The organism is Streptomyces sp. NPDC111802, from assembly GCF_055634335.1.
Genome location: NZ_JBVKCZ010000013.1, coordinates 28,674 through 138,513, shown reverse-complemented (window position 1 = coordinate 138,513; position 109,840 = coordinate 28,674). Strand labels below are relative to the sequence as shown.

Genomic DNA, 109,840 nt, shown 5'->3' with positions numbered 1-109,840 from the left:
TTTCCGTGAGAGCCCTTCCAATTGGAACAAACTAATCCCTGACAGCAGCACGCCAAGACGAGATGCGCCTTGGCTTGTCCTCAAGATGAGTCACAACATAGCAACGGGGCGCCTATGGAAAAATATCTTGAAGCGACTGAAAAGCCAGGATGAGGACTGGATCAAGGACAAACTAATAGTCCTTACTGCCGCATCTCGCCTTCGGGATAAGAAAGCAGAGATAAGCAGGGATCTCTCTTGGCAGCGCTCAGCCTACGATGCTTTGGCAGAGATTCACAGCCGACCGCCTCTTAAGGAACTCACCAATTGCCGCCGCTTGATAGTTTCGTTCGGTCCGACAGGCGCCATCCTTATCGATAAAGTCGCGGCACAAAACCAAAGGCCCAAGTTGATCTACAACCATGAGCTCATGGAAGGAGAGTGGGTAGAGAAACACAAGCAAGGAATGATGTTCGGTTACGGAAGCGTCCTGTGTGCATCTGTGGTGGCCGAACTGATTAAGTCAGAACGCAGAAGAAGCGGGCAGAGCCCAAACCTATCTGGCGCTGTGCAACAGGGGCTCGCAGCCATGCAGCGCTTGTACGACCTGGGATTCACAGCACCCCTCACAGAATCAAAAGAAGGAACGCCTGCTCAAGTCGCAGAGGGAGAGTTTCTGTCTCCTTCTGGCATATTTGCTGACATCTCTGAAGACGAACGCTATCAGGCATTGAGTCAAGTAATTCTAGATCTCCACCCTGAGCACGACATAAAGTCCTCATCCTCGCATTTTGGCAATATCTCTAGTGACCTCAACCACGCTTCCCCTCTCTTTGATGTCGCCCGACGGGGAAAGCCAGCCCTTGAGGAACACTTCCACAATACTCCGATTGCAGTTTTCGGCAACTTGCTAACGGCGGATCAGGAAGAGATAGAGAGCTTGCACTCGATATCAAATATCGTTGAAAACTATTGTCAAACAGGGCGCGATCTGCTTAAGTCTAAGCCCTTGGCCATCGCAGTTTTCGGAAGTCCGGGCTCTGGGAAGGGCTACACAATTGCCGAACTAACCAAGCGGTGGTCCGACCAAGGGCTCATAGAGTCGTCGACCTTTAATTTGTCGCAATTTAGTTCACCGGTGGAGCTCGTCGGTGCGCTGCACCAAGTGCGGGACGTTGCTCTATCCGGGAAAGTTCCTATTGCATTTTGGGATGAATTTGATGCACCGCTAAATGACACCCCGTTGGGTTGGCTCAGATATTTTCTCGGCCCCATCCAAGATGGCAAGTTCCAGCAGGGAGAAGTGATCCACCGTATTGGGCCTTCCATATTCGTATTCGCTGGCGGCACCAGTTACAGTTATGCTGAATTTTGTGCCCGCATGGATAAGGCAAGCTCTGACACTAAGGCCTCAGACTTCCTTAGTAGGCTGCGTGGTTACATCGACATCGCCGGAGTGGACGCACCCACGACAACGAATCGCCCAAGCAAAGAAGTGATGCTGCGTCGAGCTTTGATCCTTAATTCACTGTTCAATAAACACAAGATCGCCATGTGCGAGAATGGCGGCTTCGACGTCGACTGCGGTATTCTGCGCGCTTTCCTGGCCATACCGACCTTTGAGCATGGCGCCCGTTCCATGGAAGCGATCATTCAGATGAGTAGGCGACGCAGGGGTGAGGCCTATAAACGATTTTCTCTACCTAGCGAGGCGCAGCTAAACTTGCACGTGGACGGTAGTAGATTCTTGGAAATAATGCGGGAAGAGAAAGATAACGGATAATTTCGTTGTGTGATCGCCCGAACCCGCCTGTATGGCGAGTCCTCGGCTGCGACGCGTGGGGCTCCATCCCACGCTTGATGCGAGCAAACTCATCGGCGCCTATCACACCGATTCGTCAGGTAGCCCACCCTGACCTGGACGCCGGGCGCCTGCTCTACGTCGGCATGGCCCTGCGGCACATGGCGGACCGGACCAGCACCCAGAACCTGCGCAAGCGGGTGCGCTACCGCCTCCGGGGCAACGCAGTCGGCTCAACCCTGCGGCTCACCCTCGGATGCCTGTTCGGACTTGAGCTGCGCCGCGTGGGCAGCGGCAAGCGGATGACTTTCGGCAAGGCGAAGGCACCCTGAGCCATGAGCCAGTGGATGGCGAACAACGCGCGAGTGTGCTGGATCAAGCAGAACGAACCGTGGGCCTTGGAGTCGCAGCTCATCTCCCACCTCGACCTCCCTATGAACCCCAAGCACGGCAGCGAGCCAGGGAGTTGCCGTTCAGCTCGTAGGTCGTCGGGATAGACCAGCGGGCCGCTGTCTGGGCCGTCCGAGGTCGCTCGGCAGTGGCCAAGGACGACCAATGACGCCCACCAAGCGCGCGGTCCCGCGTGCCACAACCGTGCCAGATAGTGCGGGGAATCACGGGGAGCACCGGGGAACTGTCGACCGCCCCAGGCGCCCAAACCGCTCAGCCGCAGGTCATCCCGCCAGCGAGCCATAGATCACCCAAGCTTCCCAAGCTGAGGGCTCCCCCTCGGCCAAAGACGTGCCTCCGGCGGGGGCGCTCAGGCTCCGAGATGGATGGGGCGCCGTTCGCGGGTACGGCGGAGGGAGGTGGGTTGAGGTAGGCAATGCCAAGTGCCCCGAAGCCGCTACCGAGACTCAGCAAGTCGGCGGAGGAAGCGGTCAAGCACACGCTCAAGCTCGACACGATTCTCAAGAGCCTCGACCGGTACGCGATCGATATAGGCGACGCCTGAGTCGCGCATCAGGTGCTCCCGCGTGACGTCGAGTGCGCGACGAGCATTGTGGTGGGGACCGTCGATCTCAAGGATTCCAGCTCGCCCCTTATAGGTGACAAGGAAATCTGGCTCCCAGGTCCGTCCCGCGATCCTGCCGTTAGGGAGCGGGAATATGGCGATCGTCTCCTCGGCCGGCAGAACCTTCTCCTGTCGGTGCTTCAAGAGCCTGTAGACACGTTGCTCACCCTCATTCGTGAAGGCCAGATTGTCCTCCAGCCAGCGCTGCGGCGCAGGCTGCAGCCGCCGAGCCTGGTTCGTAGGACGCTCCCCCGAGATCTCACGCTGGACCATCTCACGCCATCCAGGCCCGACGACCGGGAGCGTCTCCCTTACCTCGACCCAGTTGACGCATAGACCGAAGCGACCTGAGATCTCCTGGCAAAGATGCCTCAGCTTCTGCAGAAGATCATCCGTAAAGTGCGACTTGTTGGCAGGATCGACCTCAAGCACAAGATCCTTCTCGCGGCCGTCCTCGTCCCAGTCAAGCTTCCATCTGTCGACCTGCAACAGAAGCTGTGCTGTGGTGGCATCACCACGCCGGGCAAGGAGAGTCGACATGTAGGCCATCAGCGTCTCTGCGACCAGTGCCTCCCTCTGGGCGTTCGACAGAGTGTTGTCGCTCAGCATCTCCTCATAGCTGAGCGAGCGACCGCTCGTAGCGGGTGCATGCACGAAGTCGTTCGTCAACGGACCCTCCACCCCGGTGTATTCACACAACTACGGTAGCCGCCACCACTGACAACGAGCTGGCTCACGACTGGGCAGTGCACACCAGGAGATGCATCCGTGCCCCATCCGTGCCCGATCGGGGGGCGTCGCGGGGAATGGCGAGCAGTGAAGGGGAGCAGGAAGCGAAGCGGCCCCTGGCCGTTCTACCTGGTCAGGGGCCGTTCACTGCGCGGTGGGTGTGGGATTTGAACCCACGGTGACTTGCGCCACGGCGGTTTTCTACTTCGTGTCCACACAAGGACACTCGCTCCGACGGCCCCACCTGTCGCTGGGGGGCAACTTCAGACCGCATCTCTCACAGCGGGGCCCGCCCCTCCGTATGTCACGCGGCGGTGGGACCTTAGCCTTACCTCTTGGACGCTCTACGGGATACGACACCCTGACCCCCTCTATCCGCCTTTCGGCGAGACTGCGTCCATCGGCGCTGAGATTGACGAAGTGTCACCAATGAGTATGCCAATACGCAGTGTGGCAGGGCGATGAGCGGCGTGTAAGCGAAAGTGGCAGAACGCTTCCCAAGCTGTGGGCTCCGCAGTGCAGTCAGCACGCTGTCCTGTACAGCAGCCTCCCACGCACCCGACCATGGCCGAGGGCAACTCCAGAGCCCAGGGAGGAGAGCGCATGGCGGACAGGAAGGCGGCAACCCGCGCTGTGGCGCGCCGCGCTGACCACGTGTACTGGGTACGGAAGTGGCCCGACAAACCGACCTGGCGAGACCGGCTACGCCGATGGATGGACCCCTCGTCGTACCACTTCGACCGAACCGCCACCCCACTGGAACCCTGGGTCGACCGGCCCACCGGCCACTACGAGCGAACAGGCTGGCGCATCCGTGCGGCCTACGTCCGATCGAACGTGGCTTTCGAGGTCGAGTACGTGGTCTGCACTCCGTGCAAGATCGGCTGGTTGGAAGCGCCTCACTCCTACGAGGGCTACAAGCGCTGCGGCCTCGCCTCAGCCGCCCTCCGGTCCCTGCGCCACGTCTACCCAGGAGTCCAGTGGCACACCGGCGGCGGCCATTTCCGCGAGGCCGAACCCTTCTGGAGTTCCGTCAGCGTCGGCGTGCCCGGCGGCTACACCCAGCGGGCAAGATGCCGGCATGTGGAACCGCGGCGAGCGCGGTGAGCGTGAAGGCACTCCCAGGTCCGTGACCAACCCGTGATGGCCGCTCGTCTCAGTTTCCGTCTCATTCAGCCCCGTTCACGGCCGTTCAGACGAGACCATGCGTCGGGTACAGCCCACAAGCGGGCCGTCCATGAACCCAGGTGAACGCCCCTGCACACACGCCACCACCCCACCACCACAGTTGGAAAGCGTGTTGGGGGCAACCCCTCACGAGTTCGAATCTCGTATCCTCCGCCAGTGCCTCACCGGGCACGATGTCGAAGGGCCCCACCGTTCGCGGTGGGGCCCTTCGTCGTTGCGGTCTCCCCACAGGTCATCGCGGCGTGCTTCGACCGGCGCGGCGAGTTCGAGGCCACGGCTGCGGCGCCCCTCGCGAGATCGGCTCCGGTACGGTGACGCTGCCCACGAAGGAAGCCGGCTGGAAGTACTGGGAAACCAAGACATGACCTCTTCGAGCCCGCAGGCGGCCGGCCTCGTCGGATGCGCTGTGCTGGTGTCGGCGTTCCTGCTCGCGTCGTGCACGACGTCCGGCGGCGGTGGGGACGACGTCGGGAATTCTTCGCAGTCGACTGCGCCGAGCTCGACTCGAACGGCAACTGAGCCGTCAGAGACGAAGCTCACCGAGCAGGCCCAGGCGGCGCTTGCCGCCGTCCACAGCGGGACGCTGGTCGCGGCCGGTGTGGAGCGCGTGACCGACGGTATCCACACCGAACCCGGGCTGAGCGAGGGGAAGACATTCCGGCTCAACCTCGTATGCGCGGGCAGCGGCAGCGCGGAGCCGGAGTTCGTGCCCGCCAACGCCGGCCGCGCGGCCACGGTGCAGATTGACGCCCTGTAATCGGCGCACGTGGCGCCCGAGCATCGTTGCTGGGGCACCCGATCTGTGCAGCAGCGCATTCGTCTGCGCGGGCCGACCTCGCGGTGGTCAGGCCGCTGTCTGGGCCAGGCGGTGGAAAGCCTGGGTGGTGTGGGGGTTCGCCATCTCGTCCAGGAGGTGGCGCCAGTCCGGGTCGGCCGTCGGGTGGGCCAGGTCCCAGGCGGTGAGGAGCGAGGTGAGGTCGCTCTCGTGGGGTGTCTCGGGCAGGTCGTCCATGGCGGTGCTGGGGGTCGAGGGCAGTGGCTTCATGGCCGGTTTCCTTCCGGGCGGGGGATCCAAACCTTTGGGATCCGTTGAGATCCGTTGGATCCGCTGGGTTCGACCATCCGCTGTCAGTCGACCCGCGCGGGGATCGTTCAGCCGCCCGGATCCTCGCGGGCAGCGCCTCCACGAACGAGTCGACCCCATCGGGTCGCCATCGCGCCACCGTAGAGCGCCCCAGGCCCCCCTCACCCTCCCCCTCCCCCTCCCTGGCACCCCGGGCACCACACCGTCGTCCGGCCCGCCACCCGGGATCGGCGTAGGGGTGTGCCGCAGCGCGGGCAGTGGGGGTCGGGGGTGTCGCGGTGGCCGGTCAGCCAGGTGTCGCGGGGTGGGACTCGTCCCGCGGTGACCGCGGAGCGCAGGGTGCGGCGCATTTGGGTGTGGAGGTTGTGGCGGTCGGAGTCGGTCAGGTCGCGGGCCTGGCGGGAAGGGTGCAGCCTCGCGCGCCAGAGGATCTCGTCGGCGAGCAGGTTGCCGAGGCCCGCCAGGACGGACTGGTTCATCAGCACGCTCTTCACAGTGCCCCGGTGTGTGCGCAGTGCCGTCTCGAAGTCCTCGCGGTTCATGGTCAGGGCGTCGGGGCCCTGGCGTTCCAGTTGTCGTACGACATCGGATTCGTCGTCCGCCAGCCACAGGCCCTGGAGTTTGCGCTGGTCGCGGTAGCGGAGCTGGTGGTCGCGGGCGACCGTGAACAGGACGCGGTCGTGGGGTTCGGGGGCGTCGTCGGGGTGGGCGCAGAGCAGTTCGCCCGTCATGCCGAAGTGCAGCATGAGGGTGGGGCCGCCGGTGCGGGCCAACAGCCATTTGCCGTGCCGCTCCGCGGCGGTGATCCGCCGGCCCTCCAGCGCGTCCCGCAGTCGCCGTGCGCTCACCCCGTGCAGGACACCCGTGTCGCGCACCTCGACGCGGCGGACGACCCTTCCCTTCGCGCAGGTCTGCAGCACCTTCCGGAAACCCTCGACGTCTGGCAGCTCAGGCATGGCGGACGGCCTTCGGCGGTGAATGCCCTACATCTCCCCGCTTCTCCCGACTACCCCGATTCGCTCGGCCCATCGCCGGGCTCAGCGGCGCTTGAACTCCACCGGCCCCGCGTTCATCTCGATCGTCCCGTCGGGGTGCAGGACCGGGCGGCGCTCGGTCATACGGGCGCTGTAGGCCTCGATGTGGTGGATCGCCGCTCCGTCGGAGTCGGTGAAGTCGACGAGGGCGATGGCCACCCAGTAGCGGGTCTTGGTGTTCTCGAAGAGCGGGACCGTCACCGTCGAACCGCGGCCGTCGGTGACCACGACCTTCGCGCCGAAGCTGCGGAAGGAGCCGAAGCCGTTGCTGAGCGCGGAGTAGGCGCACAGCAGGACGTAGCCCTGCTGGTCGGGGCGGACGATACGGAGGGTCTCGCGGCCGGGGATCCGGGAGTCGCCGTCGAGGCGGATGAACGGGTGGTTCTTCCGGGAGCCGAGGCGCTTGTAGTAGACGACGTCGGCGCCCTTGCCCTTCTTCGCCGTATCCGTGTCGGGCGCGGGGGCCGAGCGCTTCTTCCCGGTGATGAGGGTGCCGGGCGGCCGCTCGCCGTGCACCGCCTTCGAGGCCGGCACGAACAGGGCGTAGAGGTCGAGGTCGGCGCCCCTCCTGCGGCGCTGCTCGCTGCCGCCGTCCCACTCCAGGGTCGCCGTGACCACCAGCTCGCGGTCGGCCTTGTCCAGGCTCATCGAGACCTGGCTGCCCTTGGCCAGGCTGATCGTGCCGAGCGGGGGCTTGCGCAGGCTCATCGGGGGAGCGGTGGGGGCCGGCTGCGCCCCGCCGGAGGACGGCTCGGACCGCACCGGCTCCTGAGACGCCACCCGCTCCTCGGGTTCCTCGGCCGCTTCGGGCTCCTCCGCCTCTGCCACGTCTATGCCGAAGTCGGTGGCGAGCCCGGCCAGCCCGTTGGCGTACCCCTGGCCGATGGCGCGCAGCTTCCAGCCCTCGCCCCTGCGGTAGAGCTCCATCAGCAGCACGGCGCGTTCGCCGTCGGTGAGGGCCGGCGGCCGGAAGTGGACCGGGTCGGCACCCTGCTGGGAGGCGCGGATCAATACGTCCTTGACCTCGCGGAAGGTGCGGTTCGCGTCGTCGGGATCGCAACTGCCCACCAGGACGACCCGGTCCACCTCCGCCGGAAGCGCGGCCGGGTTCATCTCGACGCGCTCGGCGCCCTCGGCATCGGCGGCGATGTGCCGTACCGCACCGGACTCGGCGGACGGCTGGTTGTAGAAGACCAGGTCGTCGTCCGACCTGACCTTGCCGTCCGCCGCCACCAGCAGGGCGCTGAGGTCGACCGTGCCGCCCACGGTGTGCAGTTCGGCGACGAGGGGCCCGGAGCCCACCGCGATGTTCCCGCCCTTGCTCAGCTCCGGCATGGCGCCCCACCCCTCCGCGTTCCCCCTGGCGATTTCACGCCACCCTGTCACATCCGACCCGATGTGCACGGGCGTTCGTCGCTCAGCGCGGCTCCCGCACCACCGCCGTCTCCCCCGCCGGAACGCTGACCGCCCCCGGCACCGACTTGCCCGTCAGCAGCTCCGTGGCGTCTGCCGCGACCGCGACATGGGCGGGCCGGTCGGTGTGGTTGATCAGGAAGAGGTAGTCGGCGTCCGGACCGCGCCGCAGGACCGCCTCGACGCCCTGCGGGGTGCTGCGTACCGGCTCCACTCCCGCCTCCTCGCGGATACGGTCCAGGAGCGCGGCCAGGGTCTCGGGGTCCGGCAGCGTGGCCAGGTACCACGTCGCGCCCGTGCCGTGCGTATGACGGGTCACCGCCGGTACGCCACTCAGCGGGCCCGTCGTGTACGACTCGACCGACTCGGCGCCGGCCAGGCGCAACCGCTCCGACCACAGGGTGCCGGTACCGCCCCCGCTCAGCCCCACCGACTCCCCCGACAGCAGCGGGAACAGCTCGTCGGTCCGTACCCCGAGCGCCTCCCGGAACGCGCCCGGGTAACCGCCCAGCCGGACATGGCAGTTCTCGTCGACCGCGCCGCTGTGGAAGCCGACCGCCAGCGTGCCGCCGCTCGACGCGAAGGCCGTCAGATTCCCCGCGCCCTCCTCGTCCACCAGGTACAGCGAGGGCGCCAGCACCACCCGGTAGGCCGACAGGTCGGCGTCCGGCCGTACGAAGTCCACCGCCACGCCCGACCGCCACAGCGGCTCGTACCAGGCGCGGACCAGGTCCAGGAAGCGCGGTTCGGCGCTCGGCTGGGAAGGGAGTTCCATCGCCCAGCGGGCGTTCCAGTCCCAGACGATCGCCACCTCGGCCGTGCCGACGCTGCCGCGCACCTCCGCGAGCGCCTTCAGGTCCGCGCCGAGCCGGACGACGTCATGCCAGATCTGGCTGTCGGTGCCGGCGTGCGGAAGCATCGCCGAGTGCCACTGCTCGGCGCCCGCCTTCGCCGCGCGCCACTGGAAGTAGGCGATGCCGTCCGCGCCCCGGGCGACATGGGCCAGCGCGTTCCGCCGAAGCTCGCCGGGGCCCTTCGCCCTGTTCACCGGCTGCCAGTTCACCGCGCCCGTCGAGTGCTCCATCAGCAGCCAGGGGCCGCCCGCGAGGGAGCGGACCAGGTCGCCGCTGAGCGCGATGTCGATCTCGGACTCGGGGTCGGTGGACCGCAGGTAGTGGTCGTTGGAGACGATGTCCAGCTTCGGGGCCCAGCGCCAGTAGTCCAGCGCGTCGAAGTTGTACATCACCATGAAGTTGGTGGTGGCGGGAATCTCCGGAGCCGCCTCCAGCAGCACCTGGCGCTCCGCCTCGTACAGCGAGAGCAGCTCGTCGCTGCAGAAGCGGCGCCAGTCCAGCTGGTGGGTGGGGTTCGGGACGGCGCCGGTGGGGCGGGGCGGGATGATCTCGTCCCAGTCGTAGTACCACTGGCTCCAGAAGCGGGTGCCCCAGGCGTCGTTGAGGGCGGCCAGATCGTTCGCGTACCGCCTCCGCAGCCAGCGCCGGAAGGCGGCCGCGCTCTCGTCGCAGTAGCACTCGGCGTTGTGGCAGCCGTACTCGTTGTGGACGTGCCACATCGCCAGCGCCGGGTGGTCGGCGTACCTGGCGGCCAGCGCACGCGCGATGCGCAGGGCGGCCTCCCGGTAGGCGGGACTCGAAGGGCAGAACGTCTGACGGCTGCCGTACGACAGTCCCCTGCCGTCCTTGTCGACGGGCAGCGCCTCGGGGTGGGCGCGGAAGAACCACGCCGGGGGCGCCGCGGTCGGGGTCGCGAGGTCGGCCGCGATGCCGTGGGCGTGCAGCAGGTCGAGGACGCGGTCCAGGAGGGAGAAGTCGTACTCGCCCTCCTTCGGCTCCAGCAGCGCCCAGGAGAAGATGCCGACACTGACCATGGTCACCCCGGCCTCGCGCATCAGGCGCATGTCCTCGGCCCAGATCTCCTCGGGCCACTGCTCGGGGTTGTAGTCGCCGCCGTAGGCGATGCCGGGGACGGACAGTTCGCGCTTCATCGGGCCTCTCCTCCGAGGAGGCGGCGGGTCGTCGCCACTCCCCACTCGTCGAGCGACAGCAGGCGGTCGCTGGACGCCATCAGGCCGCCGGTCGCCTCGACGTGCGCCGCCCACTGCTCACGGGTCTCCACCGCGGGGCGGGCCATCAGGCAGTCGGGGTCGTTGATCCAGAGGCGGCCGTGCTGCCACTGGCGGCCGGCGCCGGTGAACTCGGCGGGGTCCTGGCCTGGTTGGCTGTAGTCGTCGGCCTCGGGGCGGCGATGCGGGGCCGTGTCGGGGCTGACCCGCATCGCGTCGAACAGACCGAGGGAGGGCAGCATCGGCGCACCGCAGCCCAGCAGGTAGGCGTCCTCGCCGATCGCCTCCCTGATCAGCCGCACACCGGAGCGGTACGCCGTCAGCGCGTCCACCGGCTTGTGCCGTACGCCGTCCAGGGCGCCCGCGTAGAGGAAGTCGACCTTGAAGTAGTCGTAGCCCTCGGCGCGCAGCGTCCGGAAGACCTCGGTGAGATACGCCGCCGCCTCGGGGTGGGTGGTGTCCAACACGCGCAGGTCGTGGCCCCAGTTGCGGCCGGCGTGGGTGAAGCCGCCCGCGGTGTCGCGGACCAGCCACTCGGGGTGCTCGGCGGCCAGGTCGCTCGCCGGGTCGACCAGGAAGGGTGCCGTCCAGATGCCGGCGCGGCGGCCGCGGGCGCGGATGGCGTCGGCGATGCCCGCGCGGGAGCGGAAGCGGCCGGAGAGGGTGAGCCAGTCGCCGAGGGCCTTCTGGTAGCCGTCGTCGATCTGGACGACGTCGACGGGCAGGTCGAGGGTGTCCATCGCGCGGAGGTTCTCGTGGATGTCGTCCTCGGTGACGGCGGTGAAGTACTCGTACCAGGAGCACCAGACCGTCGGGGCCGGGCGCGGGGCGGGCAGTTGGAGGCTGTCGGCCCAGTGGCCCAGCACCGACTGGACGGTGGCGCCCGTCCATTCCTTCACCGGGCCGTCGGCGGTGACCTGCGCGACGGCGTCGTCCGTCACGGCCAGCCGGATGGACGGGACCTCGCTGAACGGATCCGTCGCCGCCCACAGGCGGACCGGTGAGCCGTCGCCGGGGTCGAGCGCGAGCAGGCCCTCGCCCTGGAAGGTGCCCTCGGGGACGGTGACGCCGGGGCGGTAACAGGCCGTCGCCCAGTTGTCGTTGGTCGGCCGGTACGGGCTGTCGCCGAGGGCGTAGGCGCCACTCGGGCTCCAGGACTGCCAGCCCTCCTCGTGGACCCGGGCGTGGGCCGGGTCCACGGGCACGGAGGCGACGGGGGTGAACGGGTGGTGCACGGGTGTCTCTTTCACGAAAGGGGCCGTCAGCCCTTGTTGGCGCCCAGCGTTAGACCGCTGACGAACTGCCGCTGCAGCACGAAGTAGACGATCAGCGTCGGGATGGCTGTCATCAGGGCACCGGCGGCGACCAGGTTGGGGTCGGTGAAGTACGCGCCGGAGAGGTTGTTCAGCGCCGAGGTGATCGGCATGTTCTCGCCGGTCGAGATCAGGACCAGGGCCCAGAAGAAGTCGTTGTAGATCCAGATGGACAGCAGTGTCGCCAGGGCCGCCATCGCCGGGCGGCACAGCGGCAGCACGATCTGCCAGTACTGCCGCCACACCGAGGCGCCGTCCACCAGCGCGGCCTCGGTCAGCTCGTGCGGCAGCGTGCGCATGTAGTTGCTGAGCACGAAGGCGCAGAAGCCCGACTGGAACGCGACGTGGATCAGGACCAGGCCGAGCGCGGAGTCGTAGAGCTTGCCGCTCATGGTGATGCCGGGAAGGTCGATCAGCAGGAACATCCGGTACAGCGGGGTGATGATGACCTGCTGCGGCAGCAGGTTGCCGGCCGTGAAGACCAGCAGCAGCGCCAGGTTGAGGCGGAAGTCGAAGCGGCTGACGTAGAACGCGACCATCGAGGACAGGAACAGCGTCAACAGCACCGCCGGGACGGCGATGATCATCGTGTTGACGAAGTAGTGGCTCATGTCCGACTGGGTGAACGCGTTCGTGAAGTTGTCGAAGTTCAGCGTGTCCGGCCAGGACACGTATCCCTTCTCGCTCGTCTCCGCGTACGGCCGCAGCGCCGAGTAGAGCGCCCAGAGCAGCGGCGCGAGCCAGGCCAGCGCCGCGCCCGCGAGGAAGACGTGCAGCAGGATCCGGGCCGGGCGGAGGGGCGTGCGGACCTTGGTCACGACGGTGGTGCTCATGCGCGCCGCTCCTTCCGGAAGGTGGCCACCAGATAGGGAATGATCACGACGAGCGAGATCAGCAGCAGGACGACCGCGATCGCGGAGCCGTAACCGATGCGGCTGGACTCGCCGATGATGTTGTTGGTGACCAGGATCGAGAGCAGCTCGGTGCCCTCGGCGCCCTTGTTGAAGACGAAGACCAGGTCGAAGGCGCGCAAAGCCTCGATGATGGTGACGACCAGGACGACGGTGTTGGTGGGGCGCAGGGTCGGGAAGATGACGTTCTTGAACGTCTGCCACTCGCTCGCACCGTCGAGCGCGGACGCCTCCCGCAGCGAGGGGTCGACGCCCTTCAGACCGGCCAGGTAGAGGATCATCATGTAGCCGGCGTGGCGCCAGGACGCGGCGACGAGGATCGCCCAGAGGTTGAGGTCCGGGTCGCCGATCCAGTCGATGTACTTGCCCGGCTCGTTGGCCCCGATGATGCTGTTGATCAGGCCGGTGTCGGGGTTGTAGATCAGCTGCCAGACGAAGCCGATGACGGCCATCGACATCACGACGGGCAGGAAGAACGCGGTCTGGTACACCCTGCTGAACCGGATCCGCTTGTCCAGCTGCACGGCCAGGAACAGGCCGAGCGGGGTCGGGATCACGATCAGGACGACGAACCAGATGACGTTGTGCTGGACGGCGGGCCAGAACTGCGGGTTGTTGGAGAACAGTTCCCTGAAGTTCTCCAGGCCGACCCACTTGATCGAGTCGAAGCCGATGCCGTCCCAGGTGGTGAAGGCCAGCGCGACGGAGGCGAGGGCCGTCACCCAGACGAGGGCGATGTGCAGGATCGTGGGCAGGCCGGCCATCAGACCGAGGGTCATCCGGTCGCGGCGGGTCAGCAGGCGGCGGTGCCCGTCGGGCACCTTCTTCGCGCGGGCAGCGCCGGGAGGCGGCACGGCGGCCGCCTCCGGGATCTCCTTGGTGGTTTCTGTGGTCATGTCGATCAGCCCGACGCGAAGATCGTCTTCTTCTGGCGCTCGATCGAGGACAGCAGGCTGTCCACGCCCTTGGGGTCGCGGATGAACTTCTGCAGCGCGGGCTGCATCACCGTGGAGGTGAAGTCGGGGCGGGAGTCCCGGTCCATGAACTGGGTCAGGGACTTGGCGCCGGCGATCATGTCGTACGCCTTCTTCTGCAGCGCGGTGTACGACGAGGTGTCGGCCTTGGTGGAGGCGTGGACCGAGCTCGGGTCGGACTTGAGGTAGACGGTCTCGGCCTCCGGAGTGCCCAGGTACTCCAGGAGCTTGACGGCCTCGGCCTTGTTCTTCGGGCTCTTGCTCATCATGAAGCCGTCGGTCGGCGCCTCGACGGTGTCCTGCCCGAACTGCGGGTCGATCTCCGGGAAGGCGAAGAAGTCGAGGTCGTCCAGGGCGGCCTTGTCCGTGAACTGCTGGGCCACGAAGGTGCCGAGCAGATACATGCCGGCCTTCTTCGAGGCGAGCGTCTGGGCCGCGTCCTGCCAGGTGCGGCCGACGGCGCCCTCCTGGTGGTACGGGAGGATCTCGGTCCACAGGTCGAAGACCTTGCGCACCTTGGCGTCGGTCCAGGAGGCCTTGCCGGCCATCAGGTCGACGTGGAAGTCGTAGCCGTTCTGGCGGAAGTTGATCTGGTCGAAGGTGCCGAGCGCGGGCCAGGCGTCCTTGTCGCCGAAGGCGATCGGGACCAGCTTGTCCTTCTGCATCTGCTTGCACAGGGCGACGAAGTCGTCCCAGGTGGTGGGGACTTCGTAGCCGTTCGCCTGGAACACGCTCTTCCGGTAGAAGATCGCCCACGGGTACGTGTACAGCGGCACGAAGTAGTACTTGCCGTCCTCGCCCTTGCTGAGCTTGTGCATCGCCTCGGGGAAGTTGTCCCCGATGGTCTTCCACACGTCGTCGATCGGGGTGGCCAGGCCCTTGGCCGCGAAGAACTGCATCCGGTAGCCGGCGAACCAGGTGAACACGTCGTCCGGTGTGCCCTGGAGGTAGGAGTTGATCTGCTCCTGGAAGGTGTTGGAGTCCTTGGTGTTCACGTCGACCGTGATGCCGGACTTCTTCTTGTAGGCCGCGTAGATGTCCGCGAACGCCTTCTTCGGCACGGCGTCCGACGCCTTGGAGCCGAGGGTGACGGTCTTGGGGTCGCTCGCCGTGCCGCTGCCGCCGCAGGCGCTGAGCAGCGGAATGCCCGCGCCGAGTACGGCGGCGCCGCCTATGCCGCGCAGCAGGGTGCGACGACCGGGCGAGGGCAGTGAGAGACCGGAGGGGGAGAAGTGCTGCATCTACGGCTCCTGGTGGCAGGGTTCGATCATGAGGGTCGAGGGTGTCGAAGTCCGTCGTAACCGATCAGAAATCAACTTGACCGAACACGATGGCGCAATAACAGCCGTATGTCAGGTCATGCGTCAAGAGATGTCGATCGCCGTTTCGGAAACGTGACCGATATCTCGAACCCTCGTTCACCTTCGAGATGATCGAACCCGCGTACCTCATGAAGATCACGCCGCTACCTTTCGGCCATGACGACATCGAGTACGCCCTCACACCTCCCCTCCGTGACCCTGCGCGGTCGGAGCGGCGCGCTGTGGCTGGAGGACGGGTCACTGCAGCTGGAACAGGACGGCGTGCGAAGACGCATACCGCTGACGGCCGTCGAGGAGGTCCGATCCACCGAGCGCCCGCGGGGGGTGGAGGTGGTGCTGACCGCGCCGGAAGGGACGAGCGCGGCCGTCTACCGGGTCGCGCATCGCGCCGCGTCGGCGCGGGACGTGTTCGTCGCGACCGTGAACGCCGCACTGCCCGCGCGGGACGCTCAGGAGGAGCGCCGGGACGGGGCCGAACTGGTCGAGGTCCGGCCTGGACCGGTCCGACCCGCCTGGCACAGGAGGGCGTTCGCGGATGCCGGGCCGGTGCTCGCCATCGGCCTGCCGATCGTGGGCTGGATCGCCGGTCTGGTCACGCTGATCACGCACGCCGACCTCCTCGGCGCGATCCTGTGGTTCTTCGGTACCAAGCCCTTGATCATCGGCCTCTACCTGTACGGCGTGTCCGCGAAGACGCTGTACGACCGCGCGATCCTGCGCCGCCGCGGGATCTCCGTCCTCGCGGCCTTCCACCGCCATGACGGCAAGAAGCGGATGTTCCGGTTCACCGACCTGGACGGCGTCCCGCACGACTGCGAGATCGACAACGCCGCCGAACCCGTCAGCACCTCGCCGGAGCGCTTCCAGGTCAGCTACGACCCGCGCGACCCGGGGCGGATGGCGGCCAGGCTCCCCGTGCGCACCTGGGTGCTGCGCTCCCTGGGCGTCGGCGTCTTCGGCACGCTGTTCCTCTACGCCGGGCTGTACATGGTCCCGTACCAGCTGATCCAGGTCCTGTCCCAGTAGTTCGGAGCCGCCCCCGGAACTAGCGCACGACCACGGTGCCGGTCTCGGTCACCTGGTCGACGTCCGACGTCCGCACGGTCACCTTCATCTCCCACTTCCCGGCGATCGGCAGATTGAGAAAGCTGTTGCCCCAGTAGCCGCCCTTGTCGGTGAGTTCGGCGTCGAGGGGGCCGATGTCCTTGGCCGGGAGCGTGAAGGAGACGCGCAGTTCGGGGACGATGGACACGCCGCCGTCGGGGCCGTAGACGAGGGCCTCGATGGAGTTGTCGCCGACCCGGCCCGGGTCGAGGGTGATCTGCACCTTGCCGTGGCCGCCGGGGGTGCCGACGTCGAAGGGCACGTTGGTCACGGAGGCGCCGACGACCGCGGGCGCCCCGGCCGCCGCCTCGGCCTCCGCACGGCCGGGCAGGGTACTGGTGAGCAGCGTGGTGAGCGCCAGCACCGCCGCGCCGACGGCGACTTCGGCGAGGACGGAGCGGCGCAGCGCCCGGCGGTGCGGGTCCGTGGACGGCGCTACGTCGGTCCGCGGCGGCTCGGGCAGCGGCGGGCCGCCGGACGGCTCGGGCACCTTCTCCCGTACGACCGTCTCCGCGGCTGTGTCGACCGTGGCCAGCCGGGCCGTCCAGCCGCGGGAGACGGCCGCCGCCGCGAGCAGCAGCACCACGCCGGCCAGCTTGAGCGTCAGAAGCCTGCCGTACGTCGTGCCGGTGAGCGCGTCCCAGGAGCCGAGGCCGCGCCAGGACTGGTAGACGCCGGTGACGACGAGAACCGTCACGGATGCGAAGGCGAGGCGCGAGAAGCGGGTGACCACCGCCGGGGTCAGCCGGGCGCGGTACAGCGTGCCGAGCAGGGCCGTGAGGCCGCCCAGCCAGACCGCCGTGGCGAGCAGATGCAGGACCGAGGACGTCATCGCCACCGGCACCTGGATGCCCGCGGAGGCGTGCTCGCCTGCGGCCCAGGTCGCGGCGAGTCCTACGGCGAGGGCGGCGCCTGTCCAGCCGAAGGGCCTACGGCGCTTGGACAGTCGTACGAGGTAGAGGGCGGCCGCCGGCAGGAGGGCCAGGCGGGCCAGCAGGACCTCGCCCGGGCGGCCGGTCAGCGTGCGGGTGAGGGAGTCGACGCTCAGGGACCCGAGAGGTCCCTCGCCCGTCTCGTACGGGGCCCGCAGCACCAGCAGGGCGAGGGTCGCGACGAGGAGGGCCCACCAACTCGTCCTGAGCAGTTGGTGGAGAACGGGGGCGTCCGGTGGACGGCAGACCGCCGTGAACGTCGCGGTGCCGATGAGCAGGGCGCCGGCGAGGTAGGCCAGATAGCGGGCGATGTTGTAGAGGGCCCTGGTCGCCGGGTCCTCGGTGGGGCCGGCGTCCACGGTGGCCGTGGTGAGGGAGGGTTTGCCGACGGAGAAGGTGAACGCCCCGGACACCGGGTGGCTGTCTGCCGACACCACCCGCCAGGCGACGGTGTACGTCCCCTGCGCCAGCTTCGCCGGCAGCGTGACACCGGCGGTCTCGGCGCCGTCCGAGCCGTGCTGCGGCTCCCCCGTGCGCAGACGTCGGCCGTCGGGGCCCAGGACGCGGAAGGAGTCCTCCAGCAGGCCGACGGACTCCGTGAAGGTCAGGGTGATGTCACGGGGGGCCGACTTGAGGACGGTTCCCTCTTCGGGGTCGGCGGCACGGAGGGCGGCGTGAGCGGATGCCGGTCCCGTGCCGCCGAGGAGGAACAGGACCAGCAGGGGGCCCAGCAGCACCAGCCGTTGAAGCCGTCGCCGGTCTTTGAGCCGGCGGAGCGGTTGTCGGTCATCGCACCCCACGTGGGTCACATCTCCGTCTTCGGACTTGAGGCCTCGGGGGTATGTACGGACGCGGAGCCCTGCGGACTCAGCGCGTTCGGATGCGGGGTTGCGCAGGGGCGCTGCCGCTTCGACCCCCGGCATGGGCGCTTTCCGGTCGGGTCACGGAATCCCTCACCAGGTCGGCCGCGCCGACACTCCGCCGTCCACCACCAGATCGTGCCCCGTGATCCAGGACGCGAGCCCGGACGCCAGGAACACGCACGCGTCCCCCACCTCCTCCGGCCGCCCCAGCCGCCCGGCCGGCGCCGCCCCCACCCAGCGCCGTACGCCCTCGGGCCACGCCTCCTCCAGCCCTTCCCGGTGGATCAGCCCCGGTGAGACGGAGTTGACGCGGATGCCGAAGCGGCCGTACTCCAGCGCCGCCGACCGGGCGTGCATCCGTACCGCCGCCTTCGCCGCGGAGTAGTGCGCGTGCAGCGGTGCCGGGCGGCTCGCCTCGATGGACGCGATGTGGGTGATCGAACCGCCGCCCTCACCCCGCTCCCGCATGACCTCCACCGCCGCCTGCGTGCACGCGAAGACGCTCGACAGGTTGGTGTCCACGACCGCCCGCCACTGTGCCAGCGACATGCCCGGCAGCGCACACGTGGGTTGCACACCCGCGTTGTTGACCAGCGCCGTCAGGCGGCCGCCACCCCACTCGGCCGCCTCGGCCACCACGCGCCGGCACGCGTCCTCGTCCGTCAGGTCCGCCCGCAGGACGACGGCCCGTCCGCCCGACTCCCGGATCCGGGACGCCACTTCGTCCGCCGTCTCCACCGCCGTACGGCAGTGCAGGGCGACCGATGCCCCCTCCTGCGCGAACCGTGTCGCGATCCCGCGTCCGATGCCGCCGCCCGCGCCCGTGACCAGGGCGACCTGTCCTTCGAGGAGTCCGCTCATGGGCGGCACAGTGCCGCGATCCGGGTGGCCTCGGCGGGATAGCGCGCCGTCAGTTCCGCCAGGTCGCCGTGCTCATAGCCCTCGTAGGTGAAACCGGGTGCCATCGTGCAGCCGAAGAAGGTCCAGGACCCGCCCGCCGCCACCCGCGCGCCCATCCAGGTCCCGGCCGGGACGGTGAGCTGGATGTGCTGGCCGCGCGCTATGTCGGGGCCGAGCACGGCGGTGCGGGACGTGCCGTCGGGGGCGAGCAGCAGCATCTCCAGGGGGTCGCCCAGGTAGAAGTGCCAGACCTCGTCCGACGGCAGGCGGTGCAGGGCCGAGTAGTCGTCCGCGGTGAGCAGGACGACGATCGCGGTGCCCTGCGGCCGCCCGTCGGACAGCTCGGGCCCCGCCCAGGTCTGCCGGAACAGCCCTCCCTCGCGCGGGATCGGCTCGAGGGAGTAGTGCGCGACGAGTTCTTCCGGGGTCACACCCCGAACGCTACCTCGCGGTCCAGGAAGGCGAGTTGAGCTTTCTTCTCCGGGATGTACACGTCGGGGAGGTCGACCTCCGGCAGCACCACCACCGGGCCGGCCGTGAAGCCCTGACGGAGGAAACGGGCGATGGCCTTCTCGTTCCGTACGTCCGGATCGACCACGACCCGCGTGCGGTCCAGGGTCCGGAAGACGTACGACGCGACGACGGTCAGCAGCGCCGACGTCCAGCCGGGCCGCGCCCCCTGCGGACCGGCGGGCGCGAGCAGCAGATGGACGCCGAGGTCACCGGGAAGGACGTCGTAGCACTCACTGACGCGGTCGGCCTCCGGCTCGTACGTCTGGAGCACCGCGACGGGGACGTCCTCCCGTACGACCAGAAAGGCGTGGTGGGTGTGCAGGGTCGCCATGTGGGCGTAGATCTCGGTCACCTGGTCCTTGGTCAGGCCGTTCATGCCCCAGAAGGAGGCCCGTTCCTGGCTGACCCAGCCGTGGACGGCCTCGGCGTCGGCGTGCGGGTCCAGGGGGCGGATGCGGACGGTGCCGAAGCCGTCCACAGCCTGTTGATGAACGGGATGCGCGATTTCGCGGGCGCCCGTGGGCAGCTCAGACATCGGTTTCCTTCTCGAACTCGGTGAAATCGGTGACGACCGGGACCAGATCTCCCTTGAGCCACAAGGGGAGTTGGTCACGGTGATGGGGCGAGCCGGGGGCACCCCAGGCACCGAGCGGGACCACCCAGCGGCTGGCCTCGCGGTCGGCCAGGTCCCAGATGTAGCGGGCGGCGGGACCGCGCGCGCTCAGGTCGGTCAGGCCGGGGACGGACGACGTGCACAGGACGCAGTCGTGGTCGCCGGAGAGGCCGGGTTCCGCGAACGACGGGTCGGGGAGGGCCCGCCAGGGCGCCAGGCGGTGGGTGTCGCCCCAGGTTTCCCGGGACGCGGTGGGCAGCTGTGCGGCCACCTCCTCGACCGCCGCGCGAACCGTCTCGGCGCGGTCGATGCCGTACAACTCCTCGGCGCGCAGCAGGTGTTCGAGGGCGAACCCGACCCGCGGGAGCAGGGCCAGCCAGGGGAGGAGGACCTCCGGGTAGGCGGGCGGAGTGGCCAGCGCGGCGAAGGCCGGGTGCGCGGCGAGTCGCCGTACGACGGCACCGCGCACCCGCGCGTACACGGCCGCCGCGGCGCTGTCCGCGTCCATGCGACGGTCCCAGTTCAGGAGGGTCTGCCGGATGCGGGCGGCCTCGGGGGTGAGGGCGTCGAGGGGGCGCAGTAGGTCCAGGAGCGGCTCTGCGGAGGCCAGTCGGGTGTCCATGTGGATCGCCGGCATGTCGGCGGCCGACCAGCGCGCCTTCTCCGCCAGCAGCGCGGTGATGCGGTCGGCGCGATGGGGCGGGGCGAACTCGACGCCGAGCGGGGCGGCGACACCGCGCTGGTTGGCCATGGCGGCGACGCCGTCGGTGAGCCCGCCGCGCGGCGTCTCGTGCCAGCCGCGCCACTCGTGGCCGGGCTCCCAGGCGGGCACCAGCCGGACGCCGTTGACCTCGGACCGCACCGGCACCTTCCCGGCGACGCGGTGCAGCAGACCGCCCTCGGTGTCGGCGGCCTGGACGACGTTGACCGGCTCGGCCCACAGGTCGACGGCACGGTCGACGTCGGCGACGCGGCGGGCACGCAGGAGGGGGAGGAGGGCGCTGAAGCCGAGGTCGGCGGTGACGCGGGGCGGGTAGCGGAGGGATACGGCGAGGGGTGGGGCCTCGGGGAACTCACTGGAGGAACCTTCCTGCAGACCATCCGACAGCCCCTCGGGCCCCCCGATCACCACCGGCCCGCGCTCGGTCTCGATCACCTCGACCTCGACCGGCCCCTCCCCCGCGACCTCCACGACCTCCGTGTGCCGGACGGCCCGGCGCCACACGCCGTCCGGGTCCAGGGCCTCCACACCCGCCCCGGTGCGCCGCAGCCGCTCCCGGTACAGGTCCTGATAGTCGGCCATGGCGTTGGTGATGGCCCAGGCGACCGTGCCGGTGTGGCCGAAGTGGGCGATGCCGGGGACGCCCGGGACGGCGAGGCCGACGACGTCGAACTCCGGGCAGGAGAGGTGGATCTGCTGGTAGACGCCGGGTTCCTCGATGAAGCGATGCGGGTCGCCGGCGATGACGGCCTGCCCGGTGACGGTCCGCTCCCCGCTCACCAGCCAGCCGTTGCTGCCGGAGGTGCCGGGCCCGTCGGCGGCGAACAGCCCCACCGCGTCGGCACCGAGATGCCGTACGACCTGCTCGCGCCAGAGCTTGGCCGGGAAGCCCGCGAACAGGATGTGGATGGCGAGCCAGACGCCCAGCGGGCTCCATGGCTCCCAACGGCCCGGCGTCAGACCGGCCTTCGCGAACTCGGGGGTGCGGCGGGCGCCTTCGGCGAGTCCCTCGTTGACACCGTCGACGTACGCCCGCACCCACCCCGCCGTCTCCGCGTCCCGCGCCTCCAGCTCGGCGAAGCAGCGTCTCGCCGTGTCGTCGAGGCGGGCCCGTCTGACGAACCGGTCCCAGGGCAGGGCCTCGGCGCCGAGGAAGGACGCGGAGGTGCCCTGCGCCCGGTGCCGTTCGACCTCCAGTTGCCAGGCGCGGTCGAGGGCGGTGACGCGGCCCTGGACCCGGGCGAGTTCTCTCGCCCCGTCGGCGCGGAGATGCGGTATGCCCCAGGCATCGCGGAAGATCTCGCCGGTCACCTGTGCCCCTCCTTTGCTTTAGGTTAGGCTTCCCTAAGTTATTGGTGCGGGAATGGTACTTGAAGGGTGAAGAAGCCATGGGGCAGGGGCACGGTTGGGAGGGCGCGGTCCTGAAGCTGCTGCGCGCGAAGGACTTCGTGTTCACGGTGACGGGGGCCGAGGACGTCACCGAGAACTACCGCCGGGTCCACCTCACGGACGGCGGCATGCTGGCGGCGACCGGCGTCCACCCCACCATGTGGGTCCGGCTGTGGTTCGACAACGCGGGCAAGCCCCATCAGCGCGCGTACACCCTGGTCGACCCGGACCCGGCGGCCGGCACCTTCAGCCTGGAGTTCGCACTGCACGAGGGGTGCGCCAGCGACTGGGCGCGGGCGGCCGAGCCCGGCGACACCATCGAGGCGACCATCCACGGCACGGGCTTCGAGCACCCCGACCCCGCCCCCTCCCATGTCTTCGCGATAGCCGACCCGGCCTCACTCCCCGCCCTCAACTCGCTGCTCGGCACCCTGGACGCGACCCCGGCGACGGTGTGGTTCGAGGGCGAGCAGGACGGCCTGCCGTTCCGTACCGCCGCGTCCCGCCACGACGTACGGACGCTGCCGAGGCGGGACGCCGGGGCCCACCTCGTCGCCCGAGTGAAGGACACCCTGCCCGAGCTCCTCAAGGGCACGCCGGACCCGTACGTCTGGATCGCCTGCGACACGGCGACGACCCGGGCCCTCACCTCGTACGTCCGCAAGGAACTGGGTCTGCCGAAGCAGCGGGTGAACGCGCTGGGGTACTGGCGCGCCTGAACCGGGCAGGGGCGCGCCCCCCTTGACGCGCCCCTGCCCCCGCGCGCGTCCGGGTGGCGCGCGCGGCATGATCGGGTCATGGACGTCACCCTGCATCTCGCCCAGGATCCCGAGGCCGACGAACTCCTCGGCCGCAGCCCGCTCGCCGCGCTGGTCGGCATGCTGCTGGACCAGCAGGTACCGATGGAGTGGGCGTTCAAGGGGCCCCGTACGATCGCGGACCGGCTCGGCGCGGACGACCTGGACGCGCACGACATCGCCGCCCAGGACCCGGACGCGTTCGTGGCCCTGCTGTCGGAGAAGCCGGCCGTGCACCGCTACCCGGGGTCCATGGCCAAGCGGATCCAGCAGCTGTGCCAGTACCTCGTCGAGCACTACGACGGTGACGCCGAGCTCGTCTGGAAGGGCGTCGACGACGGCCGCGAACTGCTGCGCCGCCTGGAGGACTTGCCCGGCTTCGGCAAGCAGAAGGCCCAGATCTTCCTCGCCCTGCTGGGCAAGCAACTGGGCGTACGCCCGAACGGCTGGCAGGAGGCCGCGGGCGCCTACGGCGAGACCAAGTCCTTCCGCTCCGTCGCCGACATCACGGGCCCCGACTCACTGGCCAAGGTGCGCGCCCACAAACAGGAAATGAAGGCGGCAGCGAAGGCGGCGAAGGGCGCGGGGAGGTAGGCGGGGGCTTGCGGGGGGTGCCACGGCGCCTGCGCGGATGCGTGGGGCCCGGGTCGCGGGCGTGGAGGGGTGGGCGGGGGCGGGGGTCGCAGGTCGTCGAGGGGCAGGCGGGGGTCACCGGTCGTCGAGGGACGGGCGGGGGCACAGACCGCCGACCATCCGGCGCAGGCCACAGGCCGCCGAGGGGCGGGCGCGGACCACAGACCGCTGAGCGGGGGGGCGCGGGCCACAGGTCGCCGAGCGGCGGGCGCGGACCACAGGCCGCCGAGGGGCGGACCACAGGCCGCCGAGGGGCGGGCCACAGGTCGCCGAGCGGCGGGCGCGGACCACAGGCCGTCGAGCGGCGGGCGCGGACCACAGACCACCGGGCCACGGACGCAGGCCGTCGAGGCTCGGGCGCAGGCCCAGGCCGCCGGGCACGAACCACAGACCGCCGACCACCGAGCGCGGGCCACGGACCGCCGACCACCAGGCGCGGGCCGAGGCGCTGGCCTGGGTCGCTGTGCCGCGCGGAGCGTTTCCCGATCCGGTGTACCCGCGAGGGGAGCGCGGCCGGCACTCGGCAAGCCAGCCGTCGGGGTCGGGTTCGGGGGCCGACACGCGGCAAGCGCGCAGTCGGAGCATGCCGACCGTCACTCGGCAAGCCGGCGGTCGAGCCGGGCACGGCCGTCGATGTCCGCGAGGCCCTCGATGCCGGCGCAGCCGTTCGGCGTCGGTGGAAGTACGACGCGGAGGTCGGCCGGCAGCAGTCGTCAGCCGACTGGCCCGTCCCGAATGGCGCGTCCCGCCGCCTCGTTCTCAGCATGGAGCATGAACGAGGCGCCGAGCGGCTCCCCCTGGGGCCGGGACTATGACGACCGGCGGATTCACTCCGGCCATTCACCCGGGCCGCCGGGGTCGTCGGCGTCGCATGAGCCCGAGCCGCCCTTCGAGGGCCCCCTGCACGCCCTCTCCCGTGCCGCCTGGCAGGTCGTGCTCGTCACCGGGGTCGCCTCCCTGGTCCTCGGCGTGCTGATCCTCGTCTGGCCGGACGCCTCGCTCCGGGTCGCCGGGATCCTCTTCGGCCTCTACCTCCTGACCAGCGGCGTGTTCCAGCTGGTCGCCGCCTTCGGCACGCATCGCACGACCTCGCTGCGGGTGCTGGCCTTCGTCAGCGGCGCCCTGTCGATCCTGCTCGGCCTGTTCTGCTTCCGCGGCGCGATGCAGTCGACCCTGCTGCTCGCCCTGTGGATCGGGATCGGCTGGCTCATCCGCGGCATCACCCAGAGTCTGGCCGCCGCCTCCGACCAGTCCGTGCCGGCCCGTGGCTGGCAGATCCTCCTCGGCGTCGTCACCTTCCTCGCCGGGATCGTGCTGATCGTCTCGCCGGTCGAGTCGGTCACCGTGCTCATGGTGCTCGGCGGGTGCTGGCTGGTGGCGGTCGGCCTCGTCGAGATCGTCACCGCTCTGCGGCTGCGGGGGATGGCCCGTCAGGTCCCGCAAGAACTGTGACAAGGACTGTGACGGGAACGGTGACACGCACAGTGATACGCACCCCCTGCCCCTACGCCGAGCGGGCGGATTCCCGCCGAACGGGATGAACGCCGTACGGCCCCCGGGGAGATGACCTTCCGTGAGTACCGCACGATGCCGCTCGCGCAGCCGCGCCTGGCTGCGGGCCCTCGTGCTGCTCCTCGCTCTGCTCGTGCCCGGCGCGCACGCCCAGGCGCACGCCCTGCCCACAGTCGCCGGCGCCTTCGCCGAGATCGCCGAGCACGACGTCCTCGACACGGCCCTGCGGCCAACGGCCCGTACCGACCGGCGCACAGCCGTACGCACCCGTCCGGCCCCGCCGTCGAAGCCGGCGCCCTGCGCCTCACCGGTCCCGCGGCTCACCGCGCCGCCCCGGCCGCCGTACGTCCCGCACCTCCTGCGCACCGTGGTCCTGCGCTGCTGACAGACCCCCTCAACGAGGTCAGTCAGTACGACACAAGGAGCACAGTCATGCCCACCGACCACTACGCGGTCCTGCGCGCCCTGCTGCGCGCGGAGGCCGCACGCAACACGCCGAAACCGCACGCGAAGAAGGACAAGCCGCAGCCTCCGAAGGACCGGGAGCGCGGCTGACGCGGCCGCGGCGGAGGCGGGCTTCTCCGGGTCATCGCCTCCGCCGCGCCGTACCGAAGAGCGACCGGGTGAGCCCCCGCCCCCGTGGAGCCGCTCGCACGCCGACTCCTTGTCCACAGCCTGTGCATATCGCCCGTGCAGCGCGGACGACGTCACCGCCCCCTTTCGAGCGAATCAGCCGCACGATCCGCGTGATCGAGCCCAGGAACGCCTTGGACGCGTCGTCGACCTCAGAGCGGCGGTCGCTCCGGCCAGGCCTCCGCACACTCGTGCTCCGGCGTTCGCGCTCCGGGGCGACTCACCCGGCCGGCCCATGGACCCGAACCGTTTTCCGATCCGGCACCCTGTTCGACTCGCCCCCGGCCACCAGCTCGGCTTCCGGTCGGGTCCGTTCCGGCTTCGGAGCGGCCGTCATTCCCGCGATGATTGCCGTTTCATCCCGGTTTGACACATCTTTTCCACCGTCGCACTCCGTCGCCATGGCTGCGCCCGGAACGTCTTGACCGGTAGGCTTTCCGTGTGATCTTCAAGCGCATCGGAAACGGCCGGCCGTACCCCGACCACGGCCGGGAAAGCACCCGGCAGTGGGCGGACGTCGCGCCGCGCCCGGTCCGCCTCGATCAGCTCGTGACGACCAAGGGCCAGCTCGATCTGGAAACCCTGCTCGCCGAGGACTCGACGTTCTACGGCGACCTCTTCGCGCACGTCGTGAAGTGGCAGGGCGACCTGTACCTGGAGGACGGCCTCCACCGCGCGGTGCGCGCGGCGCTGCAGCAGCGCCAGGTGCTGCACGCGAGGGTCCTGGAACTGGACTGACCGCGGGCTGACGCGGCCGGGCGTCCCCTGTTGCCCCTTTCGGGTTGGTCCGGGCGGCCTCGAATGATCATCTAGTAGGCATTGCCGCTCGGGCGGACTACGCTGCGCCCATGAGCATGCTGACTCCCTCCGGCATGGGCGGCCAGTACCGGATCCGGGGGGACAAGTACCCACGGATGCGGCCCCGTCGGCGGCGCGGCAGGCTCGCCGCCATCGGCGTCGCCTCCGTAGCCGCGCTCGGCATGATCGGCTGGGGCACGCTGCAGCTCATCGACGTCTTCACGGGCGGCGGCGATAAGGCTTCGGCGGCCGGCCCCAAGTCCGGCTGCGGGACCGGGCCGCCCCCCTCGCCCACCGCGACCGCGCCGCCGCCCGAGCCGGGCCGCATCACCGTCAACGTCTTCAACGCCACGACCCGCAGCGGGCTCGCCAAGAAGACCGCGGACGAACTCAAGAAGCGCGGCTTCAAGATCGGCGACGTGGGCAACGCGACCAAGACCTACGACAAGAAGGTCAAGGGCACCGGGATACTGCTCGGCCCCGCCGCGTCCCTGAACACCTCGCTGCCGGTCCTGGCCACCCAGCTCACGACGGCCGAACGCCGCACCGACGCCGCCCGCAAGGACACGACGGTGGACCTGATCCTCGGCAACGCCTTCAAGGACCTCGCCAAGAAGCCGGACGCCGACAAGGCGCTGGCCGCGCTGGCCGCACCGAAGCCGACGCCCACCTCGAAGAAGGGCTGCTGAGAAACGCCCCAGCGCCCCAGCGGCACGGTGGGCGCCGTAGCGGCACGGTGGTGTGGGGGCTACTCGGCCGCGCCGTACAGGCGGTCTCCCGCGTCGCCCAGCCCCGGCACGATGTACCCGAGCTCATTCAGGTGATCGTCCACCGCAGCCGTGACCACCGTCACCGGCGTCCCCGCCAGCTCCCGCTCCATCAGCTCGACGCCCTCGGGCGCGGCCAGAAGCACCACGGCGGTCACATCGTCGGCGCCGCGCTTGATGAGCTCCTGAATCGCCGCGACCAGCGTGCCGCCCGTGGCCAGCATCGGGTCCAGGACGTACACCTGACGCCCGGAGAGGTCCTCGGGCATGCGTGACGCGTACGTGGACGCCTGCAGCGTCTCCTCGTTGCGGACCATGCCCAGGAAGCCCACCTCGGCGGTCGGCAGCAGCCGGACCATGCCGTCCAGCATGCCGAGCCCGGCGCGCAGGATCGGCACGACCAGGGGGCGCGGGTGGGAGAGCTTGACGCCGGTGGTGGCGGCGACCGGGGTCCGGATGTCGACCGCCTCGGTGCGCACGTCCCGCGTGGCCTCGTAGGCGAGCAGGGTGACCAGTTCGTCGGCGAGCCGGCGGAAGGTCGCGGAGTCGGTGCGCTGGTCGCGCAGCGTGGTGAGCTTGTGGGCGACCAGAGGGTGGTCGACGACGTGGAGGCGCATGTCCACAACATTAACCGGGCCGGGTATGCCCGGCGTCCCCACGCGCAGCAAGCCCAGGGCCTCGCGTTCACCCGTGTGCTGGCATCAAACCGCCCATCGGAGGGAATGTGGGAGGGACGTACCGGGGGTGGTGAACCTATGCCGAATCCTGAGTCGCCGGCGGATCCCGCGCAGGACTCGCAGGACTCGCAGGAGGAGACCGACGCCGCGCGCCGGCGGCGCCGGGCCCAGTTCCTGCGGGAACTCACCGAGGCGCGCGAACTGCGGGACCGCGTCCAGCCGCGCCGCGCCAAGGCGGCCCGCCTTCGCCACGCCATGCGTATGCGAACGTTCCGCTGGTAGAGCGAGCCGGCGGGGAAGATCCGCGTCCATCGGGGACGTTGGAGCGGTGGGCGTGCGTGGGCACCTGTAAAGCCGCGTACGATCCGCACGTGGCGGCAACGAGTGTGCTGGTGAGTCCTTCGCGGACGTGCTCGCGGAACCCCTCGGGCCAATGCGGTCAAAACTGCCGGACACAGGGAGCCGAAGACGTCCCCTGAACGCCTAGTTTCTGCCACGATTCCGAGTGGGTGGGCTCGGAGCACAGCTCTCCCCGCCCCCAACCTCCGCCGGGGGGACCCCCAACCGGCACGCCTATGACCAGTGGGAGAGTCACGGTGTACTTCGCCGCACTGCTCGCGCGCACCGAAGACGGGTGGGAAGCGAGCGACACAGAGCTCGACGATGTGGAGACCCTGTCGGATCTGGCCGACCTGGCCCGTGAAGCCTCGCCCGAGGACGACACGGTGCTCGTGCTCCTCGAGCAGGAGGACGCCTGGTTCGGAGTCGTCCGGATCGACGGCGAGGACGACCCTCGTATCTACGTCTCGGACGCCGCCGCAGCTGCCCGCAGCAGCTACGGCGAGATCCTCCTCACCGACGAACTGCTCGGCAGGGATCCCGACGACGACAGCGCCGATCTGGACGCCCTGGACCTCGACGGCACGGAGGAGCCGGACGGCGACTCCGACGACGACGAGGACGGCGGCTCCGCCGAGGCGGTCCCGCACAGCCCCGTCGGCGACAGCGAGATCCTCGACGACCTCGGCGTCAGCGAGAAGGAGCTGAAGGCCCTGGACGCCGAGGACGCGCTCAGCGCGATCGCCGAGGCGCTGGGTGCCTCGGAGGTGCTGGAGACCGTCCGCTGACCTCGTTCGACCAGGGGCCGGCGCCCGAGCTGCCCGACCCCGTACGCGACCGCTGGCGGGCCGCGATGCGGCTCGCCCTGGACGAGGCCCACCTGGCCGTCCGGGGCGGGGACGTCCCCGTCGGCGCGGTCGTGCTGTCCGCCGACGGTACGACCGTGCTCGGCGCCGGGCACAACGAGCGCGAGGCGACCGGCGATCCGACCGCGCACGCCGAGGTGCTGGCGATTCGCAGGGCCGCGGCCGAGCTCGGGGAGTGGCGGCTGTCGGGCTGCACACTCGTCGTCACGCTGGAGCCGTGCACCATGTGTGCCGGCGCGCTCGTGCAGTCCCGGGTGGACCGGGTCGTCTACGGCGCCCGGGACGAGAAGGCCGGCGCGGCGGGCTCGCTCTGGGACGTCGTACGCGACCGCCGGCTCAACCACCGGCCCGAGGTGATCGAGGGCGTCCTCGCCGAGGAGTGCGCCCGGATTCTCACCGACTTCTTTCGGGCGCGGTGAGCCGAGCCCGGCGTACGAGCTCCGTGAATACCGATTTCAGAGCATGGCCAGGCGTGCTGTAAGGTCTCCCTCGGTAGCGTGTCCGAGCGGCCGAAGGAGCTCGCCTCGAAAGCGAGTGTGGCGCAAGTCACCGAGGGTTCAAATCCCTCCGCTACCGCCGAAGAAGGGCCCCGTCGAAGGACGGGGCCCTTCGTGCTGTTGATCTCCCGTGAGGCGCGAAGGTTACACTCACCGCCGGTAACACGGGCCCCTTTCGGCTCTTTCGACTCATTCGGCACGGCAGGCATGGCAGTCACAGCACAGCAGCCACAGGGGAGGCCGCGATGGCGGTGAATTCCAAGAAGATCGCCGTCTATCTGCTCGCGGTCTTCGTGCTCTATGTGATCATCACGGACCCGGCCAAGGCGGCGGACTACGTCCAGGTAGGGTTCGAGGGCATTTCGGACGCCGCCAAGGCCATCGGCGACTTCATGACGTGGATCGCCAACGGAGGCGACAGCTAGGGCCTGTCTAGGGAGTACTCATGATCCGCCACCTGGTCCTCTTCAAGCTCGCCGAGGGTGTCGAGCGCGACGACCCGCGCGTCGTGGAGGGCGAGAAGGCCTTCCGCTCGCTGGAGGGCAAGATCCCCGAGATCCGGCACTGGGAGCTCGGCTGGAACCTCAGCGACCGTCCGATCGCCTACGACTTCGCCATCAACTCCGCCTTCGACGACGCGGCCGCCCTGCGCGCGTACGTGGAGCACCCCGAGCACCAGGCGGGCGTCGCGCTGTGGCGGGAGTTCGCCACCTGGGTGATCGCCGACTACGAATTCTGAGCCGGGCGGCGCCCCGATCCCCGTGAAGCCCTCCGCCGGAACGGCGGGGGGCTTTCGCGTGTCTAACGCAGCCCTTTCGTCCCCAACACGGGATTATGCGGTACTTGAACACAATGAACTGTCTTGTGATGCTATGACCGCTTTTGACGGATGAGTTGATGGATCACGAGGTGGAGTTGACCGTGCCGGCCAGTACTGCGCCTCAAGCCCCGACCCAGGAGGACCCTCCCACGTCCCCGCCGCCCCGCAGCCGCGGTGCCGACACCCGGGCGCTCACCCAGGTGCTCTTCGGGGAGCTCAAGGAGCTGAAGCCTGGCACGCCGGAGCACAACCGCGTACGCGGGGCGCTCATCGAGGCGAACCTCCCGCTCGTGCGCTACGCGGCCGCCCGGTTCCGCTCCCGCAACGAGCCCATGGAGGACGTGATCCAGGTCGGCACCATCGGGCTCATCAACGCCATCGACCGCTTCGACCCGGACCGGGGGGTGCAGTTCCCGACGTTCGCGATGCCGACGGTCGTCGGCGAGATCAAGCGGTACTTCCGGGACAACGTCCGCACGGTCCACGTACCGCGTCGGCTGCACGAGCTGTGGGTCCAGGTCAACAGCGCGAGCGAGGACCTGACCACCGCCTTCGGGCGGACCCCGACGACCGCCGAGATCGCCGAGCGGCTGCGCATCACCGAGGACGAGGTGCTCTCCTGCATCGAGGCCGGGCGGTCGTACCACGCCACCTCCCTGGAGGCGGCGCAGGAGGGCGACGGGCTGCCCGGACTGCTGGACCGGCTCGGCTACGAGGACCCGGCCCTGGACGGCGTGGAGCACCGGGACCTCGTACGGCATCTGCTGGTGCAACTCCCCGAACGCGAGCAGAGAATCCTGCTTCTGCGGTACTACAGCAACCTCACCCAGTCGCAAATCAGTGCGGAACTCGGGGTATCCCAGATGCACGTTTCGAGGCTACTCGCGCGTAGCTTCCAGCGGTTGCGTTCGGCGAACCGGATCGACGCGTAACCGCATACAGGATCGAGCGGTCACCGTCGCGAGCGAATCGCTCACCAGGGCGGATCCCGACAGTTCAGGCCCGAAATACCGTCAGACCCCCTTTATCCAGGGCGGATTCGAGTCTCACATGTCGACATGTCACTACAGCGTGTTGCCGACATGTGACATTCTTCGGGAAGCGCGTTTGCCGTGGCTTCGGCTCCGGTATTCAGGTGAAGGCTGGCGTTCCTCGATCGGAGCGTTCGCCACGACCGTCCCGCGACCCAAAGGGGGTGGCATGTCCGCAGACCAGGGCAGCTCGAAGGTGCTCACGCTCACGAAGAGCGAGTCCGCGCCCGACGCCGCGCTCGACGACGTACCGGCCCTGGAGGCCGCCGAAGCACCGGCCCTCCCGGCCGCCGACGTCCCGGCCTGGCCGGCCTCGGCGAATCTCGACACCCGCACCCTTTCCCGCTCCCTGTTCCTGCGGCTCGCCGCACTGGAGGAGAACAGCCCCGAGCGTGCCTACGTCCGGGACACCCTGATCGAGCTCAACCTCCCGCTCGTGCGCTACGCGGCCGCCCGGTTCCGCTCGCGCAACGAGCCGATGGAGGACATCGTCCAGGTCGGCACCATCGGCCTGATCAAGGCGATCGACCGCTTCGACTGCGAACGGGGCGTGGAGTTCCCGACGTTCGCGATGCCGACGGTCGTGGGCGAGATCAAGCGCTTCTTCCGCGACACGTCGTGGTCGGTGCGCGTCCCGCGCCGCCTCCAGGAGCTGCGGCTGGCCCTCACCAAGGCCAGCGACGAGCTCTCCCAGAAGCTGGACCGCTCCCCGACGGTGACCGAGCTCGCCGCCGTGCTCGGCGTGTCCGAGGAGGACGTCGTCGACGGCCTCGCGGTCGGCAACGCCTACACAGCCTCCTCGCTGGACTCCCCGGCCCCGGAGGACGACGGCGGCGAGGGCTCCCTGGCCGACCGGCTCGGCTACGAGGACACCGCCCTCGAGGGCGTCGAGTACCGCGAGTCCCTCAAGCCGCTGCTGGCCAAACTGCCGCCCCGCGAGCGCCGGATCATCATGCTGCGCTTCTTCGCCAACATGACCCAGTCGCAGATCGGCGAGGAGGTCGGCATCTCCCAGATGCATGTCTCCCGGCTGCTGACCCGGACGCTGGCTCAGCTGCGCGAAGGGCTCATCTCCGACTGACCCCTTCATATTTGACGAAGCGTCAGCCACCATGGCCCGATGCTTCGCCGGACATGGACGACCTCGACACATGGCCGTCGGTGCGCCCTGATGGGCGCGTCGGCGGCCGTCGTCTGCCTGGGCGGGATGCTCGCCGCGTGCGGGGGCGGCGGGGGCGGTGACGGCTACGTCGCCACGGGGGCGGCGGGAGGACCGCCCCGCGTCTCCGGTACGGCTGTCGCGCCGACGGGCGAGGTGACGCTGGTGCCGCTCGACGGGCCGGAGAGCGGCGGCGTCAGCACCGGTAGTGCGGGTGGCGGTTCCGGCAACTCCTCCGGGCGGGACGGGAGTCGGGCTCCGGCACCCTCGCAGGGAACGGAGAGCGAAGAGGAACAGCCGGAGAGTCCCACCCGACCCCCGAGCGGCACCCACAGCCCTGCGGCCAGGCCGGCCGACTCGGCTGCCCCGCCCGGCAGTTCACCCGCTCCCTCGACGTCCGCGCCCACCCAGGCACCCGCGCCCGCGAAGCTCACCGTGAGCGATCCCGAACGGGTGCCCGCGGACGAGCGCTGGTGCGAGAAGGTGACCCTCGGCTTCCACAACTCGGGCGGTACGGCCGTGCGTTCGGGCACCGTGACCTTCGGCACCCACATCATCGGCGCGCTCGGCATCGACTGGGCGACGATCGAGTCGACGCGGGAGCTCCCGGCGCCGATCGGAGCCGGGGCACACAAGGAGAAGACCTGGACGGTGTGTGTGGACGCCTGGCGGGTGCCGCTCGGCATGCACATCGAGACGCGCGACGTCTCCGTCCGGTGGAAGTGAGCCCGCCGGCGACTACTTGAGCGCCAGCCAGGCCACCGCCGCCACGATCGCCACGGCGACGATCACGCCCAGGATCAGGCCGATGCGCGGACCGGAGGAGGCGGCCGCCTGCTGCCGACCGCCCTGCGGGCCCTCGTCGACGAACGCACGGAACATCTGGGTGCTGCCTGCGGGGTCGTGGTTGCCCTGGGGGCCCTGGGTGTTAGCCATGGCCTGAGACCCTAGCGAATCCGCCCGTGCGGCCCAAGTGGGGGCTCCGTACCTGCACAGGGGGGCACAGGACCCGCCCCACCTGCACATTTACGCTCGCAACACTTGCCTTTGCCAAGTTTTTATGTCGCGCACACCCTCATTTGTTTGCCTGTAGCAACCAAGTGCTTCTATGGTTGCCCTAAGCAACAAACGACGGAGGTGTGATGGCCGAGCAGGCGCAGTACGAGGAGCTGGTCCGTCAGTTCAGCGCCTTCGGCGCCGTGAAGAGGGAGATGGGGCGGATCCTGCCGTCCGACTGTCCCTCCGGCTCCGCCGCCGTACTGACACTGCTGAGCCGCCACGGCGACATGCGCATGAGCAAGCTCGCCGAGCTGCTGGCCGTGGACATGTCGGTCACCAGCCGCCATGTCGCCCACGTCGCCGAGCGCGGCTGGATCGAGCGCTCCCCCGACCCGGCGGACAAGCGCAGCCGCATCCTGCGCCTCACCCCGGCGGGCGAGGAGCGCGTCCGGGAGATGTCCCGGCGGACGACCCAGTTGCTCGCCGAGCGGTTGAGCGACTGGACCGACGAGGAGGTCGCCCAGCTCACCGGGCTGATGACCCGGCTGCGGGCGAGCTTCGACGACTGCCGGTCCACGCACAGACCGCCGGCGCCGCACGAACCCGAACACCCCACCCGTACACCCGCGATCACCCAGTAGGAAAAGGAACTTCATGGCAACGACCACACCAGCCGGTGTGCGGGCGCACGCCAAGCATTCGTCAGGCGCCGACGGTGCCCCGATGTCGCACCGGCAGATCATGGAAGCGCTGACCGGGCTGCTGCTCGGCATGTTCGTCGCGATCCTGTCGTCGACGATCGTCTCCAACGCTCTGCCCGACATCATCAAGGACCTCGGCGGCGGCCAGAGCGCCTACACCTGGGTGGTCACGGCGTCGCTGCTGGCGATGACCGCGTCCACCCCGCTGTGGGGCAAGCTGGCCGACCTCTTCTCCAAGAAGCTGCTGATACAGCTGGCCCTCGTCGTCTTCGTGGCCGGCTCGGCGCTCGCCGGTCTGTCGCAGAACTCCGGGATGCTGATCGCGTTCCGTGCGGTGCAGGGCATCGGCATGGGCGGTCTGTCGTCGCTGGCGCAGATCATCCTGGCCGCGATGATCTCCCCGCGTGAGCGCGGCCGGTACAACGGCTACCTCGGCGCCACCTTCGCCACCGCGATGGTCGGCGGCCCGCTGATCGGCGGCGTCATCACCGACACCGACTGGCTGGGCTGGCGCTGGTGCTTCTACGTCGGCGTGCCCTTCGCCGTCATCGCCCTGATCGTGCTCCAGCGCACCCTGCACCTGCCGGTCGTCCGGCGGAAGGTCAAGGTCGACTGGGCGGGCGCCTTCTTCATCACCGCCGCGGTCTGCCTGCTGCTGGTCTGGGTCACCTTCGCCGGTGACAAGTACGACTGGCTGTCCTGGCAGACGTACGCGATGACCGGCGGCGCGCTCGCGCTGCTGCTGATCTTCATCTTCGTCGAGTCCAGGGCGAGCGAGCCGATCATCCCGCTGCGCCTGTTCCGCAACCGCACCATCACCCTGGCCTCGCTGGCCTCCCTGTTCGTCGGCATCGCGATGTTCGCGGGCACGATCTTCTTCAGCCAGTACTTCCAGCTGGCGCGCAACGAGTCGCCGACCATGTCCGGCGTCCTGACCATCCCGATGATCGTCGGCCTGTTCATCTCGTCGACCGTCTCCGGCCAGGTCATCACCCGCACCGGCCGTTGGAAGGCATGGCTGCTGGCCGGCGGTGTGCTGGTGACGGCGGGCCTCGGACTGCTGGGCACGATCCGCTACGACACCGAGTACTGGCACGTCGCGATCTTCATGGCCCTGCTGGGTCTCGGCGTCGGCATGATGATGCAGAACCTGGTCCTCGCCACGCAGAACCAGGTGGACCCGAGCGACCTGGGCGCCGCGAGCTCGGTCGTCAACTTCTTCCGCTCCCTCGGCGGTGCCATGGGCGTCTCGGCGCTCGGCGCGGTCCTGAGCCACCGGATCACGCACTACGCCGAGGAGGGCCTCACCAAGCTCGGCGTGCAGGGCACGTCCGGCCACGGTGAGATCCCCGACCTCGACGCGCTGCCCGGCCCGGTGCGCACGGTCATCGAGAGCGCGTACGGCCACGGCGTCGCCGACGTCTTCCTGTACGCCGCGCCGATCGCCTTCCTCGCCCTGCTGTTCGCCCTGTTCATCAAGGAGGTCCCGCTGAAGACCAAGGGCGCCCTGGCGCAGGCCGCCGAGGCCGAGAACCCGGCGCCGGCCCAGAGCGCGGCAGCCGCGCCGGCCGCCACGGAGGAGCGGGTGCCGAGCTGGGCCGTCACCTCCGCCGAGACCGAGGCCGCTACCGAGGCCGCTGCCGACGCCACCCGGAAGCTCGCCGCCGTGGCCACGGTGGCCCGCCCCGAGGAGACCGGCGGTGCGGCCGGCGGTGTCCCGGTCCGCGGCTTCGTGCGGGGCGCCGAGAGCGCGCCGGTGCCGCAGGCCGCCGTCACGCTGATCTCGCTGGCCGGACGGCAGCTGGGCCGGTCGGTGGCACACGCCGACGGTTCCTACGCGGTGGACGCGCCGGGCGCGGGTTCGTACGTCCTGATCGCCTCCGCCGACGGCTTCCAGCCGCAGGCGTCCACGATCGTCGTGAACGGCGACGACCCGGTGGCCTACGACATCCTGCTCAGCGGCACCAGTGGGCTGAGCGGTGTCGTCCGCACGGTGCAGAGCGCGCTGCCGGTGAAGGACGCGATGGTGATCGTGACCGACGTGCGCGGGGATCTGCTGGCCACCGCGGCCACCGGTGAGCAGGGCGAGTTCAGCTTCGCCGAGCTGGTGCCGGGTGCCGTGACCGTCGCGGTGAACGCCGCCGGATACCGGCCGCGCGCCCTGCCCGTCGAGATCGGCGGCACCGGGGTCACCCGGATCGAGGTCGATCTGGAGGCGGGTGCCGAGGTCCAGGGCGTCGTACGGGCGCCGCACGGGCCGCTGGCCGACGCGCGGGTCACCCTGGTCGACGCCGCGGGCAATGTCGTCGGCACCGCCACCACCGGTCCGGACGGGGCGTACGCCTTCACCGACCTGGACGGCGGTGAGTACACGGTCATCGCGACGGGCTACCCGCCGGTGGCGACCGCGCTGACGGTGACCGGTCGCGGCGTCGACGACCACGACATCGAACTCGCCCACCCCGGCGATTAGTCGAACCCCGGCCCGTGGTGTGGCGGCGCGCTCCGAGCGGAGGTGCGCCGCACACCACGGGCCGGTTTCTTGGAGAGCTTCAGGCTGAGGAGTACGTGAGATGGGACTGACCGCGAGGATCCGTACCCGGGACGGTTGGGCCGTGTCGCACGCGGTCGTCACGGTGACGGACATGACCGGAGCGCAGGTGCTGCGGGTGGAGGCGGACGCGGAGGGGGCCGTACGGGACGCGAATCCGCTGCCCGCGGGGGCGTACACCGTCATCGTCACCGCCGTCGGCTACGCGCCCGCCGCCGCGAGCGCGATCGTCACCGCGAGCGGCCGCGCCGAGGTCGGCACGGTGACGCTGGCCCGCCGGGGCGGCACCGAGCTGCCGCCGCCCGGGCCGTGGACCGTCGACCCGGCGCACTCCAGCGTGGCCGCCGTCGCCCAGCACCTGGGCATCTCCAGCGTGCACGGCCGTTTCACCCAGTTCTCCGGCGCCATCGAGATCGCGCCGGACGACATCTCCAAGTCCCGTGTGGAGGCGGTGATCCGGGCCGACTCGATCGACACGGGGAACGGCATGCGGGACGGGCATCTGAAGTCGCCGGACTTTCTGGACGTCGAGAAGTATCCCGAGATCACCTATCGCTCGACGGGCCTCACGGCGGCCACGGGCACCGACCGCTGGACGGTGCGGGGCGAGCTGACCATGCACGGTGTCGTGCGGCCGGTCGACCTCGACCTGGCCTACCTCGGTACCGGTGCCGACCCGTGGGGCGGGACGCGGGCGGCGTTCCGCGCGACGACGGAGCTGCATCGGGACGACTTCGCCATGAACTACAACCAGGTGGTGCAGGCGGGGATCGCGGCGATCGGTACGACGCTGAGGGTGGAGCTGGACATCCAGGCGGTGCAGGGGGAGACGCTGCCGCAAGGGTAGCCACGCCGGGGTCAGGCTGAGAGGGCCCGCCAGCCCCTAGGCTGACGCCCATGGCACCGAACATCGCGACGAACACCCGTGTTTCGCTCGAAGACCTGCTGGACTTCGTACGTCCCCGGCACCGCGCCCTCCTGCTCACCCGGCGGGCCGACGGCAGCCCGCAGGCCTCGCCGTTGACCTGCGGGGTCGACGACTCGGGGCGGATCGTGGTCTCCACGTATCCCGAGCGGGCCAAGACGCGCAACGCCAAGCGGGACGAGCGGGTCAGCCTGGTCGTGCTGAGCGACGACTGGAACGGGCCGTGGGTGCAGATCGACGGTTCCGCCGAGGTGATCGACTCGCCGGAGTCCGCGGAGCCGCTCGTGGAGTACTACCGGAACATCGCCGGGGAGCACCCGGACTGGGACGAGTACCGGGCGGCGATGCTGAAGCAGGGGAAGTCGATCATTCGGATCACGCCGGAGAAGTGGGGGCCGGTGGCGACCGGTGGGTTCCCGGCGCGCCTGGTCGAAGGGGACTGAGGCTCACCGTTCGTTCGCCCCCGCGTCCGTGAACAGGACCTCACGGGCCTGCTCCGCGGCGCGGATCATGCTCTCGCCGACGAAGTCCACGAAGCGGGCGATGTTCTCCAGGCGGACGGCGGCCGGGGTGCCGGGGCCGAGGATGCCGACGCCCTGGCGTGCCGTCTCCGCGAGCTGGGCCTGGGACCGGGCGGCGGCGATCATCCCCTGGTACCAGAGCTCGTTGTCGACGACGTAGCGGTCGCGGCGGCGTTCGTCGCGTTCCCTGCGGATGAGGTCCAGGTTTTCCAGGAACGTGACCGCCTTGGAGATGGACGCCGGGCTGACCTGGAGGCGCTGGGCGAGTTCGGACGCGGTGAGGCTACCCGCGTCGGTGGTGTAGAGGCAGGCCAGCACCCGGGATGTCATCTTGGGAAGGCCCTGCTGCATGAAGAGGGCCGTGAACGTCTCCGTGTACACGCGCACGGCCTCGGCGTCGCGTCCGTGGGCCTGCGCGGGCGCCTCCGGCCCTTGGGGTGTGGCCTGCCTGCGCCGGTGGGCGCGGCGTTCGGTGGCGTGGTGGGCCAGATCGGCGCGGTAGGCGGTGGGGCCGCCGTTGCGCATCACCTCGCGCGTGATCGTCGAGGTGGGGCGGTCGAGACGCCTGGCGATCTCCGCGTAGGCGAGCCCGTCGGCCAGCCCCAGCGCGATCTGCCGGCGTTCCTGCTGGGTGAGCCTGCCTCCCGGCATCGCGATCTCCCTCTGGTGCTCCGTTGATGTCTTCAGCATAGCCTTCACGCTTAGTTCATTGCAACGATCAAGGCGAGGGTTGTTGCATTAGAAGCAGAACCATTGCAACGATTTCTTGGCCACTGCCTGCACTGATTGCAATTCTGCGCAACGGCATCGTTGCCGATTTCATGAACGCAACGTAGCTTTTCCGTAGTCGGAAACACCAGCGAGCACAGGAGAGCACCATGCAGAAGTTCGACACCCCCGCCCCGGTCTCCGCCGTCCTCGACATCCCCGCGGGCCGCATCCGGATCATCGCCGCCGACCGCGCCGACACCACGGTCGAGATCCTCCCCGCGGACGCCTCCAAGGGCCGCGACGTGAAGGCGGCGGAACAGACCGAGGTCGGCTACGGCGACGGCGTCCTGCGGATCGAGGTCCCGGCGGCGACCAACCGCATCCTCGGCCACTCGGGATCCATCGAGGTGACGGTCCAGCTGCCCGCCGGCTCCCGCGTCGAGGCGAAGGCGGCCAGCGCCGAGTTCCGGGGCGTGGGACGGCTCGGCGACGTCACCTTCGAGGGCCAGCAGGCCACGGTCAAGCTCGACGAGACCGAAAGCGCCCGTCTCACCACCCTCGCCGGCGACATCTCGGTCGGCCGCCTGGGCGGCCCCGCCGAGATCAGCACCCAGAAGGGCGACATCCAGATCACCGAGGCCGTGCGCGGCAGGGTCGTGCTGACCACCCAGATGGGCGACGTGTCGGTCGGCGCCGCCCGCGGAGTCTCCGCCTCCCTGAACGCCGGCACCGGCCACGGCCGGATCCACAACGCGCTCAAGAACACCGACGGCGCAGCCGGCCTGAACATCCGGGCGACCACCTCCCAGGGCGACATCACCGCCCGCAGCCTGTAAACCGCAGCCCCAAAAGGAGCGCTCCTCATGACCGATCTGGCCATCGCGGCGAACGGGCTGCGCAAGTCCTACGGCGACAAGACCGTCCTCGACGGCGTCGACCTGGCCGTCCCGGAAGGAACGGTCTTCTCCCTGCTCGGCCCGAACGGCGCCGGCAAGACCACCGCCGTGAAGATCCTGTCCACGCTCATCTCCGCCGACCCCGGCACGGGCGACATCCACATCGGCGGCCACAACCTGGCCGCCGACCCCCAGGCGGTGCGTGCCGCGATCGGTGTCACCGGTCAGTTCTCCGCCGTGGACGGCCTGATCACCGGCGAGGAGAACATGCTCCTCATGGCCGACCTCAACCACCTCTCGCGGAGCGAAGGGCGGCAGGTCACCGCCGACCTGCTGGAGCGCTTCGACCTCGTCGACGCCGCGAAGAAGCCCGCCTCCACCTACTCCGGCGGAATGAAACGCCGCCTGGACATCGCCATGACTCTCGTCGGCCGCCCCCGGATCATCTTCCTCGACGAGCCGACCACCGGCCTCGACCCACGCTCCCGGCACAACATGTGGCAGATCATCCGCGAGCTGGTGTCCGGCGGCACGACCGTCTTCCTCACCACCCAGTACCTGGAAGAAGCCGACCAACTCGCCGACCGCATCGCGGTGCTCAACGACGGCAGGATCGTCGCCGAGGGCAGCGCCGAGGAGCTCAAGCGGCTCGTCCCCGGCGGGCACGTCCAGCTCCGCTTCACCGACCCGGCCGCGTACCGGAGTGCCGCCTCCGCCCTGCGCGAAGCCTCCCGCGACGACGAGTCCCTCGCCCTGCGGCTCCCGAGCGACGGCAGCCAGCGCGAACTGCGCGCCATCCTCGACCGGCTGGACTCGGCCGGCGTGGAGGCGGACGAGCTGTCCGTGCACACCCCCGACCTCGACGACGTCTTCTTCGCCCTGACCGGCGGCGCCGACATCCCGCATCAGCCGAACCAGTCCAAGGAGACCGCCCGATGAGCACCCTGTCCCTCGCCGTGCGCGACTCGTCCACCATGCTGCGGCGGAATCTGCTGCACGCCCGCCGCTACCCCTCCCTCACGCTGAACCTGCTGCTCACCCCGATCATGCTGCTGCTGCTCTTCGTCTACATCTTCGGCGACACCATGAGCGTGGGCATCGGCGGCGGCGCTCCGGACCGCTCCGTGTACATCGCCTACATCGTCCCGGGCCTGCTGCTGATGACCATCGGCAGCACCACGATCGGTACCGCGGTCTCCGTCTCCAACGACATGTCCGAGGGCATCATCGCCCGCTTCCGCACGATGGCCATCCACCGCGGCTCCGTGATCATCGGACACGTCATCGGCAGCGTGCTGCAGTCCATCGTCAGCGTGGTGCTCGTCGGCGCCGTAGCCGTGGCCATCGGCTTCCGCTCCACCGACGCCACCGTCCTGGAGTGGCTCGCGGCGTTCGGGCTGCTCGCGCTCTTCGCCATGGCGCTCACCTGGATCGCGGTCGGCATGGGCCTGGTCAGCCCGAACGCCGAGGCCGCGAGCAACAGCGCGATGCCGCTGATCCTGCTGCCGCTTCTGTCCAGCGCCTTCGTCCCCCTGGACGCCATGCCGGGCTGGTTCCAGCCGATCGCCGAGTACCAGCCGTTCACGCCGGCCATCGAGACGCTGCGCGGCCTGCTCCTCTGCACCGAGATCGGCAACAACGGATGGATCGCCGTCGGCTGGTGTCTGGGGCTCGCGGTGCTCGGCTACCGCTGGTCGGCCGCGAGGTTCAACGACGACCAGAAATAGGCGACCAGAAACGGACGACCAGAAACAGACGACTAGAAACAGACGACTAGAAACAGGCGTCATGACAACGCGGGTCACTCCCGCGACTCGTCCACCCGAGGGCGGCGTGCCTCGACATCCGGTCGAAGCACGCCGCCCCGTTCGGGTGCGACGTCCAAGGGCGCTACTCGTGCCCGGTCCGCTCGACCATCGCCTCGATGCCCGCCACCAGCAGGTCGAGGGCGAACTCGAAGTCCCGCTGCCACATCTCCTCGACGGTGTCGCCGCCCCGGGCCTCCATGAGTTCCGCGGAATCCTGGACGATGTCGGCGGCATCCGGGGACTGGGTCACCGTGCTCATCGCGTGGTGGAAGTAGTCGTCCGGGCTCATTCCGAACGCCGTGCTACGGGCGATGAAGTGGCCCTCGATCGTGCCGAAGCCGTACACGAACTGGAAGACGGCGGAGATGGCCGCCACCAGGCCGTGCGCGGGCAGGCCGGTCCTGCGGACGACTCGCTGGACCAGGCGGGAGAAGGCCAGGCTGTTCGGGCCGATGTTGACGTAGGTGCCGATCAGGGGCGACAGCCAGGGATGGCGCACCAGCAGGCCCCGGTACTCCCGGGCCAGCGCGCGCAGTTGGTCGCGCCAGTCCTCGTCGGTGTCCGGGTCGGGGAGGGTGAGCTCGCCGAAGGCCGCGTCGAGGGCGAGTTCGAGGAGGTCGTCCTTGGTGTCGACGTACCAGTAGACGGACATCGCGGTCACGTTCAGCTCGGCGGCCAGCCGGCGCATGGAGAACTTGGCCAGCCCCTCGGCGTCCAGCAGCCGTACGGTCACCTCGGTGATCCGGTCCCGGTCGAGCCCCGAGGGCTGACCTCCACCGCGCCCACCTCGGCGCTCCTTGCCTTCCAGCCAGACGCTGGTCCGCGCGGACTGCCGGGCTGCCCTGGCCATGGCGCACCTTCCCTAGACATTCGAGACGCCGGTCACGGAACGCGCCCCTTCAGGGCGCGGGGAACTGCGCGACCAGCCACAACGGCCCCGCAGTCGCCCCCAACGGTATGCCCCGAGTTCCTAGGCGGACTCTGCCCGTTCCGCCCGCCGCAGCAACGCTCCCGCGACCAACCCTCCCAGCAACACGGCCAACGACCCCACCAGCAAACTGGTCTCCAGCCCGGAGGAGAAGGCGTTCAGGATCCGTCCCTTCTCCGCCTCGCCGTCCGCCGAGGACATCGCCGCCGGCAGGGACGTCGCCGCAACCGGGATCAGCGCCGCGAACCGCGAGTTGAGCAGGGCACCCAGCACGGCGACCCCCAACCCGGTGCCGAACTCCGCCACCGTCCCGTTGATACCCCCGCCGACGCCCGCCTTCTCCGGCGGAATCGCGCTCATGATGGCGTGTGACATCGCCGGACTGGCGACGGCGGCACCGGCGCCGATGAGCACCAACCCCAGCAGCGTGCCGGTGTAACCGCCGGAGGCCACCGTGGCGATGGAGGCCAGGCCGGCCGCCATGACCGCCATGCCGAGGCCGATGGCGAGCGGGGTCCCCAGTCGGGCCGCCCACTTCGCCGCCACACCGGTGAAGTTCAGCGCCACGATCATCAGGGCGAGCGGTGCCGTCCGCAGGCCGGCCTCCAGGGGCTCGTAGCCGAGCACGAACTGCATGTGCTGGGTGAGCAGGAAGAGCGATCCGCCCATGCCGAAGGTGATGAGGACACCGCCCGAGACCGCCCCCATGAACTGCCTGTTCCGGAAGAAGTGCATGTCGATCATGGGGTACGGGATCCGGCTCTCCCAGTACGCGAAGGCGGCCAGCACGACGATCGCCACGGCCGCCGTCACCAGCACCCGGCCGGACGTCCAGCCGTGCTCGGGCCCGGAGATGATCGCGAAGACCAGGGAGGCCATGCCGATCGTGGAGAGCACCGCGCCCAGCAGGTCGGGACGGTCGCCCTGCGGGTTCTTCGACTCCGGGACGAGCGCCACGACCGCCACCAGGGCGAGCACCGCGACCGGCAGGTTGATCAGGAAGATCGCGCCCCACCAGAAGTGGTCCAGCATGAAGCCGCCGAGCAGCGGTCCGGCCGCGAAGCCCAGCGAGTTCACCGCGGCCCAGATACCGATCGCCTTCGGCTGCTCCTCCGGCGTGAAGATCTGGATCGCCACGGCCAGGACGGTGGTCATCAGCAGCGCGCCGCCGACGCCCATCCCGGCCCGCGCCGCGATCAACTGTCCCGTGGAGTCGGCGAGGCCGGCCACGAGCGAGCCCGCGCCGAACAGTGCCAGGCCCGCGACCAGCATCTTCTTACGGCCGTAGCGGTCGGCCGCGCTGCCCGCCGAGAGCAGCAGACCCGACTGCACCAGCGAGTAGGCGTTGATCATCCACTGGATGTCGGAGGTGGCCGCGCCCAGTTCGCGGGTGAGCGAGGGGATGGCCACGTTCAGCACGGTGTTGTCGAGCACCACGGTGAGCACCGCGAGGCAGAGGACGCCGAGGATCAGCCAGCGTTGCGGATGGCCGCCGGCCGCCGGCAGCGCTGGGGCCTTCGGTGCTTGCTCCTGGGGGGACGCGGACGCAGTCATGCTGTACACCGTAAGGCAATTCCTATACACCGTACAACGCAGTTTCCCGCCGTACGACAAAGGCGGTGGCCCGGGGCACGCATCCGTTGCGTGCCCCGGGCCACCGCCCGCCGCCCTCCGTCAGCTGTCGCTCTTCGGCTGCGTCAGGTCGTAGAAGGTCGTGCCGTCGACCGTCACCGACTCGAAGTTCTCCTGGGCCCAGGAGCTGATCTGCGAGGAGGCGCCGCTGCTGCTGCCGCCCATGCCGCCGCCGCTGCCACTGGCGATGAAGTAGTGGATCTTCCCGTCCGCCACGTACTCCTTGAACTCGGCCAGTGTCGGGGACGGGTCGGTGCCGTTGAAGCCACCGATCGCCATGACCGGCTCGCCGGTGGAGAGCTGGTAGCTCGCGGCGTTCTGGGCGCCGATGGCCGCGGCCGCCCAGGTGTAGTGGCTCGCGTTCTTCTCCAGCAGTTCCTTGGCCTCGTCGCCGACGCTGGCCCCGCTGAGCAGACCGCCCATGCCGCCACCGGCGCCCATCCGGCCGTCGCCCTGCCGGTTCTGGCCCTGGCCCTGGGTGTTGCCGTTGCCGTTCGGCTGACCCGGCAGGCCGCCGCCGGGGAAGCCGTTGCCGTTCTGCTGGTTCTGGCCGCCCTGCTGGTTCTGGCCGGGCATGCCGCCCCCACCGGGGCCGCCGTCCATGCCACGGCCACCGCCGGGGCCGCCACGGCCGCCCGCGACCGCGGGACCCGCGGTGACGATCGAGCCGGAGTGACCCTCGCTCACCGTGGTGAGGGTGTACGCCGTCGGACCGGCCAGCGCGGTGACGAGACCCAACCCGACGACGAACATGGCCAGTTGGCGTCCGAGTTTCGACGCGAAGATCAGGCCCAGCGCCGCGGCCAGACCGCCGACCAGCACGAGCCACTTCAGCCAGGGGAGGTAGTCCGAGGAGCGGTTGAGCAGGACATAGCCCCAGACCGCGGTGGCCGTCATCGCGCCCGCCAGGGTCAGCGACGCCCACACCTTCTCGCGCTTCTCCCAGAGCAGCGCCGCGCCCATGCCGATCAGCGGGGCGATGTACGGGGCGAGCGCCACCGTGTAGTACTCGTGGAAGATGCCCTGCATATAGCTGAAGACCAGCATGGTCGTGACCAGCGCGCCGCCCCAGACCAGGAACGAACCGCGCGTCACCGACGCCCGCCTGAGCTTGCGCGTGGCCACCAGGCCCGCGACCAGCACAATCAGCGCGGCCGGGATCAGCCAGGAGATCTGGCCGCCGATGCTGGAGCCGAACATCCGGTCCCAGCCGGTCTCGCCCCAGTTGCCGCCGCCGTTGCCGCCACCGCCACCGCCGCCGACGCTGCCGGTCTCGTCGCCGTTGAGCCGGCCGAGGCCGTTGTAGCCGAAGGTCAGCTCCAGGAAGGAGTTGTTCTGCGAGCCGCCGATGTAGGGGCGGGAGGAGGCGGGCCACAGTTCGACGATCGCGACCCACCAGCCGCCCGAGACGACGATCGCGGCGAGGCCCGCGGCGAGCTGACCGATCCGCTTCCTCACCGACACCGGCGCGCAGACCGCGTAGACGATCGCGAGGGGCGGCAGGATCAGGAAGGCCTGGAGGGTCTTGGCGAGGAACGCGAAGCCGATCGCGGCACCGGCCCACACCAGCCACTTCGTACGGCCGTCCTCCAGGCCCCGGATGACGAAGTAGCAGGCCACGGACATCAGCAGGGCCAGCATCGCGTCCGGGTTGTTGAACCGGAACATCAGCGCCGCGACCGGGGTGAGCGCGAGCACCGCGCCCGAGATCAGGCCGGCCGCGGGACTGAACCGGCGGCGTACGGCCGCGTACACCACGGCCACCGTGCCGACGCCCATGAGGACCTCGGGGAGCAGGATCGCCCACGAGCTGAGTCCGAAGAGGCGGACGGACAGGGCCATCGGCCACAGGGAGGCCGGGGGCTTGTCGACGGTGATGGCGTTGGCCGCGTCCAGCGAGCCGACGAAGAAGGCCTTCCAGGACTGGCTGCCGGCCTGAACTGCCGCCGAGTAGAAGGAGTTGGCGTAGCCGGAGGCGCTCAGGTTGTAGAGGTAGAGGAGGAGTGTGGCGAGCAACAGGCCCAGGAAGGCCGGGCGCGCCCAGCGCGGGTCCTCGGGCCGGCCGCGCCAGAGCCGCCGTACGAAGGGCTGCTTGGGTTCACCGGCGCCGGGCGCGGCGGCCGGGGGTGGGCCCCAGGTGGCGGGGCTCGTGTCTCTGCCGTGGGTCCCGTGGGTCTCGTGGGGCTTGAGGGTCTCGTGGGTCTGCTGGTCGTAGTGGACGGTCATCGGGAGTCCCTCGGGTCGGTGTCGTGCGGGCGAACCGGCTGAAGCTGCACGGTGGTGTCCCTCCAGGTGCCGTCCGCGGCTTCACCGGCGCGGAACTGGGTGGTGTCGTACGGGTATCGGGGGGCGCGCTGCGGGAGCGGGCCGTAGTGCTGCTGGTGCTCTGCGGTCGTGGAGTAGAAAGGGGCGGACGTGCCGTGGACCGGGGTGCGCGAGCCGACGACCGTCGACTCCGCGTCGCGTCGGTCCGGGAACACCCACGCCCGGAAGAGCAGGAAACGCAGCACCGTCGCCGCGAGGTTGGCGGCGATGAGCACCGCCAGTTCGGTGGAGTGGGCGGGGCTGGCCGACGCCGTGTTCAGGGCGGCGAGCGAGCCGCTGGTCAGGGCGAGGCCGATAGCGAAGACGACCAGGCCCTGCGCCTGATGCCGTACGGCGCCGCTTCGGCCGCGCACCCCGAAGGTCAGCCGCCGGTTGGCCGCCGTGTTGGCGATCGCGGAGACCAGCAGGGCGAGCCCGTTGGCGATCTGCGAGCCGGTGAAGACGCGGAAGCCGCTGTAGAGGAGGAGGTAGAAGAGGGTGGACAGGCCGCCGACGACGCAGAAGCCGAGGAGCTGGCGGGCCAGGCCCTTGGGTACGTCCTCGATCTCGCGGTCGCGCGGGTCGTCGCCGAAGGGACGGGCGAGCCGGTCCAGCGGGAGCGAGCCGCCGGCCAGGGCCTTGCCCACCCGCCACACGCCCTTGAGGTCGTCGGTCGCCGTCCTCACGATGTGCACCGTGGAGTCGGGGTCGTCGACCCAGTCCACCGGCACCTCGTGGATACGCAGGCCCGCGCGCTCGGCGAGCACCAGCATCTCGGTGTCGAAGAACCAGCCGGTGTCCTCGACCAGCGGCAGCAGCACCTGGGCGACATCGCGCCGTATCGCCTTGAAGCCGCACTGCGCGTCCGTGAAGCGGGCCTGGAGCGAGCCGCGCAGGATGAGGTTGTAGGCGCGGCTGATGAACTCCCGCTTCGGGCCGCGCACGACGCGCGAGCTACGGGCGAGCCGGGAGCCGATCGCCAGATCCGAGTGGCCCGAGATCAGCGGCGCCACCAGCGGCAGCAGGGCGTTGAGGTCGGTGGAGAGGTCCACGTCCATGTAGGCGAGGATCGGGGCGTCCGAGGCGGACCAGACGGTCCGCAGCGCCCGGCCGCGGCCCTTCTGCTCCAGCCGGAAGGCCCTGACCTCCGGGAGCTCCGCCTCCAGCCGCGACGCCACCCGGGGGGTGGTGTCCGTCGACGCGTTGTCCGCGATCGTGATGCGGAACGCGTACGGGAAGGTGCGCCTGAGGTGATCGTGCAGTCTCAGCACACACGGCTGGAGGTCCTTCTCCTCGTTGTAGACGGGGATCACTACGTCCAGGACAGGCGTACCGGCGTCTCCGGCCGGGAGGTGCTCCCGCGCCGGCAGGGTGCCGGGAGAAGAGTCGGTTCGCATGGAACCGACTTTCGTCAGGCGCCCTGTTCCACCCATGTGGTGACGCTGTGCTGTGCCTGTGAGTGCTGTTGCCAGCTCATTTCGCGGCTCGGCGGCACGGGCAGGGCCGGCAGACGCACTGTGAACATGGTGCGCCCGGGCACGCTGTCGACGGTCACGGTACCGCCGTGCGCGGTGGCGACGGCCTCCACGATTGCCAGGCCGAGGCCGGTCGAACCGGTCGTCCGCGAGCGCGCGGAGTCGCCGCGCGCGAACCTCTCGAAGACGTGCGGCAGCAGATCCGGCGGGATTCCCGGCCCGTTGTCCGCCACGTCCACGCACAGCCACGGGCCCCGCCGCTGAACACGGGCAGTGACCGTGGTGCCGGGCGGGGTGTGGTTGCGGGCGTTGCCGAGCAGGTTGACGAGGACCTGGTGCAGACGTGCCGCGTCCGCCGAGACGAGCGCGGGCTCGTCGGGCAGGTCGAGACGCCAGTTGTGGTCCATGCCGGCCGCGCGCGCGTCGCTGATGGTGTCGACGACGAGCGGGATGAGGTCGGTCTGCTCGAACTGGAGGGGCCGTCCGGCGTCGAGCCGCGCTAGCAGCAGGAGGTCCTCGACGAGCAGGGTCATCCGCCCGGCCTCGGACTCGATACGGCCGAGTGCGTGCCGGGTGTCGGGCCCGACTTCCTCTCTGCCGCGTCTGGTCAGCTCGGCGTACCCGCGGATGGAGGCGAGGGGTGTGCGCAGTTCGTGACTGGCGTCGGCCACGAACTGCCGCACCCGCATCTCGCTCTGCTGGCGGGAGTGCAGCGCGGCGTGGACGTGGTCCAGCATGCGATTGAGCGCGGCACCGACCTGGCCGACCTCGGTGTGCGGGTCGGTCTCGGACTCGGGGACACGTTCGCTGAGGTTGACCTCGCCGGTGTGGAGGGGGAGTTCGGAGACACGGGTGGCGGTGGTGGCGACCCGGCGCAGGGGACGGGTGGCCACGCCGACGATCACCGTGCCGGCGATACCGGCGGCGACCAGGGCGGCGGCGGTGACGCTGGCTTCGATGAGCATCAGGGTGTTGAGGGTGCTGGTGTATTCCTCGGTGGGGATGGCGACGTAGAAGCTGCCGTTGTCGCCGGTCCTGTACTCGACGCGGTACTCACCGAGGGAGCCGAGGTCGACGGTGTGTTTCTCGCCGTCCTGGGAGACGCGGTTGAGCGCCTCGGTCTGGGACTCGCTGAGGTCGTCGGCCGCCATCCCGCTGACGTCGGTGGCGCTGTCCGACTTCTCGCCGATCTTGGCTTCGGTGATGGTGCCGTTCTGGACCTTGGCGATGACCGCGCCGGACGGCTGCGGGCCGCGCGTCACGAAGTCCTCGAGGTTGAAGGGCTGGCGCCCCTTGGTGACGATGGCGCCCTTGCTGAGGTCATCACCTGGAGGCCCGCCGAAGCCGGCCGCCCGGACGACGGCCTCGGTCAGCTTGTCGTCCATCTGGTCGTACAGATGGGTCCGCAGCGCGAGCGTCGTCACCGTACCGATCACGGCACACACCACGGCGATCAGCACCACGGACGCGACGACGAGGCGCGTCCGCAGGGTGCGCGGCTGTCCCGCCCGCCGCTGCCGCTGCTGCGCACGCGGTCGTCGTCGCCCGCTCATGACGCCGCGGGCTTGATCAGGTAGCCGGCCCCACGCCGGGTGTGGATCATCGGCTCGCGACCGGCGTCGATCTTCCGGCGCAGATAGGAGATGTACAGCTCGACGACATTGGCCTGCCCGCCGAAGTCGTACGACCACACCCGGTCGAGTATCTGGGCCTTGCTGAGGACGCGCCGCGGATTGCGCATGAGGAAGCGCAGCAACTCGAACTCGGTGGCGGTGAGATGGATGTTGTCCCCGGCCCGCGAGACCTCGTGGCTGTCCTCGTCGAGCGTCAGGTCGCCGACCACGAGCACGGAGTCCGACCGCCGGTCGGCGGCGCCGGAACGCCGGATGAGCCCGCGCAGCCGGGCGACGACCTCCTCCAGGCTGAACGGCTTGGTGACGTAGTCGTCGCCACCGGCGGTGAGCCCGGCGATACGGTCTTCCACCGCGTCCTTGGCGGTCAGGAACAGCACGGGCACGTCCGGCAGCTCACGCCGCAGCCGCCCGAGGACGGTCAGCCCGTCCATGTCCGGCAGCATCATGTCCAGCACGACGGCGTCGGGCCGGAACTCGCGCGCGGTCTGGACGGCACCGGTGCCGTCTCCCGCGCTGCGGATCTGCCAGCCCTCATAGCGAAGGGCCATGGACAGCAGCTCGGTGATCGACAACTCGTCGTCCACCACAAGCACTCGGACGGGGCTCCCGTCCGGCCTCAGCAGTTCGGTGCGCCCCTGGGGCGAGGTCGTGGTCATAGCGGACACCCTGTCGGTGTGCTCTTAGAACACGCTTTCCGCAACCTGTGATTTTCCTGAGAAACGCACAGGAGGCTCTCAGGCGACGCCTGGGAAACCCTTGCCCGACGGCGAGCCCCAACCACACCCGCCGACCGTGACCACCCCCCTCTCAGAACAACCCGTCCTGCACACCCACCTCCCGCTCCCTGAACTCCCGCACCGGCACCGTCAGTTCCCCGTCGCCAGCCGTCGGCACCAGCTCCCACCCCGTCATCAACCGCGTGTCGACCACGACCACCCCGCCGCTCGTCTCCACATGCAGGTCAGGCCCGGCAGCCGCCACCAACCGCCCGCTCACCGCCCCGCCCGCGACAAGCTCGGCCACTTCCCCGACGGCGGCCGGGAGATCCGCGAGCCCGAACGCCCCTGCGTGGTCGACCGGTTGGCAGGGCTCGCGGGTGAGGGACTCCGGCCAGCCCGCCAGGGCGACCGCCCGTGCGTGCAGGTCCTCGACCTCGGCCGCACGCTCCGCCGTCGACGCCGGCAGCGAGGAGCGCACGGCGCGCTTGTCGGCGTACGGAATCCGGTCCGGCACCCGCAGTGCCGCCCGCAGCAACTCCTCGGTGCGCCGGGCCGCCATCAGCGGTCCGGCGCCCAGCCAGGTGAAGCAGACCGCGCCCTGCTCCAGCAGCCGCGCCGAGCCGCGCTCAAGGGCGGTGATGCCGACCTTGGTCATGCCGGGGCCGAACCAGGCCAGATATACGTGGTACGGCCGCGGGTCGTCCGCGATCGTGTCGGCGGCCACCGAGTGCGCCCGGTCCAGCCGCGCGCACTCCTCGCACCGCGCCCCCGTGCTCCGCCCCGGCACGACCGCTCGCACCGGACACGTATGCCCCCGCGCTCCCAAGCATGTCCGCACTCCCCCTTCCGCGACCCCGAAGGCCACCCGCTTTCCCCAGGTCAGCGCGGAGCGCCGACCGCCGTCCCACGCCAGCTCGGGGCCCTCCGCCGACCAGCGCAGCCCCTTGCATCTCCATGCCTGTGCCATCGCTCTTCGAGCCTAGGGGCTGCCACTGACAACGCCCCTTCAGCGACCGACCCGACCGGCCTCGGCGACAGCGGGCTCGGCGACAGCGGGCTCGGGCTCCCCGGCCGTAGTGGCGACCACCTCGGACGTCACCGCGGCCGTACGCCGGCCACGCCCCGCGAGCCGGCAGCTCCAGCAGTCCGGATGCCCGCCCCGCGCCGTCAGGTCACGCGCCCCCATGGGCCACTGCCCGCGCGGCCGGACGCCCGGCGCCTTGCCCCACCCGGTCAGGTGCAGGGCCCAGGTGACGAGAACACTTGCCGCCAGAATGCCCAGCCCGCCCCCTGTGAGCACGGCCGAAACCGTACATATGCCCGCTCCCAGCACCGTGGCACCGATCGTCGCGATCCCCGTTCCGGTCCACCCCGCGACCGTGTGCCCCTCGTCATACTGGCTCACGTGCCCACCTTCCAGATTCACTCACCAGAATCACTCACGCCGTAAGAAGTTTAGGCACTAAATCTCTTGCAAGCTAAGGTAATCAGGAAGATGCAAGCCAAGCCGCGCCCCTCCGCCTCCCCGGCCCAGGCCCTGTCAGCGATGGACCATCTCGTCGCGACAGCGATGGTCGGGCAGCAGGCGATCGCCGCGCAGGTCGGCCTCAGCGTCACGGACCTCACCTGCTTCGCGTACGTCCTCGAAGCCGGCGAGAACCTGCTCACGGCCGGCGACCTGGCGGCGCGGGCCCACGTCACCACGGGCGCGGTGACCGGCATCCTCAATCGCCTGGAGCGCGCGGGCTATGTCACCCGCCGCCCCGACCCGGCGGACCGCCGCCGGGTGCGCGTGGCCGCGCAGCCGGACGCGGAAGCACGTATCCGAGAGATCTACGAGCCGTACTACGCCCGGCTGATGGACCTCTTCGGCGACTACTCCGCCGAGGAGATCGCCGTCCTGACCGACTGGTTCACCCGCGCGAGCGCGCTGGCGGCGGGCTATCTGGAGGAGCACTGCCGCACCGACTGACGCGCCGGGCTCATCAACGGCCCCGGCCGCCCTCCCGCCCGTCGTAGGCCACCCGCGCGCGCTCCACCTCGCCCAGATTGACGGACCACTCCGACAGCGCGGCGAACAACGGCGCCAGACTGCGCCCCAGTTCGCTGATCTCGTACTCCACGCGCGGCGGGACCTCCGGGTGATACGTGCGCACCACCAGCCCGTCGCGCTCCAACTGCCGCAGCCGCTGGGTCAGCACCTTCGGTGTGATGGTGCCGATACGGCGCTCCAGTTCGACGAAGCGCTGCCGGCCGTACTCGTGGAGCGCCCACAGGATCGGCGTGGTCCAGCGGCTGAAGACGATGTCGACGACGGGGGCGATCGGGCAGGCGTTCTCCGGATCGCCGCCGGGCGGGGCCTTGATCTCTGTGCCCTCGGTCACAACTCCCCCTGTTCGCCAATACTTTCCTCTAGGTACCTACTACCCCCACGACAGTAGCGTCGCCGTACGAGATCGAACTACGAGATCCGAACCACAAGATCCGAACTCGAACGGAGACCGATGATGATCGTGGTGACCGGAGCAACGGGCAATGTCGGACGGCCACTTGTGCGTGCCCTCGTCGAGGCCGGCGAGCAGGTGACGGCGGTCTCCCGCCGTATCTCGGCAGGGGAGGTTCCGCCGGGAACCCGCCACCGCCAGGCCGACCTGACCGACCCCGACCGCCTGAAGCCCGCGCTCGCCGGGGCCAAGGCCCTGTTCCTGCTGACCTCCGGCGACTTCATGGCGGCCGGCGGCGACCTCGGTGCCGTCCTGGACGTCGTACAGGAATCGGGCGTCCGGCGGGTGGTCCTGCTGTCGTCCCAAGGCGTCGGCACGGGCGACCACCCCTCGGTGCTGGAGGACGCCGTCAGGGCATCCGGCCTGGAGTGGACGATGCTGCGTCCCGGCGGCTTCCACTCCAACGCCCTCCAGTGGGCCGACATGGTCCGCGCGCGCCGGGAGGTGGCCGCCCCCTTCGGCGACGTGTCCCTGCCGACCGTCGACCCGGCCGACATCGCGGAGGTCGCGGCGCTCGCCCTGCGCGAACCGGGGCACGAGGGCGAGGTCTACGAACTCACCGGCCCAGCCCCCGTCTCGCCCCGGCAGCAGACGTCCGCGATCGGGGATGCCCTCGGAGAGACGGTGACCTTCGTCGAACTGACCCGCGCCCAGGCCCGGGAGCACATGCTGCGCGCCATGCCCGAACCAGTCGTCGAGAGCACGCTCGACATGCTGGGCGCCCCGCCGGCCGCGCTCCGCCGGGTGAGCCCGGACGTGGAGCGGGTCCTCGGCCGCCCGGCCCGGTCCTTCGCGGACTGGGCGGGACGGAATGCGGGGGCCTTCAAGTAGGGCGTGGGACGGGTGCGGTGGGCTCATGCCGGGGGGATGCATGGTGGGGCCTGGTGCTGGTGGGGCCTGGTGAGGCCTGCCCCACCTCCGGTCCGGTAGCCCTCTCCATCGTTTCCGCCCGTGGACAACGGCATCGTTGGCCTCGCCCGCTCCCGGCCGAAGCCCACTCAATCGCGACTGAAGCCCGATCGATCGCAACTGAAACCCGATCGACACCGGCTGAAGCCGGCCTGAGGCCCCGCTGAAGCCGTGCCGGGATGAGCTGAATCCCGCAGAGGATCCCGCCCGCCCGGAAGGAAACCGCCATGGAGTCGCATCGCCTGTCGGAACCGAGAATTGCTGGACCGGGCCCCGCGCACACGGACCCCTCCTCGCCGCGCCCGGCCCGCCCCGGCCCCCTCTCCTCGTTCGCCCGGTTCGTGGTGTGCGGTGACGGTGTCGGGCTGCTCTCCAGCGCGGCCGTACCGGTGCTCGCCGCGGCGATGCCCTGGGCGGTCGCGAACGCCCTGGTCACCGTCGTCGGCACGCTGCTGTGCACCGAGTTGCACGCCCTGTTCACCTTCGGCACCGGCCGACGTCCCGGCTGGCGGCGGCACATCCAGTCCTCGGGATCGGCCGTCGCCGCCTACCTGGTGACCAGCGCCGCGATGCTCGTCCTGTACGCCGTGCAGCCGGCGCCCGCCCTGGTCTGGGAGCAGGGCGTCTACCTCACCGCCTCCGGGCTGGCCGGCATCGGACGGTTCCTGGTCCTGCGGCTGTTCGTGTTCGCCGAGCAGAGGAGGGAGCGGGAGAGCGCGGCGGCCCCGATTCAGTCCCGCGGCGCCCTGTCCACCGACCGCACCGTCGCCGGCCCCCGACGCCCCGCGTACTCCGCGCTGGTCCCGTCCGTCGTATAGCCGCCGACTGCCCCCACAACTCCGGCTGGCTCTCCAGCACGCGGTGGGCGAGCGGGGCGGCGTGATCCATCTCCGGGGTCCGATGACCGCGCTGCGCCTGGTGTCGGCGGCCGGGCTCCCGCCCGCTCCTGGGAGATCGTCGACCAGGTGACGCCCCTGGCCCCGGCCGGCGCGACCGACACCCCGGACGCCGCCTGGCCCGGCACCGGCCTCACCGCACTCCCGCTGTACACCGGCAACCGCGGCACCGGCGCTCTCAGCGTCCTGATGGGCGACCAGGGCGAACTGAGCGCCGAACACTGGGAGTTCCTGCGGGCAGTCATCGCCTGGACCGAGGACCGCATGGTGCAAGCACCGCCGCCCACCGGTCCCACCCAGCCGGGGCCTAACGGCGAGCGCCTGCGCCAGGCCCTGAATGAGGTCAGCGTCGTCTCCTGGGACTGGAGCATCCGGACCGGCGAACTGCTCTGGGACGAGGCGGCCCTGGAGCTGTACGGCACCCGGCCGGAGGAGTACGTCGGCCAGGTCGAGAACTGGATGAGATGCGTCCACTCCGACGACCTCCCGCCGACCCGGGCGCTGGTGGACCGGGCGATCCGGGAGCACGGCTCCTTCGAGGCCGAGTACCGGATGCGCAAACTGGACGGCAGCTGGGGCTGGACCCAGGCCCGCGCCAGGACGACGTACGACGACAACGGCGAGCCCGTCCGGATGATAGGCGTGGGCTGGGACAGCATCGAGCCCCGTTCCGCACGTGACGCGCTCAGCCGTGCCCTGCGCCACATGAGTGACGGCTTCTTCGCGATGGACGACGACTGGCGGATCACCTTCACCAACCTGGAGGCCGAATGCACCCTGGGCTACTCCGAGGAGGAGCTCTTCGGCCGTCTGCTGTGGGACCTGTCGGCCGCCGAGCAGGTGCCCAGCCTGGAGATCCGCTGCCGGCAGACCGCCGTTGCGGAGAAGTCAGTCAATTTCGACGGCCGCCTGCCGAACGGGGACGGCTGTGCCACCTCCGGCTGGTCCCGGGCCCTGACGACCGCACGATCTACCTCACCAACGTCACCGAGAAGCGGCGGCTGGAGGAGGAACACCGGTCCGCCATGCGTGCCGTCGCCGAACGGGCCACCTGAATAGGCGAGTTGACGGCCGCCCTCGCCAAGGCGATGACCTCGTCGGACGTGGTCGACGCGGTCGCCAGCGGGTCCTGCCGCCGTTCGAGGCGACCGGTCTGGTGGTGCAGACCGTGGCGGGCGACCGGCTGCACACCGTCGGCTCCGTCGGCTACCCGGACGACATCCTCGCCGTGCTCGACGGCCGCGAGCGTACGCAGCCCAACCCGATGTGGGACGCGATCCTGGCCGGCGAGCCCCTGTTCCTGTCCACCCCACGCGAGTTCGCCGTCCGCTACCCCGAGCTGGCCGACCTGCCCGCCCGCGCCGACACAGGCCTGGGCGCTGCCCCCGCTCACGGCCCCGGACCACACCTTCGGCATCTGCGCCGTCACCTTCGACCACCCGCGCCGCCTCACCGACGCGGAGCGCACCCTGCTGACCGCGACAAGCGCCCTGGTCGCCCAGGCCCCTGGAGCGGGCCCGCCTCTTCGACGCCGAGCACACCCGCTCCCGCGAGCTCCAGCTCAACCTGCTTCCCCCGGACCTGCCAGCCGTCCCCGCCTGCACGGCCGCCGCCCGCTACCTCCCCGTCGGCCAGGGCATGGACGTAGGAGGCAACTGGTACGACATCATCCCACTGTCGGCGGCCAGGTGGCGCTGGTCGTTGGCGACGTCATGGGGCACGGCCTGCCGGAGGCGGCCACCGTAAGCCGGCTGCGTATGGCCGTCCACACCCTGGCCGACCTCGAACTGCCGCCCGACGAGATCATGAGCCACCTCAACGACATCGTCGCCTCGCGTCTCTCACCACCACCGAGCTACTGGCCAGCGAACTCGTCGGCAACGTCATCCGCCACGCCAAGGGCCCGGTGCGCCTACGGCTCCTGTACGGCGCCGACCTCATCTGCGAGGTCTTCGACGGCACTCTGACGATGCCGCGCATACGCCGGGCCACGGAGACGGACGGGGGGGGCCGGGGGCTCCAGCTGATCACTGCGCTGTCGCAGCGCTGGGGACCCGGTACACACCGACGGGCAAGTGCATCTGGACGGAACAGGCTCTGCAGACGACGCCCGGCGCGGCCCGGGACACACGCGACGATCCGGTGCCCCACCCGCTGGACCGAACCGCAGCGAGGCCGGACCGGCTGCCGGACCTGGGGTGATTCCGAGACAGGGAGGACCTCCCTGAACAGTTCGGGGACCTCACGGACCGGCTACGGGGCCAGACCAAGTCCCACAAGGCCCGGGCCGAGGACGCCGCCGCGCTCCAGCGCCAGACGCTGCCAGCGCCGGCAACCCCCGGCCTGAGGGCCGTCCGCCTGTTCCCGCACTGGTCGTTGCCGGTTTGATGATCGACGGTCTCTGTGCACCGTCGTTGCCGTCAGGGTTGCAGTCATGGTCGAGTGCTGGGATGCCCCGGCGAGACGCCCTTGCTACTGCTGGGCCCGGACACTGCAGGCCATGGGCGTGGCCGGTCTCGGAGACCTCTGCTACCCAAGCCGCGTAAGGCATCGTTGGCCTCGCCCAGCAGGTGACGCACCGAAGATCGTGAACAGCGTCCAGGAAGTGGATCAGAACCGTATCCACAGGCCGACGTCATCCGTGGTGTTCTCGCCTGCCGGCACTGTCAGCGCTCTTTGACCGCCTCGATCTCCAATTCCAGCATGATGGTGTCACCGATCAGCGTGCCCCCTCCGGGCAGAGGCACACTGCGCGTCACCCCGAACTGGGAGCGGCTGATGCGGGAATAGGCCCGAAATCCCGCCCGTGTCTCCCCCACCAGGTCTGTACCCACGCCGAGCAGGAATAGGTCTAAGGCGACCAGGCACGTCTTGCCGCGTATGGTCAGCTGTCCTTCAACGATGTGTCGACCGTCCTTTCGCCGGATGTCAGCGGATGTGAAGGACGCCGTCGGGTAGTTGTTGCTGTCGAGGAAATCGGCACCACGGACGCGCCTGTCCCGTTCGGCATTGCGGGTGTCGACCGATGCAGTGTCGATCTCCGCCCACACTGCTGACCGCGCGGCTCCTTCGTTCACGGTGATAGTGCCGGAAAACCGCGTGAAGCCACCTCGCACCCGGACCAGGTGGCGACGCACCGTGAAGCCGACCTCTGAGTGGTTGGGGTCGATCTGCCAAACACCAGTGAGCCGGTCATAGTCGACGGGAGCGGCAAGCATGGTGATCTCCTTTAGTACGTAGGACAACCTGCGGCACGTCAGGTCGTAGCTATCGGCGAACGTTCTCCGGTCGGACACCGCCGGTTACGTCAGCAGCGGGGAACCCGCCCAAGCGGCAAGCGCGGCGGCGGGGGCTACGCGGGAGAGGCACGAACGGTTCACAGATCCCATGTCGGCCTGAGTGGTGAACCGTTTCGCCGGAGGCTCCGTAGCCCCGGGGACGGCGGTGCAAAAGCTCGTCGAACCGGATGAACGGAAGGAAATGGCATGGCTGGTGGCCAGATCAACATCGACCCGGCGGAGATCGAGGAAGCGGCGGCCTGGTTGCGGAACCAGAAGGAGATGATGCAGCAGAGCCTTCAGGAGGCCGACTCCAAGATGGCCGACGTCGTTGCGGCCGCCTACAGCACCCCGGGCTCGGAGACGAAGTTCAAGCCGTACTGGGACGAGTACAACAACGGCACCAAGCAGGCCATCGAGGGCCTGGAGGGCGTCAGTGAGTTCCTGAAGGCGGTTGCCCAGGCGTTCGTCAGCACTGACGACCAGACGGCCGGCTCGATCGGCTGACCCGTACCCCGGCGGCCGGGCCCCGGAGCTCGGCGTGCTATCGCCGACGCCCGGGGCCCGGCCGTATCCCCAGACGGAACTAGGCATTCATGGAGGAATAGGTACGCACATGGCAGTCATTCGCATTCCGACGGACGAACTGTCGGAGGTGATCCGGAATCTCGACGAGATTCGCGACCGGATCAGCAACACCGCGAGCCTGAGCAAGGTCGGCTCGGAGGACGACGTCGGCGACGGATCGCTCGCCAGCGCCGTCAGCAGTTTCGATGGTGCCTGGAAGGGCGGCCAGGAACGGGTCCAGGAGAACGTCGACACGTTCAAGGAGGCCGCCCAGGGCATCATCGACAACTTCCGCTCTACCGATGAGCAGTTGGGGCAGGAACTCACCGAGGGAGCCGACGCGTGACGAGTCCCGTGACCACGACTCCCGTCAACTACGGGCTGCGGCTGCCCGATTCCTGGTGGGACCTCGACCTGGACCCGAAGACCCGGGACGTCGCGATCCGCCGACGCATCCTGGCGGACATCGACTGGGACGCCGCCAGTGCCCAGGAACGCGACGGGCTGGAGTCGCTGATTCGCGCGGCCCGGCGCAGTGCTCGCGAGGCGCACGCCCTGGGAGCGCTTCAGCTCGCGGGCATGTTCGAGTTCCTGGAAGACGGCTCCGCACTCATCGGCAACGTCATGGTGCTGCGCATCAATCTGCCGGAGGGCGCCACTCCCGATCTGAGCGAACTGATGCTCGGCTACGCGGTGTACGGCGCCCGCAATCCGCTGGGCAAGGGCACCCGGGCCAAGCGGAACGAGGTCATCGAACTGCCGAACGTGGGGCCGGCCGGCCGTGCCACCTCGGTGGAGGACATCGACTTCTACGGGCGCGGCTGGGCGCGAGTGGCGATCATGCAGACCCTGATCCCCCTGCCCGGTACCGACTCCCTGCTGGTCGTTGCGGGCACCACCCCCAACCTGACGCTGGTGGACTCGTTTTTCGACATATTCGACGCCATCACCGGCACCCTCAGGTTCGACATATGAGAAAGCGAGGATCGTGAGATGACACGGCCCGCGACAGCCGAGTGGGAGGTCCTCGGCCTGTCCGAGGACCCCACCCCGGGGGACCCGGAGATCCTGCGCAGGCTCGCCGCCGAGTACGACGCGATCGCCGACGACGCGGAGAGCACCTTCACCTTCGTCTCCCAGGTCAACGACGGCCAGTTGGGCGAGGGCAAGTCCATGGAGAAGCTGCGGGAGGTGCTGGACGAACTACCCAAGCAGGTTGGTCAGCTCAGGGACTCCTACCGGCGGGCGGCGGAGGCACTGACGGCGTACATTCCCAAGCTGGAAGCTCACCAGGACCAGGCCGACCGGGCCCTGCAGCAGGGGCGGGAGGCCAAGAGCCGACTCGACCTGGCGCTGGCAGCGGTCGAGTCCGCCGGAGCCAACCTGTCCTCCCTGGAGAACGCGCAGCCTCCCGACGACGAACAGTCCCGGATCGCCGCCCGGGACGCGATAGCCGGCGCCCAGTCGGCGAAGAGCTCCGCGCAGGGGAATGTGGACTCCGCCCAGTCCGAATTGTCAGTGGCGAAACGGCTGGCCGCCGACGCGAAGGAACTGCGCGAGAGCGACGCCCAACTGGCCGCCACCGAGCTGGACACGGCCAAGGACGACGCCGTGAAGAAGAAGAGTTTCTGGGACGGCATCTGGGACGAGATCTTAGGTCTCGTGCTCGGCATCGTGGCCGTCGTCGTCGCGGTGGTATGCCTGGTTGTACCGGGGCTACAGGGCGTCGGGATCGCGATCGGCCTGGCGCTGGGCGTCGCCTCGCTGGGACTGTCGATCGGTAAGGGGATCGCCACCGGTGAGTGGGACATCGCGGGAATCGTCTTCGGCGTCCTCGGGCTCGGGCTCGGCGGGGTCGCCGCGTGGTCGAAAATCGTCTCGAGCGGCGGCATCGCCAACGTACTGAAGAACCTTGGGCAGTCCGGCAAGAACTTCCTTCGGCCGCCCGGTAGCGGCGGGGCCGGCGGCAACAACATCCCGCTGCAGAACCTCCCCGCCCGCCCGCCGGCGGGGTCCACGACGCCTCCAGGCAGTCGGCCGCCGTCGTCCAGCGACTCGTTCGTCACCGCGCCGGATTCGACGCCTACGCCGACGCCTCCGCCGACCAGGCCGCCATCGGTCGGCGACCCGTCCAGCACACCGCCCGGCAGCCCGCCGCCGACCAGGCCGCCGTCCACAGCGCCAACGAACGGTTCGACCGCCTCGGGCGGCACCGTCTACTTCGACGCGGCGCAGTGGACCAGGCTTCAGTTGGCCGCCATCTGGAGCGACCGAGGGGGCGTCGGTCTCGGTATCGCCATCGGCATCGGATACTCCGGCTGGCAGCTGTCGGAGGCCATCAAGACCGTCAAGCAGCAGGGAGAAGACGAACAGGAGAACCCACCTCAGGCCGCTCCCCAGCGGGCCTGAGTCCCGCCGCACCACTAGGGCTCGTCGTTTGGATCAGGCCGGTCGAGAGAGACTGCGCCTCTCAACCGCCCGAGCGGGGGCGATGGGGGTCCCCCCGCTCGAGCGAAGTCGAGAGTGGGGAAGTCGGCGACCGACGACAACGCGGCTGGGGCCCCCTCTGGGGGAGTGCGTGCCAGGCCCCGCGACGCCGGCATGATCCAAACGACAGGCCCTAGCCGCGGGCTTGAGCCCGGCACACCGATCGCACTCCCCCCTCCCGGTGACCCGGGTGGCGGGGAGTGCGACTTCGCTCGCCGCTCCTCGCGTCTCAGAGTGTTGTTTCCGGCACCTGAAGCATTTTCAGCTTGCCATCGCCCGCGCTGAAGAACACCCGGCCCGGCCGTCCGGCACCCAGCCTGCTGCGCGGGATCTTGCCGCCGATGAGGTCACCGTCACCGACCGCCTGCGGGCTGATCAGCACGCCCTGGCGGCCTCGGCGGGCCTCGGCGAACCAGCCGGAGAAGCCGCTCGCCAGCCGCTCGGTCTGACCGGCGAGGATCAGGCCGCGGCCGTGCTCCCCTCCGGTGCGGCAAATGTCGCTGAGCACCGGCTCCGCCTTGGTCTGCTGCAGCAGGTCCGCGTCGTCGACGATCACCACCACCGGACCGGTGGTCTCCTCCAACGCCTCCTCCAACTCCGGCTTCGGGATGTCCGGCCCCTCGTACACCGCGAGAACCCCAGGCCGCCCGGCGAGCTGCCGCAGCGGCGAGCGGCGCGGTACAGCGACGAGCAGCGAGGTACCGCCCTCCAGCAGCGACAGCGCCATGGTGAGCAGCACCGTACTGCGGCCGGAGCGCTGCGGACCGGCGACGAGGAACGAAGGGGTGAGGGACAGGTCGGGCCCGTGGGCAGTGAGTTCGTCGCCGCCCACTCCGACCAGCGCCCACAGCGGGCCGGAGCGCTCCTCGGGCGGGGGCAGATACGCGGTGGCCTGCTCCGGGGTGAGCCGGTCGGGCAGCAGATCGACACGGAACGGGCGGCGGGCGTGCGGCACATGTGCGTCGACCTGTGCCCGGTGCGCGGCGATGGCCTGGAGAAGCGCTGCCTGGGCCGCGCCGGTGGGGTCGGCGTCCAGCAGGGCGATCTGCACCTCGGCCTTGTCGGCGGCACGCAGCGCGCGGCCAGAGGGAATGTCGTCCGGGACGGCCCGCTGCGGGACACCGATCATGGCGTACTCCGCCTTCTCGTTCATCCGCAGGACGAGTTTGTCCTCGGTCGTGGAGCTGACCCGGGTGGAGAACAGCGTACGGTCACCGGCGAGCACGACGTGCACGCCGACGCTGGCGCCCTCGCGCAGCAGGGTGAGGATGCCGTTGAGCAGGGCGCCCGAGTCGTACTCGGTGAGGGTCTTGTCGAACACCTCCCAGCGGTCGAGGAGGACGACGATGTGCGCAGGCCGCTCCTCGGCGGGCATGGCGCGGCGCAGTTCCGGCAAGTCGGCGGCGCCTCGTTCGGCCAGTAGGTCCTGGCGTCGGGCCACTTCCGCGCTGAGCCGGTTCAGCAGCCGGGCCAGCCGGTCGGGCTGGGTGCGCTGGACGACCGCGCCGGTGTGCGGGAGGCCGTCGAGGGCGAGGAGGGCGCCGTTGCCGCAGTCGATGCCGTACAGGTGGAGGTCGGCGCTGGAGTGGGCGGCCGCCAGTGCGCCGGCGATGGTCCGCAGCGCCTGCGACCGTCCGGCCCGGGGTGAGCCGACGATGTGCAGATGGCCGAGGGTCGCCAGGTCGAGGACGATCGGCACCTGCCGCTGCTGCGCGGGGAGATCGACGAGCCCGTAGGCGACGGGCCGCAGGTCGTATCCGTCGGGGGCCGGCGAGATCGGTTGCAGCGCCTCCATGGTGAGGGTGGTGGGCAGCGGCGGCAGCCAGGGGCTGTGCTGCGGCGGGATGCCGAGGGCGGTATCGGCGCCGCGTACGGCATCGACCAGGACCGCGAGGTCGGTGACGATGTCGCCCGTCTCGCGCTGCGCGGCGCGGGGCGCGGCCGGCAGCGGTCTGCCGAGCTGGTCCCAGCCGAAGGTGACGATCCAGGGCTCGGGTGCCGCGGTCGCCGCCATTCCGGGCCTGCGGCCGCCGACACGTCCGGCCTGGAACGGGACGAGGGACGTCTGGCCGAGCCGAACGTAGGCGCGGCCCGGTGCGCTCTTCGGGATGGCGGCAGCGTCGGGGGCGGTCAGCACGTCCTGGCTCTCGCTGGCGTCGGTGACGCGCAGCGCTATACGCAGGTTGGTGTTGGCGCGGATCTCGGGCGAGACCACCCCGCCGGGGCGCTGGGTGGCCAGGATGAGGTGGATGCCGAGGGACCGGCCCCGCTGGGCGATGTTCACCAGGCCCTTCACGAAGTCCGGCAGGTCGCGGACCATCGAGGCGAACTCATCGATGACAATGAGGAGCCGGGGCATCGGCGCCCGGCCCGGCTCGCGGGCCAGCAGGTCCACGTAGTCCTCGATGTCCTTGGCGCCGGCGTCGGCGAGGATGTGTTCGCGCCGCCTGAGCTCGGCGGACAGTGAGGTCAGTGCCCGTTCGACGAGGTGGGCGTCGAGGTCGGTGACCATGCCGACGGTGTGCGGCAGCGAGACACAGTCCTTGAAGGCGGAGCCGCCCTTGTAGTCCACAAGGACGAATGTCATGGCGTCGGGCCGGTTGGCTACGGCGAGCGAGGCGACGAGGGTCTGCAGGAGCTCCGACTTCCCCGAGCCAGTGGTTCCGGCGATGAGGCCGTGTGGTCCGTCGCGGCGCAGGTCGACGGCGAACGGACCGTCCAGCGAGACACCGACGACGGCTGTCGTCGTGCGGCCGCCGGCCTTCCAGCGGGCTGCGACCGCGTCTGCCGTGGGCGGGTCGAGCGCGAGGACGTCCAGTAGCCGGGCGGAGGCGGGCAGCACCGAGGCGTCCTCGGCGGAGCCGCTGGTGTCGCGTACGGGACCGAGGGCCCGGGCGACGGAGCGGCACCACTCGGTGGAGACGGCGTCCGCACGGACCCCGGTCAGGGTGGTCGAGCGGGAGCGCCCGACCCGCAGCGTGCCGCCGGGTTCCTCGACGACGACGGCGAGGCACTCCTCGGGCAGAAGCCGCTCCTCCTCGTCCAGGCAGACCGCGTGTACGCCCACGGCCGGCCCTTCCCGGAGGATCTGGACCACTCCGGGAAGCGAGCGCAGCTTGCGCGCGCCGTCCAGTACGACGAGTACATCGGGCTGGGAGATGGTCTTGCGCTCACGGATCGCGGCTGCGCGGGTCGCGATGAGGGCCGTCAGTTCGGCAACCCGGCGGGCGGAGGTCTCGGTGTCGGTGCCGACGGTGGCCAGGCCGTCGCCCGCCGACTGGCGCACATGCGGCAGCCAGCGCAGCCACGCCCAGGAGTTCTCGCGCTGCCCGGTGGTGAGGACGTGGATCAGAAGGTCCTGCGGACTGTGCAGGGCGGCGGCCTGGGCGACGGCCCAGCGGGCCACGGCGCGAGGGACGGGTCCGCGCCCGGAGATGCCCAGCACCTTGTGCTCGCGCAGGTTCACTGTGACGGGCACGTCGAAGGCGTCCCGGGGGATCTCACGCCGGTGCTCGTCCTGAGTGGGGTCCTGCAGCACCACCTCGGACGGCTGGTCGGCGGTGCCGACCCGCAGTTCCAGGAAGTCCGCGTCGGAGGTGCGGCGCTCCCACAGCCTGCGGCGCGGGCCGACGGCGGTCAGCAGAACGCTCGCCGGGTCGGGGAAGCCCGCGCGGCGGGCGGTGCGCTCGGCCACCAGGGCGTCCTGCGCATCGGCCTCGATGCGGGTCTTCTTCTCCTCGTAGGCGGCGACCCTGGCCGCATACGACTCGCGGCCGGAGCGGCGGTTCATCAGGTAGTTGCCGACAATGACGACCGGCGAGAGCAGGCCAAACAGCAGAAACTGGAGCCTGCCGAAGATCAGCGCACCGGCGACCGCCATGACCAGCGGGGCGATCGCCGTGATGTAGGGCAGTGGCCGCCGCTCCGGTGCGGTGGGCGGGGAGGGGAGGGTGAACCGGGTCTGCGGGGTGGGCGGGAGGAGCCGGGGGGGCCGGTTGTAGTCCCAGCCGGCGCCGTCCTCGGACGGCTGCAGGGCGGCGTCGGGCGGCTCGGGGCGGGCGAGGTCCAACAAGCTGTCACCGACGAGCAGTTCGGCGCCGAACGGCCAGGGCGTGTCGCCGTCCACCTCGGTGCGGTCCAGGCTGAGCGCCGCCTGCTTCTCGCTTTTCCCGGCCTTCTCGCCTCTTCCGGTCTTGGCGCCGTCCCCGGCTTTCTCGTCGCCGCCTTGTGGGGTGACGGTGCAGCGCCCGCCCGGCCCCACGGTGAGCAGTGCGTACGGCCGGTCGGGGCGGCCACGACCCACCTGGGGGATACCGTCGGTTGTGAGGCCGATCCGGTAGTCGCCGATGTCCAGGCGGTAGACCGCGCCCGCGCCCGGACCACCGACGGCGCGCACCTCCACCAAGCCGCGAGGCTCAGCCGCCGGGCTGCCGGCCGAGCGTCCGAGCCCGACCACGGCGGCGTCCCGCAGCGGTGAGTCACGCAGCGTTGTCTGCGGGGGCACCTCGACGCCTTCGACGTGCAGCCCGGAGCCGGACGGCGGCAGCGCGGTCCCCGTCTTGGCGGCGAGCGCCCACGCGATGGTTCCGACGGGGGTGTCGGGGTCGGCGTCGAGGTGCACGTCGAAGGCGTCGCCGACGTCGTCGACGACCGTGAATATCAGCCGCACGGGGCATCTCCGTTGGTTGGCGGGGGCAGTCGGCGCGGCCGGTGGGCCGTCCGCAGTGCCCCTACGCAGAAGGCGGCTGGGTGGTTCACGGCAGGGCGCGGCCGACCGGTGAACCGCTTAGCCGCGCCGCCCGTAGAGCCGCCGACCCCTCTCTTACCAACTCCTAGTGACAAGGGTGACTGCATGACCCCGTCCGTTGTCCTGGCTGTCGTGCTCGGCGTGGCGCTGCTGGGCTGCGCCGCAGCGTTGATCATCACCGAGCTGGGGGCGGCGGCCCGGCGACGGTCTGCGGTGTCCCCCGCCGTCAGCGGGCAGGAAGCGCTGGCCGCCGTCGACCGCGGCCTGCGCGGCCTGGTCGCATCCTGCCTGACGGCCGGGCGGGCGCTGCCCGACGTGTACGCCGTGGTCTGGTCCGGTGAGCGGCTGACGCTGCGGCTGGCCGACGCCGACCTGAACGCTCCCGCACCATGGACGACGGACGAGGCGGGTGAGGAGTGGTCGGTCGAGACGGTCGGCGCCCCCACCCCGGGGCTTCCGGAGCACCCGTACGCGCTCACCGTCACCCTGGGCCTCGCCAACTCGGAGCGCGTGCTGGTCAATCTGTGGCGGGCGCCGTCCGCGATTGCGGTCGCGGGCACCGAGGACCACGTACGGGGACTTGTCGGGGCCATGGTCGCGGAGGTGCTCAGCGCCCCCGTCGGGCGCCTCGCGGAGGTCACGCTCATCGGCCCGGCGGCCACGGTGGGCATCATCGCCCGGCTCAGCTTCCGCTCGGCTCGGCTGCACACGGCGGCCACCGTGCAGGAAGCGCTCACCCGGGGTGCGGACAGCGCGGTGGCCGCATCTTCGGTGTCCGAGGTCACCCAGGTCTTCAAGATGATCGAAGGCGGTAACAGCCCCGGTCCGACCTCCAATCGGCTGCCTCGGCTCTTCGTCGTGGATGCCGTGCAGTTCGCCCACGAACGCGCGGCTTTGACCGGCCTCGGCGCGGCGGACGCACTGATTGTGCTCGGCGACACACCTGAAGCGGACTGGCGCTTGACGGTCGCGGCGGACGGTTCGCTCAGCACCGGGGCGCTGGGGCTGCGCATCGACGTCCACGCCGCGCGCATGAGGTGACGGCGGCCCGGTCCCTGCCCCCACCCGCCGTGGGAGACCCATCACCAGCCGCCGTGATCGTTCACCGTGCGGAGTATGTCCGGCCGCACCTCGGTCCGCCTGGCGCGCTTCCCCCCGCACCGGCGCCCCTCGGTCCGCTCGCCGTTCGTCGGCATCCGTCGGCTACCCCGTTGTCCCCTCCCGCCGCCGTCCGGCCCATGCCGCGCCGGCCTCCCACGGGTGCACAGTCGCCATGAGTTTCACCAGGTCCGCGTAGCCATCGCGTTCGGCCCGGCAGAACTCGCAGTCGGCCAGATGACGTGTCATGGCTTGCCAGTCACGGGCGTCGAGTCCGCCGAAGGCGTACGCCGCGATGTCGATGCGCTTCTGTCCACAGTTCACCGTCGCTCTCCAGTCGTGTGGCCTTGCCCCGGCCTTCCCTGACGAGACGGCGGCCGGGCGCCGATGGTTCACCAACCGGGTGAACCACTTCTCGACGGCATCCGTCGACCGTGCCACAGCCCGCTTCAATCCCGGAGACAACCATGAAGCTCAGGTGGTCGCTGATCGCTGCTATCGCCGCCCTGTCCGTCGCTCTCACGGTCGTGATCGCCAATATCGTCGGCGGCGGCACCGCACCCGACACGGCCAAGTCACCCGCCGCGGCGCGGACCGGCACTTCACAGCAGGCCGACGAGCGGATAACCCGCCCCCGGGAGGGCGAACAGGCGCGGTACGTCGGAGTCAGCAAGAACGGTAGGACGGCGCTCGCGGTCATCGTGTGGGCCGACAAGGTCATCGCCTATCTGTCCGACGGGTCCACTCAGGAGGCATGGTTGAAGGGAACCGTCAGCGACGGCCGAATGATCCTTCAGGGCGACGACGGAGCACTGCTGGACGCGACCGTCCAGGGTGACCGCCTGGTCGGCACGACGGGCCGTGGCGAGTGGACCGTGAGGTTCGATGTGCGACGGGCCGAGGCGCCGGCCGGGGTGTACCGGGCGGGCGGCTCGGCGGGGGATTCCGAGGTCGGGTACGCCCTGATCGTGCTTCCGAGCGGTCGTCAGGCCGGGATCGCCTGGACCGACGGCCTGCCGGCTTCGGCGCCCGCGTTCGATCTGACGACCGCGACTCTGACGGACAAGGGCGTCACGTTCAGGGTCGATCCCATCGAGCGGGACCAGCTGTGACACCCCGCCGCGTGCCGCGGCGGCTCACGCCGACAGCACGCCCCGGCAGCGCAGGGCCTCCCGCAGTGCCCGGGCGGCATAGTACGTACGGGACTTGACGGTGCCCGGCGGAACGCCCAATACCGCGGCGGTCTGGTTCACGGTGCGCCCGAGGTAGTACACGTGCAGCAGGACCTCCCGCTGGAAGGGTGGGAGGTCGCCCATGGCCTCGACGACGATCTGCGCGGTGAGCGCCTTGTCGATGCCGTCCGCGATGGGCAGTCGCGTCATGTCCAGGTCGCCGGCCTCCGGCGGCCGCGCCTGCTGCGCGCGGTGGCCGTCAATGACGAGATGCCGTACGACGGTGAACAGCCAGGGGCGCACTTCTTCGGCGGTGGGGTCGAGTTGCGCAGTGTGCTTCCAGGCACGGATGGCGGCCTCCTGCACGACGTCCTCGGCCCGGTGCCAGTCACCGCCCAGCAAGCCGGCCGCGAAACGGAGCAGTACCGCTCCGTGCTGTCGGTACAGGGCCTCCAGAAACTCTGCGGGCTGGTCGATGGGCGCCGCCGCGGGGGCGGAGGCCACGGCTAACTCACAGGTGCTCATCTTGTGGTTCCTCAATTTGCGGATGCGCGAACGCGCGGGGGCGACGTGAGCGTAGAGAGACCTGATGTCGAAACCGTGCCGAACGAGTGCCGAGCATTGCCCGCCCTGGTCAGCAGACGTCACCGGTCCGAATCCGCCAGTCAAGCAGGCGCCTTATGCGACTACTGTTCGATGTGCTTAGACTGCGTGGCTGTGCGTGTGCGATTAACAGTCCTGGGCCCGGTCCGAGCATGGCGGGACGATGTCGAGCTGGAGTTGGGCCCGCCCAAGCAGCGGGCGCTTCTGGCGCTCCTGCTGGTGCGGTCGGGACAGACGCTGAGCCGCAGTGAGATCGTCGACGTCCTGTGGCCGCAGGATCCGCCGAGTAGCGCCCTCAATGTCGTGCACCGGCACATAGGAGCGGTACGTCGGTTGCTGGAACCTGAACCGCAGTCGGAGCCGAGGGCATTGCCCGGCCGCACGGCCGGGGTGGTGAGTCGTCTGGTACGCGGCTCCGGGGGCTACCGGCTGGAGACCGTGCCCGACGCCGTGGATCTGCTGCGCTTCCGCCGGCTTGCCGAACGGGCGCGCCGCGCGGCCGGAGAGGAGACACCGGACAAGGCCGCGGAACGGTTCGCTGAGGCGTTGTCCCTGTGGCGAGGCGACGTGGCGACAGGGATCCCCGAGGACATACGGACGCATCCGGTGTTCACCGCCGTGGATCGCGAGTACCTCGCCGCCGTCAAGGACGCCGCCTCGATCGCGCTGGAGTCGACCGCCCCCGAACGGGTTCTGGCCGTTTTACAGCGCGCCGCCGCCCGTCATCCCCTGGACGAAGCGTTGCAGGCCCGGCTGATCCGGATCCTGGCCATTACCGGTCACCAGGCTGAGGCGCTGGATGTGCACGCCGCTGTGCGCGGCCGGCTCGCCGATGAGCTCGGCATCGACCCGGGCCCGGAACTGCGCGCCGCCCACCACGATGTGCTCCGCCAGATCGCGGTACCAGTGCCTCCGTCAGCTCCAGGTCCGGTCCCGGCGCATGTGGCCGCTCCCGCGCCGACCGACGGCGATGTGGCAAGGGGGAGTGTCCGTCTCGCCCAGTTACCGGCCGACCTGCCGGGCTTCAGCGGTCGAAAGCCCGAACTCGCCCACATTCTCGCGTTGTTCCCGCACGGTGAGGCAAACGGCGACCCGCAACAGCCGACCGCGGTGGCGATCAGGGTGATCAGTGGCATGGCCGGGATCGGCAAGACCGCACTGGCCGTGCACTGGGCCCGCCGGGTGGCGCACTTCTTCCCCGACGGACAGTTGTACGTCAACCTGCGCGGGTTCGATCCCACAGGCCGGATGATGCCCCCGACGGAGGTGCTGCGGGGTTTCTTACACACGCTCGGCGTCCCTCCACAGCGTATTCCGGTGGATCTGGACGGCCGGGCGGCCCTCTACCGAAGCATCCTGGCAGGCCGACGGGTCCTCCTACTGCTGGACAACGCACGCGACGCCAACCAGGTTCGGCCCTTGCTGCCCGGCACCCCGGGCTGTTTGACCATCGTCACCAGCCGGGACCGGCTCCACGGCCTGATCGCCGCGGATGGCGCGGAGGCAATCCCGCTCGGCCCGCTGACCTCGCAGGACGCCCGCGAGGCCCTCGGCAGCCGTCTTGGCACGGGACGCGTAGCGGCGGAGCCGGGGGCCGTGGACGACATCATCGCTCTGTGCGGACACCTCCCGCTGGCCCTGGCCATAGTCGCGGCTCGCGCCACCACGAATCCCGACTTCCCGCTCGCCTCCATGGCCGCTGAACTGCGTGAGAGCCACGGCAGCCTGGATGCCTTCAGCAGCAGCGACCCCGTCACCGACGCCCGCAGTGTCTTCTCCTGGTCGTACCATGCTCTGAGCCCCGAGAGCGCCCGGCTCTTCTCTCTGCTGGCGATGCACCCGGACGCCGACTTCTCGGCCCCGGCCACGGCCGGCTTCGCGGGACACCCGGTTCGCCGGACCCGAAAGCTGCTCGCCGAACTGGCCGACGCCAACCTGCTGATCGAACACGCTCCGGGCCGCTACACCTTCCACGACCTGCTGCGCGCCTACGCCGTCGAGCTTGCCGAGGACCACTGCCCGGAGGAGGCTCCGCGGCGCGACGACGGGTGCAAGGCGGCCTCGGATCTTCAACAGCAGGCGAAGGCCCGGAAGCGAGACGAGTGAGGTGACTGCCGCTGGTCCGTCTCAGGCCGCGCCCAAAGAGCCGTCGACCGCCTCGCCTCCGCCATCCCCAATGCCGTGCTTGTCCACGCCGGTACACATCTCCTGGATGAATCAAGCGGAGCTCTTCTTCTCCGTCGTACAGCGCAAGGTTGTCGCGCCCAACAACATCACCGACCTTGCCACGCTGGGGACCGACTCCGAGCCTTCGAAGGCCGCCGCGGCAACGCGGTCGCCCTCGGCGCTACGTCCACCGCGCCGCCCAAGTGCGCCACGACGCAGCGGCGGCCGATCTTGAATGAAGCGAGTTCACGGGGAGCCGCCTGATAGCCCAAGCGAAGAAGAACGCCAACAACGAAGGCACCATCCACCAGCTCAAGGACGGCGCTGGGAGGACAGTGCCTGCGTTCTGACGACGGGCGGCATAGATAGGCGGCGCACGGCAAGACCTGGGACGCGGCGCACGAGAAGCTGACCAAGCTCAAGGCCGACTCCCTCACTGGCCGCCCGGTGGCCATCGGCAAGTTGACGATCGCCCAGTACCTGACGTAGTGCCTGTCGAACGTCGCGAAGGGACAGGTCCGCCGGACCACCTACGTCAACCACGAATCGCTCGTCCGCAACCACGTGACGCTCGAGTTCGGCAGGAAGAAAGCTAACGCGGCTCACCGCCCGCGACATCCGGGCCTTCCTCGGCAAGTGCTGCAAGAAGCTGCCCTCTGATCGCACCGTGCGCTTCCTCTCAGTGATCCTGCAAGCTGCCCCTCAGCACGCCGTACAGCAGTGTTGGGTGCCGGAGATTGCTGGGTTGCTGTACTTCGCTGCTTACTTACAGCGGCAGCCGACTCAGCGCGGCTATGGCTGTGCGCATTTGCTGCCCCCGTTCATGCGCCTGCGTTCTCAGCAATGCAGACGTACGGGGGGCGCGACCGTCCTCGTTCGGGAAGTCCAGGACGCCCAGGTAGATCATCCTGGTGCCCGGATAGGGCCCCTCGCAGGACTGAGGTCTGTCCGAGAAGACCGAAGTGCCGTCCGCCTGAATCGCCTGTCCGTCGAGTGGCGTCCTTTCCTGCGCCGTCGCTGCTCCCCGTCCACGCAAGACAGTAGGTGGCTCCGGGATCCCCTCCGGTGGCCGGCTGCGAGATAAGGTGGATAGCCTGGAGAGGGACGGGGCCGCGGCACAATGCCTCGATGTCTTCTACACGCCAGGGTGCGCCAGCAACACAGATATCGGCCTTCGGCTCACAGCCATCTGAACCATCACCTCCACGGCCGTACGAGCCAGTGCAGCGGCGTCTCGGACCTTGCGGTTCTTCAGCCAGATCTCGATCCGTTTCACGCCCGCACGACGGATCGCGGCCGGGGCCAGGTAGCCGGTCAGCAGAATGACTGGGCCCTTGCTGACCAGGTCCCAGCGACCGCTCCAAGGCAGGGAAAATTTCCAGGAGTTGGGCGGTCTTCACGACGAAGAACGGGACGTCGATCGAGCCGCGCAACCTGGACCGCTCCCTCGAGGCGCTGGGCGTCCGCGCCGGCACAGCCAAGGTCCGCTTTCACGACCTGCGCCACACCTGCACGTCGCTCCTCCACGAGCAGGGGGGACGCCCGCATGATCATGGAGGTCCTGGGCCATAGCTCGATCCGCGTGACCATGAACATCTACACCTTCGTGCGGCTCGACTCGCAGCGCTCCGCCTCAATGCGTCGGGGACGCATTGAGGGGTGACGGCAACGGATCAGACGATGACGACGGCCCGGCCGGTGTCCCGGCAGCCATCTGATCTGCCCCCAGAGGCGGTTGCCGTCACACTGCCGTCAAGGCATAAAGCAAAGGCCCTGTGGATCACTCCACAGGGCCTTTGACGTGCTGTGCACTCGGCAGGATTCGAACCTGCAACCTTCTGATCCGTAGTCAGATGCTCTATCCGTTAAGCTACGAGTGCTTGTTCTGTTTTCCCGCCGATCCCGGCCCTTCCGGCCCGCTCGCGGCGACAGGAAGAACATTACATGACTGCCGCCGCCATGTGAAATCCGTTTGCCGCACCCGTTGTGAGCTGCGGAAACGCCCTGAAAGGGCCCCTCGGCGGCCGACCTGGCAGACCGGTGGCCTCGGTCACAAAACAGCGAAGCCCCGGTCCAGGGACCGGGGCTTCGTGATCGAGCGCGGAGGCGGAGGGATTTGAACCCTCGATGGGCTTTAAGGCCCAAACCGCATTAGCAGTGTGTTGAGGTCCGTCTGACGATGACGGACCTCAACCGGCTGAGTAGCTCCGCCGCAGCTCAGCCCCGATATGCCGTCCGACCCCGTCGGGCCCCGTCGGAACGCGTCCGGGCCTCTTGGTGCCAGCGCCGTGCCATCACGGAGACACCGCGAGCAGCAGGCTGCGGGGTCAGTACAGGTCCGTCCGAGTGCCCTGGCCGAGGCGTTGGAAGCTGATGATCGCGGCCGGTCGCCACGCAGGCGAGCGGCCGAACATCTTGTCGGGCGGCGGGAGCTCACCGCGTCCGCGTGAGCGGTACGACCGGATGGTCTGCTCGCGCACACCCCAGTAGGCCGCGACGTCCGCGATCGTCCAGTAGTCGTCTTTCGGGTCCGGCATGGCGCCCCCTCGTCCGGAACTTTGACCGTTCGACGTTGACAAGGTGTACGGCTCAGTCAGCCCCGGGCAGGGTCTCGCCCGCCTCTTTGTCGGCCAGGACGATGCGCCGGACCTGCTGGCGCGTGTAGCCCGTCGCCTCGCAGATGTCCTTCTGCGGCACCTCGTCTGCGTCCGCCTGCCGGATCGCCACCGCGAGCTCCTGCCGCAGGGCATCCCGCTCGACCCTCGCCTCCGTGAAGCGGCCAGCTGCGAACCGCAGCAAGGCGCTCGCCGAGACGGCGCGGGAGCCGAGCTGCCTCAAGGCCTCGACGATCGCGTCGCTTGGGTCGGCGTCGCCGAAGTCGAACCACTCGCCTCTCACCCGGAAGCGGCTCAGATGGCCGTGGAGGGTGCGCTCCAACTCATGGCCCCCCTCGCACTGCCAGAGGGCGTGCAGCGGGAATGGCGAGGACGTCTGGAGGGCGGCGAGACGGCCGGCAAGGTTGGACGTCGTCCCGATCTTCGCGAACCGGTGCTCCGAGCTGCCGATCGCGTACACGACGCTGGAGCTCACTGCTCATCGCCGCCCTGGGCGGCGTCGCGCTCCTTGCGGATGCGGGCAACGTACTCGCGCGACCAGTCCACCGAGCGGGCGATGCGGGCGTTCGACTCGCCTTGGTCGAGGTGCTTATGGATGGCCGCCATGAGGGCGTCGCGGGCTCGGTCGTACTCGTCTCGCAGCTCTCGGAGCTCGGGGATCTCGTCTCGCGCCATGGCTGTCATGTTGTCACGACCTCTCTTGCGAACTCAGTGCGGAACAGAGTTGACAGTCCCATAGGGCAGGAGTAGTGTCAACATTGTTCGGAACAGAGTTGACGAAAGTCACCTCCCGGGCCGGACAAGCAAGCGGCCCCCAGCGGTGTTGGAGCACCGGCTGAGGGCCTGACGGAATCCACCTGCTGACACAGGAGACCCGCTATGGCTCATGTTCCCACCCGCCGCGAGCACCGCGCCAACCGCCGTGCGCTTCGCGCCACCCTCCGCCGTCGCACGGCCGAGACCCGCGCCACTCAGCGCGCCGTTCGCGCCGTCGCCACCGGCGCCCCGCAGCCCGTCCGTACCCGCCTCGTCGCGGCCGGCCTCGACGACGCCACGGCGAAGCGGTTCGCCGGAGCGTTCTCCCGCGGCCTCATCGCCGACGACGTCCGCGAGACCACCATCAAGCTCAAGGGTCGTGTCCGTAAGGCCGTCGCCGTGAAGCTGTACGCGGCCCGCACGTTCGCCGCCCGCCTGGCCGCGTACCGGCCGAAGGACGTCGTCGTCGCCGCCCGCTTCGAGGCCTTGGCGGGGGTGGCTGTCTGATGAACGCCACCCGCCTGAACGAGGCCACCCAGCCCACCGGCCACCCGCACCCGCTCCTCGACGACCGTCCGCGCGAGCACAGCGAGGCCGGCACGCCGGAGACGTTCGCCCTGAACGTCGACCAGCTGTACGCCGCACTGCCCAGCGCGGTCGACGAGGCCATGCGCAAGACCTACCCCGGCTACGCGCCGGAGCTGGCCGCGGAGTTCGCCGAGACCATGGTCGCTCTCCTGCGTCAGCAGAGGGAGCAGCGCCCCCTCACGGCCGCACAGCGCGGCCCCGAGTGGATGGCCCGCTGGGGGTGCCCCGGGTTCTGCGTCGAGGAGCACGGCAAGCCCGGTGCGCTGGAGGCCCACTCGACCGCCCCCGTTGAGACGCCGCTGCGGGCCGCTGAGGTCGATTGCAGTGGCTACAGCCAGGGCTCCGAGGACCTGCCGTGGATGACGGCGCAGGTCGTCGTCGCCAACGACCAGGCGCAGGCCTACGGCCGCCGGACGTCCGTGTGGCTGGGCTACGGCGTGCACCTCGCCGAGATCCCCCCGGCCGAGGCGCGGCGGGCGCTGGACGCGATGCGCGCCTTCACCGTCCGCCTGTCCGCGGTCGTCGACTTCGCCGAGCAGACCGCGGCCGACGACTTCGCGGGTGACCCGGAGATCGCACGTCTCGACCGTGAGGCCGACGACCGTCGGATGAACCGCACTGTCGGGGGCAACCGGTGATCCGCCGCCCCACTGCCGAGCAGGCGCCCACCCTCGCGGTGGGCGCCCTGCCCCCGGCCGTCACCGAGCTACTCACCGCGATCGTCGAGGCCCTCGACGTGCCCCTCGCCGACATGCCGGCCGACGACAAGCAGCGCGCCGAACTCCTCACGCAACGGGCCTCCGACGCCCGCGTCATCGTCGAGCTGCTGCTGAAGCACGGCGACATCGACCACTCGGCGATGCGGCTGCGGGAGTGGACGGCGGAGCACCCCGTCACCTACCCGACGTGGCAGGCCCGCATCGAGCAGGCCGCGGCCGAGGAGACGCAACTCCTCGCCGAGCGCTGCCCCGCCGCTCACCCTGAGGACCCAAGCGCCTGCAGCGGCCCGGCCGTCGTCACCGTGCTGGACGCGGCGAACGCCGGCCTGAACGGCTGCGAGCACCACGGCGCCCGCCTCCTCGCGTCGCTGGACGGCGGCCGTGTGTACGGGCTGCCCGACGCCTCCGAGGGCTCCGCGATCCGTGCGTTCAAGGCCGCTGCCACCACCCGCCCCTACGCCTGGATCGAGCGGGGTGAGGGCCAGTGAGCACCGAGCCCCGCACCGTCACCCTGGCCACCGAGGACCACGGCGACGTCACCCTCCCCGAACCCGCCTGGTGCGCCGGCCACAGCCACCACGACCCCCAGAGCGAACGCGTCGACCTCATGCACGCCGGGCCCACCGTCGAGTACTCCCACCTTGGCCGCCCGCTGCTGTCCGCCGAACTCGTCCAGTCGCCGTTCGCCACCAAGGACGACCCGCGGCTCGGCGGCCGGACCCCGGGCGTGTCCGTGTGGCCGCTCGGCCTCACCCTCGACCCCGTCAGCCTGTACAGCCTGGCCGCCGGCCTCGACGCGTACGCGGACCGTCTGCGCGACCTCGCCGACCAACTGGCCGCGATCGTCGACACCAGGGACGGCCAGTCGTGACCGCCCGCTCCCACATCCCGCGCCCGACCGAGCACGCCGCCATCCGCGCGGCGTGCCGGTCGGCACGGCCGACGCCGTCTGTCCCCGCCCTCATGGCCGCGCTGCTCGACGCGAACGCGCGCGGCGACCGCGAGGGCACCACCCTGGCCGCGCACCGCGTCGTGCGCGCCGCCGCCCCCTCGGAGGTGGGCGAATGAGCCTCAAGAAGATCCGCGCCAAGAGGGCCGACGACCGACGTCACCGGCAGCTGCTACGCGCCGCGAACGACATCGTCAGCCGCCACTCCCTGCTCGGCCAGTTCGAGCAGGCCGGCCCCGCCGAGATCGTCGCTATCGCCTTCGGCCGGTATGAGCTGCGCATCGACGTCGACGAGGCCCTCGACTACCTGAACGCCGTCCTCGCCGAGCGCGGATACCCGCTGCGCTACGCCAGCACCGAGGCAGGTGGCGACCAGTGAATACCCGCCGTCTCACCAAGGGTCAGCGCGGCGTCCTCACTGCGGCGGCCGCCGTCATGGTCATCGTTGGCGCGGCCGGCGCCGTCGGTACCTTCTCCAACGCGCTCGCCGAGTTTGACCGCAAGGCCACCGCCGCGGGCGTCGTCGCCGCCGGAGAGGGCCTCACCCTCATCCTGGCGCTGACCATGCTGGGGCTGACCCTGCTCGGCCAGTCCGCGCCGTTGTGGGTGCGTGTCGGTCTGTGGCTTGCCCCTCTCGCAGCGTGCGGGATGGGCCTGTCCCTGGCGGGCAACGTCACCGAGGCCGTGGTCTACGCGACCACCCCGCTCGGTATGAGCGGTGCCGCCGAGGGCCTCGGCCTCATCGCCCGCCGCGTCGTCATCTACACCACCGGCGTGGACGCCGAGGCACAGCGCCGTACCGCGGACGCCGTGCAGCAGCTGGCGTACCACCAGGCCGCCGCCGAGCGGCACCCCGACAAGGACACCCGCGACTCGTCGCTGCGGAAGTCGTGGGCCCTCGCGAAGCAAGTAGGCGTCGGCGACCAGGTCCTCGGCGCCGGCCTCGTCCAGGTGCAGCGGGTGCGGCTCCGCGAAGGAGCTGATGCGGCCCTCGCTGGCATGTACGGCGGACAGGGTGACAAGCCGTCACTCAGTCCCGTCGAACGGCCCCGCCAGGTCTCCGCGACCGAGGTGCTGCGCGAGCGGTTCGCTGACATGGACCCGGCGGATGCGATCCGTCTCACAGCTGATGCGCGACCGGATGCGCCGCCCGCCGAGCTCGCCCATCTCCTCGGCACCTACGGCGTGCCCGTGGACGCCGTAGCGGTCGCCCTGGTCCTCGGCCAGCGGCCCCCGGAGTACGAGGTGCATCGACCTGATGCGGCTGATGCGCCACAGGTCAACGCCCTGGAGCCGCTCGACCTGCAGGGCGCGATCGAGGAGGCCGCATCAGCCCTCGGTGTGGACGCATCGGCGCGGGACATCGTCGAGCGCCTGCGCTCTCAGCGGCGCCTCGTCGTCACCGAGCCCTACGTCCGAACCGCCCTTTCGAGGGCCGCGAAGAAGGCGGAGCCGGAGCCCCCGGCCGCGCCGATGGAAGGCGGATACGCGTGATGCGCTACGTCATCCTCGGCGCGCTGCTCGGTCTCCTGCTCGTCTTCCCCCAGTTGCTCGCCCTCGTCGTCGCGGTCGTCGCCGGCCTGCTCGCCAAGCCCGTCCTGGTCGCGTTCGGCCTCGGCATCGCGGCCCGCCCGTACCTGCGCGCTCCAAGGGGGTGGGCGCGGTGAGCGACGCCCTCGACAAGGCCGAGGCCGCCGTCGCCGACGCTTCCCGGAACACCGACGTCGTCGCGGTCGCCATGGCCGCCCTGGAGGTCGCCAAGCTGGCCGCCCAGAGCGCCCAGCAACAGCCGCACACCTGCGGACACGACCACAAGCAGGGGCCCGAGTTCAACGCCCGCAAGTGGTGGACCATCGGCGGCCTCGTCATCACCGGCGGCGCCATCGCCAGCGTCCTCGCCGTCGCGTTCGCCCTCGCGGCCGTGGCCGTCGCCATCGCCGCCACCTGCGCCACCTGCTGCCTGCTCGTCATGCGCTCGATGTGGCGCGACTTCCAGAAGAAGCACTGACCTGCCGACCGAGAGGTGCCCCATGTGCCGTGACGGCCGAACCACCGAGCAGATCCAAGGCGCCATCACCGCCGGCGCCGAGCTGGCCCGACAGATCGAGGCCGACGCTATGTCCACGCCGCAGCAGCGGAACCTCGCCGACCTGCTGCACCAGCAGATGAACAGCGAGCTCGACGAGCTCGACCACCGCCGCAGCCACTGACCTGCCTGCCCTTCCGTCCCCCGCCAACTGTGGCCGTCTGAGCCACGGTTGCGGGGGTGCGGTGGGGCCGGACAGCCCGGCCCACCAACCCGAGGAGACCCAATGTTCTGGTCCAAGGGCACCGACGAAGAGGGCTACCAGGAGTCGTTCGACGCCGTGGGGGACGCCTACCGCGACTACGGGCAGGCCTGCCGCACCTACGGCGACCACTCCCCGCAGGCCGAGCAGTCTCGCGAGGTCGCCGACCAGATGGGCGACGAGCACCGCAAGAACTACCCGGCCAACTAGGAGACCTGACCGCATGGCTGACGGCCCGTACTTCAGCGACTTCACGCCCGCCGAGAAGCGGCGTATCGCCGCCCTGACCGCCCGCATGGCCCTGCCCCGAGCCAACCTCACCAGGCTGCGGAGCCAGGTCGAGCGCATCGAGCAGGACGCGCTCCGCCGCAAGAGCAAGTAGATCCGCCCCGGGGACGGCGTCCAACCGCCAAGCTGTCGCCGTCCCCGGGCTCCCTCATTCCGTCACGAAATACGTCACGAAACAGGAGCTCCAAGCATGACGGATACCGTCCCCGAGCGGGTCAACGGGCACGCGGCGCCCGAGGTGCAGCTGCTCAAGCTCGCGCCCGAACAGCCCGCCGATCAGGCCGAACACGGTTCGGAACGCCCCCGCCGCCGAGTCCGTATCGACTCGCTGCGACGGGTGTTCGTCGACACCCGCCAAAGCCCCACGTATCGCTTCACCATTCGGCACGGCGCGTACATCGCCGGCGGCGCCCGCGTCCTCGCCCGCCGTACCTGGGAGGCCCGCACCACTGCCATGCACCAGCGGATGATGCGGATCGCTGAAGCCTCCGGCAACGAGGAGATGGTGCAGAAGTGGGAACAGCGCGCCTACGCCTACCGGTTCGCCAGGCACAAGCGGCGCATGGACCTGCTGCAGATGGCCATCAACCTGCCCCGGGCCATCGCCTCCGCCGCCATGGGCTTCGGCGGCCTGCTGCTGATGCTCGGCATCATGCTCGCCGTCTACAACCACGACGTGCACGACGTCCTCGCCCCGACGAACGCTGTGATCGAGTTCGTCGGCTGGGTGGCGTTCCTCGCAGGCGTCATCTGGGAGCCGCTGCTGTTCTCGATGCCGCTGCTCGCCCTGGCCGGTGTGTGGGCGGTCGGGCGCGCTCAGCGCACCGCCCCCACCTGGGCGCTCCCCGTCGACGGTGACGAACGAGACGTCGTGCCCGACGAGAACGCCATCATGCGGGCCCTGGCCAACCTGGGCATCGCGCCTCTCAACAAGGCTCTCAAGGAGGGTTGGAAGGCTCGCTGGGTGCAGCCGTCCACCAGGTCCGGGAATGGGTATCACGCGCAGCTGCAGCTGCCTGATGGCGTACCCGTCGAGATGGTCGCCGCGAAAAAGACGGTGCTGGCGCACAACCTGGCGCGCAAGCCGATCGAGGTGTGGCCGACCGAGGCGAAGCAGGCCGGCGTCCTCGACCTGTGGGTCGCCGACCAGGGCTCGCTGTCCGGAGCCATCCCTGATTGGCCGCTGCTGCACGAGGGCACCACGGACTACTTCAAGGGCGTGCCCGTCGCCGTGTCTCAGCGTGGCGAGCCCATCATCGGCAAGCTGATGGCCGCGAACTACCTGGTCGGCGGCATCATGGGGTCCGGGAAGTCGTCGCTGATCATCTCGCTGCTGCTCGGTGCGATCCTCGACCCGATCGTCGAGGCCGAGGTGTATTGCATGGCGTACAACGTCGACTACGACCCGCTGAAGCCGCGCCTGCGGACGCTGGTCAAGGGCGACGACGACGAGCACCTCGAGGCCGCCGTCAACGCGCTACGCCGGCTGCGGGACCAGGTCAGTGAACGCGGCAAGCTGCTGGAGTCCCTGGGCGGCGAGACGACGAAGCTCACGCGCGAACTGGCCCTGAGGGACCCGCGGATGCGGCCCAAGGTGGTCGTCTTCGACGAGTGCCAGGAGTTGTTCCTGCACAAGCGGTACGGCAAGGAGGCCGCCGAGCTCGCCGAGAAGGTCATCAAGAAGGCTCGCAAGTGCGGCATCACTCTCATCTTCGTGACGCCGTCCCCGAACGCTGACAGCATCCCGAAAGAGCTCACCCGCAACACCAGCGTCAACGTGGCCTTCGCCGTAGGCGACTACATCGCGAATGACGGGCTGCTCGGTACGGGCAAGCACAAGGCCGGCATCACCGCGACGACCCTGATTCCCGGCGAGGACGTTGGCACGGCCGTGACCACGGGCTTCAGCAGGAAGCCGTTCGAGGTGATCCGCTGCCACTACGTCGCCCGTGATGCCGAGAAGGGCATCGACGAGGTGACGCCGGTCGTCGAGCGCGCGATGAAGGCGTACATGAACGACGACGGCGTGTGGGAGGTGCCCACGTTCGAGCCGGCCGACCCGCTCACCGACGTCCTCGCTGTCCTCGGCGAGGAAACCCGCGTGCTCGCTCAGGAGGTGCTGCACCGGCTCGCGGCGCGGAACCCCGACGCCTACGGCAAGTGGGGGCCAACTGACCTCAAGCGCGCCCTGGAGCCTTACGGCGCCGAGCAGTACAAGACCGACGGCGGCCGCATGTTCGTGGCCCGTGTGCGCGTCCAGGACGCCCTCATGGAGCGCCTCGCCGAAGAGGCCGCAGAGATCGACGACGAGGGAGGCGACGAAATCTGAGGGAGTTCTCCCTACCCGCCTCCCCGCCCCGCCTCCCTGTACATGACCTGCGGAAACGACAGGTTAGGGAGGCAAGGGAGGACAGGAAGGCACCCCCTCGGAAGGCCCGGTAACGGGGGTTCAGCCTCCCCTCCTCCGCCTCCCTCCCCGACGCTGTGCGACACGCCCTGGCCCCCCTCGCAGAGCGTCTGGACACACTCGCTAAGGTGAAAAGGAGCGGAGGGGCGCCGCATACGCGACACCCCTCCCTGGGACTCAAGAGGTCACTTCTTCCCGGAACGCCTCTTCGGAGTCTCGATCACCGTGGTACGCGGGTGAGCTTTCGCGTAGCCCTTCGTCACGTACCGGCCGGTTACGGCGCTCCGGGCTTTACCCCCGGAGTTGCCCCGGCCGTTGCCAGATCCCTTGGCCATGAGGATGTTCACCTCCTCTCCCTCTCGGCACAGTAGGACCGTTCGGAGTCTACGACCGGGCACTGACAACCCCGTGCCCCCCCAAGGGGCACACGAGGAACGGCCGTTGTGCGTCTACCAGCCCGCAGTTGCGCGCTCGGAGCACGTGCCACAGGGCGGCAACACACGAGGCGGCCACTCCTCGTGGTGGATGATGTAGACCTCCACACCGCACAGGGCCTTTCGGCGTCGCTGGTGTGACTCTGAGATCGCATGCACGAGTCCATCCGCCGGGCTCGTCTTACCGTCCACCGTGGTGTCTCGGTGGGTCCACGCCTGCTGATACGGAGCACTCATCCCGCCAGGCTAGGGCAGCAATGGCGGCCGTGAACCCTGCCTAGTCGAGGGTGCCTCGCCTATCAGTCGCCGCGGGGCACCTCTTCGAGGTTGCCGTGCTCGTCGAGGCTCCAGCGGACGCCGTCGTCGTCCGAGAAGAACAGGCTCGGCCTGTTGTTGTCCACGGTCACCTCCTGCCAGCGGCCCGACTCGAACGTGACGCTGCGCGCGGCTCCGACAAGGTGCACGGGGACCGTCCGCCGCCCTCTGTCGGGAAGGTGAGCAGCCTCGTTCTCAACGGCCGAAGCGGCGTTGTACGCGTTCCCGAAGCGCACCAAGACGTCCCGGATGGGAGCGTCACTGTTGTTCGTGACTGTCACGGACCATCGGTCGTATCCCATTTCGTCGCCGTATTCATCGGTGCCGCTGCTGCCCACGGCAGAGAACGCCATCTGCACCCGACGGGCCTGCGCCACCTTCCGCTCCTCGGCGGCGGCCCGTAGCTCGGCCCGCTCCATCTCCAGGTTCGCGGACTGCTCGGCGATGAACTGGCGCTGCTCGTCGATCTGCTGGCGCTGGCTCCGCAGCATGCCCCGTGTGTAGTACGCCGCGGCGGCGGCGAAGGCGCCGGCTGCCCAGGTGGGTACGTCACCCCAGTCGATCGCGCTCATGGCGCGCAGCCTATAGACAGCCATCCCAGTGATGGCGCCCTCCGCAAAACCCCGCGATCAGGTGGAGCGGCAGCGGCCCTGTAGTGGCAGGTATGCCCCATGGACGCTGCTCCCCGCGAAGTCCGCCTTCCAGCCGGGCTCTCGCCTCTTCTCAGCACCCGTCAGCTCATGGCGTACTACGGAGTCTCCAACTGGACCGTCAACAAGTGGGTCAAGGCTGGTTGCCCGGTCGAGCCCACAGCGTTCCGCGGCCGTCGCTACGACCTGGCGGTCGTCAAGGCATGGATGGCCGACTACAACGGGCGGGCTGTTCCGTGACCCGCGAAGAGCGCCACGCGCTGCTCGGCCCCGACATCGTGGCGTCCATCCACGCCCTGGTGAAGGAAGCCCCGGAGCCGAGTGACGAGCTCGTTGACGAACTCCGCCGGATCATGACGTGCCCTGCTGGTCCCATGTCGCAGCGAAGGCCAGCTGACGGCGCCAGACCGGAGGCCGGACCATGACGCAGCGGATGTTCGAGCGGAAGCGCTGGCACTGGGTCATCACCATCGCGTGGCGTGAAGGCCGGGTCTGGCATGTAGAAACAGCCGATGGTGACTGCGGCCCGCTACCTGGCGCCAGTCGTCAGGAGCTCTACAACCACCTCTTCAAGAGGGCGGCCAGAGACTGTGGGGCTCCTCAGGATGCCCGCGTGGTCTTCTTCTCGCTGGAGCCCGACGAGCTCGTTCCGGACGAATGATGGCGGGTGGAAGGCTTCGTCAGGTTCCGTGCCCCACGCCTTCGGCCCGCCGCCCCGCCACTCGATCAGCTCGGATTGCTCGACGTACGTCTCGTCGACGTCCTCGATCCCGGGCCGCGTGCGCACCGCGCGTGGCGCCACACTCACGAAGCAGGCATTCACCGATCAATCGGGAAGTTTACTCGCACAGTCGCCCATGTAGTATCGAACCGGCCGCCCCGTCGGGGGGCGGCGTCACGCACGTCCTATCGGAGGACAACATGGCCTTGAGCCGCCTTGCCCAAGAATTCGCCGCCGAGATCGCGCAGCACGACTGGTCCGATGCCCCCTGGCGCACCGACCGCGCGGGACACCGCCGCGACGACGACTCCCCTGCCAGGCGCAGCAAGGAGCAGCTCGCCGGGGACGAGATCGAATCCGTCCGCACCAACGTCATGTGGGTCGCCGCCCAGGTGCTGGGCCACGCTGACCCAAACTTCGACGTCCACGAGTTCGCCGAAGCGTGCGGGGTGAACACGAGCCGCACGGCCAGGAGCCTCTGGGTCGAGAACGGACTGCGGATGCAGTTCGGTCAGTACATGCGCCCTGGCACCCGGAAGTTCGATCCGCTGTCTGAGGTCATCACCACAGAGACCAGCGACGCCTTCCACGCGACGACGAAGTGCCCGCTGTTCCAGCAGGGCTACCGGAACATGCCGATCCTCAAGTTCCAGTCCAGCGACGTGCCAGCGAAGTGGAAGCCGTGCCAGTGCGTCACCCTGGACCGAAGCTGACCTTCGGGAGCCCCGCCGTCCCCTGACGGTGGGGCTTTTCCATGCCGGCGAGACGTGTGCCAAACGAGTGCCATCGCGTCCGAAAGCTGCAGGTCAGACGCAGCCAACCGCATCTCTTATGCGGTTAGGGGTACGCGTGATTGCGCGCACACCACCGAATCGCCCCCGCCGGACGCAATCTCCTGCAATCCCCCAGCGGACCGGACGACGCCACAGCATGCTGAGGGTCCAACCTGCACAGATGGAGGGCGACATGACGCTCAGGTTCATCGGCACCACATCAGAGCACGGCAACTGCCCGACGCTGTACGAGGTCGAGGAGACCGGAGACATCGTCGTCCAGGGCGACCAGCTCACCGACCCCGAGCACCTCGCCCAACTGCGCGACGTCGGCGAGCATGAGACGTTCGTCGTGATCCCCCGCGAGCTGCTCACCCGCTTCGCCCCCAAGGAGTAACCGTGCCGCTGATCCCCTTCGAGGAGATCACCCACCTGTTCACGGAGTTCGAGCACACTGCGTTCCGGCTGGAGACCCGCCGCGGGTACGCCTCCGACCGGCAGGGAGCGCGCTTCCAGGCGTTCATGCGCGGCGTGCTCCCGGAGCCGGAGCCGGACCATCCGTGGAACGTCAACGTGCGTGCGAAGGCCGGGCGAGGCGCACGGTTCTCCCGCGTCCGCATCGTCGACGAGCCGCCCACGGACGGGCAGCGGTTCCTCATGGCGACCGCGGCCGGGAACGTCGCCGCGGGCGAGGACATCCGCGTACTCGCCCGCGCCGAGGCGGTACGGCTGAACCTGCCGGACTACGACCTGTGGCTGTTCGACTCGCGCACGCTGGTCCGCATGCACATCGACGACACCGACACCACCGTCGGTGTCGAGCTGGTCGACGACCCGGCCGAGGTGCTCGCCGCCTGCCACGCCCGGGACGCCGCATGGCAGGTAGCTGTCCCTACTGCTGAGGTCTGGACGCAGGTACGTTCGTCCGTGTGAGCACGGACTTCCAGAGCGCCAGGGTCGCCCTCGGTGCGCGGCTGCGCGAGCTGCGCACCGAGGCCGGCCTCAACGGCAAGGACATGGCCGAGCGCCTCGGCTGGCAGCGCTCGAAGGTCTCCCGGCTGGAGACCGGCAAGCAGACCGCCACGGCCGCCGACCTCGACGCATGGGCGCAGGCGGCCGGCTCCCCGGCCGAGGCCGCCGACCTTCAGAGCCGGTTGCGCGGGATGGAGTCCCAGCAGCGCTCCTGGCGCCGCCAGTTGGCGAAGGGCCACCGCGCCGTGCAGGACCGGTACGTCGTCGAGTACCGGCAGACCGCCACCGTCCGCGGCTACGAGGCCACCGTCATCCCGGGACTGTTCCAGACCCCCGAGTACGCCCGCCATCTGCTGATCCACAACGCCGAGCTCATGCAGTCCCCTCGCGATACAGAGGCGGCCGTGAACGCCCGCATGCAGCGCCAGGAGGTGCTGTACCAGCCGGGCAAGTCCTTCAACGTCCTCATCTGGGAGGGCGCGCTTCACGCCCTGGTGTGTCCGGCTGAGGCGATGGCCGGGCAACTGGACCGACTGGTCGGCCTGATCGGTATGAGTTCCGTCTCGCTCGGCATCATCCCGTTCAGCGTCCAGCTGACACTCACCCCCAAACACGGGTTCTGGATCTTCGATGGGAAACGCGTGATCGTGGAGACCATCAACACCGAGTTCACCCTCGAATCCGACGACGACGTCGCCCTGTACGGGCGGGTGTGGGATCGCCTCGCCGAGAGCGCCGTTGAGGGAGCACAGGCCCACCGGCTCATCGCCCGAGCCCGGGCTGCTCTCGACCTCACGTAGGCAATCCGCCTCAACTCCCAGAGCGGGTTCGCAATCGCGCGCAATCGGCACGCGTTGCCGCAACGGCCCTCCCTACCGTCCTGGCCATGGCCCTACCGAACTTCGCCCGGCGGTACGAGGCCGGGGACGCATGGCTCGCCGACTGCACCGCGCACCCGGACCTCGTCCGAACGGCGTGGGACACGGAGGGACTCGCCCCGATCGCGACCGGCGCTCACTGGCTGGCTGCCGAGGCGCGGCTCGCGACCCGGTATCCGGCGGTCGTCCGCATCCCGACACATCAGCGGGGGCCCGTGCTCGCCGACCCCGAGGCCGACAAGCTGTGGTGGCTGGTGCCGCTGGACGCGGCCGAGGAACTGGCCGACGTACGGCAGCTGCGGGTGCAGCCGGCGGGCTGGTGCCTGCACTGCCCGCCGACTGGCTGGCACATCGAGGGCCGCATGTGGATCACGCGCCCAGACGGATCCGGGCTACTCACCGACCCTGCCGTACTCGCCGCCGCGATCGGACCGGGCGGGTACCGACTCCCTGCGGAGGCATCATGACGATAACTGTGGCCGCGCCAGAGACAGATGAGGCCGGCAGTCGGACGCTCGGCGAACTGCTGATCGCGTCAGCCACCGGCCGGGGTCGTGCGGCGGCGCAGGCCCTGGTGGAGGAGGAGACGATCCTCGCCCGGGACAGCGTGCACCGCTTGCTTGTCGTGGAGGGCGCAGACGGCCCTGTGTGCCGCTGGGAAGGATTGATGGGGCGCCTGTACGGGCTCGGCCTGGACGACGCACAGCGCGCGTTCCTGGGCCTGGTCCTGGGCATGGTCGGCATCGGCCTGCACACCCTGTCCGCAGTGGAAGAGCTCGACGAACGACGGCTGCTCATCCTGATGCGGGCGATGCCGGTACTCGCGGTCAACGACCGGATCGCGGTCGGCACCCGCATGTAGCCTCCCGCTGCCGGCAGCGACGCCGACCGCACCGGCAGCGGGACGTACGGCGGTCGTCCCTGCCCCCGTCGAGGGCGGCCGCCGCACAAACGCCCGCCCGTCCTCTCGGCACCCCAGGCAACACGAGAGGGCGGGCGGGTTCGGGCCTCGACTGGTACGCGTCTCTCCTCCGGGGCCTACATACTTCGAAAGCCCCGCATCAGCCCGGACCTTGACGGAGAGAGCATTCGGGCCATCGCCTACTCAAGGTCACAACACGGACACATCCCCTCCACGCGGGGCGCACACGGCCGGATGATGCCGACCACGCACCAACCACCCTGGGGGGACCCATGACTGACGCCACGCCACCACCCATGCCCGACTTCCCGCCGCCCCCATTGCCGCCGGCGCCGAAGGCGTCCCGCACCAACGCCGTCATCATCGGCGCGGCCGCCGCAGTGGTCGTCGCGATCGTCGCCGCAGGGGCGGCCGTAGCAAGCAGCAACAACAGCAGCGATGAAGCCAAACCGGCGCCGACGGTCACGGTCACCCACACCGCCGAGATGACCGATCAGGAGGTCATCGACAAGGCCATGGTGATCCTGGACTCGGCCGAGTCGGACGTCGAGGCGGGCATCGAGCCTGACGTCTCGATCCCGGCAATCGAGGAGACCGAGGAGGAGCCGACGGGCCCGCTCACGTCGATCGACCAGGGCACGTACCTGGTTGGCGAGGATGTGAAGGCCGGGTCGTACAAGACGTCGGGCCCGACGAGCAGCATGTGTTACTGGTCGCGGAACAAGGACGACTCGGGCGAGTTCGGGTCGATCATCGCGAACGACATCCTTCAGGGCCCGGGCCGGGTGACGTTGAGCAAGGGTGAGATCTTCGAGACGAACGGGTGCGAGACGTGGGAGCTGGCGAAGTGAGGGCTCCGATCCGACGGCGCGCCTGCGGTGGGAACGCCATGCGCCGCACCACCATCCTGCTCGCCGCCGTCAGCCTCGCGCTGGCCGGCTGCTCGTCCGGCGGGGAGCCGGAGAAGCAGACAGTCACCGTCACCGCCACCACCACGCCGCCCCCGGCGACACCCTCGCTCAGCCAGGCCGAGACAGCACGCCTGTGCAGCGTCGCCGTCGCTGAAGCCGCGCCAGGGTGGGAGGACTGGAACTACTCGCCCGGCGAGTGGCACAACGACCCGCGGACACCGGAGGTGTGCCTCGGCTTGGTGGATGAAGTGGATCCGGCTTCGGGGAATCGGGCTTTCATGGACGCGTTGATCGATGGCCTGGAGATAGCGGATGATCCGCGCGCGGATCAGTAGCTGAGGCGGACGTAGTACGGCCCCGCTCCGGAGGGTTCCGGGCGGGGCCTTCGTCATGCGGCGGGTTACTCCCCACGCGTCCTACACGCCTTCCGGCGGCTCACCGGATGTTCCTGTCCGCAAGACCGCTTACGGCGCCGTCCAGCAGCCGCAGACGCACACGCCGCACGTCTGACCGGAACTCCCGCTCAGCCCGCCACCGGCGCACTGTCCTCCCACTGACACCGATCTCCGGCCCGATCTCCTCCGTCGGCCGGCCCATCGCCAGCAGCACCGCCGCCCGAACCCGCGGCGGCAGATCCTCACGACCAACACCGTCCATTACTGTCCACCTCCCATAAAGATCGTACGGCTGAATGCAACTCCTCACGCAAATACAGCCGCAACGACTGGAGATTTCCTACAAAAAGAACGGCGCCCGACCTCCCCCACAGGAAGACCGGACGCCGCCGCGCACTCAACCGCTCAGCGACCCGTCTCCGCACGGACCAAACCGAGCACCACGTCCCGGCCCTCCCCCGCCGACAGACCCCCATACGGGCGCACCACAGACCGCACCAGCGGATGCCGCGGATACACCCGCCCCACCTCCTCGGCGAGGCAGGACACCAGCACCCCACCGGCGTCGACGAGCGGCCACTTCACCCCCGCGACCCACGCCGACCCGTCGAGGTTCGCGCCCGTCGCCTCCCCGTCCACGCTCCGCAGCTGCTGCCGCTCCAACTCCGCCCCCACCGCCCGCACGAGGGCGTCATGGGCCTCCAGCGCGGCCAGCGCCCGCGCCATCGCGCCGGCGGCCTCCACAACCGCCGTGACCGCCCTCTCGCGCGACGCGCCGAGCTCCTCGACCTTCCCAGCCAGTTGCTGCGCCGCGACCTCCCCCGCGGCCGCACGCGCCTCCCGCACGGCCTGCTGCTGGGCGAACTCCTCGCGCAGCACCTGCGCCCGGACCCCAGCATGGTCCGCCCGGCCAATCGCCTCCTGATGCCTGTCGTACGCGTCCGAGCTGCCCGGACTCCCGGCATACCTCCGCGCCGCCCCCTTCAGCACCGCCGCAGCCTCCACGGCCGCAGCCTCCGCGGCCTCCAACTCCTCAGCCGTGATCATCACCATGACGTTCCTCCTTGCTCAGTTCCGACCGTCGTCACTTCGAACCGCGCAGTGCCTGCAACGCATTGACCACCAGCAGCCGCTTCGGCAGCTCCACAGCCTCCGGCGCCGGCACCCGCGCCACCACCGCCGCCGCGTCCTGCTCCGCCGCCCGCGCCACCCACTGGAGCAACATGGCCATGCCGGCGTACCTCGACAGTCGCGCCTCGACCACCCGATGCAGCACCCACCCAGCCAGCTCCGCGCCGTCCACCTCCTCGTACCGCCGGCCCCGCACCTTCAGCACGTACCGGTTCAGCACAGTGCACGCCCCACCCGACTCACCCCCGCGGGTATCGAGACCCGCCCCGGCCAGAACATCCGCGTGAGACCGCACCGCAGCGTTGTGCTCCGCACCCGCGTCCAGCAGACCAGCGAGAGCCGTCTGCACCCGCGCCAGCGCCTCGACCACCACCCGCTCCCGCTCGGCCACCTCCACGCCGGCCGCCTCGATCTGAGCCTTCGCCGCCTTCTCCAACTCCGGGCGCGACGCACGCCGCTGCTCCTCCGCGACCTGCTCCTCGAACGCCTGCCGCACCTCCCGCGCATTCGCGCCGAGCTGAGCTGCCAGCCTCGACGCCTCAGCGTGCTCAGCCGACGCGAGATCGCTGTACGGACTCAACTCCAGCGCCCTCGCCGCCTGGACGCGCTCGTCCTCCGCGACCTTGGCCTTCTCCTCGGCCTGCCGCACCTGCTCCTCGGTGATCGTCACCATGACTGTTACTCCTTGATCGTCTCTACTGGTAACCAGGTGGACACACGTCCGCCCGGAAGTCCCGCCAGCCACCCCGCAACCCCTCGGCTACGAGACCGCCCTACGCCGCAACGACGCCCGCTCCATCCGCGTCGTCCCGCCCCACACCCCCCACAGCGCCGGCCTCTCTACCGCGTAGGCCCGACACACCTCCAGATACGAGCAGCCCTCGCACAACGCCCGAGCCCCAGCACCCCGCACGCCATCCGCGAAGTAGCTCTCCGGCGACTCACGGCACCGCACCGGCTCCCCCGCCGACACCACGAACTCCGGCACCCCCAACTCCACCGGCCGCGCCCCCGCAACGTGATGCTGCGCGCTCAATCCCGCTGCCCCTGATCCAGCCACCACGACAGCAGCAACAGCCCAACCCCAGCCGCCGCGAACCCGGCGATCGGCGACCACAACGCAGCCGACGTCACCAGACACCCGAGCCCCGCCGTATCCATCACCTCGGGCCGCGCCCCGGCCACAGCCGCGAACACCTTCCGCACCCGCCCCATCACAAGCCACCCTGCTGCCGCACCGCCCGCAGACCCCGAGCAATCGCACGCGCCGTCAACTGCTCCACCCTCCGCGCCGAGGCGCCAGGCGGAACACTCACCGTGACCTTGAAGCGGCCACCCTCAACCGCCACAGGACCCGCTGGCGCCAACGCCCGCTCCACCGACTCCAGATGCGCCACGAGCGCCTCCGCGTCGTGCGGCCGCCGCCCCCACACGGCACGCGTCCGCTCCACCTCACCGACGAACACCGGATCCCGCCGCCACCGGGCAACCGTCCCGGACGACACACCGGCCGCCACCGCCGCAGCCGCCTGCGACTGACCCGCCGCCAACTGCAAGACCGCAGCCGCCTTGTCGCGCGGAGAAGTTGGATTACCCACCGTCAGACCCCTTCCAGTACAACGGACCACCCGGGCCGTCGAGCTCCTCGATGTACGGCCGCCCCCGAGGACACGCCCGCGTCCCACGCATCGGCGGAAGCCGCCGCGCCTTCACCCCCCACAAACCCGGCAGCATCCAGTCCTGAAGCCACCGGCACCGCCGCCACGCCGTCGTCGTACTCATCCCGAGCTGCGCCGCCGCCTGCCGAAAACTCAGCCCCCGGCCAAGCACCAGCTCGGCCACCGCCAACCCCTCATCCGCCTTCGTCACAAGGTCCAGACGCAGGTGCGGATACGGACCAGCACGGCCAGGACTCCACGCCCACGAAGAAGGTGAAACAGGCTCCTTCACCACACCGCCCCTTCGTCGTCCTGCTCACGCTCCTCATCGCCCTGACCGCCGTCGTCGTACGGACCGAACGGACCCACGTCGCCCGGGTATCGAGCGCCGAGCTGCGCCCCGCCACCCTTCTGACGGCACAGCAGCGGGATCACGCGACCCACCCGCCGTGATGCTCGGCGCGCAGCACGGGCAGCACCTGCGCCCGAAGCCGCTCGATCGCCGGTGTCGTCTCACCGATGCCGATGGCGTCCAGCTGCGCGCGCGACGACCGCTTCATCCGGCCGTACACCTCGGCCAGCGGGATGCGGGTCACCGCGATCACGTAGCCGGCCGCGGCGTACGGGCTGCGGCTGCTGCCGCAGTGCGGGTACCGGTGAAGGATGTCGCCGGGCTTGCTGGTCTGGTCGCCGTGGCGGTGCCAGCGGGCGCACCAGGCGCACCAGGCGAAGACCTGGGCGAGGGCGGCTGGTTCGCTCGGCTGCCGGCCGAGGAATCCGTACAGGGTGGGTGCGGCGAGCAGGGCGCGGGTGCGGCAGGTCGGGCAGAAGCAGCCGCCGAGCGGATGCTCGTCGTCGGTGCCGGTGTTACGCAGCTTCTGCGCGTGCCGTCGGGCGAGGCCGTGCCGTCGGGCCTCGGCGAGTTCGGCGCGGCGCCGCTTGTCGTTCTCGGCCTTCCGCCGGGCGGCCTCTATCCGCTCGCGTACGACGTCATCGACGTTCACGCTGTCTCCTTGGCGCGATGGGGTGTTGACGTGTGTCCGGGCCTGCTTCGCGCGTCTCGGAACCAGGCCGCGAGCAGAGCGGCCTGCTCCCAGCCGAGGCGCTCGTAGATGGCCTCCGCCTTGTCGCGGTACGGGCTGGCGCCCGGCCGGCCGTAGACGAAGCCGCGCACCGCGGTGGCGACGAAGGTGGCCCGGTCCCAGCCGAGTTCCTCTACGAGGGCCTCGGCGGCGCGCCGGTAGGAGTCCGGGTCGTCGTGGCCCTCGCTCGTGATGTCGGACGGTGGGGTGTGCGGCACGGCGACCTCCGCTCGTCTCTCCGGTCGACCTGGTGACGCTGTGTGCTGTCGGACCCTCGGCTGTCGGACCCGGAAGGTCCGACAGGGGGTCTCGGGGCGACCTGGGGCTTCGCGTGTAACGCGACTCTCATCTGAAACGTTTTGTCTAGTTACGTCCGTTATTAGGGAGAGGGACTGTCGGACCTTTGGGTCCGACAGGTCCGACGGTCCGACAGCACGCCCGGTAATCACGGCTGCTCCAGAGCGACCGAGCCAGCAACCAGCAGGCCGCCGGCCAGCTGAACCAGCCAGCCTTGCTCGCTGCCGTACTGGAGTGCCGCTGACCACAGCGATTCCGTGGCTCCGGACGCCCGGTACTTGTCGCGGTCGGGCTTCTTGATGCAGTTCCGGTTGACGTCGCGCATCGGGATCTCGCCGCCGTGGCGAGTGAGGTAGCGGTGCGCCCGCTTGGCGACGTTCTCGACGGACGGGTGCACGCCGTTCATGACCTCGTACACCGCCGACTGGGACTCCACGGCCGTCAGGACAGCCTCCGCCCGCCGCGCGTCCAGCTCGGCCTGCGTGCGCCGCTTCGCGGCCTCCTGGACACAGTCGCGGACATTCCGCGAGGTCTGCCACGCCACGGTGGCCAAGTCCCACTCGACGGCCGTGACCGTGGTGCGCCCGTGCAGGAGCGCGAGCAGCGCCGCGCACTTCAGTCGCCACAGCGGCTCGTGCGTATCGAGAGGGGCCTCGGCGCCGCGACCGAAGGAGATCGCCAGGGCGAGTTCGTCGAGTTCCTCCGTGACGTGCTCGGGCACTTCGATCGTGAGGTTCCGGAGGTAGGCCACCCACGTGGTGACGGGGGTCTCCGCACCGTCCCGAGTGGTGACGGAGACATGCCCCGTGGTGGCCGGCCGACGCTGCGGGGTGTCGGGGCCGAGGGTGGCGTGCGCCCACGCAAGGCGCTGGGGGAGGCCGATGGAGCCCATCTCCAGCAGCCTCGCCGCGGGTTCCTCCTGCACGCCGAGCGACATCGACAGCGTGTACGCGCCCTTGGGCAGGACACGCCGCCGCTCGACCTCGGCGTTCGAGGTGCCCTGCCGTTCGCTCATCCACGCCTTGCACAGGACGCCGTTGAGGGTGGCGGCCGCGGACATCTGCGCCATGGCGTCGAGCACGCTGCCTTCGGTGGCGAGGGCGTAGCCGCGGGTTCTCGTCTGCACGAGAACCTTCTTCTTCCCGTCCCCGTCCTCGGGGTCGATGTCGAGGTCGAGGTAGGCGGCGATGATGCCCTGCCCGGTGGAGATATCGATGTAGGCGAGGTTGATGTTCGGGAACGGCGTGAGCTCCTCAGCCGTGTTCTCCGCCTGCCCCTTGCCTGCTCCGGACGGTCCGAACAGTCCGCAGTACCAGCCGAGGGTTGCGGGCTGGTGGATGCCGCTGTCGACGCGGACGGTGGGGTCGGCCATGGCTGCGGTGCGGGCGAGGACTGCGTGCAGTACGGCGTCCGGGGACGCCCGTCGCGCGTGGGCCATCTGCCGGATCTGGGCCAGGGTGGGGGTGGCGTTCCAGAACGTGTCAGGCAGCCGGTCCGCGGGGGCGGCCGGTTCCTCGCTCGCCTCGCCTGTGTCCTCCGGGGGTTCGTCCTGCGGTCCGTCCCACGGGTCGTCGGCGATGAGCGCGTGCATGCTCTCGGCGTCGTCGCGTCCGCTGTCGTTCAGGCACCGCCGCTTCACCTCGGAGAGGACGGCGTGCGGCAGGTGCGCAGCGGGTCCGCGAGTCTCCCGACCAGCTGCCGCGCGCATGATGTCCCGCGCGGCCTCCGAGGTGTTGCCCGCGTAGTGGAGGTGCGCGTACAGCGTGCCCACAGTGAGCTTCTGTCCACGCGGCAGCGCGCCGACTGGGAGGTCGGAGCGCTCCGACCAGTTCACCGCCACATGGTCGTTGCACTTCAGGCTGTAGGCGCTGCTGGGGGCGTCGCCGCTCGCGGTGGGCCGGAGCCACTGCTGCCACCCTGCGGACTGGCCTACGTATGTCCAGCCCTCGGGTTCGAGGATGTCGCTGAACTCCAGCTCGTCGGCGAGGACGTCGAGCGGACCGTCGCCGCTGTGGAGACCGGCGGGGTGCTCGCGCCGAGGGGGCGCGGTCGGAGCGCCCGTCCGCTGCGCCTTGCGCTCCTGCTTCTCGCGGGCCGCCTGCTGCAGCAAGTCACGCGCGGCGGGGGCGAGCTCGGTGACGACCGCGCCGAGGTCGGCCAGGTCGAACACCTCGCCGGTGCCGGGCCCGATCGTCGCGAGACGTTCCAGACCCGCCTTGCGGTTGACTGTCCCGGGGATCTTCATGAGCCGGTCGAGGTTGCCGACCTCGACGTCCCACGACCAGCCGTGCCGGTATGCCTCAGCTGCGAGGATCGCCTGAAGGCCCGTGGTGATCCCCTTCACCCGGTCGCGGTCCTCGGCGCCCTGAATGAGGTGGTTCTCGGCAAGCATCCAGATCGGGTTGTAGCCACCCCCGGTGTGCGCCCAACCCGAGGGTGCAGGCAGACCGGATTCGGCGACGACCTTGGCCACCCCGTCTGCGTCCGGCGGGGCCGGCAAGTCGTCGGGGCCGGGCTTGTGGCCGATGGTGCCGTAGTCGCCGTCTGCCCACAGGTGCGTCAGACCGTAGGCCAGCTCCTCGCCGCCCCGCCCCTCAGCGGGCCGTTCGAGCAGCGTGGTGCTCTGCGCGTACACGCCCTTCGCCCCCCGGCGGTCCTGCTTCAGGGCCTGCTGCGCGGCAGCCTCAATGCCGGCGTCGTCTGTCACGAACCGCTGGCCTGCCCAGCCGTCCTTGTCCGAGCAGATGCTGATGAACCCGGGGCATCCGCCGTACAGGTGCGTCAGCCAGTCCCGCACGACCTGGGGGTCTGCGGTGAGCGGCTGCTGCTCGTCGTTCACTCGTCGCACTCCGGGGGGTCTGCCGTGACTCCCGCACGGTGGCGGGAGCTGCGGAAGTAATGGGGGTTCAGCACGCGGGGGTGCTTCTGTGGGCCACGACGTGGTCAATGGCCTTGCGCAGGAGGTGCAGTACGCCGTCCGCGTTGTACGCGGCTCCGCCCTCGACGTGCGGCGGCCGCCCGCAGGCAGCCGAGCTGATCAGGTACACGGCTCCGCACTCGGCGACCGCCTCGGCGATCTGCACGGCGTCGAAGTCCCGCAGCGCGCTACCCATGCCGAGGTCGATCTCGACGACGGTCCCGGGCGCGTACTGGTCGATGAGGCCGCGCGGGTCGTCAGCGGACCGCGGTGCGAGCCACCCGCGCTCCTCGACCCTGAGCCGGAGTCGGTAACGAAGGTGCACGGCGGGGCCCTGCTTAGACCCGTGGACCAGGCGGGGACGCCCGGTGGCGGCCCGGGAGGTCATTCGAACCTCGCGATGAGCTGGATGCCGAGCGGCGTCATGGGCGCTTCGTCCGCGACCCCCCGCCGCTTCAGGTCGTCGGCGAGCTGGGCGAGCTGACCCTGACGAGCGCCGAGAGCCTCGTCGACCGCCCGTCGGCCGGCGCCGACGACCTCGGCCGCGAAGCGCCGTCGAGCGTCGCGCATGTGCGCGGTCAGGGGTGCGAGGCAGCCCCGCCCGATCCCGGCCAGGCGGTCGTGCAGCACGGTGAGCTGCTCGCTGTCGGAAGTCGTGGCTACCATGGCGGTAGCTCCTTTCATCTTCGGAGACGGGCCCCGGGTCGCTGCCAGGCGATTGACCCCGGGGCTTCGTCATCTGGTGGCTGGGGCGTCGGGCCCCTTGGTGGTCGTCGCTGGAGCTGGTACCTCCGGCGCCCTACCAAGGGGCCGCCTCATGCGCCCCGCAGGGGATGGACGACCGCCGATGCGGCAGGGGTACAACCGCATGAGGTATGCGGTGTACGGGCTGTGACCTGCGGTGATTCGACGTGATGGCACTGCGATGGCACGGCCGGGTTGACCTGCGGAGCAGGCTCCGAGGCGTACAGGAGTGCGATCAGGTCCCGCGTCGGAATCTTGATCTTCCGGCCGAGGGTGAGCACGCGGGTCGCGGTCCACTCGCCGCGCCGGATCTGCGCGTACACGGTGTCCTTGCTGACGCCGAAGATCGCCGCCACCGTCGGAACGTCCGTGGTCGGACCGAGAGCCTCGACCGCCTCGCGCGTCCACGCGGCACTCACGCCGACTCCTCAAGGAAGCCGCACTGAGCGAGGAACTGACGCGTACGGACACGCACGGCGCGGCCCGTACGAACGACGGGCCACTCGCCCCGCTGCGCTGCGGCGTACCCCGTGCGTCGGGCCACGCCCGCGATGCGCGCCGCGACCGGCACGGAGATCGTCGGGAACTCGTCGGGGTTCGGAACTGATACCCGGATGGTGCAAGGCGGATCGCCTGAGCGATCAGAATGATCCTTCACGGGATCTATCCTGCCCCGTGACATGAATGTGCGTCAAGCGCATCGAGTGCACCTTGTGCACGCATCATTTTGATGCGAGGCTTCGGGTGTGGCAGAGAAGCAGAAGAGCTCCCTTGGGCCGGCCGGGGACACCCTGAGGCTGAACATCAAGCGCATCCGGGAAGGGCAGCGCATCACCTATGTAGAGCTGTCCGATCGACTGGAGAGCATCGGCCGACCAATCCCCGTCCTGGGTCTCCGACGCATTGAGCGCGGAGAACGGCGCGTCGACGTCGATGACCTGCTGGCCCTCGCGTACGCGCTCGGCGTGCCGCCCGTCGACCTACTGGTGCCCGGCGATCTGGTCAGCCAGGACATGTACGGCATCACGCCCGAGGTGACGGCGCACGCCGGCCCTGCGCGAGCATGGATCCGTGGAGACGCGTATCTCCCCGATCACCTCGGCGACCCCGCTGACCCGTTCGGCATTCCGGTTCCGACGGCATGGGAGGCGGACCCGAACGCCATGGTCCGCTGGATGGCGCGAGGGCGCAGCGATCAGGTTCTTCAGTGGCTGATGGAGCGCGTCCCCACGGAGACATTCGAGCCAGGCCGCATCCCGATGGAGCCAATCAAGCCTGACCAAGACCAAGGGGGAGACGACGCAACGTGAAGCCCTACAAGGCGTGCTCATGCCGGGACCCGGAGACGAAGAAGCTCCTCGGCAAGAAGTGCCCGAACCTCAGCAAGAAGGGACACGGCGGCTGGTACGCCCGGTACGAGGCGCCGAAGTCCGCAGAGGGGACCCGCCGGCAGCCGCGCGTTGGCCCGTACTCCACCGAGACGGAGTGCAAGAAGGAACTGGCCAAGGTGCTCGGCACGGCCGCCAGCCCGAAGGCGCACGACGAGCGGAAGACGACGTTCGGGGAGTACCTCGAACGCCGCTACACCTGGCGCATCTCGGAGGCCGAGACCGGCGAGGGCCTGGCTAAGACCACCCTTGCCGCCGAGCGCGAGGCCATCGACCTTTACGGGAAGCCGGGGCTCGGGCACATCAAGGTCGTCGACCTCACCGACGAGCACTTCCGCGAGCTGTACGCAGCTGTGCGAAAGCTCAACCGGCCCGAGGAGCAGGGTGACAAGTCAGAGATCCTGCGCCGCCTGAAGGACGCGCGGGCGACCCGCGACGGGCGCCGCCTGCACAGCCGGCCGATCGGAGAGAGCCGCATCCGCCGCGTGCACGCCGTCCTCCATGGCGCACTCACGGACGCGGTGAAGCTGTCGAAGATCCGCCCGCCCGGACAACCCGGCTGACGGGGTATGGCGGTCGAAGGGCGGCAAGCGGAAGCAGGGCCGCGCGAAGCCGCTGCTGTGGACTGAAGAGCGCGTCGAGCAGTGGCTGAAGACCGGGACTGTCCCGGCGAAGGTCATGGTGTGGACGGCCGCGCAGACCGGCAACTTCCTCGACTTCGCCGACGCCGCCGAGGAGCGGCTGTACCCGGCATTCCACCTCGATGCCTACTACGGCCCGCGGCGCAGCGAGTTGGTCGGTGCCGAGGAGCAGCACCTGAGCCTTGACCGAGGCCGGCTGCACATCCTCCAGGCGCAGGCCGATGACGAACTGGACGACACCAAGACCGAGGCCGGTTGGCGGCAGGTGCCCCTCGACCCCGAGACGGTGCGCGTCCACCGGGCGTGGCACAAGCGGAAGCTGGAAGAGCGGCTGCGCTGGGGCGAGGTCTATCAGGACTCGGGGCGGGTCTACTGCTACGAGGACGGCAAGGAGCTGAAGCCGGAGTACCTGTCGAGCCGCTTCGCCATCCTGATCGAGCGGCACGGCAACATCCGTGCGAAGGCTGCCGAGGGCTGGTCGACGGAGCGGATCGCACGGAAGTACCGGACGACCGAGGCGGCCGTCGAGGTCGCCATCCTGCTGCCGGTGCCCCCGATCCGCTTCCATGATCTACGGCACGGCGCGGCCACGATGCTGCTCGCCGCCGGCGCCAACGACAAGTTCGTGAGCGAGGTGCTCGGGCACGCGTCGGTGTCCTTCACGAAGGACGTGTACGCGGTGGTCGCCGAGGAGATGGCGGCCGACGCCACGCGCCGGATCGCGGCGTTCATCCCGCGCCAGAATCGGCTTTCAGCGGTTGGTGCCATCAACGTGCCATCTGGCGGCTGAAAGCGCCCCTGAACGCGACTCAGGGAGCCCAGCTCTCTTGAGCCGAACTCCCTGGTCAGGTGGCGGAGGCGGAGGGATTTGAACCCTCGATGGGCTTTAAGGCCCAAACCGCATTAGCAGTGCGGCGCCATAGACCGGACTAGGCGACGCCTCCAGCACAGCCGCTCGCGCGAGCGCGAGTGGTGCGTGCAGATGATGACACAGTCGAGCGTGCTGTCACCAATCGACTCCCACGGTACTAGGCGGACAGGTCGCAGGGCAAAGCTCTTCCCGGCGGGCTTCGGGAGGCGTCGGGAACGGTGGCGTCGGGGCGCAACGTCCGAGGTCGTGCGGCGTTAGTCAGGTCATGTTGCAGGTCAACCGTTCCGCCCGGACCGCACGCCTTCGCCGGGTGCTCCTCGGCGCCACCGGCTCCCTCGTCGCCGGCCTCACCTCCGTCGCGCCCGCCTCCGCGTCCCCTCAGGCCGCGCCCGCCCTCGCCGTGGCGTCCCTCCAGGCCCCGGACCGCGCCGGCGACCACCTCACCGTCACCGTCCGAGACGCCGGTGGCGGCGCCGACGGGACCTACGAGCTGGCCTGCCATCCGACGGGCGGCGACCACCCGGACGCCGTCGACGCCTGCGCCGTACTCGATCGCGGCACCCGCTGGGGCAAGGACACCTTCGCTCCCGTACCGCAGGACGGCTTCTGCACCATGCAGTACGGCGGGTCGGCCACCGCGCATGTCGCCGGGACCTGGGCCGGGCGCCCCGTCGACGCGCGCTTCGACCGCAGCAACGGGTGCGAGATCGCGCGGTGGGACCGGCTCGTGCCGCTGCTTCCCGATCTGCGGGTGGAGGGGCGGCGGTCGTAGGGCGGGACTGTCGTAGGCCGGGGCGGGACTGTCGTCGGCGGGCGCCGCCGTCCGCCGCGGGCATCCCGTGTCGCCCCTCGCACAGGCTTTCCATACCGGACGTACCGGATCCGCAAAAGTCCCGCGAAGGTCTCGCGAAGCCTGAATGGACAGGGGGCGGACGTGGGAAGGACGACGCCGCAGGCGGTCAGACGTTCTGGGTCACTTCGTCGTGCGACCTCCCTCTCATCCGGCCTCGCGAGCGCAACCCCAACCCTTAGACTCCCTCGCGTGACACGCTGCGGACCGATTGGCAAGATGGCCCGAGCGGTCGGCAAGGTGCGGTAACAGGGAGGAAGCGTCTCGTGAGCAGCAGGCCATCCCGAGGCGCTGCTCGCCTCGCAGCCATACTCGACGCGCTTCCCGATGCGTTGGTGCTGGTCAACGCCAATGGGACCGTCGTCAACGCCAACACCATCGCCCTGGAGGCCTTCGAGACGCCGGGGACGGCTCTGGTGGGGCGGGGGCTGCTCGATCTGCTGCCGCAGTTCGACTCCAAGCTCATTCCGGGGTCCATGCGGCGGCCCGATCACATGGACCCGCAGGGCCGGACCAAGCCGACCCGGATGATGGCCCGGCGGACCGACGGGACCGAGTTCCCGGTCGAGGTCACGTCCGCGAATCTCGAGAACGGGCAACAGGCCTACGACGGGTACGGCTACAGCGGCGACGAGCTGCTGATGCTGGTCGTCCGGGATCTGACCGGCACCGTCGACACCGAGGCCGAGCTGGCGCGTTCGCAGCGGCAGACCGAGATGATCCTGCGGGCCGCGTCCGAGGGTGTCGTGGGAACCGACACCGAAGGGCGGATCGTCCTGGTCAATCCGGCCGCCGCCCAGATACTGGGTTACCGGGCCAGCGACCTGGGCGGACGGGAGCTGCACACGCTCGTCCTGCACTCGCGTACCGACGGCTCCCCCTTCCCGTACGAGGAGTCGGCCCTCGCCGACACCCTGCGCTCCGGGCGCAAGCACCGGGTGCGCGGGCAGGTGCTGTGGTCCAAGAGCGGCGACAAGGTGTCCGTCGATCTGACGACCGCGCCCGTGCGCGACGGCGACCAGCTCGTCGGCGCCGTGATGACCTTCGCCGACCGGCGGTCCTACGACACCCTCGCCGAGGAGAAGGCCGCCGCGCAGAAGCAGCACGAGGAGGAGCTGGAGCGCCTCGCCGAGGAGCACGCCTCCGAGCTGACCGCCCTGCGGCAGAAGCACGTCGCCGAGATCGAGGAGCTCCAGGAGAGCCACGCCGAGGAACTCGCCGCGGGCGAGGAGCGCTACGCCGCCCTCGGTGAGCGGGAGAAGGACCGGCACGAGGCGCTCGCCGCGCGGCACGAGCAGCTGCTGACGCTGCTCGGACGTTCGCTGCGCGGTCCGCTGGACGAGCTGCGCCGTGAGCTGGCCGCGCTCGCCGCCGATGACGCGGGGCAGTTGTGGCCCGAGGCCAACCAGGTCCTGCATCACCTCTCCGCCGGCTACTCGCGCATCACGACGCTGATCGACAACGTCCTCGGGTTCCAGCAGCTCGACTCGGCCGGCCACCAGGTCTCCCGTACGAAGGTGATGCTCGACGCCGTCGTCGCCGCGGGTGTCGACGGGGCCGTCGAACTCATCGGCCCGGGGCGGGTGCAGTTCGCCGTGCACGCGCCGCCCATCGAGGCCGAGGTCGACCCGCAGCGCCTCGCCACCGCGCTCGCGCATCTCGTCGCGGATGTCGCCGGGGTCGACGCGACCGGGAACTCGCCCGTGTCGGCGGGCGGTTACATGGACAACACCGTCGTCGTCGCGGCGGCGCAGCGCGGTGAGGTCGTACGGATCGAGGTGCGCGGGCCGTATGCCGGGGGAGACCCGGTGCACGAGCCGATCGTGCGCGGGATCGTGCGGGCTCACGGCGGAGTGCTGCAGACGCACGAGGTGCCCGGGATGAGCGGCAGTGCGTACGTCCTCGAAGTGCCCATCGGGGGTGGGGCGGGGGCCGTTTCCGCCGCCCCCGCCGGTGCCGCCGCGATCGAGGCCGGCGACGGGACCAACGGGACCGAGAGTGCCGGCAGTGGCAGTGGGAGGCGGCGGGCCCGGCGGTCCTCCGTGGACTCCTTCCTGGAGAGCGACACGCCCGGTGCCGACGCCGAGGGCGGCTCCGAGGCCGAGGGTGCCGCGCCCACGGGGCGCCGGCGCAGGCGTGCGGCCGCGGCGGAGCTCCAGCAGGGTGACGGTGGCGGCGAGGGTGCCGGCGGTACCGGACGACGTCGTGGACGGCCCGCCGAGGACGGCGGGGACGAGGTCGCCGAGGGTGCCGTCGTCACGGCCGCCGAGCATGCGGCGGGGACCGCGGCCGTCGGTAGCGGCCTGGGCGGGACCGTCCCGCCGCAGGGCGTGCCCGCGCCCGGCGGACGACGTGCCCGGCGCGACGGCGGTGAGCAGCACGCGCTGCCGCCCGCCCTGCCCGCCCAGGCCGGATCCGGTACGGCCGCCTCGGGCGAGGCCGCGCAGCCTAGCGGTCGGCGTCGGCGTGCCCTGGCCGCGGCGTCCGAGCGGGCGGCCGCGCAGGAGGCAGGCGCTCGTACGGTGTTCGCGCTGCCGCCCGCCGACGCGGACCGGGCTCCTGCCGAGCGCGCGCCAGAGCCGGCCGGTGCCGAGCCGGCTTCGCCTCCGGCTGCCGCCGCGGCCATGACACCGGCCTCGGCTGTGGCGCCGGGGCAGGCGCCGGCTGCGGTGCCCGGTCAGGTTCCCGGGCAGGCGGCTCCTGGAGACGTACGCGGCGACGACGGCCGGCACGATGCCGTGCCGCACGACCAGTCCGAGGACCACACCCCGCCGCAGCCGCATCCCACCAGCGCGCCGACCGGGCGTCGCCGCCGGGCCGTGGCCCAGCCGGCGGAAGCTGCCGGGGCCGCGCAGGAGGTTCCGGCGCAGGGCGGGGCGGTGCAGGGCGCGGCGGTGCAGGGCGCCGCGGGTGGGTCCGTGCCGGGCGCTCCGGGACAGGGCGTTCCGGTCGCTGTGCCTGGGCAGGCGGTGCCCGCCGAGGCGGCTCCCGGACAGCCGATGCCGGTGCCGGTGCCCGGGCAGCCCGCTCAGGCCGCCCCGGCCCTTCCCCTCCCCGCCGAGGCGGCCCCCGCCCAGGGCACCCCGGCGCAGGGCGTCCCGGCCCCGCAGCCGTGGCCCGCCGCCGACGACACCTCCGGCGCCGGGGCCGTACCGGCGAACGGCGCCGCCACCCCCGTACCGCCGCATCCTCATGCCCCCCAGCCCGCACAGGCTGCACAGGCTGCACAGACTCCTCAGGCGGCGCAGGGCACCCCGGCTCCGGGTACTCCCCTGCCCCCCGAAGCCGCGGCGGCGGCCGGGGCGGCCGGGCAGCAGCGGGTGGCGCAGCCGCTTCCCGCCGAAGGTGCCGCTCCCGCAGGGGCCGGTGCGCCCGCTGCCCCGGTCGACCCGAACTCGACGCAGGGGCGCGCGATCAGTGTGCGGACGTTGGGGCAGGGGGTGCCGTTCACGCGGCAGGCCGCACAGGTGCAGCAGCCCGCGCTGCCGACGGCCACGCCGCCCCCGCATCAGACCGCCGGCGGGCGCCGCCGCAAGCTGGGTACGCCGCCCGACCCCGCCACGCGGGCCAGTGCCTCGACGGAGCAGGGGGCACGGCCGCATCCGCCGGCCGAGCAGCCGGTGCCCGCGTCGCCCGCCCAGCCGCAGGGGTCGTCGGGTGGGCAGTCCCAGCCTTCGATGGCCGGGCAGTCGCGGCTCGCGCCGATGACCGAGGCGGCCGGACGGTCGTACGCCATAGGCGCGCCGGACGAGAACGCCGCCGAGGGGCCCGAGCCGCTGGACGGTCCGGGCGGGGCCGTCGAGGTGGCCGACACTCCGCGCCCGCAGCCGATGGACGACGAGCTGCCGCCCGAGCCGCTCGACAACCCGCGGCGGCTGCTGGTGTGGCCGGCGCCGGATGTGACGACCCAGCAGGCGCTGAGCGACCGCGGCTACCGGCCGGTGATCGTGCACTCGCGTGAGGAGGTCGACGCGCAGATCGCGGCCTTCCCCGCCGCGCTGTTCGTCGACCCGCTGACCGGGCCGATCACACGGACCGCGCTGCAGTCGCTGCGGCAGGCGGCCGTCGCGGCCGAGGTGCCGGTGATGGTGACGGCGGGGCTCGGACAGGCCTCGCGGGAGGCGGCGTACGGCGCCGATCCCGCCGTACTGCTGAAGGCGCTCGCGCCCCGGGACAGCGAACAGCACCCGCCGCGGGTGCTGTTGATCGAGGAGCACGCGGAGATCGCGCTGGCGCTGACCGCGACGTTGGAGCGGCGCGGGATGCAGGTGGCGCGGGCCGCGAGCGACGCCGACGCGGTGATCCTGGCGGGCGATTTCCATCCGAACCTGGTCGTGATGGACCTGATGCAGGTGCATCGCCGACGGGCCGGGATCGTGGACTGGCTGCGCGCGAACGGCCGGCTCAACCGCACCCCGCTCGTCGTCTACACCGCCGCCGTCGACCAGGCCGACCTGCCGAGGCTGGCCTCCGGCGAGACGGTGCTGTTCCTGGCGGAGCGGTCGACGAGCGGCGAGGTGCAGGCGCGGATCGTGGATCTGCTGTCGCGGATCGGGACCAACTGACCCCGGACCCCCACGGGGGATCGGGACCAACCGGCCCCGACGGGGGCGGCGTTCCGCCGGAACTTGATCCCGCTACGATGCGCTGCGCGTCGCCTCCGAGGCGGCGTTGATCCGTTTCGTAGGGGGGACTCCTGTGTTCGTGCTGTCCATACTGCTGCTCATAGCGGCGGTCGTGCTCTTCCTCGTCGGCCGTTCCCGCACCGGCGCCGGGGGCTGGAGACTCGGGGCGGCCGTCAGCGCCGTGGGGGGTCTGCTGGCTGCCGCCTTCGCCTGTGTCTTCGTCGTGAGCGCCTATGAGGTCGGGGTGCCGGTGACCTTCGGCAAGCTCGGCTCCCCCATGGCCTCCGGTATCCACTTCAAGTCGCCGTTCACCGAGGTCACGTCCTTCTCCACCCGCCCGGTGGACCTCAACCTCTACGACAAGGACGTCGTCGAGGTCCGCTCCTCACAGGGCGGTGTGCTGTACGCCGACGTCACCATCAAGTGGGCCGTGGTGCCGGCGAAGGCGGTCGCGCTGTACCGGCTGGCGGGCAGCCAGGAGGCCATCGAGGAGCGGCTGGTGCTGGCGGACAGCCGCGAGATCATCCGCAATGTCTTCGCCAAGCACACGAGCGAGGAGGGCTACGCCTCCGGGCGCGAGCAGATCGGCGCGGAGATCGAGAAGATCGTCAAGGAGCGCCTGGCGCCGCGCGGGATCGACGTCACCACCGTCAATCTGCGCAATGTGCGGCCGTCGGACAAGCTGCAGGAGCAGATCGACAAGAAGATCCAGCAGGAGCAGGCCACCGAGCGGGCCGTCGAGGCGTCCCGCACGGCCAAGGCGGAGGCCGAACGCAAGCGGATCGAGGCGGAGGGCATCGCCCGCGCCAACAAGATCATCGAGCGGTCCCTGACCGACAACGTGCTGTACAACCAGTGCCTGGAGGCCTACAAGGAGGCCGCCAAGGCCAACCCGGTGTACGCGGTGCCGTGCGGCACGGACTCCGGGGGGACCCCGGTCATCGTGGACAACGGCAAGAACTAGCTGCTGCGGGTCATGGCGTCGTTGACGGTGGGTCAGGGGCGCTCGGCGGGGCCGGATCGGTTGTGGACGGTCCCGCGCGCACGATGGCTTGGTCTCCTCGTGGACCGAACAGGTGCAGGATCTCCACGGTGCTCGTGTCCGCGGGGCCGAACCAGTGGGGCTCTGTGGTGTCGAACTCGGCCACTTCGCCGGGCCGCAGCGTGAAGTCCCGCGCCCCGAGGATGAGGCGTAGCCGACCGGCGAGGACGTAGAGCCATTCGTAGCCCTCGTGGGTGACCAGTTCCGGTTGGCGGGGTGCCAGTACCTGCTTGAAGACCTGGACTCGGCCCGGGTACTGCGTCAGGGGTACGAGGACACTGCCGCGCTCCTTGTGCACCGGCCGGAGGTGCACCCGGGGGTCGCCGCTGGCCGGTGCCGCCACCAGTTGGTCGAGTGCGACGCGGTGCGCCCGTGCCAGCGGGATGAGCAGGTCCAGAGTCGGGCGCCGCTTGCCCGACTCCACCCGGGACAGTGTGCTGACGGAGATCCCGGTCGTGGCCGCGAGTGCCTCGAGCGTGAGTCCCCGGTCCCGGCGCAGCCTGCGCAGCCGGAGCCCGATGCCGTCGAGGATCTGCTCCAGGTCCGCGTCCCTGGATCCTGTGTTCATGGATCCAGTTTTGCAGTGTCCGCAAAATTGATGGGCCGCGGTCGTCGTCCGGTCCGATCCTTGCCGGGCCGTGTTCCCGGACGTCAGAGGTGGACCTTGACCGCGACGACTCACCCTGTTGAGCCCATGGTTCAGACCATGCTGAGTGCGCGCAGACGCTGGACGGTACTGGCCGTCTGCTGCCTGAGCATGTTCCTGGTGGGCCTGGACACCACCATCGTCAATGTGGGTCTGCCGGCCATCGGGCGCGGCCTGGATGTCGACACGCGCGGTCTCGAATGGATCGTGGACGCCTACACCCTCGTCCTGGCCAGTCTTCTGATCTCCTCCGGCGCACTGGCGGATCGCTTCGGACGCCGCCGGGTGTTCCAGTGCGGGCTGGCCGTGTTCGGCGCGGCCTCACTGGTCTGCGCGCTCGCCCCGTCGGCGGGCGTCCTCATCGCGGCCCGCGCTCTGCAGGGCATCGGCGCCTCGATGCTCAGCCCCGTGGCGCTCGCGATCGTGGTGAACGCGATGCCGGACCCGAAGGAACGGGCGCAGGCGATCGGCATCTGGGCGTCCGTGTTCGGGCTGAGCATGGCCGCCGGTCCCGTCACGGGCGGCGCGTTGCTCGCGGGGCTCGGCTGGCGGGCGCTGTTCTGGATCAACGCACCGGTCATCGCGGCCGCGCTGCTGCTCAGCGCGGTGTTCGTGCCGGAGTCCCGGGCGCAGCGGGCCCGGCGGCTCGACCTGCCCGGCCAGATCCTGCTGACCATGGTCCTCGCAGCCGTGGTCGGCGTCCTGATCGAAGGGCCGCGCATCGGCTGGACGTCGCCCGCGGCGCTGGCGGGATACGCATGCGCCGCCGCGGCGGCAGCCGGATTCGTGTGGGTCGAGTCCCGCCGACGTGAGCCGCTGATGGATCCGCGGCTCTTCGCGCGCCCGGTCTTCAGCGGTGCCGTCGTGGGCGCGGTGGCGGTCTTCGTCGCCCTGAACATGACACTGCTGCTGAACACGCTCTACCTGCAGCACACCCGGGAATGGACGCCGTTGGCCGCCGGCGTGGCGACCTTGCCCTTGGCCGTCGGAGCGACTCTCTGCGCCCCCTGGTCCGGCCGCATGGTCGGCCGCACGGGACCGCGGCTGCCGCTGCTCCTGGCCGGCGGTTTCATCACGGTCGGCGGGCTCTGCCTGGTTCGGCTCACCCCGCACACCAGCGTGCTCCTGCTGCTGGCCGCGTACGCGCTCATCGGCATCGGGTTCGGCTTCGCCAACGCCCCCATCACCAACACCGCGGTCAATGGACTGCCACCCGCCCGTGCCGGCGTGGCCGGGGCGATCACCTCCACCGCACGGCAACTTGGCTCCGCCCTCGGCATCGCCCTCGCCGGCGGCCTGGTCACGGCCACCGGCCCGGCGGGGCTCGCACACGCGTCCCGCCCGGGCTGGATCCTGGTCGCCGCCTGTGGCGTACTGCTCTTCCTCGTCGCCCACGTGTCACGGCCGAAGGAGGCGACCGCGGGCCCCGGCGCCCCGCAAGGGCGGTGAGCCACATGACTCACCGCCCTTGTGGGGAGGCACCGTTGTCCGTTGAAGGGCGCCGCCGCCTCCTCCAGCGCTGCGTCAGCCGAGCTTGGTGATGTCCAAGTCGCCCTCGGCGTACTGCCTGCGCAGCACCTTCTTGTCGAACTTGCCCACGCTCGTCTTCGGCACCGCCTCGATGACCGTCCATCGCTCGGGCAGCTGCCACTTGGCGATCCCGCCCTCGTCGGCGAGGAAGGCGCGGAGCGTCTCGAAGTCCGCGCCGGCGCCCTCCTTGAGGACGACCGTGGCCAGCGGGCGCTCGCCCCACTTCTCGTCGGGGACGGCGACCACGGCGGCCTCGGCGACGTCCGGGTGGGACATCAGGGCGTTCTCCAGGTCGACCGAGGAGATCCACTCGCCGCCGGACTTGATGACGTCCTTGGCGCGGTCGGTGAGGGTGAGGAAGCCGTCGGGGGAGATGGTGCCGACGTCTCCGGTCTTCAGCCAGCCGTCCTCGCTGAACTTGTCCGCGGGGCGCAGCGGTTCACTGTCCGGACCGTTGTAGTAGGCGCCCGCGATCCAGGGGCCACGCACCTCCAGCTCGCCCGCCGACTCACCGTCCCATGGGATGCGCTCGCCGCCGGGGCCGGTGAGGCGGGCCTCGACGCTTGTCGGGAAACGGCCCTGCGTGAGCCGGTACCCGAACTCCTCCTCCGTGCCCACCGCGTGCGCCGGCGGCCGGGCGACCGTACCGAGCGGGGAGGTCTCCGTCATGCCCCAGGCGTGGCAGACCCGCATGCCCAGCTTGTCGAACGCCGCCATGAGCGAGGGCGGACATGCCGAGCCGCCGATGGTGACCTGGCCGAGGGTGGAGACGTCCCGGGGCCTGGCGGTCAGCTCGGCGAGCAGGCCCTGCCAGATGGTGGGCACGGCGGCCGCGTGCGTCGGCTTCTCGCCCTCGATCATCTCGGCGAGGGGAGCGGGCTGGAGGAAGCGGTCCGGCATCAGCATGTTCACGCCGGTCATGAAGGTGGCGTGCGGCAGACCCCAGGCGTTGACGTGGAACTGCGGGACCACGATCAGCGACGTGTCCTGGTCGGTCAGACCCATCGACTCGGTCATGTTGACCTGCATGGAGTGCAGATAGACGGAGCGGTGGGAGTAGACGACGCCCTTCGGGTCCCCGGTCGTCCCGGAGGTGTAGCACATGGATGCGGCCTGACGCTCGTCCAGCTCCGGCCAGTCGTACGTCGTCGGCTTGCCGGCGATCAGCTCCTCGTACTCGTGCACCTGGACGGCCGCGTCCGCGAGGGCCGAACGGTCACCCGGCCCTGACACGACCACATGCTCCACCGTCTTGAGGTGCGACAGCAGCGGGGCGAGCAGGGGGAGGAGCGAACCGTTGACGATGACGACGCGGTCGGCCGCGTGATTGACGATCCAGACCAGCTGCTCGGCCGGAAGGCGCAGGTTGAGGGTGTGCAGGATCGCGCCCATGGAGGGGATCGCGAAGTAGGCCTCGACGTGCTCGGCGTTGTTCCACATCAGGGTCGCGACCCGCTCGTCGCCGGCCACGCCGAGGTCGTCGCGCAGGGCGTGCGCCAGCTGGGCCGCACGGGCGCCGACGTCGGCGAAGGAACGGCGATGCGGCTCGGCCTCGCCGGTCCAGGTGGTGACCTGTGATGAGCCGTGGATCGTCGACCCGTGGGTCAGGATCCTCGAGATCAGCAGTGGTACGTCCTGCATGGTGCTCAGCACGGAGTCCTCCCGGGGGCGACATTGCCTACGCGGTGGTAAGGGTTGCGGAGATTCTGCGCGCATACCGCTTGGTATGTCACTAGGGTCGGGCGATCGATCATGTCACGTTGCGTTCACAGAACTCTGCCGGTAGGGGGCCGCGAGGGGGTGGGGCCGGGGGGAGGGGCGCTGCCGCGAGGCGGGTGGGTGCCGGGAGATGGTCGGTGCCGCTGGGCGGTGGGGGCCTGGGAGAGCGGCGGTGCCGCTAGGCGGTGGGCGCCTGGGAGAGGGGCGCTGCCGCGAGGCGGGTGGGTGCCGCGAGGCGGGCGGATGCCGCGAGGCGGGCGGATGCCGCGAGAGGGTCGGTGCCGCTAGGCGGTGGGGCCGGGAAAAGGGGCGCTGCCGCGAGGCGGGCGCATGCCACGTGGCTGGTGGATGCCGCGAGGCGGGTGGATGCCGCGAGGCGGGTGGATGCCGCGAGAGGGTCGGTGCCGCTAGGCGGTGGGGCCGGGAAAAGGGGCGCTGCCGCGAGGCGGGCGCATGCCACGTGGCTGGTGGATGCCG

The 109,840-nt window shown here is 70.1% G+C and carries 115 protein-coding genes, 3 tRNA genes and 3 pseudogenes (1 of these 121 running past the window's edge); 71 read left to right on the top strand and 50 right to left on the bottom strand.

From position 1 onward, the window contains the following. Together ACZ7NC_RS16885 and ACZ7NC_RS16880 are read left to right on the top strand one after the other, a co-directional pair. Positions 1-1,762, top strand: partial view of a hypothetical protein gene (locus ACZ7NC_RS16885; RefSeq protein WP_471488925.1) — the 3' portion only. The gene continues 464 nt to the left of window position 1, outside the view; only the last 1,762 of its 2,226 coding nucleotides appear in the window; its start codon lies beyond the left edge, outside the window; it ends in the stop codon at positions 1,760-1,762. A 77-nt stretch (positions 1,763-1,839) separates the two neighbouring features. Then, positions 1,840-2,277: pseudogene (locus tag ACZ7NC_RS16880) on the top strand (GIY-YIG nuclease family protein). 350 nt (positions 2,278-2,627) lie between these two features. On the opposite strand, the gene ACZ7NC_RS16875 reads toward ACZ7NC_RS16880, so the two are convergent. Continuing rightward, a complete protein-coding gene (locus tag ACZ7NC_RS16875) occupies positions 2,628-3,464 on the bottom strand; it encodes a hypothetical protein (protein ID WP_471488923.1) in 837 nt (278 codons plus the stop codon). Between the two features lie 663 nt (positions 3,465-4,127). Here ACZ7NC_RS16875 and ACZ7NC_RS16870 point away from each other — a divergent pair. After that, on the top strand, positions 4,128-4,631 hold the full coding sequence (locus ACZ7NC_RS16870; RefSeq protein ID WP_471488921.1) for a hypothetical protein: 504 nt from the start codon (positions 4,128-4,130) through the stop codon (positions 4,629-4,631). A gap of 442 nt (positions 4,632-5,073) precedes the next feature. Further along, complete coding sequence (locus tag ACZ7NC_RS16865; protein ID WP_471488919.1) at positions 5,074-5,469, top strand: hypothetical protein; 396 nt, start codon at positions 5,074-5,076, stop codon at positions 5,467-5,469. 87 nt (positions 5,470-5,556) lie between these two features. Here the strand turns inward: ACZ7NC_RS16865 and ACZ7NC_RS16860 are convergent, their stop codons facing one another. The 8 genes from ACZ7NC_RS16860 to ACZ7NC_RS16825 all read right to left on the bottom strand — a co-directional run bounded on the left by ACZ7NC_RS16860 (position 5,557) and on the right by ACZ7NC_RS16825 (position 14,765). Then, complete coding sequence (locus ACZ7NC_RS16860) at positions 5,557-5,757, bottom strand: hypothetical protein (protein ID WP_471488917.1); 201 nt, start codon at positions 5,755-5,757, stop codon at positions 5,557-5,559. 200 nt (positions 5,758-5,957) lie between these two features. Continuing rightward, positions 5,958-6,752 (bottom strand): Fpg/Nei family DNA glycosylase, encoded by a 795-nt coding sequence (locus tag ACZ7NC_RS16855; RefSeq protein ID WP_471488915.1) that lies wholly within the window; start codon positions 6,750-6,752, stop codon positions 5,958-5,960. A gap of 81 nt (positions 6,753-6,833) precedes the next feature. Then, positions 6,834-8,165: a TerD family protein gene (locus ACZ7NC_RS16850; protein ID WP_471488913.1), complete on the bottom strand. Its 1,332-nt coding sequence runs from the start codon at positions 8,163-8,165 to the stop codon at positions 6,834-6,836. A gap of 82 nt (positions 8,166-8,247) precedes the next feature. Further along, positions 8,248-10,248, bottom strand: a complete 2,001-nt coding sequence (locus ACZ7NC_RS16845) for a beta-galactosidase (protein WP_471488911.1) — start codon at positions 10,246-10,248, stop codon at positions 8,248-8,250. Further along, entirely contained in the window at positions 10,245-11,561 is a 1,317-nt protein-coding gene (locus ACZ7NC_RS16840; RefSeq protein WP_471489077.1) for a glycoside hydrolase family 36 protein, read from the bottom strand. The genes ACZ7NC_RS16845 and ACZ7NC_RS16840 overlap by 4 nt, the downstream gene beginning before the upstream one ends. Before the next feature lie 26 nt (positions 11,562-11,587). Then, complete coding sequence (locus ACZ7NC_RS16835; RefSeq protein ID WP_471488909.1) at positions 11,588-12,472, bottom strand: carbohydrate ABC transporter permease; 885 nt, start codon at positions 12,470-12,472, stop codon at positions 11,588-11,590. Beyond that, positions 12,469-13,446 carry a carbohydrate ABC transporter permease gene (locus tag ACZ7NC_RS16830; RefSeq protein WP_471488907.1) on the bottom strand — a complete coding sequence of 326 codons (978 nt, stop codon included), beginning with the start codon at positions 13,444-13,446 and terminating at the stop codon, positions 12,469-12,471. The genes ACZ7NC_RS16835 and ACZ7NC_RS16830 overlap by 4 nt, the downstream gene beginning before the upstream one ends. A gap of 5 nt (positions 13,447-13,451) precedes the next feature. After that, positions 13,452-14,765 carry an ABC transporter substrate-binding protein gene (locus tag ACZ7NC_RS16825; protein WP_471488905.1) on the bottom strand — a complete coding sequence of 438 codons (1,314 nt, stop codon included), beginning with the start codon at positions 14,763-14,765 and terminating at the stop codon, positions 13,452-13,454. A gap of 237 nt (positions 14,766-15,002) precedes the next feature. On the opposite strand from ACZ7NC_RS16825, the gene ACZ7NC_RS16820 reads away from it, so the two are divergent. Beyond that, positions 15,003-15,872 (top strand): hypothetical protein, encoded by an 870-nt coding sequence (locus ACZ7NC_RS16820; RefSeq protein WP_471488903.1) that lies wholly within the window; start codon positions 15,003-15,005, stop codon positions 15,870-15,872. Positions 15,873-15,891: 19 nt separating this feature from the next. Here ACZ7NC_RS16820 and ACZ7NC_RS16815 read toward each other — a convergent pair whose 3' ends face one another. The 5 genes from ACZ7NC_RS16815 to ACZ7NC_RS16795 all read right to left on the bottom strand — a co-directional run bounded on the left by ACZ7NC_RS16815 (position 15,892) and on the right by ACZ7NC_RS16795 (position 21,803). After that, positions 15,892-17,619 carry a copper resistance CopC/CopD family protein gene (locus ACZ7NC_RS16815; protein WP_471488901.1) on the bottom strand — a complete coding sequence of 576 codons (1,728 nt, stop codon included), beginning with the start codon at positions 17,617-17,619 and terminating at the stop codon, positions 15,892-15,894. Between the two features lie 216 nt (positions 17,620-17,835). Next, complete coding sequence (locus ACZ7NC_RS16810; protein WP_471488899.1) at positions 17,836-18,606, bottom strand: SDR family NAD(P)-dependent oxidoreductase; 771 nt, start codon at positions 18,604-18,606, stop codon at positions 17,836-17,838. Next, positions 18,603-19,076 (bottom strand): cupin domain-containing protein, encoded by a 474-nt coding sequence (locus ACZ7NC_RS16805; protein WP_471488897.1) that lies wholly within the window; start codon positions 19,074-19,076, stop codon positions 18,603-18,605. The genes ACZ7NC_RS16810 and ACZ7NC_RS16805 overlap by 4 nt, the downstream gene beginning before the upstream one ends. Beyond that, positions 19,073-19,693 carry a GNAT family N-acetyltransferase gene (locus tag ACZ7NC_RS16800; RefSeq protein WP_471488895.1) on the bottom strand — a complete coding sequence of 207 codons (621 nt, stop codon included), beginning with the start codon at positions 19,691-19,693 and terminating at the stop codon, positions 19,073-19,075. The genes ACZ7NC_RS16805 and ACZ7NC_RS16800 overlap by 4 nt, the downstream gene beginning before the upstream one ends. After that, positions 19,686-21,803: a penicillin acylase family protein gene (locus ACZ7NC_RS16795; protein ID WP_471488893.1), complete on the bottom strand. Its 2,118-nt coding sequence runs from the start codon at positions 21,801-21,803 to the stop codon at positions 19,686-19,688. Before ACZ7NC_RS16795 ends, ACZ7NC_RS16800 begins: the two co-directional genes overlap by 8 nt. A 77-nt stretch (positions 21,804-21,880) precedes the next feature. Here ACZ7NC_RS16795 and ACZ7NC_RS16790 point away from each other — a divergent pair, with 77 nt between their 5' ends. Both ACZ7NC_RS16790 and ACZ7NC_RS16785 read left to right on the top strand, forming a co-directional pair. Further along, positions 21,881-22,600: a siderophore-interacting protein gene (locus ACZ7NC_RS16790; RefSeq protein WP_471488891.1), complete on the top strand. Its 720-nt coding sequence runs from the start codon at positions 21,881-21,883 to the stop codon at positions 22,598-22,600. 78 nt (positions 22,601-22,678) lie between these two features. After that, positions 22,679-23,272 carry an HhH-GPD-type base excision DNA repair protein gene (locus ACZ7NC_RS16785; RefSeq protein WP_471488889.1) on the top strand — a complete coding sequence of 198 codons (594 nt, stop codon included), beginning with the start codon at positions 22,679-22,681 and terminating at the stop codon, positions 23,270-23,272. 114 nt (positions 23,273-23,386) lie between these two features. Here the strand turns inward: ACZ7NC_RS16785 and ACZ7NC_RS16780 are convergent, their stop codons facing one another. After that, complete coding sequence (locus ACZ7NC_RS16780; RefSeq protein ID WP_471488887.1) at positions 23,387-23,872, bottom strand: hypothetical protein; 486 nt, start codon at positions 23,870-23,872, stop codon at positions 23,387-23,389. Positions 23,873-24,082: 210 nt separating this feature from the next. On the opposite strand from ACZ7NC_RS16780, the gene ACZ7NC_RS16775 reads away from it, so the two are divergent. From ACZ7NC_RS16775 to ACZ7NC_RS16755, 5 genes are all read left to right on the top strand, one after another. Beyond that, a complete protein-coding gene (locus tag ACZ7NC_RS16775) occupies positions 24,083-24,763 on the top strand; it encodes an HdeD family acid-resistance protein (protein ID WP_471488885.1) in 681 nt (226 codons plus the stop codon). A 121-nt stretch (positions 24,764-24,884) separates the two neighbouring features. Continuing rightward, positions 24,885-25,208 carry a hypothetical protein gene (locus tag ACZ7NC_RS16770; protein WP_471488883.1) on the top strand — a complete coding sequence of 108 codons (324 nt, stop codon included), beginning with the start codon at positions 24,885-24,887 and terminating at the stop codon, positions 25,206-25,208. Positions 25,209-25,255: 47 nt separating this feature from the next. Further along, positions 25,256-25,378: a hypothetical protein gene (locus tag ACZ7NC_RS16765; RefSeq protein WP_471488881.1), complete on the top strand. Its 123-nt coding sequence runs from the start codon at positions 25,256-25,258 to the stop codon at positions 25,376-25,378. A 519-nt stretch (positions 25,379-25,897) separates the two neighbouring features. Next, positions 25,898-26,194, top strand: a complete 297-nt coding sequence (locus ACZ7NC_RS16760; RefSeq protein WP_003999914.1) for a type II toxin-antitoxin system VapB family antitoxin — start codon at positions 25,898-25,900, stop codon at positions 26,192-26,194. Positions 26,195-26,328: 134 nt separating this feature from the next. Continuing rightward, positions 26,329-26,943: a LytR C-terminal domain-containing protein gene (locus ACZ7NC_RS16755; protein ID WP_471489075.1), complete on the top strand. Its 615-nt coding sequence runs from the start codon at positions 26,329-26,331 to the stop codon at positions 26,941-26,943. Between the two features lie 59 nt (positions 26,944-27,002). Here ACZ7NC_RS16755 and upp read toward each other — a convergent pair whose 3' ends face one another. Further along, a complete protein-coding gene (gene upp / locus ACZ7NC_RS16750; RefSeq protein ID WP_471488879.1) occupies positions 27,003-27,638 on the bottom strand; it encodes a uracil phosphoribosyltransferase in 636 nt (211 codons plus the stop codon). A gap of 138 nt (positions 27,639-27,776) precedes the next feature. Here upp and ACZ7NC_RS16745 point away from each other — a divergent pair, with 138 nt between their 5' ends. From ACZ7NC_RS16745 to ACZ7NC_RS16705, 9 genes are all read left to right on the top strand, one after another. Beyond that, on the top strand, positions 27,777-27,980 hold the full coding sequence (locus ACZ7NC_RS16745) for a hypothetical protein (protein ID WP_471488877.1): 204 nt from the start codon (positions 27,777-27,779) through the stop codon (positions 27,978-27,980). Between the two features lie 314 nt (positions 27,981-28,294). Then, complete coding sequence (locus tag ACZ7NC_RS16740; protein ID WP_471489073.1) at positions 28,295-28,825, top strand: tRNA adenosine deaminase-associated protein; 531 nt, start codon at positions 28,295-28,297, stop codon at positions 28,823-28,825. A 65-nt stretch (positions 28,826-28,890) separates the two neighbouring features. Next, a complete protein-coding gene (tadA, locus tag ACZ7NC_RS16735; RefSeq protein ID WP_471488875.1) occupies positions 28,891-29,322 on the top strand; it encodes a tRNA adenosine(34) deaminase TadA in 432 nt (143 codons plus the stop codon). 72 nt (positions 29,323-29,394) lie between these two features. Then, positions 29,395-29,479 (top strand) — tRNA-Ser (locus ACZ7NC_RS16730). Between the two features lie 166 nt (positions 29,480-29,645). Continuing rightward, on the top strand, positions 29,646-29,825 hold the full coding sequence (locus ACZ7NC_RS16725) for a hypothetical protein (protein ID WP_356575803.1): 180 nt from the start codon (positions 29,646-29,648) through the stop codon (positions 29,823-29,825). Positions 29,826-29,845: 20 nt separating this feature from the next. Beyond that, positions 29,846-30,139 (top strand): Dabb family protein, encoded by a 294-nt coding sequence (locus ACZ7NC_RS16720; protein ID WP_471488873.1) that lies wholly within the window; start codon positions 29,846-29,848, stop codon positions 30,137-30,139. Between the two features lie 158 nt (positions 30,140-30,297). Next, complete coding sequence (locus ACZ7NC_RS16715; protein ID WP_471488871.1) at positions 30,298-31,152, top strand: RNA polymerase sigma factor SigF; 855 nt, start codon at positions 30,298-30,300, stop codon at positions 31,150-31,152. Positions 31,153-31,420: 268 nt separating this feature from the next. Beyond that, the gene (locus ACZ7NC_RS16710) at positions 31,421-32,332 is read left to right on the top strand and encodes an RNA polymerase sigma factor SigF (protein ID WP_471488869.1); all 912 of its coding nucleotides are present in this window, start codon (positions 31,421-31,423) and stop codon (positions 32,330-32,332) included. 39 nt (positions 32,333-32,371) lie between these two features. Further along, positions 32,372-33,136 (top strand): hypothetical protein, encoded by a 765-nt coding sequence (locus tag ACZ7NC_RS16705; RefSeq protein ID WP_471488867.1) that lies wholly within the window; start codon positions 32,372-32,374, stop codon positions 33,134-33,136. A gap of 12 nt (positions 33,137-33,148) precedes the next feature. Here ACZ7NC_RS16705 and ACZ7NC_RS16700 read toward each other — a convergent pair whose 3' ends face one another. Continuing rightward, positions 33,149-33,346 carry a hypothetical protein gene (locus ACZ7NC_RS16700; RefSeq protein ID WP_471488865.1) on the bottom strand — a complete coding sequence of 66 codons (198 nt, stop codon included), beginning with the start codon at positions 33,344-33,346 and terminating at the stop codon, positions 33,149-33,151. 206 nt (positions 33,347-33,552) lie between these two features. Here ACZ7NC_RS16700 and ACZ7NC_RS16695 point away from each other — a divergent pair, with 206 nt between their 5' ends. From ACZ7NC_RS16695 to ACZ7NC_RS16680, 4 genes are all read left to right on the top strand, one after another. Further along, positions 33,553-34,050 carry a MarR family winged helix-turn-helix transcriptional regulator gene (locus ACZ7NC_RS16695; RefSeq protein WP_471488863.1) on the top strand — a complete coding sequence of 166 codons (498 nt, stop codon included), beginning with the start codon at positions 33,553-33,555 and terminating at the stop codon, positions 34,048-34,050. An 82-nt stretch (positions 34,051-34,132) separates the two neighbouring features. Beyond that, positions 34,133-36,583: an MFS transporter gene (locus ACZ7NC_RS16690; protein WP_471489071.1), complete on the top strand. Its 2,451-nt coding sequence runs from the start codon at positions 34,133-34,135 to the stop codon at positions 36,581-36,583. 100 nt (positions 36,584-36,683) lie between these two features. Next, positions 36,684-37,508: a YceI family protein gene (locus ACZ7NC_RS16685; RefSeq protein WP_471488861.1), complete on the top strand. Its 825-nt coding sequence runs from the start codon at positions 36,684-36,686 to the stop codon at positions 37,506-37,508. Between the two features lie 50 nt (positions 37,509-37,558). Beyond that, the gene (locus tag ACZ7NC_RS16680; RefSeq protein ID WP_471488860.1) at positions 37,559-38,029 is read left to right on the top strand and encodes a PPOX class F420-dependent oxidoreductase; all 471 of its coding nucleotides are present in this window, start codon (positions 37,559-37,561) and stop codon (positions 38,027-38,029) included. Positions 38,030-38,032: 3 nt separating this feature from the next. Here ACZ7NC_RS16680 and ACZ7NC_RS16675 read toward each other — a convergent pair whose 3' ends face one another. Continuing rightward, complete coding sequence (locus ACZ7NC_RS16675; RefSeq protein ID WP_471488859.1) at positions 38,033-38,758, bottom strand: helix-turn-helix domain-containing protein; 726 nt, start codon at positions 38,756-38,758, stop codon at positions 38,033-38,035. A gap of 227 nt (positions 38,759-38,985) precedes the next feature. Between ACZ7NC_RS16675 and ACZ7NC_RS16670 the strand changes: the two genes are divergently transcribed. The 3 genes from ACZ7NC_RS16670 to ACZ7NC_RS16660 are packed head-to-tail and all read left to right on the top strand — an operon-like array spanning position 38,986 to position 41,441. Beyond that, positions 38,986-39,654, top strand: a complete 669-nt coding sequence (locus tag ACZ7NC_RS16670) for a DUF4097 family beta strand repeat-containing protein (protein WP_471488858.1) — start codon at positions 38,986-38,988, stop codon at positions 39,652-39,654. Between the two features lie 27 nt (positions 39,655-39,681). After that, entirely contained in the window at positions 39,682-40,653 is a 972-nt protein-coding gene (locus ACZ7NC_RS16665; protein WP_471488856.1) for an ATP-binding cassette domain-containing protein, read from the top strand. Further along, the gene (locus tag ACZ7NC_RS16660) at positions 40,650-41,441 is read left to right on the top strand and encodes an ABC transporter permease (RefSeq protein WP_471488855.1); all 792 of its coding nucleotides are present in this window, start codon (positions 40,650-40,652) and stop codon (positions 41,439-41,441) included. The genes ACZ7NC_RS16665 and ACZ7NC_RS16660 overlap by 4 nt, the downstream gene beginning before the upstream one ends. 163 nt (positions 41,442-41,604) lie before the next feature. Here the strand turns inward: ACZ7NC_RS16660 and ACZ7NC_RS16655 are convergent, their stop codons facing one another. The 8 genes from ACZ7NC_RS16655 to ACZ7NC_RS16620 all read right to left on the bottom strand — a co-directional run bounded on the left by ACZ7NC_RS16655 (position 41,605) and on the right by ACZ7NC_RS16620 (position 51,619). Further along, positions 41,605-42,372, bottom strand: a complete 768-nt coding sequence (locus tag ACZ7NC_RS16655) for a TetR/AcrR family transcriptional regulator (protein WP_471488854.1) — start codon at positions 42,370-42,372, stop codon at positions 41,605-41,607. A gap of 120 nt (positions 42,373-42,492) precedes the next feature. After that, a complete protein-coding gene (locus ACZ7NC_RS16650) occupies positions 42,493-44,004 on the bottom strand; it encodes an MFS transporter (protein WP_471488853.1) in 1,512 nt (503 codons plus the stop codon). A 120-nt stretch (positions 44,005-44,124) separates the two neighbouring features. Beyond that, positions 44,125-46,308: an ArnT family glycosyltransferase gene (locus ACZ7NC_RS16645; RefSeq protein ID WP_471488851.1), complete on the bottom strand. Its 2,184-nt coding sequence runs from the start codon at positions 46,306-46,308 to the stop codon at positions 44,125-44,127. Next, positions 46,305-47,783, bottom strand: coding sequence for a bifunctional glycosyltransferase family 2/GtrA family protein (locus ACZ7NC_RS16640; protein WP_471488850.1), 1,479 nt, complete (start codon positions 47,781-47,783; stop codon positions 46,305-46,307). The genes ACZ7NC_RS16645 and ACZ7NC_RS16640 overlap by 4 nt, the downstream gene beginning before the upstream one ends. Positions 47,784-47,797: 14 nt before the next feature. Beyond that, positions 47,798-49,414: an ATP-binding protein gene (locus tag ACZ7NC_RS16635; protein WP_471488848.1), complete on the bottom strand. Its 1,617-nt coding sequence runs from the start codon at positions 49,412-49,414 to the stop codon at positions 47,798-47,800. Beyond that, positions 49,411-50,151 carry a response regulator transcription factor gene (locus ACZ7NC_RS16630; RefSeq protein ID WP_041821748.1) on the bottom strand — a complete coding sequence of 247 codons (741 nt, stop codon included), beginning with the start codon at positions 50,149-50,151 and terminating at the stop codon, positions 49,411-49,413. Before ACZ7NC_RS16630 ends, ACZ7NC_RS16635 begins: the two co-directional genes overlap by 4 nt. A gap of 151 nt (positions 50,152-50,302) precedes the next feature. Further along, positions 50,303-51,181 (bottom strand): DUF2797 domain-containing protein, encoded by an 879-nt coding sequence (locus tag ACZ7NC_RS16625; protein WP_471488847.1) that lies wholly within the window; start codon positions 51,179-51,181, stop codon positions 50,303-50,305. A gap of 39 nt (positions 51,182-51,220) precedes the next feature. Continuing rightward, positions 51,221-51,619: an HGxxPAAW family protein gene (locus ACZ7NC_RS16620; protein ID WP_471488845.1), complete on the bottom strand. Its 399-nt coding sequence runs from the start codon at positions 51,617-51,619 to the stop codon at positions 51,221-51,223. Positions 51,620-51,709: 90 nt separating this feature from the next. On the opposite strand from ACZ7NC_RS16620, the gene ACZ7NC_RS16615 reads away from it, so the two are divergent. Continuing rightward, on the top strand, positions 51,710-52,186 hold the full coding sequence (locus ACZ7NC_RS16615) for a MarR family winged helix-turn-helix transcriptional regulator (protein ID WP_471488844.1): 477 nt from the start codon (positions 51,710-51,712) through the stop codon (positions 52,184-52,186). A 13-nt stretch (positions 52,187-52,199) separates the two neighbouring features. Here ACZ7NC_RS16615 and ACZ7NC_RS16610 read toward each other — a convergent pair whose 3' ends face one another. Next, on the bottom strand, positions 52,200-52,598 hold the full coding sequence (locus ACZ7NC_RS16610; RefSeq protein ID WP_471488842.1) for a winged helix-turn-helix transcriptional regulator: 399 nt from the start codon (positions 52,596-52,598) through the stop codon (positions 52,200-52,202). 123 nt (positions 52,599-52,721) lie between these two features. On the opposite strand from ACZ7NC_RS16610, the gene ACZ7NC_RS16605 reads away from it, so the two are divergent. From ACZ7NC_RS16605 to ACZ7NC_RS16595, 3 genes and pseudogenes are all read left to right on the top strand, one after another. Continuing rightward, complete coding sequence (locus ACZ7NC_RS16605; RefSeq protein WP_471489069.1) at positions 52,722-53,549, top strand: NAD(P)H-binding protein; 828 nt, start codon at positions 52,722-52,724, stop codon at positions 53,547-53,549. Between the two features lie 305 nt (positions 53,550-53,854). Further along, positions 53,855-54,445, top strand: coding sequence for a GtrA family protein (locus ACZ7NC_RS16600; protein ID WP_471488841.1), 591 nt, complete (start codon positions 53,855-53,857; stop codon positions 54,443-54,445). A gap of 7 nt (positions 54,446-54,452) precedes the next feature. After that, positions 54,453-56,725, top strand: a pseudogene (locus ACZ7NC_RS16595) (PAS domain-containing protein). A 464-nt stretch (positions 56,726-57,189) separates the two neighbouring features. On the opposite strand, the gene ACZ7NC_RS16590 reads toward ACZ7NC_RS16595, so the two are convergent. Then, complete coding sequence (locus ACZ7NC_RS16590; RefSeq protein WP_471488840.1) at positions 57,190-57,741, bottom strand: YceI family protein; 552 nt, start codon at positions 57,739-57,741, stop codon at positions 57,190-57,192. 267 nt (positions 57,742-58,008) lie between these two features. On the opposite strand from ACZ7NC_RS16590, the gene ACZ7NC_RS16585 reads away from it, so the two are divergent. From ACZ7NC_RS16585 to ACZ7NC_RS16570, 4 genes are all read left to right on the top strand, one after another. Then, complete coding sequence (locus tag ACZ7NC_RS16585) at positions 58,009-58,308, top strand: WXG100 family type VII secretion target (RefSeq protein ID WP_471488839.1); 300 nt, start codon at positions 58,009-58,011, stop codon at positions 58,306-58,308. 109 nt (positions 58,309-58,417) lie between these two features. After that, positions 58,418-58,714 (top strand): hypothetical protein, encoded by a 297-nt coding sequence (locus tag ACZ7NC_RS16580; RefSeq protein ID WP_471488837.1) that lies wholly within the window; start codon positions 58,418-58,420, stop codon positions 58,712-58,714. Next, positions 58,711-59,343 (top strand): hypothetical protein, encoded by a 633-nt coding sequence (locus tag ACZ7NC_RS16575; protein ID WP_471488836.1) that lies wholly within the window; start codon positions 58,711-58,713, stop codon positions 59,341-59,343. Before ACZ7NC_RS16580 ends, ACZ7NC_RS16575 begins: the two co-directional genes overlap by 4 nt. A gap of 18 nt (positions 59,344-59,361) precedes the next feature. Next, positions 59,362-60,777, top strand: coding sequence for a hypothetical protein (locus tag ACZ7NC_RS16570; RefSeq protein ID WP_471488835.1), 1,416 nt, complete (start codon positions 59,362-59,364; stop codon positions 60,775-60,777). Positions 60,778-61,084: 307 nt separating this feature from the next. Here the strand turns inward: ACZ7NC_RS16570 and ACZ7NC_RS16565 are convergent, their stop codons facing one another. After that, positions 61,085-65,524, bottom strand: coding sequence for an FtsK/SpoIIIE domain-containing protein (locus ACZ7NC_RS16565; protein WP_471488834.1), 4,440 nt, complete (start codon positions 65,522-65,524; stop codon positions 61,085-61,087). A 183-nt stretch (positions 65,525-65,707) separates the two neighbouring features. Between ACZ7NC_RS16565 and ACZ7NC_RS16560 the strand changes: the two genes are divergently transcribed. Then, positions 65,708-66,643, top strand: a complete 936-nt coding sequence (locus tag ACZ7NC_RS16560; protein WP_471488832.1) for a hypothetical protein — start codon at positions 65,708-65,710, stop codon at positions 66,641-66,643. Positions 66,644-66,805: 162 nt separating this feature from the next. Here the strand turns inward: ACZ7NC_RS16560 and ACZ7NC_RS16555 are convergent, their stop codons facing one another. After that, positions 66,806-67,024 (bottom strand): anti-sigma factor, encoded by a 219-nt coding sequence (locus tag ACZ7NC_RS16555; protein WP_471488831.1) that lies wholly within the window; start codon positions 67,022-67,024, stop codon positions 66,806-66,808. 143 nt (positions 67,025-67,167) lie between these two features. Here ACZ7NC_RS16555 and ACZ7NC_RS16550 point away from each other — a divergent pair, with 143 nt between their 5' ends. Continuing rightward, positions 67,168-67,812 carry a hypothetical protein gene (locus tag ACZ7NC_RS16550; RefSeq protein ID WP_471488830.1) on the top strand — a complete coding sequence of 215 codons (645 nt, stop codon included), beginning with the start codon at positions 67,168-67,170 and terminating at the stop codon, positions 67,810-67,812. A gap of 24 nt (positions 67,813-67,836) precedes the next feature. Here the strand turns inward: ACZ7NC_RS16550 and ACZ7NC_RS16545 are convergent, their stop codons facing one another. Next, positions 67,837-68,397: a sigma-70 family RNA polymerase sigma factor gene (locus tag ACZ7NC_RS16545; protein WP_471488828.1), complete on the bottom strand. Its 561-nt coding sequence runs from the start codon at positions 68,395-68,397 to the stop codon at positions 67,837-67,839. 186 nt (positions 68,398-68,583) lie between these two features. Between ACZ7NC_RS16545 and ACZ7NC_RS16540 the strand changes: the two genes are divergently transcribed. Then, on the top strand, positions 68,584-70,581 hold the full coding sequence (locus ACZ7NC_RS16540; protein ID WP_471488827.1) for an AfsR/SARP family transcriptional regulator: 1,998 nt from the start codon (positions 68,584-68,586) through the stop codon (positions 70,579-70,581). Between the two features lie 1,261 nt (positions 70,582-71,842). Here ACZ7NC_RS16540 and ACZ7NC_RS16535 read toward each other — a convergent pair. Next, positions 71,843-72,032: pseudogene (locus tag ACZ7NC_RS16535) on the bottom strand (IS110 family transposase); the annotation flags it as partial. Here ACZ7NC_RS16535 and ACZ7NC_RS16530 point away from each other — a divergent pair. Further along, a complete protein-coding gene (locus ACZ7NC_RS16530; RefSeq protein ID WP_471489067.1) occupies positions 72,016-72,213 on the top strand; it encodes a tyrosine-type recombinase/integrase in 198 nt (65 codons plus the stop codon). The pseudogene ACZ7NC_RS16535 and the gene ACZ7NC_RS16530 overlap by 17 nt on opposite strands. 235 nt (positions 72,214-72,448) lie before the next feature. On the opposite strand, the gene ACZ7NC_RS16525 is transcribed toward ACZ7NC_RS16530, so the two are convergent. The 4 genes from ACZ7NC_RS16525 to ACZ7NC_RS16510 all read right to left on the bottom strand — a co-directional run bounded on the left by ACZ7NC_RS16525 (position 72,449) and on the right by ACZ7NC_RS16510 (position 73,931). Next, a tRNA-Arg gene (locus tag ACZ7NC_RS16525) sits at positions 72,449-72,521 on the bottom strand. A 447-nt stretch (positions 72,522-72,968) separates the two neighbouring features. Beyond that, positions 72,969-73,178, bottom strand: a complete 210-nt coding sequence (locus ACZ7NC_RS16520; RefSeq protein WP_471488826.1) for a helix-turn-helix transcriptional regulator — start codon at positions 73,176-73,178, stop codon at positions 72,969-72,971. A 52-nt stretch (positions 73,179-73,230) separates the two neighbouring features. Then, positions 73,231-73,731, bottom strand: a complete 501-nt coding sequence (locus ACZ7NC_RS16515; RefSeq protein ID WP_471488825.1) for a GIY-YIG nuclease family protein — start codon at positions 73,729-73,731, stop codon at positions 73,231-73,233. Next, positions 73,728-73,931 carry a hypothetical protein gene (locus ACZ7NC_RS16510; RefSeq protein ID WP_471488824.1) on the bottom strand — a complete coding sequence of 68 codons (204 nt, stop codon included), beginning with the start codon at positions 73,929-73,931 and terminating at the stop codon, positions 73,728-73,730. Before ACZ7NC_RS16510 ends, ACZ7NC_RS16515 begins: the two co-directional genes overlap by 4 nt. Positions 73,932-74,135: 204 nt before the next feature. Between ACZ7NC_RS16510 and ACZ7NC_RS16505 the strand changes: the two genes are divergently transcribed. The 13 genes from ACZ7NC_RS16505 (at position 74,136) to ACZ7NC_RS16445 (ending at position 81,173) form a co-directional block, all read left to right on the top strand. Beyond that, positions 74,136-74,519, top strand: a complete 384-nt coding sequence (locus tag ACZ7NC_RS16505; protein WP_471488822.1) for a hypothetical protein — start codon at positions 74,136-74,138, stop codon at positions 74,517-74,519. Beyond that, positions 74,519-75,238, top strand: a complete 720-nt coding sequence (locus ACZ7NC_RS16500; RefSeq protein WP_471488821.1) for a hypothetical protein — start codon at positions 74,519-74,521, stop codon at positions 75,236-75,238. The genes ACZ7NC_RS16505 and ACZ7NC_RS16500 overlap by 1 nt, the downstream gene beginning before the upstream one ends. Beyond that, the gene (locus ACZ7NC_RS16495; RefSeq protein WP_471488820.1) at positions 75,235-75,807 is read left to right on the top strand and encodes a hypothetical protein; all 573 of its coding nucleotides are present in this window, start codon (positions 75,235-75,237) and stop codon (positions 75,805-75,807) included. The genes ACZ7NC_RS16500 and ACZ7NC_RS16495 overlap by 4 nt, the downstream gene beginning before the upstream one ends. Then, complete coding sequence (locus tag ACZ7NC_RS16490) at positions 75,804-76,190, top strand: DUF6907 domain-containing protein (RefSeq protein WP_471488818.1); 387 nt, start codon at positions 75,804-75,806, stop codon at positions 76,188-76,190. The genes ACZ7NC_RS16495 and ACZ7NC_RS16490 overlap by 4 nt, the downstream gene beginning before the upstream one ends. Next, positions 76,187-76,387, top strand: coding sequence for a hypothetical protein (locus ACZ7NC_RS16485; protein WP_471488817.1), 201 nt, complete (start codon positions 76,187-76,189; stop codon positions 76,385-76,387). Before ACZ7NC_RS16490 ends, ACZ7NC_RS16485 begins: the two co-directional genes overlap by 4 nt. Continuing rightward, positions 76,384-76,647, top strand: coding sequence for a hypothetical protein (locus ACZ7NC_RS16480; protein ID WP_471488816.1), 264 nt, complete (start codon positions 76,384-76,386; stop codon positions 76,645-76,647). The genes ACZ7NC_RS16485 and ACZ7NC_RS16480 overlap by 4 nt, the downstream gene beginning before the upstream one ends. Beyond that, positions 76,644-77,762, top strand: a complete 1,119-nt coding sequence (locus ACZ7NC_RS16475) for a hypothetical protein (RefSeq protein ID WP_471488814.1) — start codon at positions 76,644-76,646, stop codon at positions 77,760-77,762. Before ACZ7NC_RS16480 ends, ACZ7NC_RS16475 begins: the two co-directional genes overlap by 4 nt. After that, positions 77,759-77,935, top strand: a complete 177-nt coding sequence (locus ACZ7NC_RS16470) for a hypothetical protein (RefSeq protein ID WP_471489085.1) — start codon at positions 77,759-77,761, stop codon at positions 77,933-77,935. The genes ACZ7NC_RS16475 and ACZ7NC_RS16470 overlap by 4 nt, the downstream gene beginning before the upstream one ends. Next, positions 77,932-78,276 (top strand): hypothetical protein, encoded by a 345-nt coding sequence (locus tag ACZ7NC_RS16465; RefSeq protein ID WP_471488812.1) that lies wholly within the window; start codon positions 77,932-77,934, stop codon positions 78,274-78,276. Before ACZ7NC_RS16470 ends, ACZ7NC_RS16465 begins: the two co-directional genes overlap by 4 nt. A 22-nt stretch (positions 78,277-78,298) precedes the next feature. Continuing rightward, positions 78,299-78,478, top strand: coding sequence for a hypothetical protein (locus ACZ7NC_RS16460; protein ID WP_471488811.1), 180 nt, complete (start codon positions 78,299-78,301; stop codon positions 78,476-78,478). Positions 78,479-78,580: 102 nt separating this feature from the next. Continuing rightward, positions 78,581-78,766: a hypothetical protein gene (locus ACZ7NC_RS16455; RefSeq protein WP_471488810.1), complete on the top strand. Its 186-nt coding sequence runs from the start codon at positions 78,581-78,583 to the stop codon at positions 78,764-78,766. Between the two features lie 13 nt (positions 78,767-78,779). Beyond that, positions 78,780-78,938 (top strand): DUF6257 family protein, encoded by a 159-nt coding sequence (locus ACZ7NC_RS16450; RefSeq protein ID WP_471488808.1) that lies wholly within the window; start codon positions 78,780-78,782, stop codon positions 78,936-78,938. Positions 78,939-79,034: 96 nt separating this feature from the next. Beyond that, positions 79,035-81,173: a zonular occludens toxin domain-containing protein gene (locus ACZ7NC_RS16445; RefSeq protein ID WP_471488806.1), complete on the top strand. Its 2,139-nt coding sequence runs from the start codon at positions 79,035-79,037 to the stop codon at positions 81,171-81,173. 811 nt (positions 81,174-81,984) lie between these two features. On the opposite strand, the gene ACZ7NC_RS16440 is transcribed toward ACZ7NC_RS16445, so the two are convergent. Continuing rightward, positions 81,985-82,572, bottom strand: a complete 588-nt coding sequence (locus tag ACZ7NC_RS16440; protein WP_471488804.1) for a hypothetical protein — start codon at positions 82,570-82,572, stop codon at positions 81,985-81,987. A 168-nt stretch (positions 82,573-82,740) separates the two neighbouring features. Between ACZ7NC_RS16440 and ACZ7NC_RS16435 the strand changes: the two genes are divergently transcribed. The 10 genes from ACZ7NC_RS16435 (at position 82,741) to ACZ7NC_RS16390 (ending at position 88,162) form a co-directional block, all read left to right on the top strand. Next, complete coding sequence (locus ACZ7NC_RS16435) at positions 82,741-82,890, top strand: hypothetical protein (RefSeq protein WP_471488802.1); 150 nt, start codon at positions 82,741-82,743, stop codon at positions 82,888-82,890. Between the two features lie 181 nt (positions 82,891-83,071). Then, positions 83,072-83,311 (top strand): hypothetical protein, encoded by a 240-nt coding sequence (locus ACZ7NC_RS16430; RefSeq protein WP_471488800.1) that lies wholly within the window; start codon positions 83,072-83,074, stop codon positions 83,309-83,311. Positions 83,312-83,577: 266 nt separating this feature from the next. Beyond that, positions 83,578-84,084, top strand: coding sequence for a hypothetical protein (locus ACZ7NC_RS16425; RefSeq protein ID WP_471488798.1), 507 nt, complete (start codon positions 83,578-83,580; stop codon positions 84,082-84,084). Positions 84,085-84,337: 253 nt separating this feature from the next. Then, positions 84,338-84,541 (top strand): hypothetical protein, encoded by a 204-nt coding sequence (locus tag ACZ7NC_RS16420; protein ID WP_062708446.1) that lies wholly within the window; start codon positions 84,338-84,340, stop codon positions 84,539-84,541. Positions 84,542-84,543: 2 nt separating this feature from the next. Continuing rightward, the gene (locus ACZ7NC_RS16415; protein WP_471488796.1) at positions 84,544-85,077 is read left to right on the top strand and encodes a DUF6879 family protein; all 534 of its coding nucleotides are present in this window, start codon (positions 84,544-84,546) and stop codon (positions 85,075-85,077) included. Further along, complete coding sequence (locus tag ACZ7NC_RS16410) at positions 85,074-85,916, top strand: helix-turn-helix domain-containing protein (protein WP_471488794.1); 843 nt, start codon at positions 85,074-85,076, stop codon at positions 85,914-85,916. Before ACZ7NC_RS16415 ends, ACZ7NC_RS16410 begins: the two co-directional genes overlap by 4 nt. Positions 85,917-86,002: 86 nt before the next feature. Next, on the top strand, positions 86,003-86,461 hold the full coding sequence (locus ACZ7NC_RS16405) for a hypothetical protein (protein WP_471488792.1): 459 nt from the start codon (positions 86,003-86,005) through the stop codon (positions 86,459-86,461). After that, on the top strand, positions 86,458-86,856 hold the full coding sequence (locus ACZ7NC_RS16400) for a hypothetical protein (RefSeq protein ID WP_471488790.1): 399 nt from the start codon (positions 86,458-86,460) through the stop codon (positions 86,854-86,856). The genes ACZ7NC_RS16405 and ACZ7NC_RS16400 overlap by 4 nt, the downstream gene beginning before the upstream one ends. A gap of 332 nt (positions 86,857-87,188) precedes the next feature. Next, on the top strand, positions 87,189-87,767 hold the full coding sequence (locus ACZ7NC_RS16395; RefSeq protein WP_471488788.1) for a hypothetical protein: 579 nt from the start codon (positions 87,189-87,191) through the stop codon (positions 87,765-87,767). A gap of 38 nt (positions 87,768-87,805) precedes the next feature. Next, on the top strand, positions 87,806-88,162 hold the full coding sequence (locus tag ACZ7NC_RS16390) for a hypothetical protein (RefSeq protein ID WP_471488786.1): 357 nt from the start codon (positions 87,806-87,808) through the stop codon (positions 88,160-88,162). A 465-nt stretch (positions 88,163-88,627) separates the two neighbouring features. Here ACZ7NC_RS16390 and ACZ7NC_RS16385 read toward each other — a convergent pair whose 3' ends face one another. The 4 genes from ACZ7NC_RS16385 to ACZ7NC_RS16370 form a co-directional block, all read right to left on the bottom strand. Beyond that, positions 88,628-89,275 carry a hypothetical protein gene (locus ACZ7NC_RS16385; protein WP_471488784.1) on the bottom strand — a complete coding sequence of 216 codons (648 nt, stop codon included), beginning with the start codon at positions 89,273-89,275 and terminating at the stop codon, positions 88,628-88,630. A gap of 31 nt (positions 89,276-89,306) precedes the next feature. Beyond that, entirely contained in the window at positions 89,307-90,026 is a 720-nt protein-coding gene (locus tag ACZ7NC_RS16380; protein WP_471488782.1) for a hypothetical protein, read from the bottom strand. Between the two features lie 87 nt (positions 90,027-90,113). Further along, positions 90,114-90,308, bottom strand: a complete 195-nt coding sequence (locus tag ACZ7NC_RS16375; RefSeq protein WP_471489065.1) for a WhiB family transcriptional regulator — start codon at positions 90,306-90,308, stop codon at positions 90,114-90,116. A gap of 259 nt (positions 90,309-90,567) precedes the next feature. Continuing rightward, positions 90,568-90,951: a helix-turn-helix domain-containing protein gene (locus ACZ7NC_RS16370; protein ID WP_471488780.1), complete on the bottom strand. Its 384-nt coding sequence runs from the start codon at positions 90,949-90,951 to the stop codon at positions 90,568-90,570. A gap of 333 nt (positions 90,952-91,284) precedes the next feature. Here ACZ7NC_RS16370 and ACZ7NC_RS16365 point away from each other — a divergent pair, with 333 nt between their 5' ends. Then, complete coding sequence (locus tag ACZ7NC_RS16365; RefSeq protein ID WP_471488778.1) at positions 91,285-91,464, top strand: hypothetical protein; 180 nt, start codon at positions 91,285-91,287, stop codon at positions 91,462-91,464. Here ACZ7NC_RS16365 and ACZ7NC_RS16360 read toward each other — a convergent pair. The 6 genes from ACZ7NC_RS16360 to ACZ7NC_RS16335 form a co-directional block, all read right to left on the bottom strand. Continuing rightward, complete coding sequence (locus ACZ7NC_RS16360) at positions 91,443-92,015, bottom strand: hypothetical protein (protein ID WP_471488776.1); 573 nt, start codon at positions 92,013-92,015, stop codon at positions 91,443-91,445. The genes ACZ7NC_RS16365 and ACZ7NC_RS16360 overlap by 22 nt on opposite strands. Further along, on the bottom strand, positions 92,012-92,311 hold the full coding sequence (locus tag ACZ7NC_RS16355; protein WP_471488774.1) for a hypothetical protein: 300 nt from the start codon (positions 92,309-92,311) through the stop codon (positions 92,012-92,014). The genes ACZ7NC_RS16360 and ACZ7NC_RS16355 overlap by 4 nt, the downstream gene beginning before the upstream one ends. Positions 92,312-92,538: 227 nt before the next feature. Beyond that, positions 92,539-95,229, bottom strand: a complete 2,691-nt coding sequence (locus ACZ7NC_RS16350; RefSeq protein ID WP_471488772.1) for a hypothetical protein — start codon at positions 95,227-95,229, stop codon at positions 92,539-92,541. Between the two features lie 67 nt (positions 95,230-95,296). Beyond that, entirely contained in the window at positions 95,297-95,632 is a 336-nt protein-coding gene (locus tag ACZ7NC_RS16345; RefSeq protein ID WP_471488770.1) for a hypothetical protein, read from the bottom strand. A gap of 59 nt (positions 95,633-95,691) precedes the next feature. Continuing rightward, positions 95,692-95,973: a hypothetical protein gene (locus tag ACZ7NC_RS16340; RefSeq protein WP_471488768.1), complete on the bottom strand. Its 282-nt coding sequence runs from the start codon at positions 95,971-95,973 to the stop codon at positions 95,692-95,694. Positions 95,974-96,122: 149 nt separating this feature from the next. After that, positions 96,123-96,470 carry a helix-turn-helix domain-containing protein gene (locus ACZ7NC_RS16335; RefSeq protein ID WP_471488766.1) on the bottom strand — a complete coding sequence of 116 codons (348 nt, stop codon included), beginning with the start codon at positions 96,468-96,470 and terminating at the stop codon, positions 96,123-96,125. Positions 96,471-96,797: 327 nt separating this feature from the next. Between ACZ7NC_RS16335 and ACZ7NC_RS16330 the strand changes: the two genes are divergently transcribed. The 3 genes from ACZ7NC_RS16330 to ACZ7NC_RS16320 all read left to right on the top strand — a co-directional run bounded on the left by ACZ7NC_RS16330 (position 96,798) and on the right by ACZ7NC_RS16320 (position 98,870). Next, a complete protein-coding gene (locus tag ACZ7NC_RS16330) occupies positions 96,798-97,361 on the top strand; it encodes a helix-turn-helix domain-containing protein (RefSeq protein ID WP_471488764.1) in 564 nt (187 codons plus the stop codon). Next, positions 97,358-98,002, top strand: a complete 645-nt coding sequence (locus ACZ7NC_RS16325; RefSeq protein WP_471488762.1) for a hypothetical protein — start codon at positions 97,358-97,360, stop codon at positions 98,000-98,002. Before ACZ7NC_RS16330 ends, ACZ7NC_RS16325 begins: the two co-directional genes overlap by 4 nt. 115 nt (positions 98,003-98,117) lie before the next feature. Continuing rightward, a complete protein-coding gene (locus ACZ7NC_RS16320) occupies positions 98,118-98,870 on the top strand; it encodes a site-specific integrase (protein WP_471488760.1) in 753 nt (250 codons plus the stop codon). Between the two features lie 60 nt (positions 98,871-98,930). On the opposite strand, the gene ACZ7NC_RS16315 is transcribed toward ACZ7NC_RS16320, so the two are convergent. Further along, positions 98,931-99,024 (bottom strand) — tRNA-Ser (locus tag ACZ7NC_RS16315). A gap of 192 nt (positions 99,025-99,216) precedes the next feature. Between ACZ7NC_RS16315 and ACZ7NC_RS16310 the strand changes: the two genes are divergently transcribed. The 3 genes from ACZ7NC_RS16310 to ACZ7NC_RS16300 all read left to right on the top strand — a co-directional run bounded on the left by ACZ7NC_RS16310 (position 99,217) and on the right by ACZ7NC_RS16300 (position 105,390). Next, positions 99,217-99,723, top strand: coding sequence for an SSI family serine proteinase inhibitor (locus tag ACZ7NC_RS16310; RefSeq protein WP_471488758.1), 507 nt, complete (start codon positions 99,217-99,219; stop codon positions 99,721-99,723). 344 nt (positions 99,724-100,067) lie between these two features. Then, positions 100,068-104,366, top strand: a complete 4,299-nt coding sequence (locus ACZ7NC_RS16305) for a hybrid sensor histidine kinase/response regulator (RefSeq protein WP_471488756.1) — start codon at positions 100,068-100,070, stop codon at positions 104,364-104,366. 139 nt (positions 104,367-104,505) lie between these two features. Then, complete coding sequence (locus tag ACZ7NC_RS16300) at positions 104,506-105,390, top strand: prohibitin family protein (RefSeq protein ID WP_471488754.1); 885 nt, start codon at positions 104,506-104,508, stop codon at positions 105,388-105,390. Positions 105,391-105,400: 10 nt separating this feature from the next. On the opposite strand, the gene ACZ7NC_RS16295 is transcribed toward ACZ7NC_RS16300, so the two are convergent. Beyond that, positions 105,401-106,036: an XRE family transcriptional regulator gene (locus tag ACZ7NC_RS16295; protein ID WP_471488752.1), complete on the bottom strand. Its 636-nt coding sequence runs from the start codon at positions 106,034-106,036 to the stop codon at positions 105,401-105,403. Between the two features lie 126 nt (positions 106,037-106,162). Between ACZ7NC_RS16295 and ACZ7NC_RS16290 the strand changes: the two genes are divergently transcribed. Further along, complete coding sequence (locus ACZ7NC_RS16290; protein WP_471488750.1) at positions 106,163-107,563, top strand: MFS transporter; 1,401 nt, start codon at positions 106,163-106,165, stop codon at positions 107,561-107,563. A gap of 75 nt (positions 107,564-107,638) precedes the next feature. Here the strand turns inward: ACZ7NC_RS16290 and ACZ7NC_RS16285 are convergent, their stop codons facing one another. Next, entirely contained in the window at positions 107,639-109,297 is a 1,659-nt protein-coding gene (locus tag ACZ7NC_RS16285; protein WP_471488748.1) for a long-chain fatty acid--CoA ligase, read from the bottom strand. Between the last annotated feature and the right edge of the window lie 543 nt (positions 109,298-109,840).

What these genes read in the sequence shown, in the direction of transcription:
- ACZ7NC_RS16650 (WP_471488853.1), bottom strand. Translation starts at nt 44,004, where the DNA reads ATGACTGCGTCCGCGTCCCCCCAGGAGCAAGCACCGAAGGCCCCAGCG.
- ACZ7NC_RS16390 (WP_471488786.1), top strand. Translation starts at nt 87,806, where the DNA reads ATGCGCCGCACCACCATCCTGCTCGCCGCCGTCAGCCTCGCGCTGGCC.
- ACZ7NC_RS16705 (WP_471488867.1), top strand. Translation starts at nt 32,372, where the DNA reads ATGCTTCGCCGGACATGGACGACCTCGACACATGGCCGTCGGTGCGCC.
- ACZ7NC_RS16430 (WP_471488800.1), top strand. Translation starts at nt 83,072, where the DNA reads ATGACGCAGCGGATGTTCGAGCGGAAGCGCTGGCACTGGGTCATCACC.
- ACZ7NC_RS16785 (WP_471488889.1), top strand. Translation starts at nt 22,679, where the DNA reads ATGGACGTCACCCTGCATCTCGCCCAGGATCCCGAGGCCGACGAACTC.
- ACZ7NC_RS16290 (WP_471488750.1), top strand. Translation starts at nt 106,163, where the DNA reads ATGGTTCAGACCATGCTGAGTGCGCGCAGACGCTGGACGGTACTGGCC.
- ACZ7NC_RS16835 (WP_471488909.1), bottom strand. Translation starts at nt 12,472, where the DNA reads ATGAGCACCACCGTCGTGACCAAGGTCCGCACGCCCCTCCGCCCGGCC.
- ACZ7NC_RS16675 (WP_471488859.1), bottom strand. Translation starts at nt 38,758, where the DNA reads ATGCCGGGAGGCAGGCTCACCCAGCAGGAACGCCGGCAGATCGCGCTG.
- ACZ7NC_RS16860 (WP_471488917.1), bottom strand. Translation starts at nt 5,757, where the DNA reads ATGAAGCCACTGCCCTCGACCCCCAGCACCGCCATGGACGACCTGCCC.
- ACZ7NC_RS16870 (WP_471488921.1), top strand. Translation starts at nt 4,128, where the DNA reads ATGGCGGACAGGAAGGCGGCAACCCGCGCTGTGGCGCGCCGCGCTGAC.
- ACZ7NC_RS16550 (WP_471488830.1), top strand. Translation starts at nt 67,168, where the DNA reads ATGAAGCTCAGGTGGTCGCTGATCGCTGCTATCGCCGCCCTGTCCGTC.
- ACZ7NC_RS16820 (WP_471488903.1), top strand. Translation starts at nt 15,003, where the DNA reads ATGACGACATCGAGTACGCCCTCACACCTCCCCTCCGTGACCCTGCGC.
- ACZ7NC_RS16865 (WP_471488919.1), top strand. Translation starts at nt 5,074, where the DNA reads ATGACCTCTTCGAGCCCGCAGGCGGCCGGCCTCGTCGGATGCGCTGTG.
- tadA (WP_471488875.1), top strand. Translation starts at nt 28,891, where the DNA reads ATGCGGCTCGCCCTGGACGAGGCCCACCTGGCCGTCCGGGGCGGGGAC.
- ACZ7NC_RS16560 (WP_471488832.1), top strand. Translation starts at nt 65,708, where the DNA reads ATGACCCCGTCCGTTGTCCTGGCTGTCGTGCTCGGCGTGGCGCTGCTG.
- ACZ7NC_RS16310 (WP_471488758.1), top strand. Translation starts at nt 99,217, where the DNA reads ATGTTGCAGGTCAACCGTTCCGCCCGGACCGCACGCCTTCGCCGGGTG.
- ACZ7NC_RS16460 (WP_471488811.1), top strand. Translation starts at nt 78,299, where the DNA reads ATGTGCCGTGACGGCCGAACCACCGAGCAGATCCAAGGCGCCATCACC.
- ACZ7NC_RS16700 (WP_471488865.1), bottom strand. Translation starts at nt 33,346, where the DNA reads ATGGCTAACACCCAGGGCCCCCAGGGCAACCACGACCCCGCAGGCAGC.
- ACZ7NC_RS16340 (WP_471488768.1), bottom strand. Translation starts at nt 95,973, where the DNA reads ATGGTAGCCACGACTTCCGACAGCGAGCAGCTCACCGTGCTGCACGAC.
- ACZ7NC_RS16380 (WP_471488782.1), bottom strand. Translation starts at nt 90,026, where the DNA reads ATGGTGACGATCACCGAGGAGCAGGTGCGGCAGGCCGAGGAGAAGGCC.
- ACZ7NC_RS16295 (WP_471488752.1), bottom strand. Translation starts at nt 106,036, where the DNA reads ATGAACACAGGATCCAGGGACGCGGACCTGGAGCAGATCCTCGACGGC.
- ACZ7NC_RS16400 (WP_471488790.1), top strand. Translation starts at nt 86,458, where the DNA reads ATGACGATAACTGTGGCCGCGCCAGAGACAGATGAGGCCGGCAGTCGG.
- ACZ7NC_RS16500 (WP_471488821.1), top strand. Translation starts at nt 74,519, where the DNA reads ATGAACGCCACCCGCCTGAACGAGGCCACCCAGCCCACCGGCCACCCG.
- ACZ7NC_RS16850 (WP_471488913.1), bottom strand. Translation starts at nt 8,165, where the DNA reads ATGCCGGAGCTGAGCAAGGGCGGGAACATCGCGGTGGGCTCCGGGCCC.
- ACZ7NC_RS16585 (WP_471488839.1), top strand. Translation starts at nt 58,009, where the DNA reads ATGGCTGGTGGCCAGATCAACATCGACCCGGCGGAGATCGAGGAAGCG.
- ACZ7NC_RS16825 (WP_471488905.1), bottom strand. Translation starts at nt 14,765, where the DNA reads ATGCAGCACTTCTCCCCCTCCGGTCTCTCACTGCCCTCGCCCGGTCGT.
- ACZ7NC_RS16455 (WP_471488810.1), top strand. Translation starts at nt 78,581, where the DNA reads ATGTTCTGGTCCAAGGGCACCGACGAAGAGGGCTACCAGGAGTCGTTC.
- ACZ7NC_RS16745 (WP_471488877.1), top strand. Translation starts at nt 27,777, where the DNA reads ATGCCGAATCCTGAGTCGCCGGCGGATCCCGCGCAGGACTCGCAGGAC.
- ACZ7NC_RS16505 (WP_471488822.1), top strand. Translation starts at nt 74,136, where the DNA reads ATGGCTCATGTTCCCACCCGCCGCGAGCACCGCGCCAACCGCCGTGCG.
- ACZ7NC_RS16855 (WP_471488915.1), bottom strand. Translation starts at nt 6,752, where the DNA reads ATGCCTGAGCTGCCAGACGTCGAGGGTTTCCGGAAGGTGCTGCAGACC.
- ACZ7NC_RS16635 (WP_471488848.1), bottom strand. Translation starts at nt 49,414, where the DNA reads ATGAGCGGGCGACGACGACCGCGTGCGCAGCAGCGGCAGCGGCGGGCG.
- ACZ7NC_RS16545 (WP_471488828.1), bottom strand. Translation starts at nt 68,397, where the DNA reads ATGAGCACCTGTGAGTTAGCCGTGGCCTCCGCCCCCGCGGCGGCGCCC.
- ACZ7NC_RS16830 (WP_471488907.1), bottom strand. Translation starts at nt 13,446, where the DNA reads ATGACCACAGAAACCACCAAGGAGATCCCGGAGGCGGCCGCCGTGCCG.
- ACZ7NC_RS16615 (WP_471488844.1), top strand. Translation starts at nt 51,710, where the DNA reads ATGCAAGCCAAGCCGCGCCCCTCCGCCTCCCCGGCCCAGGCCCTGTCA.
- ACZ7NC_RS16520 (WP_471488826.1), bottom strand. Translation starts at nt 73,178, where the DNA reads ATGCCGGACCCGAAAGACGACTACTGGACGATCGCGGACGTCGCGGCC.
- ACZ7NC_RS16630 (WP_041821748.1), bottom strand. Translation starts at nt 50,151, where the DNA reads ATGACCACGACCTCGCCCCAGGGGCGCACCGAACTGCTGAGGCCGGAC.
- ACZ7NC_RS16765 (WP_471488881.1), top strand. Translation starts at nt 25,256, where the DNA reads ATGCCCACCGACCACTACGCGGTCCTGCGCGCCCTGCTGCGCGCGGAG.
- ACZ7NC_RS16600 (WP_471488841.1), top strand. Translation starts at nt 53,855, where the DNA reads ATGGAGTCGCATCGCCTGTCGGAACCGAGAATTGCTGGACCGGGCCCC.
- ACZ7NC_RS16670 (WP_471488858.1), top strand. Translation starts at nt 38,986, where the DNA reads ATGCAGAAGTTCGACACCCCCGCCCCGGTCTCCGCCGTCCTCGACATC.
- ACZ7NC_RS16480 (WP_471488816.1), top strand. Translation starts at nt 76,384, where the DNA reads ATGAGCCTCAAGAAGATCCGCGCCAAGAGGGCCGACGACCGACGTCAC.
- ACZ7NC_RS16655 (WP_471488854.1), bottom strand. Translation starts at nt 42,372, where the DNA reads ATGGCCAGGGCAGCCCGGCAGTCCGCGCGGACCAGCGTCTGGCTGGAA.
- ACZ7NC_RS16445 (WP_471488806.1), top strand. Translation starts at nt 79,035, where the DNA reads ATGACGGATACCGTCCCCGAGCGGGTCAACGGGCACGCGGCGCCCGAG.
- ACZ7NC_RS16320 (WP_471488760.1), top strand. Translation starts at nt 98,118, where the DNA reads ATGGTGTGGACGGCCGCGCAGACCGGCAACTTCCTCGACTTCGCCGAC.
- ACZ7NC_RS16405 (WP_471488792.1), top strand. Translation starts at nt 86,003, where the DNA reads ATGGCCCTACCGAACTTCGCCCGGCGGTACGAGGCCGGGGACGCATGG.
- ACZ7NC_RS16590 (WP_471488840.1), bottom strand. Translation starts at nt 57,741, where the DNA reads ATGCTTGCCGCTCCCGTCGACTATGACCGGCTCACTGGTGTTTGGCAG.
- ACZ7NC_RS16510 (WP_471488824.1), bottom strand. Translation starts at nt 73,931, where the DNA reads ATGGCGCGAGACGAGATCCCCGAGCTCCGAGAGCTGCGAGACGAGTAC.
- ACZ7NC_RS16810 (WP_471488899.1), bottom strand. Translation starts at nt 18,606, where the DNA reads ATGAGCGGACTCCTCGAAGGACAGGTCGCCCTGGTCACGGGCGCGGGC.
- ACZ7NC_RS16665 (WP_471488856.1), top strand. Translation starts at nt 39,682, where the DNA reads ATGACCGATCTGGCCATCGCGGCGAACGGGCTGCGCAAGTCCTACGGC.
- ACZ7NC_RS16710 (WP_471488869.1), top strand. Translation starts at nt 31,421, where the DNA reads ATGTCCGCAGACCAGGGCAGCTCGAAGGTGCTCACGCTCACGAAGAGC.
- ACZ7NC_RS16435 (WP_471488802.1), top strand. Translation starts at nt 82,741, where the DNA reads ATGGCGTACTACGGAGTCTCCAACTGGACCGTCAACAAGTGGGTCAAG.
- ACZ7NC_RS16685 (WP_471488861.1), top strand. Translation starts at nt 36,684, where the DNA reads ATGGGACTGACCGCGAGGATCCGTACCCGGGACGGTTGGGCCGTGTCG.
- ACZ7NC_RS16450 (WP_471488808.1), top strand. Translation starts at nt 78,780, where the DNA reads ATGGCTGACGGCCCGTACTTCAGCGACTTCACGCCCGCCGAGAAGCGG.
- upp (WP_471488879.1), bottom strand. Translation starts at nt 27,638, where the DNA reads ATGCGCCTCCACGTCGTCGACCACCCTCTGGTCGCCCACAAGCTCACC.
- ACZ7NC_RS16715 (WP_471488871.1), top strand. Translation starts at nt 30,298, where the DNA reads ATGGATCACGAGGTGGAGTTGACCGTGCCGGCCAGTACTGCGCCTCAA.
- ACZ7NC_RS16645 (WP_471488851.1), bottom strand. Translation starts at nt 46,308, where the DNA reads ATGACCGTCCACTACGACCAGCAGACCCACGAGACCCTCAAGCCCCAC.
- ACZ7NC_RS16440 (WP_471488804.1), bottom strand. Translation starts at nt 82,572, where the DNA reads ATGAGCGCGATCGACTGGGGTGACGTACCCACCTGGGCAGCCGGCGCC.
- ACZ7NC_RS16395 (WP_471488788.1), top strand. Translation starts at nt 87,189, where the DNA reads ATGACTGACGCCACGCCACCACCCATGCCCGACTTCCCGCCGCCCCCA.
- ACZ7NC_RS16605 (WP_471489069.1), top strand. Translation starts at nt 52,722, where the DNA reads ATGATCGTGGTGACCGGAGCAACGGGCAATGTCGGACGGCCACTTGTG.
- ACZ7NC_RS16660 (WP_471488855.1), top strand. Translation starts at nt 40,650, where the DNA reads ATGAGCACCCTGTCCCTCGCCGTGCGCGACTCGTCCACCATGCTGCGG.
- ACZ7NC_RS16695 (WP_471488863.1), top strand. Translation starts at nt 33,553, where the DNA reads ATGGCCGAGCAGGCGCAGTACGAGGAGCTGGTCCGTCAGTTCAGCGCC.
- ACZ7NC_RS16845 (WP_471488911.1), bottom strand. Translation starts at nt 10,248, where the DNA reads ATGAAGCGCGAACTGTCCGTCCCCGGCATCGCCTACGGCGGCGACTAC.
- ACZ7NC_RS16800 (WP_471488895.1), bottom strand. Translation starts at nt 19,693, where the DNA reads ATGTCTGAGCTGCCCACGGGCGCCCGCGAAATCGCGCATCCCGTTCAT.
- ACZ7NC_RS16570 (WP_471488835.1), top strand. Translation starts at nt 59,362, where the DNA reads ATGACACGGCCCGCGACAGCCGAGTGGGAGGTCCTCGGCCTGTCCGAG.
- ACZ7NC_RS16690 (WP_471489071.1), top strand. Translation starts at nt 34,133, where the DNA reads ATGTCGCACCGGCAGATCATGGAAGCGCTGACCGGGCTGCTGCTCGGC.
- ACZ7NC_RS16385 (WP_471488784.1), bottom strand. Translation starts at nt 89,275, where the DNA reads ATGGTGATGATCACGGCTGAGGAGTTGGAGGCCGCGGAGGCTGCGGCC.
- ACZ7NC_RS16580 (WP_471488837.1), top strand. Translation starts at nt 58,418, where the DNA reads ATGGCAGTCATTCGCATTCCGACGGACGAACTGTCGGAGGTGATCCGG.
- ACZ7NC_RS16790 (WP_471488891.1), top strand. Translation starts at nt 21,881, where the DNA reads ATGGGGCAGGGGCACGGTTGGGAGGGCGCGGTCCTGAAGCTGCTGCGC.
- ACZ7NC_RS16725 (WP_356575803.1), top strand. Translation starts at nt 29,646, where the DNA reads ATGGCGGTGAATTCCAAGAAGATCGCCGTCTATCTGCTCGCGGTCTTC.
- ACZ7NC_RS16420 (WP_062708446.1), top strand. Translation starts at nt 84,338, where the DNA reads ATGACGCTCAGGTTCATCGGCACCACATCAGAGCACGGCAACTGCCCG.
- ACZ7NC_RS16640 (WP_471488850.1), bottom strand. Translation starts at nt 47,783, where the DNA reads ATGCGAACCGACTCTTCTCCCGGCACCCTGCCGGCGCGGGAGCACCTC.
- ACZ7NC_RS16720 (WP_471488873.1), top strand. Translation starts at nt 29,846, where the DNA reads ATGATCCGCCACCTGGTCCTCTTCAAGCTCGCCGAGGGTGTCGAGCGC.
- ACZ7NC_RS16775 (WP_471488885.1), top strand. Translation starts at nt 24,083, where the DNA reads ATGAACGAGGCGCCGAGCGGCTCCCCCTGGGGCCGGGACTATGACGAC.
- ACZ7NC_RS16625 (WP_471488847.1), bottom strand. Translation starts at nt 51,181, where the DNA reads ATGGCACAGGCATGGAGATGCAAGGGGCTGCGCTGGTCGGCGGAGGGC.
- ACZ7NC_RS16755 (WP_471489075.1), top strand. Translation starts at nt 26,329, where the DNA reads ATGGGCGGCCAGTACCGGATCCGGGGGGACAAGTACCCACGGATGCGG.
- ACZ7NC_RS16680 (WP_471488860.1), top strand. Translation starts at nt 37,559, where the DNA reads ATGGCACCGAACATCGCGACGAACACCCGTGTTTCGCTCGAAGACCTG.